Origin of the sequence: Micromonospora haikouensis (assembly GCF_000876225.1) — a bacterium.
Classification (GTDB): domain Bacteria; phylum Actinomycetota; class Actinomycetes; order Mycobacteriales; family Micromonosporaceae; genus Micromonospora; species Micromonospora haikouensis.
Window position 1 is genome coordinate 862,250 of the sequence record NZ_JXSX01000003.1, and the last position, 115,343, is coordinate 977,592.

Genomic DNA, 115,343 nt, shown 5'->3' on the forward strand with positions numbered 1-115,343 from the left:
CCGTGTCGGTGTCGGTGATCGCCGGCAGCGCCTCGGGGGAGCGGACCGTCGCCCCGCGCAGCACCTCCACCTCGACCGCCTCGTCGGGATACCCGACGGACAGCTTCACCAGGAACCGGTCGAGCTGCGCCTCCGGCAGCCGGTACGTGCCGTCCATCTCCACCGGGTTCTGCGTGGCCACCACCAGGAACGGCTGCGGCACCGGGTGCCGGACCCCGTCCACCGTGACCGTGCGCTCCTCCATCACCTCCAGCAGCGCCGACTGGGTCTTCGGCGACGCCCGGTTGATCTCGTCGGCGATGACGATGTTGGCGAACACCGGCCCCGGGTGGAACTCGAAACCCCGGGTGGCCTGGTTGAAGATGGTCACCCCCGACACGTCCGAGGGCAGCAGGTCCGGGGTGAACTGGATGCGCCGCCACCGCCCCTTCACCGTCGCGGCGATCGCCCGCGCGAGGGTGGTCTTGCCGACCCCCGGCACGTCCTCCAGCAGCACGTGCCCCTGCGCGAACAACGCCGTCAACGCCAGCCGGACCACCTGCGGCTTGCCCAGCACCACCGAGTTGACGTTCTCCGCCAGCCGGGCGGCGAGGGCCGCGAAGCCCTGCACCTCCGGCTGGGTGAGCGGTTCGTGCGTGTTCACGGCGGTGCTCCTTGCCTGGTGGCGCGGTCAGCAGGTCGGCAGGACGTTGATGTTGTCGCCGCCTTCGAGGTTGAGCCAGGCCCACGGGATGTAGTTCTTCCCCTCGAACTCGACCCGCACCCACCAGCTGCTCTGCTTCTGGTCGTTGTAGATCCAGGAGTCGACGTTCTCGCCCTGCCGCTTGCAGTACGCCTTCAACCGGGTGCCCGGTCTGGCCCAGCCGACCTGCTTGTCGTTGTCCTGCTGGGGAACAGAGAAGATCTCGTTGCCGTTGCGGCCGGCCACGTCCTTGTCGCAGTACGTCCGCTGGTCGCCGTCGGGACCGTTGTTGCACGTCGCGATCCCGTACAGCGGATCCGTGCTCTGCGCCCGCTTCGCCGTGCCCTCCCCGGCGGCGTTGCTGGCCGTCACCGTCGCCGTGTACGCCGTGCCCGGCGTCAGGCCCGGCACGGTCGCGCTGGCGCAGTTGCGCGCCGTGACCGGCTTCTCGCCCGGGACGCTGACCGTGCAGGTGGCCTGCCCGCCGCCGGCGTCCACCGTGAAGTTCACCGTGACCGCCGTGGCCGTCGCCGACGAACCGGTGACCGTGACCCGGGGCGGCGCCACCGTGCGGGCGTTGGCCGTCGCCGCCGCGCCCGGACCCGCCTCGTTGACCGCCTTCACCGTCACCGTGACGCTCTGCCCGTCGCCCAGGCCGTCCACGGTGGCCCGGGTGTCGGTCACCTCGCTGCTGCGGCCCCCCGCGTCCACCAGGTACTTCGTCACCGGCCGGCCGTTGGCCGCGGCCGGCGACCACTGCACCGCCACGGTGCCCGGCCGGTTCGCCACCGTCGTCGCCCGCAGGTCGACCGGCGCGCCGGGCGCGGCGAACGGCACCACGCTGTTGCTCACCGGGGAGGCCGCCGACCCGGCGCCCCTGTCGTTGACCGACACGACCGTGAACGCGTACTGCGTGCCGTAGTCCAGCTCGCCGGCCGGCACCACCAGCTCCGTCTTCGACGACTCGCCGGCCGGCGCGTTGGCGCCCGCCGAGTTCGCCGTCACCGCGTACTTCGCGATGGTGTTGCCCTGGCCGTTCGCCGCCGGCCACTTCACCAGGACCGTGCCGTCGGGCCGGGCCTCGGCCGTCACGCCCGACGGCGGATCCGGAACCGCCGCGGTCGGCGTCACCGGGTTGCTGGACCGCGCCGGGCCGTCACCCTTGGCGTTGACCGCGTGCACCGAGAACCGGTACGTCTCGCCGTTGGTCAGGCCCGTGACCTCCACCGACCGCTGGTTGGCACCCACCTCGCGGCGCTCGCCGGCACCCTCCACCACGTACCGGATGATCTCCGCACCGTTCGCGGCCGCCGGCCGCCAGCTCACCCGGGCCCGCGCGTTGCCGGCCGACGCGGTGACGCTGCGCGGCGCGCTCGGCTTGCCCACCTTCGGCTTCTTCGGCGGTGGCGGCGGCGGGGGCACCGGCGGCGGGTCGCCGCCGAGCACGTCGTTGGCGTACTTGTTGACCTCGCGCACCTGGTGCTTGTCGTCGACGACCCGGGCGGTCGACGAGTCCGGCGCGTTGATGAACAGCCGGTTCTCCCGCACCTCCAGCTCCAGCGGGCCGGTGGAACCCTTGCCGCCGATCGTGTCGACGAGCTGGCCGGAAGCGTCGAAGGAGTAGACGGTGCCCGTCGACTCGTCGGCGCAGTAGAAGCGGTCCGCCCACGCCACGGCCGGGCTGAGCTTGTCGCCCCGCCCCGGCACGGTGAACTGCCGCTCCTCGCCGCCCGCGCCGATCACGTGCACCTTCCGCTCGCCGGGGACGGTCACCGGCACCTTCGGCCCGCTCGTACGCGCCGGCAGCGACCCCGGACCGGCGATCGTCAGCGGCGTGCGGACCACCTCGCCGCGCTGCACCCGCACCAAAGCGCCGGCCGTTCGGTCGAGCACCGCCACCCCGTCGTCCAGCGTGGACACCACCAGCTCGTGGCTGGGCTCCGCGACGTCGTACGTCTCGATCCTCTTCGGCGAGATGCCGCTTCCCGGCGGCGCGGCGGAGCCCGGCTCGGACGGCAGCTCCGCCGCCGTGACCGCCGAGACGGTGCCCTCGGCCGGCACGGCGACCCACAGCCGGCCCTCGCCGTCGAACGCCCCGCCGGTGATGCCCGGCGGGTAGTGCACCGGCTCGCCCACCGGGGCCAGGGAACGCGGGTCGAGCTGCCGGACGATGCCCTGCACGGCGTCCACCACGAACGCGGCATCCTCGTGCAGCGCCACGTTGACGCCCAGCCCGGGGGTGGTCCGGGTGGTGGCGGTGATCTGGAGGGTGGCCAGGTCCAGCGAGCTGACCTGCCCCGTGTTCAGGTCGCGCAGGACCAGCAGCCGGTCGGTCTGGACGACCTGCACCGGGTGCCGCCGGGAGTCGGGCACCTCCACCCGCGTGTCCACCCGCGCCGTCACGCCGTTGACCCGCGCCAGCTCGCTGCGCGCCGCGCTCCACAGCCAACTGCTGGCGTCGTAGTTGGCCACCGCGTTGTCGGCGGCGCCCAACCCGAGGACGGTGAGCCCCATCGCGGCCAGCAGCGCGGACACCGTGCCGACGGTGACCAGGCCACCGCGCCAGCGCCGCCGGCGGGACGCACCCGGTTCCGTGCTCACGGCGTCGTCGATGATGGCCACAAGCGGCTGCCTCCCCGTGTCGTCGTGGCAGGTGACCGCCGTCCACCGGCGACCCTCCCGTGAGCCGGGTGCCATCATATGGCCACCCTGAGACAGGGGAAACCCGCACCGTCGGCCCGTGCGCACCCAGCGTGCATGCCATGTGGACGGTCGATCAGCGCGGTGTCGCGGTCCGCTCCCGCTGCGTGCACACCTGCCCGGACGTGGCGAACGCGTCGGTCGAGTACACGGCGAGCACCGTGAAGCAGTAGTCCACCCGGGCGTTCAGCCCGTTCACCGTGTAGCTGGTCTGCCCCGGGTCCACCGTGGCCATCACCCCCAGCTTCTGCCCGGCCCGGCCGCCGGCCACCATGAACGGCACCGCGCCGGCCGACGGGTCCGTCCAGGTCAGGGTGATCGTGCTGCTGTCGTCGCGCAGCTTCAGGTCACCCGGCGGCGGTCCGTCCACCGTCGGCCCGGCCGCCGCCGACGGCGGCGTCGCCTGCGTTGGCGGCGGCGCCCCGTCGCGGCCGAGCACCAGCACCGCGACGCCGACCATGACCACGAGCACGACCAGGGCCACCACCACGGCCACGACGACCAGCAGCCGGCCGCGCCCGGCCTGTTCCTCCTGGGGGTACGTCGTCTGCCACGCCTCGCGCGGGGACGGGTAACCGTCGTCGGCTTCCCGGCCGCCCCGCTCGGGCCACGCCGGCCCGCCCTGCCCCGGCTGCCCGTCCCACCCCTGTGCGACCGGACCGTGCTCGACCGGCCCGTGCTCGACCGGTGCGTGCCCGTGGCCGACCGGTCCCGGCTCGACCGCTCCCTGACCGGGCCACGGCGGCTGGTGGGGTCGAGCCGCCGGTCGGCGGTCCGGTGCCGGTGGCGGCACGGGCACGTCCGGCTGCGCTGCCCCGTGGCCCTGGCCGATCGGCCTCGACGGGTGCGTGCTCTCGGCGGGCGGGTGGCCCGCCCAGCCCGGTGCGGTGGACTCAGCTCCGATCGGGGCGGTGGGCTCAGCGTCGTCCCGGGCGGTGGGTTCCGCGCCGACCGGTTCGGCCGGCGACTGCGGCGGCGAGACCCTGCTCCAGGGCGGTGCGGTCATGCCCCACGGCGGCACGGGCGACCCGCTGACCGGAGTGCCGCTGACCGGGCTTGCACTGACCGGGGCGCTGCTGACTGGGCTTGCACTGACCGGGCTCCCACTGACCGGAGCGCCGCTGACGGGTCGACCATCGACCGGTGTTTCGCGCGCAGGCGGGGCGCTGGCGGGCGCGTCGCTCACGGGCCCGCTGACCGGCGAAGCGCCCACGGAAGGGCCCGCCCCGATCGCCGGGGCCGACGAGCTGTCGCCGCCCGGTCCGGTCGCCGCCCGGATGGCCTCCTGCCGGGCGGCCTCCTCCCGCAGCAGGGGGTCGATCTGCCGTACCTGGATGGTCGGCTCGTCCCAACCGCGAGCCGGGGCGGGCGGCGGCGACGGCTGCGGCCCCGGCTCGGCGGGCGCGCGCGGGCCCGGCGGAGCCGGCGCGGTGCGCGGTGGGGCTGGCGCGGTGCGCGGTGTGGGCGGGACAGCCGGGGCCGGAGCCTGCGAAGCGGGTGCCGGGCGACAGCCCTCGGCCGCCGGCTGCGGTGCCCAGGCCGAAGCCGCGTCGGCCGGTGCGGGACCGCCGGCCCGCATCGTCTCCGGTTGCGCTTGTCGCGGTGCGACCGTCCCGCCGTGCGCGGCCGACACCGGCGGAGGCGGCACCGGCCCGCCCTGCCCTCCGGGCCCCGGCCGTGGGGGAGCCGGGATCCGTGGTGCCGGCGGAGCCGCCTGCGGAGCCCATGGCGAGACCGGCTGCGGCTGCGGCGCGTCGGTGCCGGATGAGGGCTTCGCCGCAGCCGTCGGGGGAGCGGCCACCGGCGGCACTGGCGGGACGCCCGGCGCTGTCGCCGGGTGCGGCGGCTCCGACACGTGCCGGGTGGTGGCGGGCGCGGTGGACTCCGGCGACCGGGACGGCGCCGGGATCCGGGGCGGTGGCGGGGGCGGCGGCAGTTGCCGTGGCGGGGCGGACACCGGCAGTGGTGGCGGTGGCTGACGCGGGAACGCCGGCGGCACCGGGGGCCTGGTCGAATCGCGCGGCCCGGGGGTAACGGACGGACCGGGAGGAAGAGGCGGCGCCGTGCCCGCCCCCGCGCCCCCGAGGTAGTGCCGAGCCGCCTGCACCGCCGGGTGGTCCGCACCGAGCGCGGCGGGACCGGCATCGGCCACCCGGGCGTAGTGGCGGCGGGCCTCGTGTCGGTTGCCCAGCTCCTCGGCGACCGAGGCGAGATCGAAGGAGAACGCGAGCATCAGCGGGTCCGCGGGATGCCACCGGCGCTCGCCGGCCGCGAGGGCCTCCTCCAGTACGCGTCGCGCGGCGGCCGGGTCGTCGGCCTCGCGATGCAGGCGGGCCAGCAGGTGGGCGGTGCCCAGGACCTCCGGATGGTCCTCGCCGAAGCTGGCCCTCAGCGGGTCGATCGCGTCGGCCAACAGCCGGCAGGCAGCCACGACGTCGCCGGCGGCGCGCAGCGCGAGCGCCCGGTGCTGGAGTGCGGCCAGGGGAGAGGGCTGTGACACGTCAGCCATGCTGCCCGGAGAGGGCGTCCCGACGCCACCCGCCGGGTCGGCCATGATCGTTCCAAGGCACCCTCAAGGCCGGCCGTCGCCGCCTCTGAGCTGGGCGGACGTCGCGGCCCGAGGGTGATGTGCATGATCCACGTGCGCCGTGTAAAGTAAGCCCCCGTGCGGCCCACCGGGGCGGCCAAAGGGTGGCGAAGTCACCTCTGGTCGACACGGTAGGCTGAGCGAGTAGGTCCGGGTGGCGGAATGGCAGACGCGCTAGCTTGAGGTGCTAGTGCCCGTATAGGGCGTGGGGGTTCAAGTCCCCCCTCGGACACCGGTATGTATCATCTGTGCACCGTATGACGTAGCGGTGGTTGAGTGTGCTTGACAACCGCAGAAGCTCGTACGATGCAGGCGGAATCGCTGCCCCTCGTGGCAGGCCTCCCGGAGCGAGAGCTGCGACAACACACGCCGGCTCGGCTGTCGTCCCCGCTGTGGCTCTGCCCGGTCAGCAGACCAGCGCACGTGGTGCTCCTGGGTCTCCTGCCACAGCGATGAGGCGACCTCCGTTACCGCTTCCAACCCTCGCAACTTCCGGATGAGGCCGTCCGACCCTGGGTTCAGCATGATCGCTGCGGAGGCGGAGCGACGACGGCCTGCTGGTCGGAGCCGCGTACGGAGGACCGTACCTGCCGGTACCTGGTGGTCGCGCTTGGACCAGGAGCCGCCATCGGAGATCCGCGACGTCGAGAAGCTCGCGGCGCTGGAGCGGATGGTGCACCCGGGCCGGAGAAAGTCCGGAACCGGCACCGAGTTACCTGGCGCTTACGCGGGCGTCGCGGCCAGGGCGAGGAACTCGGCGATCAAAGGGTTGGGGTCGGAGGCGCGGGTGACCAGGACGACCCGGGACGGGGCGATGTCCTTGATCGGCACCGTGGTGAGGTCGGGGCGCAGCGTCGGCCGGCGGTCGCTCTCAGCCAGCACAAGAACGGCCCTCCCCTCGGCGACCATGTCTAGCTTGTCCTGGAAGGACTCGTAGTCGAGGGGCGCGTCGATGACCGGTGCCTTGCCGGGGCGGGGTTCGAGTCGGTCGAAGTCGTTCCACGTTGTGACCGCAGACGGACAGCGTGGGAAGGCTTCATTGGCGAGATCATCCACCGTGACGGATTCCTTGCCGGCCAGCCGATGGCCGTGGTGCACGACCAGTACCCGGGGCTCGGCCCACAGGTCACGCAGGCGCAGTCGGTCGGTGGGGAAAGCCAGCGGGGCGCGAGTGACCAGGGCGTCCACCCGACGGTCGGTCAGGGCGCGGCCGTCAAGAAGGCCGATGTGCCGGGTGCGGATCCGGGCCGTCGGGTGTCGGTGACGGAGCCGGCGCACCGCCGACGTGATGACCAGATCACTGACGTAACCGATCATGATTTCGTACGGGGTGGTGGCCTCACGCGCCGCAACGGTGGCAGCCTGAGCGGCTTGCATCAGGGTCTGAGCCTGCGGCAGGAAGGCGTGACCGGCTGCGGTGAGCCGGCTGCCCTGCGGCGTCCGGTCGAACAGGCGCGTACCGAGGTGCTCCTCGAGGCGCTGGATCTGACGGCTCAGCGATGGCTGCGCGACGTGCAGCGCTGCGGCCGCTCGGCCGAAGTTCGCCTGCTCTGCGACAACCAAGAAGTAGCCGACGAGGCGAAGATCAAGATCGGAGCCGGGAACGAGCATTCTCGAAGCATACCCATGTTCGCAGTGCATAACGGGTTACCGGAATGGTATTGGACGGCCGGACCGGCCCCGGACTTCAATTAACGACATGGGGAACTTCGACGGAAAGCGTGCCCTCGTCACCGGCGGAACCAGCGGAATCGGCCTGTCGATCGCGCGCCTGCTGACAGCCGGGGGCGCAAGCGTGATGGTGACCGGACGGTCCGCCAACGCACAGATCGATGGTGTCATCGCTGTCCGCAGCGACGCCACCTCCCGGGCCGACATCGACGCCCTCGCCGAGCAGGTGAAGGACACCTTCGGCACGCTGGACGCGGTGTTCTTGAACGCGGGCGTCCCTGGCGATTCGACACCGTTCGAGGCGACGACCGAAGAAGACTTCGATGCTGTCTTCGCCGCCAACGTCAAGGGGCCGTTCTTCACCCTGCAGCGGCTAGTTGGGCTACTCGCGGAAGACTCCGGCGTGGTGCTAACCACCTCGGTCGCGAACGAGATCGGCATGCCGAACATGAGCGCCTATTCGGCCAGTAAGGCCGCTCTGCGCTCGATGGCCCGCACGCTGGGCCGCGAGCTGCTGCCACGCGGCGTGCGAGTGAACGCGGTGAGCCCGGGAACGATCGACACCGGAATCCTGCACCGGAACCTGCCCACCGAGGTCGCGGACGAGATGGTCGCCGGTTTCGCCGCGCAGAACCCGATGCTGCGCATGGGCCACCCAGACGAGGTCGCCCGCGCAGCCGTCTTCCTCGCCTTCGACGCGACCTACACCATCGGATTCGAGCTCACCGTGGACGGCGGCATCACCTTGCTGTGACCCGCTCCGCCTTCGGGCTCCTCCTGCTGCACAGGACATGTCGGAGCCTGCGGCGGACGGAGTGCGGGCGGAGCAAAGTGAGCGCGCGCAGAGCGTCGACGCGGGAGACCCGACATGCCCCCGCTGCCGGTCCGACAGCGGGGGCACGGGCTGCCCGCCTACCGGGTCACGGCAGGGTCCACTTCTGGTTGGCGGCGGAGAGGCAGGTCCACAGGTGGACGGGCTGGCCGTCGGTGGCGTTGTTGTCCGACACGTCGAGGCACTTGCCGGACTGTGGGTTGCGTAGGGTTCCGTCGGCCTGGGCGGACCAGTTCTGTGCGCCGCTGCCGTTGCAGGTCCAGAGTTGGATCTTCGTGCCGTCGGCGGAAGCCCCTCCGGAGACGTCCAGGCATTTGCCGAGTGCCTTGACGGTGCTGTTCGGGGTGACCGTCCAGGTTTGTGCGGCGGTGCCGTTGCAGGTGTAGATCTGGATCTGGGTGCCGTCGGTGGTGGCCGCGTTGCGTACGTACAGGCACTTGCCGCCGAGCCCGACGACCGGCCCGGTGCCCGGGGTGCCGGGGGTGCCGCCGCTCCGGACCAGGGTGAAGTCGTCCACGTCGAACAGGCCGGTCCCGGAGCCGGTGAAGGTCAGGTACACGGTCTGCGTACCGGCGGGCACCCCGGCCAGGGTGGTGCTGACGTCGGCGTACGTGGTCCAGCCTCCGGTGTTGGGCACCGCCACCTGGCCGAGCAGCGGGCCGGTGGCCGAGCCGGTCCGGATGCCGATGGTGCCGCCCGGACCACCGGAGACCACCCGGGCCCGCAACGAGGTGACCCCGGTCAGGTCGAGACCCGGGTACGCGGCCCAGTCGCCCGGGTCGACGTAGCCGAGGGTCTGTCCGCCGTTGGCCCCGGCCTTGGTGAACGCGCTGACCCCGTTGGCCGAGCTGAACGCCTCGGCCTGCACGGTGGTGTTGCCGCCCGGCGGCGGGGTGCCGCCCAGCTCCTTGATCCGGACGTTGCGGAACGACACGTCGTCGCCCGTACCGTGGTTCTGGAGCCCGACGTGGCCGGCGAGCGAGCGGGCCGGGTCGGTGTTGGTGAAGTCGTTGATCTTCCGCCCGTTGAGGAAGACCTGGAGGCGTTCCCCCTCGACCAGCAGCTCGTAGGTGTTCCACTCTCCCGGCGGGTTCAGGGCGGCGTCCCGGGCGGCCAGGTCGGCGGACTGGAAGGTGTAGACCGCGCCGGTGGTGCGGTCGGCCGCGTCGGTGGCGTCGATCTGGATCTCGTACCCGTTGTCCACCGCCGACCAGGGGTCGGTCGACGGCGGGAAGCCGATGAAGACGCCCGAGTTGTCGTCGCCCGACATCCGCCAGTCCAGCTTCAGGGAGTAGTTGGTGAACTGCTTGGCGCTGTACCAGTACAGGCCCATGCCGCCGACGGAGGTGAGGGTGGCGTCGGAGTTGCTGAAGCTGCCCGGACCGGCCTGAGACCAGCCGGTGGTGGACCCGTTGTAGAGGTTGCTGTAGCCGGTCTCCGGGCGGCAGTCGGCCTTCGCCCGACCCGCCGCGTACCGGATGCCGCCGAGCAGGTGGCTGCGGAACGCCGCCTCCGCGTACGACCCCTGGGTGTGCCCCAACCCGGTGTAGAACGACCGGCCGGAGCTGACGGTCTTGCACCAGGAGATCGGATGGTCACCGCCCATCGAACCGCCCGAGTACGACGACTCGTCCAGGGTGGCGAGGACTCGGGCGCCCGCGCGCGGGTTGGTCTGGTAGTTGTACCACTCGTCGGTGCGGGTCAAGGTCTGTGGCAGCTGACCGGTGGCCGGGTGCGCCCGGTTCTCGATGCGGACGTTCGCCTGCTGGATGGCCGGGTGCGAGGCGAAGTAGCCACCCACCAGGTTGCCGTAGTACGACCAGCCGTACTCGGTGTCGGCGGCGGCGTGGACGCCGACGTACCCGCCGCCGCCGTTGACGTACGACTCGAAGGCGGACTGCTGTGCGGCGTCCAGGACGTCTCCGGTGGTGTTGAGGAAGACCACCGCCTCGTACTGGGCCAGGTTCGCGGTGGTGAACCGGGACGCGTCCTCGGTCGCGGTCACGGTGAAACCGTTCGCCGCACCGAGCTCCCGGATCGCCTGGGTGCCGACGGCGATCGAGTCGTGCCGGAACCCGGCGGTCTTGGAGAACACCAGCACGTCGTACGGGGCGTCGGCCGCACTGGCCGGAGTCGCCGACGTCGTACCGGCGAGAACTGCGGCAACGGCGGTCACCGCGCCGAGGACGGGTCGAAGGAGTCTGCGCATGTCACTCTCCCGAACGGGGTGGAGGGTGGTGCCGGGGCGCCCCGCGGACGCCCCGGCAGGCGGGTTACGGCAGGGTCCACTTCTGGTTGGCCGCGGAGAGACAGGTCCACAGGTGGACGGGCTGGCCGTCGGTGGCGTTGTTGTCCGACACGTCCAGGCACTTGCCGGACTGTGGGTTGCGTAGTGTGCCGTCGGTCTGTGCCGACCAGTTCTGTGCGCCGCTGCCGTTGCAGGTCCAGAGTTGGATCTTCGTGCCGTCGGCGGAAGCCCCTCCGGAGACGTCGAGGCATTTGCCCAGCGCCTTGACCGTGCTGTTCGGGGTGACCGTCCAGGTCTGCGCGGCGGTGCCGTTGCAGGTGTAGATCTGGATCTGGGTGCCGTCGGTGGTGGCCGCGTTGCGTACGTCCAGGCACTTGCCGCCGAGCCCGACGATCGGCCCGGTGCCCGGGGTGGTGCCGCCGGTGACGAACGTGAACGTGTCGAGGTCGAACAGCGCCCCGGTGCCCCCGGCGAAGGTGAGGTAGAGCGTGCCGGTGCTGGCCGGCGCGCCGGAGACGGTGCCGGTGACGGTGGTGAAGGTCTCCCAGCCGCCGGTGACCGGGACGGTCGCCTGGCCCAGCACGGTGCCGGTGGGCGAACCCATCCGCACCTGGAGGGTGCCGCCGACGCCGTTGGAGGAGACCCGGGCGCTGAACGAGGTGACCTTGTCGAGTCGGTACGGCTCGAACGCGATCCAGTCGCCGTTGTCGATGCTGCCGACGGTCCGGCCGCCCTCGGCCGGGGCCTTGTCGTAGAGGGTCACCCCCGACGAGGTCTTCAGGTGCTCGGCCTGGCGCTTGCGCGGCTGGAGGGTGTGCTGCTTGTGGGTGGTCAGCCCACCGGCGTCGGTGTACTCGGCGTCGAAGATCGCGAAGATGTTCGCCGCGTCGTCGTGCTCGCCGTCGACCGGGATGGTGATCGAGCCGGAGCAGCCGTTCTTCGAGGTGATCTGGTGGCCGTGCTGGTCGTGGCCGAGCACGTAGGTCATCCTGACCTTGGCGCAGTCGATGGTGCCGTCCTCGGGGTCGGTGACGGTGATGCTGAAGGGCACCGCGTCGCCGTAGGAGAAGAGCGAGCCGTTCGCCGGGCCGGTGATGGTGACGGTCGGGGCGGTGTTGCCGACGCCGATCTGCACGCTGGCGGTGCCGGTCGCGCCCTGCGGGTCCCGGACGGTCAGGGTGACGTTGTAGGTGCCGTTGGCGGTGAACGTCTTGCTGGGGTTGGCCGCCGTGGAGGTGGTGCCGTCACCGAACGCCCACGAGTAGGTCAGCGCCCCGCCCTCCGGGTCCGACGACCCGGTCGACGAGAAGTTCACCGTCAGCGGGGCCGCCCCGGAGGTCCTGTCGGCGGCGGCGACGGCGGTCGGCGCGCGGTTGCCACCGGCGACGTAGTCGTACCGGTACAGCGCCGAGTTGGCGTCACCGTTGAAGTAGCCGGTGCCGTAGTCGAGGACGTACAGCGCGCCGTCCGGGCCGAACGCGGAGTCCATGACCTGCTTGCCGTTCCAGGGGAACGACGCGTCGATGGCGCCCCGGGAGCCGTCGGCGTTCACGTGGATGGGCTTGATCCAGCCCCGGCCCAGCTCGGCGGCGAAGAACTGGCCGTCGAAGGACTGCGGGAACTTCGTGGTGGACGGGTTCGACGCGCTGTAGCGGTAGACCGGGCCGGCCATCGGCGACTCGGAGCCGCCACCGAACTCCGGCGGGCTGCCGGCGTCACCGGCGTACCGGATCCAGGCCGGTTGCGCCCCGGGCAGGGTGGGCAGGCCGGTGTTGCGGAACGAGTTGTTGGTCGGCCCGCCGGTGCAGTCGTACTTGGCGCCCGCGGTGCCGGCGGCGAAGTCCCACTCCGCGTACGTCTCGGTGGCGGTGTTGGCACCGGTGCAGTACGGCCAGCCGTAGTTGCCCGGCCCGGTCACCCTGTTGAACTCGACCTGCCCACTGGGGCCGCGCGTGCTGGTGGTGCCGGCGTCCGGGCCGTAGTCGCCGACGTAGACGACGCCGGTGGCCTTGTCCACGCTCATCCGGAACGGGTTACGGAACCCCATCGCGTAGATCTCCGGACGGGTCCGCGCGGTGCCCGGGGCGAACATGTTCCCGGCCGGGATGGAGTAGCTCCCGTCCGCGTTCACCTTGATCCGCAGGATCTTGCCGCGCAGGTCGTTGCTGTTGGCCGCGCTGCGCTGCGCGTCGTACGCGGGGTTGCGGTTGGTCCGCTCGTCGATCGGCGCGTATCCGGCGGAGTCGAACGGGTTGCTGTCGTCGCCGGTCGACAGGTACAGGTTCCCGGCCGCGTCGAAGTCGATGTCCCCGCCGACGTGGCAGCAGATGCCCCGGTCGGCTGGCACGTCCAGGACGGTGACCTGGCTGGACGTGTTCAGCGTCCAGTCGGCGTTGAGGGTGAACCGGGACAGCCGGTTCACACCCTGCCAGGCGGAGAAGTCCGTGCCGGTGGCCGGGGCGTCCCCGGCGGGGGTGGACAGCGGCGGGGCGTGGTACAGGTAGACGTGCCGGTTGGTGGTGAAGTTCGGGTCCACCCCGACGCCCTGCAGGCCCTCCTCGTCGTGGGTGTAGACGGGGATCGTGCCGACCACGGTGGTGGTGCCGGCCGCGTCGGTACGACGCAGCGTGCCGTTGCGCGCGGTGTGCAACACCGACCGGTCGGGCAGCACCGCGATGGTCATGGGCTCGCCGACCTCGGCTACCCCCTTGGCCAGGGTGACCTGCTGGAAGTCGGTGGGGGTGATGGTGTGGGCCTGGGCGGGGGCCGGGCTGCCGAGGGCGACCAGCCCGGCGGCGGCCACCAGTAGTAGTGCGGAGCTGACCGACGTTGTTCGCCGGCCGAGCGCGCCGTCGTGGTTGGACACTGTCCGTCCGTCCCTTCCTGACGTTCGAATGCCAGGGCGGGGCGCGCGCCGTCGCGCCGGAAGCCGTAGCGGGGGAGGGGGGTCGATGGATCACCGCGCCGCCGGTTCACCTCGCCGAAACACTTTCGTGATGCCGAAGACATTAAGCTGCTTCGATCCCGCTGTCCATACCTTCTGCCCAACCGCGGCGAACTTTCGCTTGAACCACGAAAAGTCCCCGGGTCTGCCCGGCGGTGCCGGCGCGGTGTACGAGCAGCCCGAAGACCTGTTCGACGCCGTGCCGTCGAGGTGGCTGATCGTCGCGGTGGCGGACTCGCGGGCAGCGGTGATGCGCTGCCGCAGCGGCGCCAGCGCGGCCGGAGGCTGGCCGGTCACGGGGGCCTGACAGCGTTCACTGAACCTGGTACGCGCCCGGCTTTCCCTGCCCTTCCACCAGCCGCCGAACCACCTCGGCGGGCACCGTCGCCCTCCAGGGCTGGGCCTCGCCGACCCGTTGCCTTGCCGACGACTACGGCGTCACCACGATCTTGCCCGCCGCCGTTCCCTTCTCCAGGTACCGGTGAGCCTCGATGATGTCGCCCAACGAGAACACCCGGTCCACCGCCGGCTGCAGCACGCCGGTGCGGACACCGGCGGTCAGGAACGCGGCGACGCGCCGGGCCGTCACCGGATCGACCATGTCCGCGGAACTCATGTAGCGGTAGACGGTTAGCGACGGATTCGCCGGGAACGACGCCGGCCGTGGGTCCAGCCAGCCCACCGTGGCCAGGGTGCCGCCGAGCTTCGCGGCCAGCGACAGTTCCGCCAGGCCCGGGCCCATGACGGCGTCCAGGATGATGTCGGCGCCCACCCCGCCGGTGTGCCGCCGGGTGGCCTCCGCGACGTCCTCCCGGTCGGTGGCGATCACTACGGCGGCTCCGGCGGCCAACAGGCTCTCCACCTTGGCGCTGTGTCGGGTGACCGCGATCGGTACGGCGCCGATCTGGTTGGCGATCTGGATCGCGGCCCGCCCGACGCCGCCCGACGCCGCAGTGATCAGGATCTGGTCCCCGGGCCGCATCCCGGCCCTCTCCACCAGCGCACCGTAGGCGGTGAAGTACGACACCCAGAGCGCCGCCGCACCGACGGGCTCCAGCCCGGCGGGCCGTCGCACCACCCGGTCGGCCGACAGCGTGGTGTACTCGGCGTAGGAGCCCCTGGTCTCGAAGTCGGGTATCGCCCCCAGGATGACCGGGTCGCCGACGGCCAGCCCGGTCACCCCGGACCCGAGCGCGTCGATCACACCGGTCCCCTCGACGCCCAGCCGGGCGTGCGGCAACTGCACGGGCCGCGGGGACTGCCCGCCCCGGACCATCTGGTCGAGCGGGTTGACGGCGAAGGCCTCGATCCGGACGCGTACCTCACCGGCAGCAGGCTCGACGACCGGCTCATCGACGACGCGCAGAACGTCCGGACCGCCTGTCTCGTCGAACACGACTACTCGTGGCATGGTTGGCTCCTGGTGCTCCTGAAGGGCTTCACCGGGAAACGCTACGGAGCCGATAGGAACCTGCTGGTAACTTTTGGCCTTGTGGACAGCGCTCCCGGCCAGGTCTTCCTCGCCGACTGCCCCACCCGCCTGGCCGTCGAGATCATCGCCGAGAAGTGGGCGGTGATCGTGCTGTTCGCGCTCAGCCGGCAACCCCGGCGGCCCGGCGAACTGGCCGACCTCATCGGCGGCATCTCCCACAAGGTCCTCACCCAGACCCTGCGCCGCCTACAGGCGTACGGCCTGGTCGAACGCCACGCCTACGCCGAGGCGCCCCCGCGCGTCGAGTACAGCCTCACCTCACTCGGACAGACCCTGGTCGAGCCGATCAAAGTGCTGACCGACTGGGCCCGGGAGAACGGCGAAGCCATCGTCGACTTTCAGGAACAGAACGAGCGCTGAACCAACCAGCCCCACCGAAGACGTCGAAGATCCCGCCGTTCGACCCGGACACCTGGGGCGGTCCGGTGGACGCGGTGGTGACGGGGTTCTACCGCTGGCGTGCCACGGCCTGAGCGGGGTCGACCAGCGGGGGTCCGGCGGCGCGGACCCCCGCTGGCGCGCTGGGGACCTCAGCCGGTGGGCAGCGTCGCCCAGCCCCGGTTGAAGGTCTTGCTGTCCTCGTCCGGTCGGTAGTTACGTTCGATGTTGCCGGCCGCGTCCACCGAGAACCAGTGGATCTTGGTGCCGGTCGGGACGGTCAGCGTCTCGGCCCCTTCCCGGATGCCCGCCGAGGCGTACAGGGTGGACTCGAACGTCGGCCGGCTGCCGTCGAGGGTGTAGAACACCGCCGCCGGCTCGCTGACGTCGAACCGGACGCTGACCGCGCCCTCGGTGGCGCTCGGCGTGACCGACAGGGTGCTGGTCGGGCGCTTCTTGTCCTTGTCGTAGTCCCGGGCCACCCGCAGCAGCTCGACCAGGCCGTTGCTGAACTCCATGGTCTCCTGGTGCGCCTCCTCCCAGGTGGGCTGGAAGCTGGTGCCGACCTCGAAGTTCCAGGCGTAGATGCCGTACTTGTACCAGAGCATGTCGCCGGAGTTGCCGGCCGCCGAGTACAGCACGTCGGAGATCGGGCCGGTCCGGGCCGGGGTGACCGCCATGTTGCGGTGCCGCTTGATCGCGGTGAGGATGCGCGACGACGCGCCCCAGAAGAACGACTCCTCGGCCAGCGTCGGCCGGGGCGCGGAGATCCGGCCCGGGGTGGCGTACGCGCCCGGCGACCACATGAAGTAGTTGCCGGAGGAGTGCAGGTTCATCGAGAACTTCATGTTCGGCCGCTGGGCCAGCCAGTCGACGTTGCGGTTCTCCGGCTCGGACAGCTCGCTCGGCCCGGCGTAGGTGTCGCTGGTGCAGCTCGCCGACGCCCCCGAGTAGCCGTCGAAGAGGCTGTACTCGGTGTAGTTGCGGTTGTTGTCCACGCCCCACGAGTTACGGGCCAGCGCGTCGGTGGCACCGCCCGGCGCACAGTGGTTGGTCATGTTGCGGCGCTGGGAGGCGTAGTCGTAGAACGAGTAGTGCCCGCCGTCCGGGTTGATCGACGGGACGATCCAGATGTCCAGGGTGCGCAGCAGCTGCTTGGTGTTCTCGTCGGTGGCGTGGTTGCGCAGCAGTCGCTCGGCGGTCTCGATGGTCACCAGCGGCGGCACCCACTCCCGCGCGTGTTCCTGCGCGTACGCGAGCACCCCGGTGCGGGAGCCGTCGCGGTACTTGCCGATCCGGATGGCGTACACCGGGTGCGGGTCGCGGGAGACCCCGGCCGGCGCCTTCAGGTTGTCCGACAGCGGCGTCGGCGCGACCGGCGCGACCACCCCGGCGCCGGCGTCCCCCCGATAGGTGTACGCCGTGACCAGCGCACCCGCCTCGGCCGTCAGCGCTGCGGCGACCTGGGCGGCGGTGCTGGTCACCGCCCCGGCGGCGTCGGTGGCCAGGCTGACCCGGATGGCCTTGCCGGTCACCGTGACCGACAGCGGCTGGTCGGCCGCGCCCGGGGCGGCCAGCTCGACGGTGATGTCGTTGCCGCCCTCGTGCCCCCAGGCGAGCGAGTCCACCGCGACCCGGGTGGCGGTGGTCCCACCGAGCACGACCTGCGCCTTACGCCGGTACCCGTTGGTCTGGTAGGGCAGCTTCACCACCTCGGCGAGCTGCGGGTAGGCGTCGGCCAGCCGCTTGATCCGGTCGTACAGCTCGGTCGGGGTGAGGTAGCTGGTGACGAAGTCCTTCTGGTAGCCGGGTCCCTCCGGGCTGTCGGCCGGGATCGGCAGCCACTCCTTGACCTCGGCGACCGCCACGTCGCCGGAGGGGCTGGTGATCTGGATGCGCTCCGGCCGGGCGGTGACGGCGGCGGCGCCCCGGTGGTAGAGGTAGACCCCGGCGTCGACGAACCGGGAGATGTTCTGGGTGCCACCGGAGCCGATCTCGGTGCCGGGGCCGCTGTCCCGGGCCACGGTCAGCGTGCTGGTGGAGGTCTGCCCCTGGGCCCACTTCGCCTCGACCGAGAGCACCTGGTTGGTGCCGGAGGTGTAGTAGTCGGCCCGGATGATCTTCACGTCGGAGGTGGCGGCGCTGCGCTCCAGGGTCGCCGTGTACGCCCGGTTCTCGGCCTGATGGGCGGCGATCGTGGCGTCCCGCTCGCTGATCCGCTGCGCGGAGTCGTCGGCGTCGTGCAGCACGGCGCCGACCCGGTAGCCCATCCGCTTCAGCCCGGCGACCTCGGTCGGGGTGACCACGGCGTGCACCACGATGCCCGCCTCGGTGGGAGTGACGTGGTGGTCGAGGTCGACGCCGGTGGCGACCAGCGCGTCGAGTTGGGCGGTGCCGTCGACCGTCACCTCCACCACGTCGGCCTGCTCGTCGGCGGAACGTTCGAGCGCGACCGGGGCGTCGGCCTCCCGGTCGGGCGGGGCGGCGGTGCCGGCGGTCGCCGGGCCGGCGAGCAGCAGCAACGCCACGCCGGCAGCCGTGGCGGCGGGTAGCCGCCGCCAGCGGCGGGGGAACGCGGAACGGGACATCTCGGGCCACCTTTCCTGGGGGTGCGAGACCGGCCGACGGCGCGCGGCAGCGCCCGCCGTCGGGCGGGTGTGCGAAACGGGGAGGTCGGACGCCGACAGTCGGGCGACGGTGGGCGACCGAACACGACGTCCACTCCGCCGACGACGGGGGACACGGGGGGTGTCCTCCGGACGCGCGGAGGCGACGGACCGGCGCCGATCCGGTCTGCGTGACGGGCGGGGGGCGTGCCTGGTTACGGTAGGTCGTGGGGGCGTTGCCGATCGGTGCGCCCATCCTGGCCGTGCCCGCTCGGATCTGTCAATGATCTGTCCGGCCGGACACGGACTGTCACAGCGCGGCGGCGCGGGTGTCCTCTCCGGACGGCCGGTCCGGCGGCGACGGTCAGGACGCCGACCGGTAGTGGCCGGCGAGCCGACCGAGCTTCATCGCCAGGTGCAGGCACAACCGTTCGTTGCCGTCCTTGAGGTCGGTGTCGGCGAGCTGCTCGACCCGTTGCAGCCGGTAGTAGAGGGTGGTCCGGTGCAGCCGCAGCTTCTCGGCGGTCGCGTGGGCGTTGCCGGCCAGGTCAAGGTACGCCTCCAGGGTCTCCAGCAGCACCTGGTGGGCGTCGTCGTGCAGTAGCCGCTCCAACCCGGGGTGCACCCCGGCGATGTCGAGGTGCCGGCCGTCGAGCTGGGACAGCACCCGGTAGATGCCCAGGCCGGCCCAGGAGACGACCCGGCCGAGCGCCGGCAGCTGCACCCCGACCCGGGCCGCCTGCACCGCCTCCCGGTAGGACTGCACCGCGTCGGCCAGCCCCGGGCGGGACTGGCCGATCCCGGTCACCGTCCGTTCCACCGAGGACAGCCCCCGGGTCGCCTGGCCCAGCGCCTCGTCGAGATGCTCGGCGGCGGCCTCCAGGGTGGGCTGGCCGGCGATCCGGCCGCCACAGATCAGCAGCACCCCGTGGTCGGGCCAGACCATGTGCAGCGACTCCCGCACGCCGAGCCACCGCCGGGTCGCCACCAGCGCCTGCTCCAGCGCGATCCGGGCCACCTCGTCGGGGTGCCGCCCGGCGGCGGGGACGAGCTGGACCACCACGGCGGTGGTGGGGCCGTCACCGGCGACCGTGCCCTCCTCCAGCAGCGCCCGGACGGCGTGCGCGCGGGCCTGCGGGCTCTCCACCAGCAGCGTCCGGGTGGCCTCCGACTCCCGCTGCGAGGCCAGCTCGCCGAGCAGGTTCTCCCGGTAGAGGGCCAGCGACAGGTCGGTGAAGGCGCTGGTCGCGGTGGCGATGTCGGCGTCGGTCATCGATCCGTCGTCGTCGATGAACCAGACGAACCCGAGCAGCAGGTCGTCGTGCCAGATCGGCACGCAGACCCGGGGGAGCAGGTCGAGGTCGACGTCGGCCGGGGTGCGCACCGGCTCACGGGCGGTGAGCACGCCCATCCGGCGGAACCAGGCGATCACCTCGGGGGTGGTCTGCCGGCGCAGGATCGACATCCGGCGCACCTCGTCCATCGGCCCGTCGTGTTCGCTGTAGACGACCACCCGCTGCCGCCGGTCCTCGATGAGGGCGGGACGCCCCACCCGGGCGGCGACGGCATCGACTATGCGTTGAAGCTCACCGTGCATGGATCTCCCCTGGTTGGCTGCGCGGCAGGGGTGCGACAGCCGGTGCCCTACCATCTGCGGCCGGTGGCCCCGGGCGCAAGGTCCACCGGGGATCTACCGACAAAAGGACGGCCCCCATGGCGACTGTTCCGGCAATTGTCCGAAGCGCCGCCGTGATCGCCGATCGTAGGGTTCCGGTGCGGTGGGCAGCGGGCCACCGGCGCGCAGGAGGGAACGCCCGAGTGACAGCTGGTAGGCCCTGGCGGGGGGTGCTGGTCGCCATCACCACACCGTTCCGCGACGACCTCGGCGTCGACTTCGACCGGCTCCAGGAGCACGTGCGCTGGCTGGCCGAGGCGGGGTGTCACGGGGTGACCCCGTGCGCGTCGGTGGGGGAGTACCGGGCGCTGTCCGACGACGAGCGGGCCGACGTGGTGCGGGCGACGGTGCAGGCCGCGCCGCCCGGCTGCGCGGTGCTGCCCGGCGTCGGCGGGTACGGCAGCCGGCAGTCCCGCCGCTGGGCGGAGCAGGCCGCCGCCGCCGGGGCGCACGGGGTGCTCGCCCCACCCCCGGACGGCTACCCCGCCGGCGACGCCGACGTGGTCGCCCACTACCGGGAGGTGACCGCCGTCGGCCTGCCGGTGGTGGCCCACAACGACCCGTACGACACCCGGGTGGACCTCACCCCGGAGCTGCTCGCCCGGGTCGCGGAGACCGACGGGATCGTCGCGGTCGAGGAGTTCTCCGGTGACGTCCGACGGGTGCACCGGATCAGGGACCTCTGCCCGCACGTGGACGTGCTGGCCGGCGCGGACGACGTGCTGCTGGAACTCGTGTTGTGCGGGGCCCGGGGCTGGGTCGCCGGCCTGTCCAACGCGCTGCCCCGGCAGGCCCTGCGCCTCTACGACCTCTGTGCCGCCGGTGACCTGGCCCGCGCGTTGCCGCTCTACGCCGAGCTGCACCCGGCGTTCGGCTGGGGCTCCCGGCCGGAGGCGGTGCAGGCGATCAAGCTGGCGATGGACTGTGCCGGGCGGTTCGGTGGACGGTGCCGCCCGCCGCGCGGCCCGCTGCCGCCGCCGGTCGCCGACCGGCTGCGCCGGGACCTGGTCCGGGCCCTGTCGGTCACCGTCGACCCGGTTGCCGACGGCCGTCCCCGCTGAGCCGTCCGGGCTGCTCCGGGCGGTGCCGGGGCGGGCCGGGCCGGTCGGTCCGGGCCGGGGCCCGGCCGGTCACGACCGGCTGCCGGTCCTTCAGGTGTCGGAAGCCGCCGGTTCACCTGCCGACATCTGCACGGTGACCGGCCCCGGCCCGGCCTCCTAGATTCGCTGCGCGGCCCGGTGCACGGCTGTCCCGGCAGTCACCCCTCGGGACACCGGTCACCGGCGGCCGCGTCCCTCCCGACGAGAGGTGAACCCGTGCACCGTGCTCCCCGCAACATCCCCCGACTGCGGCGTCGCGTGCTGGCCGCGGTCCTGGCCGGCACGCTCGTGGCGACCGCCTCGACGCAGGCCGCCGCGGCCCCGGCCAACCCGGCCGGCGGCACCGCGCCGTTCCAGGTCCTCGACCCGCAGGCGTGGCAGAACCCCGACACCATGACCTGGGACGACTACCAGGCGGTTCCCGGCAAGAACTGGGCCGATCCGAGCGTGCGGGGCTCGATCCGCAACTTCAAGATCGCCCTGGTCGCGCTCGACTATCCCGACCAGACGTTCGCGGTTTCCCAGCGGGCCCGCTCGACGGTCTTCGGCAACCCCCAGTCGGTCGCGGCCAACATCCCCCGCGCCGACGTGCCGAAGTTCTACCAGGACTTCCTCAACACCCCGAACACCCTGAACAAGGGGCACACCCTGCACGAGTACTGGATGCAGGACTCCAACGGGCGCTACGGCGTGGACCTGGCCGGGTTCGGGCCTTACCAGATGCCGGCGAAGTCCTACCAGTACGGGCTGGACAACAGCTTCAACCCCGGCGCCTGCCCGAGCGGGGACACCTGCAACAAGAACATCCGTACCGACGGGCTGGGCGCCTGGCGGGCCGCGGTCGGTGACGCGGTCGCCGACCAGTACGAGCTGGTCTTCATCCTCAGCGCCGGGCAGGACGAGTCGTCCACCTGGCAGGAGTTCGGGCAGATGATCTTCCAGAACAAGGAGGACGTGCCGGATTCCTGGGGCCCGCCGGACCCGAACCTGCCGAACTGGGCCAAGACCCGCTACGTGGAGTGGACCTCCTGGAAGGCGGCGGCGACGTTGTGGCCCAACGCCGGTTCCGGCTCCTCCACCCAGGGGGAGAGCTCCGGCATGGGGGTGTACGCCCACGAGCTGACCCACCTGCTCGGCATCGGCGACAACTACAACAACCCGTACGGCGAGCCGCTACGCAGGGCGTACACCGGCATCTGGAGCATGATGTCGCGCGGTTCGTTCAACGGACCCGGCGGCCCGCACACCCGCTGGCAGATCCCGCCGACCAACGGCGGTTCGATGGGGTCGCTGCACACGGTGCGGGACAAGCTCAAGATCGGCCTGCTCGGTGAGGAGCACGTGCTGCGGCTGTCCCGGGAGGCGCTGGCCTCCTCGGGCCTGGTTGTCGCCCAGGTGACCGCCCGTGCGGTCGACGCCGGCCCGAAGGGGCTGACCGGGGTGAACATCGCACTGAACAAGGACCTCTCGCCGGCCTGCACGGTCGCCACGAACCCGCTGTGCGACGGCGGGAACTTCAACAACTACACGGTCGAGGTCGTCGACCGGATGGGCGCGGACTCGTTCACCCCGGACCGGGGCGTGCTGCTGAGCAAGACCAAGAACGCCGACAGCGCGCCGTTCCAGTGGGTGGTGGACGCCAACCCGCAGGACATCGACATGATCGATTTCTACCGGCCGGACGGCACCCCGCAGAAGATCACCATGGGTGACTACCGGCAGCTCTCCGACGCGCTGTTCCACGCCGGGGCGGACACCGGCAGCCAGTACGAGTACGTCGACGAGGCCAACCGGCTGCACTTCTACATCATCGACCTCAAGCGGGACGCGGCCGGCTCGCTGTCGTACACGGTGGCGGTGCGGTCGCTGGACGGCACCGGGGGGCCGAGCAGCCACGGCGTGACCCTGGGCAAGGGCGAGGTGACCAGCACCGGCAAGCCCACCAACCGGGGCGTGACCTGCTCGTTCGAGCTGACCAACAGCGGCGTCTACTCCGCCGGTGGGCAGCAGCACCCGGAGAACGCGACCGCGTACCTGAAGTCGGACGTCTACCGGCTCTCGGCGGAGGTGGCCGGCAAGGGCTGGCGGACCTGGCTGCCCAACCCGCTGGCCACCGCCCAGTTCGGCAAGTCCACCACCGTCCGGGTTTCGGTGGGGGCCACCGCCGCCGCGGCGGACACCGGCTTCGTCAAGCTCACCGCGACCTCGGAGAGCGACCCGTCGAAGACGGTGACCAAGCAGTGCCGGGTGGAGAAGTCCTGACCGGAATCGACCGACGCCGTGGGTCCGTGGTGGCGCAGGCCGCCACGGACCCACGGCACGGGTGGGGAGGAGACCACGTGCGGCTGACCACGAGCGCCCGCAGCGGCGTCGGCGCGCTGGCGGTCCTGCTGCTGGCCGGCGCCGCCGGCTGCGGCGGCCCCGACGCCGAACCGGAGGCGGTCACCCCGACCACCGTCCGGGTGCTGGTCCGCGACATCAACATCCGGGCCGAGGGCGTGGACTGCGCCGGCACCGGCCCGTACCTGTACTTCCACCACCGGGCGCCGTTCCGGGTGCTCGACCCCGACGGGGCGGCCCTGGTCACCGGGAAGCTGCCGGCGGGCACGGCGGTGGCCGCCTTCGCCGAGGACCTCGGGGTGGAGCGGGTGCCGACCTACTGCGAGTTCGCGGTGCCGGTGCAGGTGCCGCAGCGGGCCGGGTACCGGCTGGAGGTGGCCGGTCGGCCGGCGCTCGACCTGACCCCGGACACCAGCGAGGGCCCCGCGCTGGTGGCGGTGGTGCCGGCGTGAGGCGGCGGCTGCTCGCGCCGCTGCTGGCGGTGCTGGTGCTGGCCGGCTGCACCGCCCGGCCGGCCGCCGAGCCCGCACCGGCGCTCGCCGGCGGCGCGTCGACGTTGCCCGGCCCGGTCCCCGCCGACCTGGCGTTGCGCCCGGCGCCCGGCACCGCGCCGGCCGCCCCCGCGTTCACCGGTGGGCTGACCGACGGCACCCCGCTCACCGCCGCCCGGCTCTGGGCCGACCGGCCCGTGGTGTTCACCTTCTTCAGCTCCTGGTGCACCACCTGCGTCGACCGGCAGGACGCGCTGAGCGACCTCGCCCGCCGCTACCGGGACCGGGTGGTCTTCGTCGGGGTGGCGGGCGCCGACCAGGCCGACGAGTTGCAGGACTACCTGCGTGCGCACCGGGTGGAGTATCCCGTCGTCGTGGACGAGCAGCAGACGATCTGGCGGTCGTACGCGGTGCGGGAGCCGCCGGCCGTCGTGCTGGTCGCCAAGGGCGGCGCGTTGCTGCGCGGGTGGCCCGGCGGGCTGGACGCGGCGGCGCTGGAGCAGCGGCTCGGGGAACTGGTGCTGGCCGGCTCCGGGTAGCCGCCCCGGGTGATGACGGCCGGCCCCCGCCGGCCCGTGCGGGCGCGGCGTCGAACCGACGGGAGGTCGACGCCGCGCCCTGCGGCGTGCCCGTGTCCTCGGACCCCCGTCACGGCCGGTGTTCGCGCTGGTGGGGGTCGGTGGATCGACGGGGGAGGCCGGTGCGGGCGACCGTCCGGCCGCTCCCCGCCGACCATCGGCAACTTTTGTTCACACGAACAAAAGTTTCTCCGTTCGAGGTCTATCTTTAGCCGCCGGCCACGGTTAGTGTCCGGTTCACGGACGTAACACGGTTGACATCACCCCTTGATCGACCAGCCATCTACCGGGCCATGCGTATTCGGCGGCGCAGGTCCTTCGACCCTCCTAGCAGGACTTCGCACGTCTCCACGGTCCGCAGGGCCGCATTCGAAAGGTGGACAATGTGAACGAGGATCAGCGCCGCATGGCCGCCGACCCCCAGTACCGCGCCCAGGTCACCCGCCGTCGGCTGCTGGCCGCGTCGGCCGGCGCCGCCGCCGTGCTCGGCGCGGCCGGCCTGCCGGTGCTCCAGACCAACGGTCCCGCCCGCGCGGACGGCAAGTGGCGGGTCGACCCGCTCATCCCGGCGCAGAACCGGGGCATCATCCTCTACAGCGTCCGGGACCGGATCTCCGCCGCCCCGGACGACAGCGGCGTGCCCTACGGCTTCGAGCGGGTGCTCGCCAGCCTGGCCGAGATGGGCTACAAGGAGATCGAGTTCGCCGGCTACAACCAGCACACCTCGATCCTGGGCCGGCAGATCACCCCGACGGAGATCCGCAAGATCCTGGACGACAACGGGCTGGTCGCCAACGGCACCCACACGTCGATCCGGGCGGACACGTTCCAGCAGCAGCTGGACATCGCCGAGGAACTCGGCATGAAGAACATCGGCACCGGCAGCGACCCGACCAACAGCGCCTACCAGTCCGACTGGGACGCCGCGGCCGACCTGTGGAACGAGCTCGGCCGGCAGGCCAAGGAGCGCAAGATGCGCCTCTACACCCACAACCACGACGTGGCCTACTCGTTCCTGCTCGACAGCGGCCCGCTGGACGCCAACGGCAAGCCCACCCGCTCCTCCGGCGTGCGCCGGCTGGAGTACTTCTTCGCCAAGACCGACCCGAAGTACGTCTTCTTCGAGTGCGACATCTACTGGGCGTACGTGGCCCGGCACAAGCACACCAAGTACATCAACTCGGCTGGCCAGGAGAAGACCTCGCTGTTCGACCCGATCCTGAACGTGGCCCGGCGGACCAAGCGGTTCCCGCTGTTCCACGCCAAGGACGGCAACCGCAACACCGCGCTGCCCAACGGCTACGAGATGATCCCGCTCGGTGAGGGCGACATCAACTTCCAGCAGTTCTTCCAGACCATCGGCGAGTCCGACTTCCACCACGCCAACTGGGAGATGGACACCGCCCCCGGCGGCGCCGCCAACCCGGGCCAGTCGCTGGACTTCGCCCGGCTCAGCTACGCCAACATGGCCGACCTGACCATCTACAACAAGGACTGATCCGTCCGCCGGCCGTAGCTGGGCACCGCCCGGCCGCACCGCCGCCGGCACCCAGGTGGCGGTCGCGTCCCCCCGACGTGACCGCCACCTCTCCCGGGGCCCGCCCCGACCGTCCGCGCCGCCCGGCGGCCCCGGACGACGACCGGCGCGCCGCCCCCCGTAGCCCGTCACCTCTTCCGACCCGTGACCCCGGGCCGCGCTGCCGCGCGCCCCCGGCACGGGCCCAGGCCGCACGCAGCTCCCGGTCGGCGAACCGCACGGGATCGGGACGGCGTCGTCCCGTCCCCACCGGAGAGCGAAACGCAGCACATACCACCCGGGTGGCCCCGGCGACCCGCCCGGAGCAGGCAGCACATCGTCCCCCCACCGGAGGAACCAGATGGCAAGATCGGTACACCGATGGCTCGCCGCGATCGCAGGGGTCGGGATCGTCGTCCCGCTCGCCGCGGCCGCCCCGGCGTTGGCCCAGCCGGCCCAGGACAAGACCAGCGTCCTGGTGTTCACCAAGACCGACGGTGAGCGTCACCCGTCGATCGACAAGGGCGTCAACGCGATCCGCACCCTGGGCAACGGCAACGGCTTCACCGTCGACGTCACCCAGAACTCGACCGCGTTCTCCGACGACAACCTGGCCAGCTACGGCGCGGTCGTCTTCCTCAACACCACCGGCGACGTGCTCGACAGCAACCAGGAGGCGGCCTTCGAGCGCTACATCCGCAGCGGTGGTGGCTACCTCGGCGTGCACGCCGCGGTCGAGGCGGAACCGTCGTGGACGTTCTACCGCGACATCGTCGGCACCACCGCCGCCGGCACCGCGCCGAGCGGGCCGGCGAGCATCGACGTGGCCGACCGGGCGCACCCGGCGAGCAAGCCGCTCGCCCGGCAGATCAGCCTGAACGACCAGTGGTACAACTTCACCACCAACGTCCGGGGCACCGCGCACGTGCTGGCCACGGTCGACGAGAAGACGTTCACCGGCGGCACCATGGGCTACGACCACCCGATCTCCTGGTGCAAGGACTTCCAGGGCGGCCGGTCGTTCTACACCGGGCTCGGCGACTCCGCCGACACGTACGCCAACGGCGCGTTCCGCAAGCACCTGCTCGGCGCGATCCAGTGGTCGGCCGGCATCGTCGAGGGGGACTGCGGGGCGACGGTCAAGGCCAACTACGAGAAGGTCATCCTCAACGACGAGCCGGGCGAGCCGATGACCCTGTCGGTGCTGCCCGACGGTCGGGTGCTGCACAACACCCGGGCCGGTGAGATCCGGCTGTACGACCCGAAGACCGGCGCCAGCCCGGTGATCACCACCATCCCCGTCTACCAGCACGACGAGGACGGCCTCCAGTCGGTCACCATCGGCCCGGACTTCGCCACCGACAAGTGGGTGTACGCCTACTACGCGCCGAAGCTCGACACGCCCACCACGGACGCGCCGGCGACCAGCACCGACCCGACCGCGTGGGACGTCTACAAGGGCCACAACCAGCTCTCCCGGTTCAAGTTCGTGGAGGAGCCGACCCCGCACCTGGACCTGGCCAGCGAGCAGAAGATCATGAAGGTCGACACCGACCGGGGCATCTGCTGCCACGTCGCCGGTGAGGTCAAGTTCGACGGCAAGGGGCTGCTCTACCTGGTCACCGGTGACGACACCAACGCCGGTGGCTCGGACGGCTTCACCCCGATCAACGAGTCGCCGACCCAGGGGCCGGGCTACGACGCCCAGCGGTCCGCCGGCAACACCAACGACCTGCGGGGCAAGGTGCTGCGGATCAAGGTGAAGGCGGACGGGTCGTACAGCATCCCGGCCGGCAACCTCTTCCCCGAGTCCGAGGACCGGGACAACAAGACCCGCCCGGAGATCTTCCTGATGGGTCTGCGCAACCCGTTCCGTTTCGACGTCGACTCCCGTGGCTTCGTCTACATCGGCGACTACTCGCCGGACTCGCAGGTGCCGAACCCGGCCCGGGGGCCGGAGGGCACCGGCCGGTGGATCGCCACCAACAAGGCCGGCAACTTCGGCTGGCCGTACTGCTACTCGCCGACGCTGCCGTACATCGACTACGACTTCGTCACCAAGCAGTCCAAGGGCGCGTTCAACTGCGCCGCGCCGGTGAACGACTCGCCGCGCAACACCGGCCGGCAGGTCCTCCCGCCGGTGCAGGACCCGCAGCTCAACTACACCTTCCGGGCCACCACCACCTGCGCCGAGGCGTACCTGGCCACCCCGCCCGGCACGTGTGAGTTCAAGTGGCCGGTGCTCGGCACCGGTGGCGTCGGCCCGATGGGCGGCCCGGTCTACAAGTACGACGCCGCGCTGGCCTCCGAGACCAAGTTCCCGGAGTACTACCACGACGCGGTGGTCTTCGGGGAGTTCACCCGGGACAAGATCTTCATGATGCGCACCAACGGCAGCGGCAAGCTGGTCGGGGTGGAGCAGTTCCTGCCGGGCTTCGTCTTCGACAACCCGATGGACATGGAGTTCGGCCCGGACGGCAACCTCTACGTGCTGGAGTACGGCGACGGCTTCTTCCGGGCCAATCCGGACGCCGCGCTGTCGGTGATCCGCTACGCCAAGGGCACCCGGGCGCCGGTGGCCGAGCTGTCGGCCAGCCCGACCTCCGGCCAGGCGCCGCTGACCGTGCAGTTCTCCGCCGAGGGCTCCTACGACGCGGACCCGGGTGAGACCATCACCTACGCCTGGGACTTCGACGGCAACGGCACCACCGACTCGACCCAGCGGGACGCGTCGCACACCTACACCACCAACGGGGTCTTCACCGCCAAGCTGACGGTCACCGACTCCAGCGGCAAGACGGCGGTGCTCACCCGCGAGATCACGGTGGGCAACACCGCGCCCACCGTGAAGGTCACCTCGCCGCTGTCGGGCACCTTCTTCAACTGGGGTGACACCGTGCCGTGGACGGTCACCGTGACCGACCCCGAGGACGGCCCGATCGACTGCAGCCGGGTCACGGTCTCGTTCGTGCTGGGCCACGACACCCACGGCCACGGCATGAGTGACGCCAACGGCTGCTCCGGCTCCTTCGAGACCCCGGCCGACGGCGCCGACCACGCCGGCGGCTACCTGTACGGCGCGATCAGCGCCACCTACACCGACAAGGGCGCCAACGGCCAGCCGGCGCTGTCCTCCCTCGACCAGGTGGTCCTGCAGACCTTCCGGCAGCAGGCCGAGTTCGCCCAGGTGCAGCAGGGCGTCACCCTGGCGAACACCACCGACGCCGGAGGCGGCCAGCACGTGGCCGGCATCGACAACGGCGACCACATCGCGCTCGACCCGATCAACCTGGGCGGGATCGACAAGATCACCTTCCGGTACGCCGGTGGCTCCACGGCCACCGCCGGAACCCCGCGCGGCATCGTCGAGCTGCGGCTCGACTCGCCGACCGGTGAGCTGGTGACCAGCGCGACGCTCAACGCGACCACCGGCACCAGCGCCTGGGCCAGCCAGACCTTCCCGGTCAGCCAGGCGGCCGGCACGCACGCGCTCTACCTGGTCTTCAAGCCCGTCTCCGGCGGACCCACGACCAGCCTGTTCAACCTCAACTGGGTGGAGTTCGGCGGCCCGACCTCCTGACGTCACCGCCCGGACGCCGGGAGGACGGAGTATCCGTCCTCCCGGCGTCGCACCGGCACCGGGGCGGCCACCGGCACCCTGCCGGGCGGCACCGCAGGTGCCCGACCCGGCCGGTGGCGACGGTGGCCGGCCAGGTCTGACTGACCGGCCAGTAGCCGGCCGATCGTCGATGATCTAGCGTCCCGTGCGCCCGGGGGCCACGCCCCGCCCCGGCACGCAGCGAAAACGAGGGGGGACCGTGCCGTTCCGTAACGATGCCGCCGACCGAGGGGGACAGCCCCGCCCCGACCGCCCGGGGCCGAGCGTGACCTGCCCGCCGGGCTGGCGTCCCCTGCGGGTGGCGATGATCGGCCAGAAGGGCGTGCCGGCCACCTACGGGGGGATCGAACGGCACGTCGAGGAGATGGCCAGCCGGCTGGCCGGCCTCGGCCACGAGGTGACCGTCTACTGCCGGGACAGCTACGGCGCGGTCGAGGAGACCCGGCACCGGGGCATCCGGTTACGGCGGGCCCGCACCGTGCCCAGCAAGCACCTCGACGCCATCGTGCACTCGGCCACCTCCACCGTGGCGGCGCTGACCGAGCGCCCCGACATCGTGCATTACCACGGCCTCGGCCCGGTGCTGACCGCGCCGCTGGCCCGGTACGCCTCCCGGGCCCGGGTGGTGCTCACCGTGCACGGGCTGGACAACCAGCGCGACAAGTGGGGCCGGGCGGCGCGGACCGTGCTCGGCACCGCGTACCGGCTCAGCGGGCACCTGCCCGACGCCCGGGTGACCGTCTCGCGGGGCCTGGCCGCGCACTACGCCAGCCGGTTCGGCCGGCCCGCCCGCTACATTCCCAACGGGGTGGTCGCCCCCACCCACCTGCCGCCCCGGGAACTGTCCCGGTTCGGCCTGCGCCCCGGCAACTATCTGCTGCTGGTCGGCCGGCTCGTCCCGGAGAAGGCCGCCGACCTGCTCGTGCGGGCGTTCCGTCAGCTGCCGACCGACCTGCGGCTGGCCATCGTCGGCGGTTCCTCCTTCACCGACGGGTACGTCGCCCAGCTCCGCGCCGCCGCCGGTGACGACCCGCGCATCGTGTTCACCGACTTCGTCTACGGCGACGTGCTGGCCGAGCTGTACTCGCACGCGGCGGCCTTCGTGCAGCCGTCCCGCCTGGAGGGGCTGCCGCTGACCGTGCTGGAGGCCGCCTCGTACGGCCTGCCGGTGGTGGCCAGCGACATCGAACCCCACCGCGAGATGCTCGACCGCGACGGCCCGGGGCAGCGGCTGTTCCGCGACGGCGACGTCGACGACCTGCGCCGCGCGTTGCACACGGTGACCGCCGACCTGCCTGCCGAACGGGCCGGCGCCGCGCTGCTGCGGGACCGGGTGCTCGCCGAGTACAGCTGGGATGCCGCCGCCCGTGAGCTGGAGGAACTCTACTTCTCGCTGGCTCTGCGCGCCCCCCGCCGGGGGGAACCGGACGTTGGGTCGCCCACGGTCGGCGTAACGGCCCATGTCCCCCGACCTCGGCGACCGTTAGATTAGGCCGTCCTTCCGGCCGTCGGCGGCGACCGGCAACAGTTCCCTGGAAACGAGTGGTCGGCGAGCGGTGGACGGACAGCGACACGGCACGGAGGGTGACCTCGCCCTGCCCGAGGGCGGGCGGCGCCGGTGGGCCGCCGGTGATCCGACCGCCCGCCTGCTGACCGTCGGCGCGGCCCTGCTCTGCGCCGTGGCGGCGGTCGCCGTCGGGTTGGCCGCCACCGGTGGTGGCCGGGTCGGCGCGGTGCTGCCCCTGGCGGTCCTCGCCGGGCTGGCCGTCGGCGTGCTCGCGCTGACCCGGTTCGCGGCGTACGTGCTGCTGATGCTGGCGGTCCGCTCCTGCGTCGACCTGTTCAAGCTCAGCGGCCCGACGGCCGGCCGGGCCGACGGCGCGGCGGCGACCCGGGCGATGGACCCGTCGACGATCCTCGCGGTGCTGTTCCTGCTCGCCGCCGGCCTCTGGCTCGCCGCCCAGCTGCGCCAGCGGGGCCGGCTGCGCGGCTCGCCGCTCGGCGTGGCGATGCTGCTGGTCGGGGCCACCTCCCTGGTCAGCGCGGCGGGGGCCGCCCAGCCGGTGCCCAGTGCCCTGGAGGCGCTGCGGATCGGCACCGTGGTGGTGATGTTCGTGGTCCTGGAGCAACTGATGCCGGACCTGCCGGCGGTCCGCCGGGTGCTGCTCGCCGCGTACGCCTCGCTGGCGCTGGCGGTCGGCTACACCGTCGTGCTGTCCCTGCTCGGCCACCCACCGGCCGAGGTCAAGGGGGGCTTCACCCGGATCAGCGGGCCGTTCGGCCAGTCCACCACCTTCGGCCGCTACCTGATGTTCATGGTGATCTTCGGGTTCGGCATCTTCCGCTACCTGAGCCGCCGGCTCCGGCTCGGCCTCGGCGCGTTGCTCGCCGCGTCGCTGCTGTTCCTGCTGCTCACCAACACCCGCAGCGCGATCCTCGGCGCGGGGCTGGGCCTGCTGGTGGTGGCGGTGCTGCACCGCAGCCGGCGGATGCTGGTGGCGCTCTGCCTGGTCGCGGTGGCCGGGGTGGCCCTGCTGCCGAGCGTGGCGCACCGCTTCGGGCAGCTCGCCGACAGCACCGCCGTGGGCGGCGGCCCGACCGGCAACACCCTCGCCTGGCGGGTCGGCTACTGGTCGGAGATCGTGTCGCTGGCCAACCGCAACCCGGTCACCGGGATCGGCCCCAACATGACCAAGTTCGAGGCCGACGAGGCGAAGAAGCCACACAACGACTTCCTGCGCGCGTACGTGGAGACCGGGCTGGCCGGGCTGCTGGCGTACCTGGCGATGCTGGCGCTGTGTCTGCACACCGGGCTGAACGCGCTGCGCCGGGCCCCACCGGGGAGCCTCGGCCGGGGGATCGCGATCGGGTTCCTGGGCTGCGCGGTCGCCTTCGTCGCGGTCAGCGCGGCGTCCAACGTGATCTCGAACGTGGTCACCCTGTGGTACTTCGCGGCGTTCGCCGCGGCAGCCGGCGCGGTCGCCCGGGGGCTACCGGCCGAGCCGACCCGGCTGGCGACGCCCCGACCGGCGGGCACCGGGTGGCACAACCGATGAAGCAACGAGCAGTGGGGAGCGGCAGGGTGGAGATCGTCGACTATCTGCGGGTCGCGCGGCGTCGACTCTGGCTGCTGGTGGGCATTCCGCTGGTGGCCGGGGCGGCGGCCGCGCTGGTCGTCCTGCTCGGCCCGCAGCAGTACGCGGCCACCTCGTACGTCGCCGCGCCCGCCCTGGTCGGCGGCAGCGCGGCCCAGCAGTACACCGGCACCCAGGCGGCCAACCAGTTCGCGGCGGCCTTCGCCGCGGCGGTGACCTCCCCGCAGGTGGTCGACCAGGTGGCGGCCGACACCGGGGTGCCCGCCGACACGCTGCGCGGCGGGCTGGCGGTCAAGCAGGTCGGCGCGAGCAGCCAGCTCACCGTGACCTACACCGCCGCCGACCGGTCCACGGTCGACCCGGTGCTCGCCGCGACCGGCAAGCGGGCCCTGGCCTTCCTCTTCGCCAGCCAGGTCGGCATCGCCACCGACGAGGTGAAGACGGCCACCGACGAGCTGACCACCGCCACCCGGGCGATCAACGACTGGGAGAAGACCAACAAGGTCAGCCAGCCGGACAAGCTCTACCAGTCGACTCTCCAGGAGATCGCCAGCCTGCGTCAGCAGCAGTTGCAGATGCAGGCGGTCGGCAACGCCCGGGGGGCCAACGCCGCCGCCGAGTCGATCAGCGCCGGGCAGAAGCGGCTCGACGGGCTCGGCCCGAAGCTGCCCGACTACCAGGCGCTGATCGCGCAACGGGACAGCGCCACCAGCGCGTTGGCCTCGGCCCGGCAGCGGCTGCAACAGGCCCGCGCCCAGTCCCAGGCCGCCGACCCGGAGAAGGTGACCAGCGTCGGCGAGGTGCAGCCGGTGTCCCGGGTGAAGGCGCTGGTCGGCCTGGTGCTCCCGGTGCTCGGCGCCGGCCTGCTGCTGGCCGTGCTGCTGGTCGCGGTGCTGGAGTGGCTGTCGCGCAGCCGCCGGGCCGGCCAGCCGTCGGCCGTCGGTCGGGCGGCTCCGGCCCCGACCGGTGGGCAGCGCGGCAGCGACGACACGGTGGTGCTGCCGGCCGTCACGGCGACCGTGCCCGAGCAGAACTCCCGGCACCGGTAGGTGGGGGTGCCGGAAGGGTCCGCGCGGGGCGACCAGCACGTCCGGGGAATGGCCCGGGGCGGTGGGCTCAACCTGCTCGGCGCCCTGCTCAGCCAGGCGGCGGTCTTCCTGATCATGCTGCTGCTGGCGCGGGTGCTGGGCATCCGGGAGGTCGGCCGGTACGCCCAGTGCTACGCGGTGCTGTCGCTGGCCGGGCTGCTGTCGCTGTCCGGGTTCCGGGCCGGCCTCACCCGGTTCGTGGCGGTGCACCTGGCCGACGCGGACGCCCCGGCGCTGCGCGGCACCATCCGGTTGGGACTGGCCGTCTCGGCCGGCTCGTCGGTCGTCCTCGCCGGGGCGCTGGCGGCGGGCGCGCCCTGGCTCGCCGACCGGCTGCATGACCCGGGGCTGGTCACCGGCCTGCGGCTGGTCGCGCTCACCCTGCCCGCCTCGACGGTCTGCGAGGCGGCCCTCGCGGCGACCCGGGGCTGGCGTACCCAGCGGCCGTTCACCTTCATCGGCCAGCTCTACGAGCCGGGCGTCCGACTGCTGCTCACCGCGCTCGCCCTGGTCACCGGGGTGGGGCTGACCGGGGCCTTCTGGGCGCTGGTGGTGGCCGGCTGGTCGGCCGCCCTGCTCGCCCTGCTGGCGCTGGGCCGGATGGTGCGCCGGGTGCCGCCGGCCCGCCCGGTGCACCGGCCGGGGGAGCTGTTCCGCTTCTCCACGGTCAGCTGGGTGTCGTCGCTGTCGTCGACCGGGCTGATCTGGGTCGACACCCTGCTGCTCGGCTTCTTCGCCAACCCGGACATCGGCGTCTACAACGTCGCCACCCGGCTCGTCACCGTCGCCATCTTCGTCCTCGCGCCGGTCAACGCCGCGTTCGGGCCGTACCTGGCGCACCTCTACCACCGGGGGGACCTCGACGACGTCCGCCGGGTCTACGCGGTGGCCACCGGCTGGGTGGTCCGGCTGTCGCTGCCGGCGTTCGTGGCGCTGCTGGTCCTCCCCGGCGACCTGCTGCGCGTCTTCGGCGGCGAGGTCGCCACCGGCGCGGCGGTGACCGTGATCCTCGCCCTCGGCCAGCTGGTCAACGCGGCCACCGGCCCGTGTGGCACGGTGCTGAACATGTCCGGCCGGGTGGCCCTCAACATGGCCGACAACCTGGTCGCCCTGCTGCTCAACGTGCTGCTCAACCTGTGGCTCATCCCGGCGTACGGGATCGTCGGCGCGGCGGCGGCGTGGAGCGCCTCGCTGATCGTGGTCAACGTCGCCCGGGTGGTGCAGGTCCGCCACCTGACCGGCGCGCTGCCGTTCACCGTCGGGATGGCCAAGGGGCTGGCCGCCGGGGTCGCCGCGCTGCTCGCCGGGCTGCTGGTGCGCTGGCTGGTGCCGGGCTGGCCGGGGCGGCCGGCCGCCGGGCTGACCGCGATCGTGGCCGTCTACCTGGGGACCGTGCTGGCACTGGGCCTCAGCCGGGAGGACGTGATGGTGCTGCGCACCCTGGCCCGCCGACGCCGTCGCGGCGGCCCGCCCGATGCCGCCGGAGACGGTCCCGCCCCGGCCGTCGACGAGGCCGGCCGGGCGGTGTCGCGGTGAGCGCGGGGCCGCGGCGGGCCACCGTGGACCGACTGCGCCGGATGGTACGCGGCACCCGCGCCTGGGCGCGGGCGGCGCGGCCCGGCCCGGTCGGCGCGCTGCCCGATTTCCTGATCATCGGTGGGCAGCGGTGCGGCACCACCTCGCTGCACCACTACCTCGCCGCGCACCCCGACGTGCGGGCCGCCACCGGCAAGGAACTCCAGTTCTTCAGCCTGCACTACGGTCGAGGGCCGCGCTGGTACCGGGCGCACTTCCCACCGGCCGCCCCCGGCCGACGCAGCTTCGAGGCCAGCCCCTACTACCTGTTCCACCCCGGCGTGCCGGCCCGGGTGGCGGCGACGCTGCCCGAGGCCCGGTTCGTGGCGCTGCTGCGCGACCCGGTCGAGCGGGCCTACTCGCACTACCTGCACACCCGCTCGTACGGGCTGGAGCCGTTGGGCTTCGCCGAGGCGCTCGCCGCCGAGCCGGGGCGGCTGGCCGCAGCGCTGGCCGACGGGCCGGACACCCCGGCGGCCCACCACGCGCTGCGCAACTTCTCCTACGCCGCCCGGGGCCGCTACGCCGAGCAGCTCGACCGCTGGTACGCCCACCTGCCCGCCGAACGGCTGCACGTGATCCGCAGCGAGGACCTGTACGCCGACCCGGCGACCACCTATGCGGGCGTGCTGCGGTTCCTCGGGCTGGACCCGTACACCCCGGCGGAGTTCGCCCGGCACACCCGCCGGGCGGACACCGGCCCGTCCCAGCTCACCGCCGAGTTGCGGGCCGAGCTGTCCGCCGGGTTCGCTCCGCACAACGCCCGCCTCGCCGAGCTGCTCGGCTGGCCCCGCACCTGGTGAACGGCCACCGCGTCAGCGGATCGGGGCGAGGACGTCGGCCGGGTCGCCCTTCGCGCGCAGCAGCACCGGGCTCGGCCCGATCGGCAGCGCGCCGGTGCGGGCGGGCGGGTCGGCACCGACCGGGCCGCCGGTCACGTCCGCGCTGGCCGGCAGCGACACCGTGCCCCCGGTGATCGACCAGACCACCAGGGTGCTCTCCGCACCCCGGCGGAACGCCACTCCGGTCAGCCCCTTGGCGTGCACGGGTTCGACGGTCGCGTCCCGGGCCGCCGCCGCCAGCGCGGCCAGCATCGCGCCCGCCTGCCGCTGGGTGCCGTCCGGGTCGAGCAGGCCGTAGCGGACCTCCGCCCCGGCCCGGTTGTCGGGGTTGTACGCCAACGGCAGCCAGAGCACCTCGTGGATGCCCCCGGCCACGAGCTGACTGACCACCTTGACCATCTCGTCGCCCCGGGCTGCGGCGTCGTCCGCGCCGTCCTTCCAGAACTGGCCGACCTCCCACGCCTGCACCGGCACCCCGGCAGGGGTCTCCGCGCGCAGGTAGTCCAGCAGCGCCGGCACCCCGGAGAAGTGCTCGTAGAAGTGCAGTTGCCGGACGTCGACCACCCGGTCGTCGAGCAGCTTCTCGGTGACCGCCAGGTAGGCCAGGTTGCGGGAGTTCTGCGCGTTGTCCAGCGCCGCGCGCAACGCCGCCGGGTCGGCCACCGCCGGGATCAGCCGCCCCCGGGTGCCGATCCGCCGCTGGAAGTACGCCTGGTAGGCGGCGACGGCCTGGTCCGGCTGCCCGGCCCGCAGCAGCCGGTCGGCCACCCCCATTCCGTACGCGACGCTGCTCATGCCCGAGTCGACCACCTTGGCCTGCGGGTCGGCCGACCGGATCGCCTCGGCGGCGGCGGTGACCAGCCGGCGGTAGTCCTCGGGGCTGCCGGCCCAGTACTGCTGCGCGTTGACCTCGTTCTCGATGGCGTACTCGCGGACCCCGTACGGGGCGTACCGCTGCACCAGGGCGCGGACGAACGCCTGGTAGGCGGCGAGGTCCCGGGGCATCGCCGACTCGGTCTTGTTGGCCTGGCCCCGGGTGAACTTCGCCGTCCCGCCGGTGGCCCAGCAGACCCCGGTGCGGATCTTCAGGTGCAGGGCGATGCCGAGCTGCCGGCTGCGCTCGGCGATCCGGTCCACCGCCGAGAAGTCCGGGCTGCCCTGGGTCTTCTCGATGTCGCACCAGCTCAGCTCGTGGTAGGTCGCCGAGCCGGAGAGCTTCTCCAGGTAGGGCACGAACTGGTCGTGGCGGGACCAGTCCCAGTGCGCGCCGAACGGGTTGCGGGCCGTCGCGCCGGCCGGTGGCGCGCCGGTGGCACCGGCCGACGGGGTGGCCGCCGCCGGGCCGGTCGCCGACGGGGCCGGGCGGGGGGCGGGATCGTCCGAACAGGCCGCCCCGGCGACCAGGGCGGCCAGCAGCACCCCGGCGAGCAGCACCCGCCGCCCGGTCCGGCGGCTCACCGGTAGCCCAGTTCGCGCAGGGTGGCACCGGAGAAGATCCGGACCAGCACCCGCAGGAAGGGGTCCAGTTCCCGGCGGTAGGTGCCGACCCGGGAGCCGTAGATCGGGGCGTCGGTGCCGGCGGCGGCCCGCCGACGGTCCGCCTCGGCGGTGTACTTGCCCGCCACGTCGTGCTGTTTGCCGTCGTAGTCGAGCACGCCCGCCTCCCAGGGTTCGCCGAGGAACTCGAACAGGGCACGCATGGCCTTCTCCGGGTCGGTGACCGCCTCCTCGTAGCGCAGTTCGTGGTAGCGGTCGGCCGGCAGCCGGGCCCCGGAGGCACGGGCGATGCGGATGTAGCGCGGCCACTTCACCACGCACTTCACCGCCGACCAGTAGCCGAACCGCTTGCGGTGCGACACCACCACGTCCCGGCCGTCCCGCACGACATGCACGAACTGCGCGTCGGGGAAGACCTCGGCCAGGAAGTCGATGGACAGCGCGTAGAGCGGCGTCTTGTCGGCCCAGCGGGTCTTTCCCCGGGACCGGGCGTAGTCGGCCTGGATGCCGCCGAAGAAGTCGGCGATGCGGCCCAGCCAGTATTCCCGGGGGAACCCGAAGCGGGCCAGCCGCTCCCAGTCCCGCCCGACGATGCGCTGCATGTCGGCCAGGAACCGGGTCTCCGGGCCGCAGCTGACCCGGGAGTGCGAGTCCAGCACCAGCCGCAGCATCGTGGTGCCGGACCGCTGGCAGCCGACCAGGAAGATCGGCCCCCGGGCCGCCCCCGCCGCCGGGGTGTGCGGTTCAGCCATGGTCCACCACCTCCTGCCGGCCGGCCGCCGCGTCCAGCCGCTCGGCCAGGGTGGTGCAGAGCGCCCGTACCCGGGCGTCGATCTCCAGCCGGGGCCGCGCCGGGGTGCGCGCGCCGACGTGCGCGTGCAGCACCGGGTCGTACGGCAGGTCGAGGAAGGCGCACAGCCGCCGGGTGGACCCCGCCGGGTCGGCGACCAGCAGGTCGTACGAGCAGAGCAGGGTGTCCGGGCGGTCGGCCAGCCCGAGGGAGAAGTACAACGAGTTGCGCACGTACCAGAACAGGGCGGCGGCGGTGTGCGGGGTCATCCGGTCGTAGTCGAAGCCGGCGACCAGGTCCCGCATCGGCGCGTCCAGGCGCTGCCCCTGCCAGCGGTCCCCGATCGTGCCGTCGGCGATCGCCCGCAGCGCCCGCAGGTTGGCGTCGCCGAACTTCGCCACCTCGGAGCGGGCCCGGTCGTCGACGTCCCGGTACGCCCACAGCGCGCGCCCCGGCGCGACCCCGGCCAGGTCGAGCAGCTCGTCCACCCGGTGCGTGTCGCACAGCGGCTTGACCAGCACGTACCGGTGCCGGCTGCGCCGGATGACGGCGGCCAGCACCGGGTCGGGGCGCAACCGGAAGCGGTGGAACACGGCGCGGTCGTTCTCGTTGCGGACCTCCACCGACGGGTCGGCGTCCAGCCCCCGGGTCAGCATGTTGGTGCCGGAGCGTTGCAGGCCCACCAGGTAGACCGGGACGGCCCGGCCGGGCGGCCCGGGATGGGCCCGCCGCCAGCGCCACTTCGCCAGCGCGGTGCGGGCCCGGTCGACCGGGTCGAGCCGGTCCTCCTCGATCAGCCGCCGGACGCCCTCGGTGCGCGCCCAGCGCAGGTGCCGGCGGACCCGTCGGGCGGTGTACGCCAGCGCCGAGGGCTCGTCGGGGTGGGGCACCGGGTCCTCCTCGGGCACGTCAGGCGGGGTGGGGCACACGGTACCGGCAGATCAGCACGGGTGGCCACGTGGCCGTGTGGTCGACCGGCGATGGGCCGTGTGGTCAGCTTGGGGATCATGAGCTGGACTCACGACGTGGCTGGTGCATACGGTGGGGCCCCTGGTCACCGCTGCCGTCCGGGGCGACCACCCCACCCCTGGACCCCGACGAACCGCAGCAGCCACCCCCGGAGCGGGCCGATGCGTGTCCTCCATGTCAACAAGTTCCTCTACCGGCGCGGCGGCGCCGAGGGCTACCTGCTCGACGTCGCCGAGCTGCAACGGGGCGACGGCGACGAGGTGGCCTTCTTCGGCATGACCCACCCGGACAACGACGCCCCCACCCCGTACGCCCGGCACTTCCCGTCCCGGGTGGAGCTGGACCCGGCGCCGCGCGGCGCGGGCCCCCGGGCGGCGGCGGCGGCCCGGATGATCTGGTCGCCGGCCAGCCGGCGGGGCCTGGCCCGGGTGCTCGACGAGTTCCGGCCCGACGTGGTCCACCTGCACAACATCTACCACCAGCTCTCCCCGTCGGTGCTGGCCGCGGTGCGGGCCGCCCGGGTGCCGGCGGTGATGACCCTGCACGACTACAAGCTGGCCTGCCCCAGCTACCAGATGCTCGACCGGGGGGCGGTCTGCGACGCCTGCGTGACCGGCGGTCCGCTGCGCGCGGCCCGTCGCCGCTGCAAGGACGGTTCGTTCGGGGCCAGCTCGCTGCTGGCCGTCGAGTCCTGGCTGCACCGCACCACCCGGGCGTACGGGCCGGTGCAGGCGTTCGTCAGCCCCAGCCGGTTCCTGGCCGACGTGATGCGCCGGGCCGGTGTCTTCCCCGACCGGATGCACGTGGTGTCGCACTTCGTCGACGTCGCCGCGACGGCGGTGAAGGCGGCCCCCGGCGGGCCGGTGGTCTTCGCCGGCCGGCTGGCCCCGGAGAAGGGCGTCGACGTGCTCATCGAGGCGCTCACCCGACTGCCCGACGACGTCGTGCTGGAGGTGGCCGGGGACGGCCCGGCCCGCGACGGGCTGACCGAGCTGGCCCGGCGGCGGGCCCCCGGCCGGGTCCGGTTCCACGGCCGGCTGGACAAGGCCCGGCTGCACGAGCTGGTCCGCTCGGCCACGGTGGTGGCGGTGCCGTCCCGGTGGAACGAGAACCAGCCGATGGCGGTGCTGGAGGCGTACGGCTGCGGGGTGCCGGTGGTCGCCTCCGACCTGGGCGGGCTGCCCGAGCTGGTCACCGCCGGGGTGGACGGCGAGGTGGTGCCCGCCGACGATCCGGTCGCGCTGGCCGCCGGGCTGGCCCGGGTGCTGGCCGACCCGCAGCGCGCGTACCGGATGGGGCGGGCCGGCCGGGCGCGGGTGGAGCGGGACTTCTCCCCGCAGGCGCACCTGACCCGGTTGCGGGAGGTCTACGCGACCGCCGCGCGGACCGTGCGGGAGCCGGCGTGAACCCGCCGGTGCGGGTGCTCTACCTGGCCGGCAGCGGACGCAGCGGCAGCACCCTGGTCACCACCGTGCTGGGCCAGTACGACGGGGTCTTCGCCGCCGGGGAGCTGCGCTACCTGTGGCAGCGCGGCGAGGTGGAGAACCGGCCGTGCGGCTGCGGCCGGCCGCTGCGGGACTGCCCGCTGTGGCGTGCGGTGACCCAAGAACTGCCGGTGGAGCGGGCTGCCACGATCGCCGCCGGACTGCGGGGCCGGCTGCGGATGCGCGGGCTGCCGGCGCTGCTGCGCCGCCACCGGCGGGGGATCCGGCCGGTGCCCGCGCACCCCGACGACGCGGCGCTGGCCGACCTGTACGCGGCCGTGGCCCGGCACACCGGGGCCCGGGTGGTGGTCGACTCGTCGAAACTGCCCCCGTACGGCGCGCTTGTCGGCGCGCTGCCCGGCATCGACCTGCGGGTGCTGCACCTGGTCCGCGACCCCCGGGCCACCGCCTTCTCCTGGCGTCGTCGCCGGGGGCTCGACGGCGACACCGACCCGGAGCTGATGAGCCGGCCGCCGGTGTGGAAGGCGGCCCTGCTCTGGCTGGTGTGGAACACCGTGACCGTCCGGCTGTGGGGTGACCGCGCCCCGGGGGGCTACCTGCGCGTGCGCTACGAGGACCTGACCGCCGACCCGGAGCCGACGCTGCGCCGGATCGCCGCCTTCGCCGGGGTCGACCCCGACGGCGGCCCGTTCACCGGCCCGGCGACGGTCCGGCTGACGCCGACGCACTCGGTGGCCGGCAACCCGTCCCGGCACCGGACCGGCCCGGTGCCGATCACCGCCGACGTGCAGTGGCGGCGCGACCTGTCCCGCTGGTCGTACGCGCTGGTCACCGCGCTGACCGCGGCGGGGCTGCGCCGGTTCGGCTACCCGTGGCGGCGCGGCGGCCCGGGCCCGGCGGGGGCCGAACGGTCGGCGGGGGACGGGCGGCCCGCGCAGGGTGGGCCGGCTGCGGCCGGTGGGCGGCCGGTGGGCGTCGGGCGGTCGGGGCCGGCCCGGCACGAGGAGGGCTGAGCGATGTTGGCGGTGGTGGTGGGCACCGGGCGGTGCGGGTCGACCCTGGTGCAGGAGCTGTTGTCCCGGCACCCCGGGGTCGGGTTCGTCTCCGGCGTCGACGACAAGCTGTCCCGGCTCAACCTGACCGGCCGGCTCAACGGCCCGCTGTACCGGCGGTCGGCACCGCGTCCGGCGGGCATGACGTCGCTGCGGCACAGCCGCCGGTTGCTGGAGAAGGGCCGGCTGCGGGTCGCCCCGTCGGAGGCGTACCACCTGCTGGACCGGCACGTGCTTGCCGGGTTCTCCCGCCCGTGCCGGGACCTGACCGCCGAGGATCTCACCCCGTACCTGCGGCGGCGGCTGCGCGCCTTCTTCGACGCCCGGATCGCCCGGCAGGGCTGCCGGCTGCTGCTGCACCACGTGACCGGTTGGCCGAGGACCGGATTCCTGCGGGCCGGCTACCCGGAGCTGCGGGTGGTCAACGTGGTCCGCGACGGCCGGGCGGTGACCAACTCCTGGCTCCAGATGGGCTGGTGGGACGGCTGGCGCGGGCCGGACAACTGGTTCCTCGGCCCACTGCCGACCGACCTGCGCCGGGAGTGGGAGGAGTACGACAGGTCGTTCCCGGTGCTCGCCGCGCTGGGCTGGAAGATGCTGATGGACTCCTTCGCCGAGGCCCGCGCGGCGCACCCCGAGGCGCAGTGGCTCGACGTGCGCTACGAGGACCTGCTCGCCGACCCGCGCGGCGAGGTGGCCCGGATGCTCGACTTCCTCGACCTGGACTGGTCGCCGGCGTTCGAGAAGGGCTTCGGACGGTACCGGTTCCACGCCGGTCGGCAGGCGGCCTACCACGAGGAGTTGGGCGACGCGCAGCTCGCCGCCGTGGAACGGGTGCTGGACAAGCCGCTGCGGCAGTGGGGCTACCGGGACTGACCGGCGCGGCACACCGCCGTCGGGCGTCGTCGCGTCGGCGTCGGAGCGGCGCGGGCAAAGTTCCTACAGGTGCAGGTGGTGGTGCCGGTCGGTCGGCCCATAGCGTGCCTGGTCTCGGGACATTCAAGGAGACTGCATGGCTGCAATGGGAACACCCCTTCGCGCCGGGGCGGCCGTACTGTCCGCGGTGCTGCTCGCCGCCCTGGGCGCGGCGCCACGCGCGGTGGCGGCGTCGGACGCACCGGCGATCGTGGTCCAGGACGGGGTCACCCAGCCGGTGTTCGGCTACGCCGACGCCATCCGGGAACGCCTGTTCATCGACTCCACCTTCGACAGCGACAACGACGGTCTGCGCGACATCATCGCGTTCGACCTGATGCGACCGGCGGCCACCGCGAACGGGCTCAAGGTGCCGGTCATCATGGACGCCAGCCCCTACTACTCGACGGTCTGCCGGGGCAACGAGTCCGAGTGCAAGGCCGACCTGGACGGCGACGGCCTGCTCGACAGGTGGCCGCTGTTCTACGACAACTACTTCGTGCCGCGCGGCTACGCGGTGATCCTGCTGGACATGGTGGGCACCAACAACTCCACCGGCTGCCCCACCACCAACGCCAACCAGGACAACCTCAGCGCCAAGCAGGCGATCAACTGGCTCAACGGCCGGGCCACCGCGCGCAACGCGGCCGGCCAGGTGGTCACCGCCGACTGGCACAACGGCAAGTCGGGCATGATCGGCAAGTCGTACGACGGCTCGCTGGCCATGGCGACGGCGGTGACCGGCGTCAAGGGCCTGACCACGGTGGTGCCGATCAGCGGTCCCACCGAGTACTACGACTACGTGCGCAGCAACGGGGTGGTCACCCGGGGCAACAGCTACGTGGCGTCGCTGGCCAACACGGTCACCAACCCGGAGCGGCGGGACTACTGCAAGCCGGTGCGCGACGCGATGGCCGCCGCCGACGGCGACGAGCACGGCGACTACACCGCCTTCTGGAACGAGCGCAGCTACGTCAAGAAGGTCCCCAACATGACCGCCAGCGTGCTGCTCTACCACGGTCTCAACGACGACAACGTCCGCCCGGACCACTTCAGCAAGTTCTGGTACGCCCTGGCGGAGAACAACATCCCGCGCAAGCTGTGGCTCTCCCAGGAGGGGCACGTAGACCCGTTCGACTCGCGGCGCGCGGTCTGGGTGTCCACCCTCCACCGGTGGTTCGACTTCTGGCTGCACGGGGTGGCCAACGGGATCATGGACGAGCCCCGGGTCGACCTGGAGCGTGCCGCCGACGTGTGGGAGACCCACGCCGACTGGCCGATCCCCGGCAAGGCCGACACCGAGGTGTTCCTCCAGCCCGGCACCACCGGGGCCGGCGGCCTGAAGCTGGTGCCGACCGCCAAGCCGGCGACCGGCGCGTTCCAGGACAGTCGTACCCAGAGCCAGAACACCATGATCCTCAACCCGGACACGGTGCAGCCGAACCGGCTGGCGTTCCTGTCCGCGCCGCTGACCGCGCCCCTGCACATCTCGGGCACGCCGACGGTGCAGCTGCGGGCCTCGGCCGACCAGACCGACACCAACTTCGGGGCGATCCTGGTCGACTACGGCACCGACGAGCGGGTGGCGCACCGGGCCTCCGGCGAGGGCATCATCACCCTGACCACGGAGGACTGCTGGGGGCTGAACAGCCCGACCGACGACGGCTGCTACAAGCAGACCGCCAAGCGGGTCGCCACGGCCGACTACGAGCTGGTCACCAAGGGCATCATGGACGCCCAGAACCGGCAGTCCATCCGCACCGCCGTGCCGCTGGTGGTGGGGGAGTCGTACAACTTCACCTTCCCGCTGCTGCCGGAGGACTACGTCTTCAAGCCGGGCCACCGGATCGGCGTGATCATCGTGGCCAGCTACCCGCAGTACTCCAGCCAGGCGGACACCACCGCCGCGAACATCACGGTCGCCCTGAAGAGCAGCAAGATCGTTCTTCCGGTGGTCGGCGGCACCACCGCCGCCCACGCGGCCGGTCTCTGACCGGTCCCCGGGTGGCCGCCGGCGCAGTGCTGCGCCGGCGGCCACCCGGCCAGGTCACCCGTGGGGGTCCCCGTCGCGTACGACGTCACCGTCGGCGAGGGAGGGCTGGAGCAAGCACCTATTGACAAACATTATTAACAATTGGACCCTGCTGAGAGAGCGCTCTCCCATCCCGTCTCCAGCGAGGTGTCGCCATGCGTCTCCGAAGAAGGCTGCTTGCCGCCGCGTCCGCACTGCTCGCCGGTCTCGCGGCCGTCGTCGTCGCCACGCCCGCCCACGCGGTCGGACCGGCGTTGCTGCCCGTCACCGTCACCAACACCACCGGCCGCAGCGACGCGGTCTACCTCTATGTCATCGGCGTCCAGCTGTCCACCGGCCGGCTCGGCTACGTCACCTCCGGCGGCGCCTTCGCGCCGTGGACCGGCGGGCAGATCCCGCCGTCGCCCGCGCCGGACGTCTCCATACCGGGCCCCGGCAACGGCGGCAGCACCACCATCCAGTTCCCCCGTGGCTTCTCCGGCCGGGTCTACTTCGCCCTCGGGCAGAAGCTGAAGTTCTTCCTCACCCCGGACGGGCTGGTGCAGCCCGCGCCCTGGGCGGCCGGTGACGCGAACCGCGACATCCTCTTCGACTGGAGCGAGTTCACCTACAACGACTCCGGCCTGTGGCTCAACAGTTCTCAGGTCGACATGTTTGCGATCCCGCACGCGGTCACCGTGACCGGCGCCAACGGCGTCACCAAGCGCACCGGCGACGTGGTGGCCAACGGCCGCAACGCGGTCATCGACGGGATCCGGGCGCAGCCGGGCTGGGCCAACACCGTCCACACCCGCTCCGACGGGACCGTGCTGCGCGTCCTGGCTCCGGGCAAGGCGGCCGGGGCCGGCCTGCTGAGCACCACCTACCTGGACTCCTACGTCGCCTCCGCGTGGAACGCGTACACCACGAAGACCCTGACCGTGGTGCCCTTCGCCGACCAGCCGGCCATCAGGTACTACGGCCGCACGTCGGGCAACACCATGACCTTCACCAACGGCAGCGGCCAGGTGGTCGCCTCCTTCAACCGGCCCTCCTCGGCCAGCGTCTGGGGCTGCGACGGCGACCTGCCCGCGCCGAACGACCAGGTGGTCGGCCCGATCTCGCGTACGCTCTGCGCCGCGCTCAACCGGGGCACGCTCGGCACCATCGACACCCAGCCCACCACCAACGCCGCCGACTTCTACCGCAACAACCCCACCAACCAGTACGCCCGCCTGATCCACGCCAACATGACCGACGGCCGGGCATACGCATTCGCCTTCGACGACGTCGGCGGATTCGAGTCGCTGGTGCACGACGGCGACCCACGTTCGGCCGGACTGATCCTCAGCCCGTTCACCGGTGGCACCGGCAACCCGGCCACCGGGGTGCCCGTGGTCAGCACCTGGAACAACAAGTGCATCGACGTGCCGAGCTCCAACTTCGTCGACCGCGCGCCGTTGCAGATGTGGAACTGCAACAACACCAACGCGCAGAAGTGGCTCTTCAGCGGCACGGCCCTGAAGAGCCAGAACAACAAGTGCATGGACATCGACGCGGGGTCGACAGCGAACGGAGCGGTGGTGCAGCTCTACACCTGCAACGGCACCGGCGCCCAGGAGTTCACCCTGAACGCGGCCGGAGACCTGGTCAACCTTCAGGCCAACAAGTGCGTCGACATCAAGGACGCGAACGGCAGCGACGGCGCGAGGCTCCAGCTCTGGGACTGCGCCGGAACGGCCAACCAGAAGTGGCGCACGGGCTGACCGGCCAATGCGACGGGGGCGGGGGCGCGAGCCGCCCCCGCCCCGCCCGCTGGGTCTCCGGGCCGGTCACCGTCTCAGCCCGGAGCCCGCACGGGTCCGGTCCCCGGTCCAGGCCGCTTCGAGGATCGCGGTCAGGCTGGCGGTGTCGGTCGGGCCCGGATGGTTCTGGATCAGGCGGGTGACGCCACCGGCCATCTCGGCGAAGCGCGGGAGGTCGGCGCGGGCCACGCCGATGTCCGCCAGGGTGGCAGGGATGCCGATGTCGGCGAGGAGCCCGCCGAGCCAGGTGAGGAACGCGTCCGCGGCCTCGGCGTCCGAGGCGTCGGCCACGTCGAGCCCGCACGCCCCGGCGAGGACGGCCAGCCGGTCGACGATGGCATCCCTGGCCGCGTCCAGCGCGTACGGCAGCAGCAGCCCGACGCCCAGGCCGTGCGGCGTGTGCGTGGCCGCGCCGATCGGGTACTGGAGGGCGTGCGGGGCCGCGTTGCCCGCGTGGGAGAAGGCGAGCCCGGCGAGCATGGACCCGTAGGACATGTCCGCGCGCGCGTCCGTGTCGCCGCCGTCCCGGACGGCACGGCGCAGGCTGCGGGCGATCCGTTCGGCGGCCCGGAGCGCGTAGTGGTCGGTGACCGGGTTACGGCCGAGGAACACCTGCTCCACCGGGTCGCGTGGTGCGTGCGCCCGGGGCCGCGCGGTGTAGCTCTCCACCGCGTGGCAGAACGCGTCGATGCCGGAGTGGGCGGTGACGGTCGCGGGGCAGGTGTAGGTGAGTTCGGGGTCGACGATGGCGAAGTCGGGCACGATGTGGACGCTGGAGACCCCCACCTTCAGCGCGCGGTCCGGGTCGGTCAACACCGAGACGGGGGTGAGCTCGGAGCCGGTGCCGGACGTCGTCGGGACCGCGACGAGAGGAAACGTCGGCCCCGGCACCTTCGACTCGCCGTAGAAGTCGCGTGGCGTCCCACCGTGGCGCCGGATGACGCCGACGATCTTGGCGAGGTCGATCACCGTGCCGCCGCCGATGGCGAGGATGACGTCGGCGTCCACCTCGGCGGCGGCCGAGACGGCCAGGTCGACATCGGTGAGTGGCACGTCCGGGGTCGCGTCGGAGAACACCGCGACGGCCTCGACCTTCTCCCGCACGGCGGCCACGATCTCGGCCACGCCCGGCTGCCCCAGGAGAATCCGGTCGGTCACGATCAGGACCCGCGAGCCGCTCTCGGCCACCACTCGTGGGATGTTCTGCGCGACCCCTTCGCCCACGATCAGCTGGCGTGGTCCGCGGACGGTCTCAAGCATGTCGGTGCCTCTCCGGAACGTCGGCGGCGATGTGCTGGGCGGGCGTCCGGGTCACCTGCGGAACCGGGACGGCGTCGGCGGGGTCGGGTCGCCCGGGTGGCCCAGGCGCCCCCGGGTGGAGGCCGGTCACGGCAGGTCGATCGCCGCGTAGGTGAGGTCGAGGTATTCGAGGATGCCCTCGTGCGACCCCTCCTTGCCGATCCCGGACTGCTTCACGCCTCCGAACGGGGCCGACGGGTCCGAGATCAGGCCACGGTTGATGCCGACCATCCCCGTGTCCAGCCCCTCGGCGAATCGGATCGCCCGCTGCAGGTCACGGGTGAAGACGTAGCCGACCAGGCCGTGCTCGGTGTCGTTGGCCTTCGCCAGCACCTCGTCGTCGGACGTGAACGGGATGATCGGCGCCACCGGGCCGAAGATCTCCTCCCTCAGCATCCGCGCGTCCTCGGGCACGTCGACGAGGACCGTGGGCGGGTAGAAGTGGCCCGGCCCGTCCGGGCGCTCGCCGCCCACCAGGACCCGGGCGCCGCGCTCGACCGCGTCGGCGACGAGCTTGTCGATCGTGGTGACCGAGGCGTCGTCGATCAACGCACCGACGTCCACGCCGTCGTCGAGGCCATGGCCCACCGAGAGCGCGCCCATCCGCTCGGCGAAGCGCGCCGTGAACTCCTCGCGCACCGGCTCCTCGACGTAGATCCGGTTGGCCGCGATGCAGGACTCCCCGATGTTGCGCATCTTGGCGACCATGGCACCGTCGAGCGCGACGTCCAGGTCGGCGTCCGCACACACGATCAGGGCCGCGTTGCCGCCCAGCTCCATGGAGGTACGCAGCACGTTGTCCGCAGCCTGCCGGAGCAGCACGCGCCCGACCTCGGTCGACCCGGTGAAGGAGAGCTTGCGGGTCCGACCGTCGGCCAGCAGCGCGGAGACCACCTCGCCGGAGCGCTTGGTGGTCACCACGTTGACGACGCCCGGGGGAACGCCGACCTCCTCCATGATGCGGGCCAGCAACAGCATGGTGAGCGGCGTCTGGGCTGCCGGCTTGGTGATCGTCGTGCAGCCGGCGGCCAGCGCGGGGGCGATCTTGCGGGCGCCCATTGCCAGCGGGAAGTTCCAGGGCGTCACGAAGACGCACGGTCCGACCGGCTTCGGCACGGTGAGGATGCGGTAGCCACCCGCGGGCGCGGTGCTGTAGCGCCCCTCGACGCGCACCGCCTCCTCGGCGAACCAACGGAAGAACTCGGCGCCGTAGGCCACCTCCGCCCGAGCCTCGGCGAGCGGCTTGCCCATCTCGAGCGTGATCAGCCGGGCGACCTCCTCGGATCGCTCGGTCAGTGCCCGGTGCGTCGCGGTCAACAGCTCCGACCGCTTCCGCGGCGGCGTCGCCGCCCACTGCGCCATCGCCGTGCTCGCCGCGTCCAGCGCGGCGAGCCCGTCGGCGACACCGGCGTCCGCCACCTCGGCGATGGTCTGGCCGGTGGCCGGGTCCTCGACGGCGAAGGTGGCTCCGCTTGCGGCGTCGCGCCAGGTGTCGCCGATCCGCAGCCGCCGGTGCTTCGGGGCCAGGACGTTCGTCGGGTCACTCACTGCGTCGCCTCCTGTGATGATCGTGGTGATGTCCGGCGTCCCGGCGATCGCGCCGTGCGCGTACCGGACGGGCCGCCCGCCCCCGTCGGCCGCGCGGCTACCGTCCGGCCGCGGACAGCGACAGCCCGGTCTCCGCGTCGAACAGGTGCGCACGGTCCAGGTCGACCGTGACCTGCAGCCGCTCGCCCGGCGTGCCGGTGACGGTGGGTCGTGCCTTGACCTTGAGGACCTCCGTCCCCACGAGGACGTCGACCACCGTCCGGTCGCCGAGCGGCTCGAGTCCGTAGAGTTCCCCCGACAACGACGCGTCCCCGCGCTGTTCGATGGACAGGTCCTCCGCGCGCAGGCCCAGCAGCAGCGCACGACCGTCCTGCGCCGTGGTCCAGCGGGGCCGTGGCAGCGTCCAGCCTCCCGCACCGATCAGACGATCTCCCTCCGCCCGGCAGGCGAGCAGGCTGATCGGCGGGCTCCCGACGAAACCGGCGACCCACTGGTTGGCCGGCCGTTCGTACACCTCGGTCGGCGTGCCGACCTGTTGCACCTTCCCCTCCTTGAGGACCGCGACCTGGTCGGCCATGGACAGGGCCTCGACCTGGTCGTTGGTCACGTAGACGAAGGTCGCTCCGAGGCTGCGGTGGATGCGGGTGAGCTCGGTGCGCATCTCGACGCGGAGCTTGAGGTCGAGGTTCGTCAGCGGCTCGTCCATGAGGAACGCGCGCGGGCTACGGACCAGCGCCCGGGCCAGGGCGACCCGCTGCATCTCACCGCCCGACAACTGCGCGGGACGACGCTGCAGCAGACGTTCGATGTGCAGCAGGCTCGACATCCGCTCGACGGCAGCGGCGATCTCGGTCGAGGAACAGCGGCGTGCCCGCAGCGGCGAGGCGATGTTCTCGTACGCCGTGCGTCGCGGGTAGAGGGCGTAGTTCTGGAAGACCATGGCCAGGTCGCGTGCGGCCGGGGCGTCACCGGTCGCGTCCCTGCCGTCCAGGTGCACCGACCCGGCGTCGAGCTTGTCGAGGCCGGCGATCGCCCGCAGGGTCGTCGTCTTGCCTGCCCCGGAGGGCCCGAGCACGACGAAGAACGAACCGTCCGGCACGTCCAGCGTCACCCCGTCGAGGGCCTGGACCTTGCCGAAGGACTTGCGCAGCCCGTGCACTGCCACGGTACCCATCAGGCCACCAGCTCTTCCGTGCGCACGTCGTAGACCGCCGGGGTTCCGCCGGTGTGCCGCAGCCCGACCGGTGCGTCAGCGGCGAACCGGACGGTCGGTGGCATCCGAACCCGCACGTCGCGCTGGCCGCCGTGGTCGACCACGTAGATGATCTCGTCGCCCAGCCACTCGGCCGAGACCACGCGGGCCGGGATCGAACGCTCCGCCCCGGGCGCGGTGACCTCCAGCGCCTCCGGCCGGACGCCGGCGACCAGGCGACGGTCGCGCGGCAGGCCCGACGGTGGCGTGAGGGCCAGGCCGCCCTGACCGCGCAGGCTCCCGTCGGCCACCTCCACCTCGATCAGGTTGATCGGCGGGGAGCCGATGAACGCGGCGCAGAAGAGGCTCGCCGGACGGTCGTAGACCTCCAGCGGCGTGCCGACCTGCTCGACGCGGCCCTTGTTGAGGATGGCGATCCGATGACCGAGCGACATCGCCTCGACCTGGTCGTGGGTGACGTAGACCATCGTCGCCCCCAACTCCCCCTGCAGGTGCTTGATCTCCGTACGCATGTCCGCCCTCAGCTCCGCGTCCAGGTTGGTGAGAGGTTCGTCCATGAGGAAGGCGCGTGGTCGTCGCACCAGGGCACGGGCCAGCGCGACGCGCTGCTGCTCCCCGCCGGACAGTTGGCGCGGTCGCCGGTCCAGCAGCGGACCGAGCCGCATCAGCCGGGCGGCCTCGGCGACCCGCGCCTGCACCTCCGGCTTGGGCAGCCCCTCGGCGCGCAGGGGGAAGGCCAGGTTGTCGCGGGTCCTCAGGTGCGGGTAGAGCGCGTAGAACTGGAACACCATGGCGATGTCGCGCTCGGCGGGCGGCAGGTCGTTGACCAGCGTGTCGCCGATGCGGATGTCGCCCGTCGTCTGCCGCTCCAGGCCGGCGATGGCCCGCAGCGTGGTCGTCTTGCCGCAGCCCGAAGGGCCGAGCATCACGAACAGCTCGCCGTCGCCGATGGACAGGTCCACGTGTTCGACCGCGACCGTTCCGTCCGGGTAGCGCTTGTGCAGGGCGGTCACCTCGATGCCGGCCATCAGCGTCGCACCGCCCCGAGCGTCACACCGGCGACGAGGTGCTTGCGCACCAGGTAGGCGAAGACGAGCACCGGCAGGGCGAACACCACGGAGGCGGCGGCCACCAGACCCCAGTCCACAGTGGTGCCGCCGATGAGGCCGGCGATGGCGGGTGGAGCCGTCCGGACCTCGTCGCTGGAGGTGAGGAAGATGGCGAACACGAACTCGTTCCAGGAGAAGATGAGGGCGAAGACCGCCGTCGCGGCGATGCCGGGCACGAGCAGGGGGAGGGTGAACTTCCAGAACGCCTGCAGACGGGTGTAGCCGTCGAGCATGGCGGCGTCCTCGTACTCCGCGGGCACCTCGTCGACGAACCCCTTCATCATCCAGATCGTGAACGGGACGTTGAACGCGGCGTAGATGAGGATCAGGCCGAGCTTGCTGTCGATGAGCCCTACCTGGCGGTACATGAGGAAGATCGGGATCACGACCACCACGGGCGGCATGAAGCGGGTGGACAGGATGAAGAACAGCTGGTCCTTCTTGGCCTTCAGCGTGAACCGTGAGTAGGCCCAGGCCGCCGGGACCCCCAGCACGGTGGCCAGCACCGTGGAGACCCCGGCGACCACCACGGAGTTGAGGAACGAGACGGACAGGGCCGAGCGACCGCCGTCGGGGGCGACGAACACGTCCTTGAAGTGGTCCAGGGTGACGTTGAAGTCGAAGAACTTCGCCGGGATGGCGTAGACGTCCCGGTTGTCCTTGATGGACGTCTCGATCATCCACAGCACCGGGAAGAGCATCACGACGGCCAGCACGGTCAGCAGCACGACCTCCAGCGCGGGGCGGCCCCGGCCGCCGAAGCGGCGCGCGGGGGGCGTGTGATCCCGGGCAGGAACTGCGGACACGGCCTCGTCGACGGAGACGGCCATCAGCCCTCCTTGAGCTTGTTCAGGTAGCGCAGGTAGAGCTGCGTGAGGACGACGACGACGAGGACCATGAGGATTCCGTACGCCGAGGCGGTGCCGGTGTTGAAGCCCAGGAACGCGACCTTGTAGACGTGGAACGACAACGTCTCGGTGGAGACCCCGGGGCCCCCGTTGGTGAGGATGTAGACGAGGTCGAACAGCCGGAACGCCTCGATGGCCCGGAACAACACGGCGATGAGGAGCAGCGGCCACACCAGCGGAAGGGTGATGGTGCGGAACCGGAACCACTCGGACGCCCGGTCGATCGAGGCGGCCTCGTACAGGTACCTGGGCACCGCGGTGAGGCCCGCGAGCGCGATGAGCATGATGAAGGGCGTCCACTGCCAGGTGTCGACCACGATCAGGGAGACCAGTGCCGTCCGCTGCCGGGTGAGCCACTCCACCTGCTCCAGGCCGATCGAGCCGAGCATGCTGTTGACCACGCCGAACTGCGCGTCGAGCATGAATCGCCAGAACAGGCCGACCACGACCGGCGACAGCATCATCGGGACCAGGAACAGGGTGGTCAGCAGCCCCCGCCCGTGCGTACGCCGGGAGATCAGGTAGGCGATGGTGAAGCCGAGCACGGTCTGCAGGGAGACCGCGCCGACCACGTAGATCAACGTCGTCAGGGCCCTCGTGTGGACCTGCGCCGACGTCAGGATGGCCGTGTAGTTGCCGAACCCGACGAAGTTGGCGGGCCCGCCGCGGGTGGCCGAGTAGTCGGTGAACGACAGGTACAACGCCCACAGCAACGGGAACACCGACATCGCGAGCAACAGCAGCAGCGCGGGGGAGATGAAGGCCACGGCGAGCCCGCGGTCGCCCAGCCGGGGGGACCGGCCCCGGGCAGGCGGTGTCGCGGACGCCACCTGCCCGGGGTCGTCGGTCGTCAGAGGGACGGGCTCACTCACAGTCCGCCGCCGCCCTTGCGACCGCTCGAGTCGAGCACGCTCTGCTGCTCCCTGGCGATGTCGTCGAGCGCGTCCTTCGGCTTCTTCGCGCCGTTGAGGGCCGCGTTCACATTGGTGTTCTCGATGTCGACCAGGCGCGCGTACTCGGGCACGTTCCACATGTCCCGCATCCGGGGAACCGAGTCGGCGTACACCTTGTTGAACGGCCCGGCGTTGAGGAACTCGGGCGACTCCAGGGCGTCCGTACGCGCCGGCACGCCACCGGCCGCGGCCCACTTCTTCTGGATGTCGGGCCGCTCGAACCACTTCATGAAGTTCAGCGCCTCCGCCTGGTTCGCCGCGGGGGAGTAGGCCGACACGTGCATCCCCATGCCGCCGAGGGGGACGAGGTTCGTCTTCTGGCTCGGCAGGGTGGCGAAGCCCAGCTTGTCGAGGATCTGCTCCCGCGTGGTGCCGAGCGTCGACTGCTTCGGATCGAGCAGGCCGCCGCTCGCGGCGATCCAGTTGAACGCGATGCATGCCTTGCCCTGGGCGACCGCCGCGTTCACCTCGTCGATGAACCAGTTGCCGGAGCCCTTGGCGGTCAGCGGCTTCATCTTGTTGACCAGGACGTCCATCGCCTCCTGGCCCGCGGCGTCGTTGAGGACGCCGTCGATCTTGCGCGTCTTGGGGTCCCAGAGGTTGCCGCCGTAGATGCCGTTGACCGTGTTGTAGGTGACGGCCGCGGCGTCGGAGCCGTTGGCCTGGTGGAACGCCAGCCCGCTGACGCCCGGGTTGTCCGCCTGGCACCTCCCGGCGACCGAGATCATCTCGTCCCAGGTCTGCGGCGGCTTGTCGCCGATGAGGTCCTTGCGGTAGATCATCGTCCAGGTGTCGCCGAGCAGCGGCAGTCCGTACAGGCTGGCGTTCTCGTCGCGCTTGCCGGTCTCCGCCTGGGGGAACTGGCCGTAGGCCGCCAGGAGGTAGGGGTTGTAGGCCTTGACGTCGATGTTGTTCTTGACGAAGTCGGTGAGGTCGAGGATGTTGCCGTTCGTCACGGCCTCGCCGATGTGTTGCGAGTCCAGGATCGCGATGTCGAAGTCGGTCTTGTGCGCGGCGAACTGGGTGAACATCGCGTCGTGCCAGTTCGCGTTCGGCACGGTGTTGACCTTGATGGTCGCGTTCGGCCGCTCCTTCTTGTACTCCGCGTTCGCGAAGTCTTCCAGGGCGTGAGCGGGGGGCCAGTCGAACCAGATGAAGCTGAGGGTCAGCGGGTCCTTGGTGAGCTCCGGGATGGTCGCCGGTGCCTTGGGGGCGCCCGCCTTCGCGTCGCCGTCGTCCTGGCCGTCGCCGCAGGCCGCCACGGTCGTGGCGACCAGCAGCATGGCCGCCGTCGCCAGCCGCGCCTTTCGCCCGGGAACGGACAATCGTCCTGTCAGCTTCGGATGCCGCATCTTCTGGCCTGCTTTCTGGTGGGGGTGTGGAGCCTCGCTAGGTGCTTCGCCGAGCAGGTGCCGGGTCGTTCAGGCGCGTTGCCGGGCTGTCGCGGGGCCGACCCGCGGGGGTCGGCGTCGCGAGCGCGCCGGGACGCGCCGGGTCCGCGCGCCGTCGAGCGGCCCTTCGACCCGTCCGGGCCGGTGACGACCGGGGAGGGGTGTCGAGCATGCTCGTGGGAGCGTCAGGTGATCGAGTGGAGCGGTGGCAGGTGGTTCCGGCGGTGCAGAATGACGGGCGCTCGTCGGATTTCCTATACGATCGAGCGGGGCGTCAGCATGTCGCAGCGTGGTGACTGGTGTCAACAGGTTCCCGAAGATGCAGGAAAGGACCTCACGTCACGATGGACGACGAAGCGATGGCCGCGCGGGGCCGTAGGGCCGTGACGGGTGGAACGTCGTCGGGCAGATCCGGCGGCCGGCTCGCCGACGAGGTGTACGACACGCTGCTCGGACAGCTGATGTCGCTACGGATCGAGCCTGGCTCCCGCGTCACGATCGACGTCCTGGCGCGGGAGCTGGGGGTCTCGCAGACGCCGATCCGGGACGCTCTTAACCGCATGGAGGCCGAGGGCCTGGTCGTGCGGGTGCCCCACGCCGGCTACCGCATTCCCCCCCAGATCACCCGGAACCGATTCGAAGACATGCTCGAGGTCCGCCTGCTCCTGGAGCCGGCAGCGGCGCGCAGGTCCGCCGAACGCGCCTCCTTGCCGCAGGTGGCCGGGCTGCGCCGGATGCTGGAGGAGATGGCGGAGCTGGAGGGGGGCAGCGGGCCCCTGGCCTACGGCGCCTTCGGGCTGCGCGACGCCGCCTTCCACGATCTCGTCGCGCTGAGCGCGGGGAACCAGGTCATCCGCGAGGCGCTCGCCCGCCTGCACAGTCACGTCCACCTCTTCCGGCTGCACCACGACACCCAGGTCACCCACCTGGCCATGGCCGAGCACGAGGAGGTCGTGGCCGCGATCGCCGCCCGTGACCCCGACGCCGCCGCCTACGCGATGCGGCGGCACATCCTGCGGTCCGGCGAGCGTTTCCGGCGGCTGTTCGACGAGGTCGAGGGTACGGACGCGATGCCGGTAGAGGCTTGACGGGCGGGCGGGGCAGGGGAATGCTAGCCCAATCGGATCGGATTGGATCGCGTCCGCCTCACCGCCACCAGACACGAGGAGAAGCAGGTGCCCAGAGCGCTGCTCCTGACCGGCGACGCCGCCGAGGAACTCGACACCATGTACCCCTACTACCGCGTGCAGGAGGGCGGCTGGGACGTCGACGTCTCGTCACGGACGAGACGTGACGTGCAACTGGTCATCCACGAGTTCGACCCCAACTCCGACGCCTACGTGGAGAAGAACGGCCGGAAGCTGCCGGTCGACGTGCCCTGGGCCGAGGTCGACGTCGAGCGCTACGACGCCCTCATCATCCCCGGTGGGCGCGCCCCCGAATGGATCCGGGTCGACGCCGACGTCAGGCGCATCACCGAGCACTTCTTCGCCCGCAACCTCCCCATCGCCCTGGTGTGCCACGGCGCGCAGGTCCCGGCGGTGTACGGGCTGCTGAAGGGCCGGAAGACGGCGTGCTTCCCCCCGATCACCGGGGACATGGAGAACGCGGGCGCGACGGTCATCGACGCCCCCGACGTCGTGGACGGCAACCTCGTCTCCTGCCGGGGCTGGCCCGACATGCCGCAGTTCGGCAGGGCGATGATGGAGGTCTTCTCGAAGTCCGTCGGCCCCGCGTCGGCATGAGCGCACCCGGCCTGCCCCGGTGACGGCACATCGGACCGTCACCGTCGACGGCTCCCCCGTGCACGTCTTCGAGAGCGGAGCCGGGCCCGCGGTGCTGATGCTGCACGGCTCCGGACCCGGCACGACCGGGTCCGGGGCCTGGGCGGCGACGGCGCAGGCGCTGGGCACGTCCTGGCACGTGCTGGCCCCTGACCAGGCGGGGTTCGGCCGCACCCCCGTCCCGGCGGGCTCCAGGGGCGGGCTCAGGCTGTGGACGGAGCAGGCCGCCGGCCTGATGGACGCCCTCGGTGTCGAGCACTACGCGGTCGTGGGTCACTCCATGGGCGGCGCCGTCGCGCTGGCGTTGGCGGCCGCGCGCCCTGAGCAGGTCAGCCGTGTCGTGGCGGTCTCGACGATGGGCGCCCCCGGGGCGCCGCTGTCCGCCGACCTCGACGCGATCTGGGCCGCCCCCGCCGGCCCGCCCGGGGCCCGGGACATGCTGAGTCGACTCGTCCTCGACCAGGCGCTCGTGACCGATGCGGCCGTCGAGACCCGCGCCGCCGCGATGCGGGCGGGTGCGGCCGCGTTCGCGTCGTTGTTCCCGCCACCCAGGGCGCGGTGGGCCGACGACCTCACCCTCTCGGCGCGGACGCTGGCCGCGATCCGCGCGCCCGTGCTGCTCGTGCACGGCGCCGAGGACCGGGTCACCCCGCTCGCGGCGTCGACCCTGCCCCTGCTCGAACACCTGGCTGATGTCCGGCTGCACGTGCTCGGCCGGTGCGGGCACGTGCCGGCGATCGAGCACCCGCACGAGTTCCGGCAACTGCTGTCGGGCTTCCTCCGCCGGGACAGCCGCCACTGACTGCTGCGCCAGGCCCGCGGCCCGCGCTCAGGCAGCTCAGCGGGAAGCAGGCCCGGTCATCGGGCGGCCGGGCCTGCTCACCGGCCGTCGCCGGAGCAGCAGGAGCAGCCCGGCTGGCATCCGCAGTCGTCCTCCCCGCCCGGGGTGGCGGCGGTGGGCGTACCGGCCGCCGGGGCCGCGCAGCAGGCGTCGCCGCGCCAGGCCTCGCGGCCTTCCTTGACGGCGACGGCGGCGATGACGAGCGCGGCGAGCGGGTCGGCCCAGGACCAGCCGAACATGGCGTTGAGGCCGAGGCCGACGAGCAGGACCGCCGACAGGTAGGTGCAGAGCAGGGTCTGCCTGGAGTCGGCCACCGCGGTGCGGGAGCCGAGTTCCCGGCCGGCGCGTCGCTGGGCGTACGACAGTCCGGGCATGACGGCCAGGGACAGCGCGGCGAGGACGAGGCCGACGGGGGAATGGTCGGCGTCGGCGCCGCCGAGCAGGGCGCGGACGGACTCGACGGTGACGTACGCGGCGAGGGCGAAGAACGAGACCGCGATGACGCGCAGGGCGGTCTTCTCCCGGGCCTCGGGGTCGCGGCCGGCGAACTGCCAGGCCACGGCGGCGGCGGAGGAGACCTCGATGACGGAGTCGAGGCCGAAGCCGATCAGCGCGGTGGACGAGGCGATGGTGCCGGCGCTGATGGCCACGACCGCCTCGACGACGTTGTAGGTGATGGTGGCGGCGACCAGCAGGCGTACCCGCCGGGCGAGGACTGCCCGGCGGGCCGGCGTCGGGCCGGCCGGGGCCTGGACCAGGGGCAGGGCCATCAGCAGCAACCCTTCGTGGCGGCGTCGGGGCAGACGGCGGGGTCGACGGCGAGCACGAGGCCGAGCAGGTCGCCGAGGGCGTGGGCGAGGCGCGGGTCGGCGAGCTCGTAGCGGGTGCGGCGGCCTTCGGGGGTGGCCACGACGAGGCCGCAGCCGCGCAGGCAGGTCAAATGGTTGGACAGGTTCTGCCGGGTGGTGCCGAGCAGGTCGGCGAGCTGCGCCGGGTAGCCGGGGCCGTCGCGCAGCGCCAGCAGCAGGCGGGCCCGGGTGGGGTCGGACAGGGCGTGGCCGAACCGGGCCAGCACCTGCCCGTGGGTCAACGTCTCCACATCCCGGATAGTACATCCGTGGCTGTATCAAGCAAGGCGGTCCGACGCCGCCGGGGCCCTGGCTCCGGGGCGTCAGACGTCGGATTCGACGGCGAAGGTGTTGCCGTCCGGATCCTGGAACCAGGCGATACGTCCACCGCCGGCCCGGGCGGTGATTCCTCTGGCGTCGTGGTCGAGCTGGTCGTACCGGATGAACCCGACGCCGGCCGAGGCGAGCTCGTCGACGATCCGCTCGATGTCGTCGACATACCATGTCGCCAGCGTCGCCGGGCTCTTCCCGGCGGTGACCGACTGGTAGACGTTCAGCGCCGCCACGCCGCCGGAACCATAGACGCGGCTGCCGCCGGCGATGTCGGCGCTGGGGCCCGACCGCAGCGGCCGTAGGCCCAGTCGGCCTTCGTAGAACGCGACCGCCCGTTGTATGTCGGACACGGCGATCGAAGCTCTGAGGTGATGCGTGCTCAGCGGCATGGACCACTGTCGCACACGCAGACGCCGGGGTCAGGGCGAACCAGGCAACGCGCGAACCCCACCCCCGCAGCCGCCGACGACTGTGGAGGTGGGGCGGCGTTCCGCACGGATGCCGGCGCGCAGACCCGGTGTGGACGCGGGCTAGGAGTGCGGCTTGTCGACGTACCCGATCTCCTCCAGCTTGCCGTCGATGAGCCGGTAGGTGGCCGTCCGTTCGATCACCAGCTCGACCATCGAGGCGTCGTCGGGTCGGGTCAGGTAGACCACCTGCGCCTGGCCGGCACTGATGGTGACCTTCTCGACCGGGGTGCGGTCGCCGAGGTCGACCGTGCCGACGTAGGCCGGGGCGCCCTTGACGTTGCGCCAGAGCACGATGCCCCAGAACTTGCCCGTCCCGCCGCCGTCGAGCATGACCGCGCGCACCGCGTCGGCGGCACCGTCGCCGGTCAGGTCGCCGATCGCGCACGGCGGTTGCAGGGCGACCACCACGCCGTCCTCGCCGGCCCAGCGCCCCTCGGTCAGCGGGATCGGGTCAGGGTAGTCGTTGTATCGCACCTTCGTGCTGCCCAGCTCCGATTCGGCCACCTGGTCGCAGGTCAGCGCGGGGACCTTCGCGGGCGGTGCGGCGGTCGGCGAGACGTTGTCGTTCTCGCTGCTGCCGTCGCCGAACGGCTCTTCGGCCACCGGCGAATCCGTTGGCGTCGTGGTGCCGTCGGGGCCCGGCGCGGCGCCGTCGTTGATCTCGATCGTGCAACCGCCCGCCACGAGGACCAGGGCGAGCGCGGCCAGCGGCAGCAGCGTCCTGCGCATGTTGTTCCTTTCGATGAAGTCGGCCGCAGCGTAGTGCGCCCCCGCCACTGCCGGACTTCATCGCGTTCGGCGCGGGCCAGCCCCGGGCGCTGCGCCGGCCGAGCTACCTCAACCGATGCCGTCGACCGCGGCCCGGAGCGCACTGATCGACGGATCCCAGCTGAAGTTCAGCACGGGGATGCCGGAAGCGGCGGCGTTGCTGTCGCCGCCGAGGACCACTGCCCGCGGCTTGCCGGTGCCCTGGGGGACCACCAGGTACCAGCTGCCCTTCACGTTCGCGATGAACACTTCGTCTACCTCCTGGTCGGTGGGGTCGGGGGTGGCGGCGTCCCCGGCGTAGTTCTCGAAGTCCGCCGTGGCGCCGAAGTTCGTCGGGCTTGCGGTGTTCAGCCAGAGGCTGGTGTGCACATGCGGCCCGACGCCGTAGTCACTGCCGTTCGCCGAGGCGCCGGAGTATGCGATCGTCTGTCCGCGCGACACGCGTTGACCGGTCGAGACGGCGATCGACGAGAGGTGCAGGTGCCGGGTGTAGTTGCCGTCGTCGTGGGCCATGCCCACGACACGCCCGGTCGCGGTGGAGGTGTCGGTCTTCACGAAACGGATCGTGCCGTTCGCCGCGGCCATGACGGGCGTGCCGGTGCCGACCGCGTAGTCGGTGCCCGGCTCACCCGAGGGGGGCGTCCGGTTCCGGTGGTCCTGCCAGGAGCTCGAGATGCGGACGTTCCCGCACGGCCGCTGATAGCCGCCGGCAGCCCGGGCGGGGCCGGGCAGCAGGGCAAAGGCGGCCGACACCCCGGACGCCGCCAACGCGGCGCCCGTGATGAACCCCCGCCTCGAGAGTCCCCTCAGATAGGCGACGCCGGCGAGATCCTCCGGCCGCAGCTCGCCGTGGCTGACATCCTGCAGGTCAGGGTGAGGCTCCTCGTTGAGGATCATCAATGCAAACTAGGGCCACTTCCGGTGCGGGGCAAGGGTTTCTCCCCGGTCGGCCCGGAAGTCGCGTGCGCCCGCGGAGTCGCGGGGCGCGTCCGGGAGCGTACGTCGTGGTCGCCGCCGCGCGGCCCGCCCGACGCCCGACACGAACCCGACGTGCGTGGTCGGCACATAGTTGCGTGCTCGGCAACGTTGTGGAAGCCTCACTCAGTGTTGAGGCCGAGACGCAAGCGCTGGTTCGGGGGCGTGTGATGCTGAGAAAACGATCGACTGAACCTCGTGCGGCAGGCGGGGACGCGCCCCTGCCCAAGGAGCTGCAGAAGATCGCCGTGGTGGTCCTGGTCGGCCTTCTGCTGATGCAGCTCGATGGAACCATGGTGGGCATCGCGCTGAACACCCTCTCCGGTGAGCTCTCCGTCTCCGTGTCGACCCTCCAGTGGGTCGTGACCGGATACCTGCTCGCGCTGATGGTGGGTATGCCGATCGCGGGCTGGGCGGCCGACCGGTTCGGCACCCGCAGAATGTGGACCGTCTCGCTCGTCGTCTTCCTCGTCGGCTCGGTGCTCTGCGGCATCGCCGTCAACATCGAGACGCTGATCTTCGCGCGGGTGGTGCAGGGCCTCGGCGGCGGCATGATGGTCCCCGTCGGGCAGGCGATGCTGATGCGGGTCGCCGGCGCCGAGCACCGCGCGCGTCTGGTGGGGCTGATGGCCATCCCGGGCGTGATCGGCCCCACGCTCGGCCCCGTCGTGGGCGGCGTCATCGTCGACGACTTCAGCTGGCGGTGGATGTTCCTCATCAACATCCCGATCGGGCTGATCGCCTTCTTCCTGGCCGGCCGCAACCTGCCCAACTTCAAGGAGGAGGCCAGCGCCGCGCTGGACGTGCTCGGCGTGGTGCTGCTGGTGCCCGGCCTGGTGGCCGTGGTCTTCGGCCTCTCCCGGGCGGCCGCCGGCGGCCTCGGCGACCCCCTGGTCGTCGCCCCGCTCGTCACGGGCGTCGTGCTGATCGCCGGATTCATCCTGCACGCCGCCCGGCCGAACATCGAGGCCCTGGTGTCGATGCGGCTGTTCAAGTACAAGAACTTCGCGGCGGCCAGCGCGTTGACGTTGCTGGCGGCGCTCACGATGGGCGCCGGGATCGTGCAGCCGCTGTTCCTGCAGCAGGTGCACGGCGAGAGCCCGATGGGCGCCGGCCTTCTGCTGGTCGGGTTCGGTGTGGGCTCGGCGCTCACCTCCGTCGTGCTCAGCCGCGTGTTCAACCGGCTCGGCGCGAGGCTGGTGGGGACCGTCGGCCTGGCCCTGACCTTCACCGGAACGGTCGCGTTCACGCAGTTCTACGCCAGCACCGGGCGGGTGTTCATCGTGCTCGCCATGCTCCTGTCCGGGGTGGGGCTCGCGATGGTCACCCTGACCATGTCGACGGCCCTCTACGTCGGGCTGCCGCCGCAGCAGATCGCCCGCGCCACCGGCGCCTCGCGGATCGTCCAGCAGCTCGGCCTCTCGACCGGCACGGCGGTGATCAGCCTGGTGCTGCAGATCCAGCTGACCAAGCAGACCGCCGGGTCCGGCCTGGACAGTCTCGCGAACGCCTACCACCACGCGTTCTGGTGGAGTGCCGGCTTCCTCGCGCTCGCGATCGTGCCGGCGCTGCTGTTGCCCGGGCGGATCCCGGCGACCCCCGGTGCCCAGGACAAGAAGGTTGCCCAGGCGCAACCCGCGTGAGCGGGACCGGGATGGCGTCACCGGTCTTCTCGACATCTCGTTGATCTGGAAAGGAAAACAGGAACATGACTGCGAACTCCATCACGGCCGAGGCCGCCGGGACGCTGACGCTCGGCGGTGACCTGCCCGTGCGCCGGCTCGGCTTCGGCGCGATGCGGCTGGCGTTCGGCGGCTCCGTGCGCGATCCCGAGACTGCCGCCACGGTGCTGCGCAGCGCGGTCGACAGCGGGGTGAACCACATCGACACCGCCGGCTTCTACGGGTTCGGTGACCTCCACTCGCACGAGGTCATCCGGCAGGCGCTCTTCCCGTACCCCGCCGATCTGGTGATCGCCACCAAGGTGGGCCCGGTGATCGAGGGCGGGGTCGTGCCGACCGCGGAGGCCAAGCCCGACCAGCTCCGCCAGCTCGTCGAGGAGGACCTGCGCCGTCTCGGGGTGGACCGCCTCGACCTGGTCTACCTGCGGGTGGGCGGCGCGACGGCGGCACCGGGCGGCGTGTCGATCGGGGACCGCTTCGCGGCCCTCGCGCAGCTTCGCGAGGAGGGCCTCATCCGGCATCTCGGCGTGAGCAACGTCGACGCGGAGCAGCTTGCCGAGGCGCAGGCCATCGCCCCGGTCGCGGCCGTGCAGAACCAGTTCCACGTGCACTTCCGTGGCGACTCCGAGCTCGTCGCCCAGTGCGCGAAGGACGGCATCGCGTACGTGCCGTTCTTCCCGGTCGGCGGCGGTGGCGCGCCCATCGACCACGACCGGCTCAAGGCCGTCGCGGAGCGCCACGGAGCGACGACCCGGCAGGTCGCGCTCGCGTGGCTGCTCGCCGTGTCGCCGGCGATCCTGGCCATCCCCGGCACCAGCGTGCTGGACCACCTCACCGAGAACATCGCGGCGGCCGGCCTTGCCCTCACCGACGAGGACATGGCCGCCCTGTCCGAGTAACGCAACCGCGGGAGTCACGCCTGCCGGAACTCCCGGTCGATCAGGTCCATCAGCTCGTCCGCCGAGGCCGCCCCGATCATGGCGCCCTCGGCGGCGCGCTGTTCGGCCTCGTCCACGGGGTCGGGGCCCAGGGCCAGCAGCCGCAGCCGGTGGTCGATCAGGTCCCGGGTGGCGTCCCCGGGAAGCGCCGCGAGGGCTGCCTCCAACCGGTCCAGGTGTTCGAGGACGGCCTCCGCGGGTGACGGCTGCGGCGGAACCAGGCGCTGCCGCACGTGGTCCGCGAGAGCCCCCACCGTCGGGTAGTCGAAGACGAGCGTGGCGGGCAGCGGCAGGCCGGTCGCCCGGCGCAGCCGGTTACGCAGCTCGAGCGCCGTGAGGGAGTCGAACCCCAGGTCCTGGAACGGACGGTCGGTGGCGATGTCGCCCGGCGACCCGTGCCCCAGGACCGCGGCCAGGTGACCCCGCAGCATCTCGACCGTGACGGCCCGCTGCTCGTCGTCGTCGCGTCCGGCGAGGCGGGCCGCGAGGTCCGGTTCGGCGCTCTCGGCCCGGCGGCGCGGCACCCGGACCAGGTCGCGCAGCACCGGGGGCAGCGCGTCGGCGACGGCCTGGGCGCGCAGTTCACGCAGGTGCAGCCGGGCCACGACGACGGTGGACAGGTCGGCGTCGAGGACACGGTCGAAGCAGGCGAGCGCCTCGTCGGTGGGCAGCGGGACGAGCCCACGGCGAGCCGCGCCGCCGTGCCGGCCCTCGTCGAGTCCACCGGTCAGCGCGCTCTTCTGCTGCCACGGACCCCACGCCAGGGACACGGCCGGAAGGCCGAGGGCGTGCCGGTGCCGGGCGAGCCCGTCGAGGAAGCTGTTGGCTGCGGCGTAGTTGGCCTGGCCCGGCGCGCCCAGGACGCCCGCGGCGGAGGAGAACAGGACGAACGCCGAGAGATCGAGGTCCCGCGTCAGCTCGTGCAGGTTCCAGGCGGCGTCGACCTTCGGGCCCAGCACCGTGTCGAGCCGCTCGGGGGTGAGGGACGGCACCGTGGCGTCGTCGAGGGTCCCGGCGGCGTGGACCACGCCCGTGAGCGGGTGCTCGCCGGGTATCGCCGACAGCACCCGGGCGAGCGCGGCGCGGTCCGTGGTGTCGCAGGCCGCGACGGTGACGCTCGCGCCGAGAGCGGACAGCTCGGTCGCCAGCTCGGGCGCGCCCGGCGCGTCCAGGCCGCCGCGGCTGACCAGCACGAGATGTCCGACCCGGTGCGCGGTGACGAGGTGCCGGGCGACGAGGCCGCCGAGCGTGCCGGTGCCACCGGTGATCAGCACCGTGCCGCCCGGCCGGAAGGCAGCCGCGAGCGCGGGCCGGGCGTCGGCCCCGCCGGGCGCGTCGTCCGTCGCCGACCACCAGGCCAGGCGAGGCACGTACGCCCTGCCGTCGCGGACCGCCGACTGCGGTTCCCCGGTCGCGATCACCGCGGCGACCGCCTGCTCCGTCGCGGTGGCGTCGACGTCGACGAGCTGGAAGCGCCCCGGATTCTCCGCCTGCGCGCTGCGGACGAGGCCCCAGACGGCGGCCGCCGCGAGATCCGTCACCGGCTCCTGCTCGGTGATGCCGGTCGCGCCCCGGGTGACCAGGGCGAGCGACGACCCGGCGAAGGTGTCGTCCGCGAGCCACTCCTGCACGGTGTGCAGGGTCCGGTGCGTGGCGAGGTGCGCCTGCGCCGCCGGGTCGGCTCCCGCGCCGTCCGGGACGGACACGACCACGACCGGGGGCACCGGGGCACCGCCGGCGAGCGCCGCGCGCAGGTCGTCCAGGGTGGCGTGCCGAGGAGCGGAGACCTGGTCGACGGCGGTCGCCCCGACGAAGACCAACGGCTGGGCGGGGGCCGCCGGCGCTGTCGCCTCGACCCACCGCCACCGCAGCGTCGGTTCGCGGTCGCGGGCCGCTGCGCCGAGATCGCCGCGCAGGGGGCGCATGCGCAGCGCGCTGATCCGCCCGGCCGGCCGGCCCTCGGCGTCGGCCAGGTCGAGGCTGACCGCCTGGTCGGCGGAGGACCTGATCCGGACGCGGAGCGCCCTGCCCACGGTCGCCTCCAGCGAGAGCCCGGTCCAGGAGAACGGCAGCAACGCCGCGGTGCCGGCCGCCTCCCGCGCCCGCGCCGGGTCGGCCATCAGCGTGTGCAGGGCCGCGTCGAGCAGCGCGGGATGGACGCCGAAACCCTCGACGTCCACCTCCTCCGGCAGGGTCACCTCGGCGCAGAGCTCGTCGCCGTGCCGCCAGGCCGCCCGCAGGCCCTGGAAGGCCGGGCCGTAGAGCTGGCCCTTGGCGAGGAACCGGTCGTACACGGCGTCGAGGTCGAGGCGCTCGGCGCCCGGCGGCGGCCAGGCCGTCAGCCCCTCGGCGGCCGGCGGCGCGGTGGCGGTCAGCGTGCCGCTGGCGTGCAGGGTCCAGTCCGCGTCGTCGTCCTCGGACTCCGGTCGCGCATGCACCGTGAGCTGCTGTGTCCCGTTCTCCTCGGCGGCGACCACCAGCTGCAGCCGCACCCCGCCCTGCTCGGGCAGCACCAGCGGCGCGAGTAGCGTGAGCTCGTCGACGGCGGCGCCGCCCGCCAGGTGCGCCGCGTACAGCGCCAGTTCGACGAAGGCGGTTCCGGGCACGACCACCACGTCCTCGACGCGGTGGTCCGCGAGCCAGGGATGGGTACGCAGCGAGACCCGGCCGGTGAAGATCCGCTGACCGTCCGCGGCGACCGACAGCCCCGCGGCGATCAGGGGGTGCCCCGTGTCGTCCAGGCCGGCCGACGTGACGTCGCCCGTCGCGGTCTGCGCCTTCAGCCAGTAGTGGCCACGTTGGAACGGGTAGGTCGGCAGGTCGAGCCGAGTGGATCCACGGGGCAGCACCGTCGTCCAGTCCACCGGCGCGCCGTGGACGTGGGCCCTGGCGAGGGCGGCCAGCACCTCCCGGGCGCCGTCCTGGTCGCGGCGCAGCGTCCCGCCGACCTGGCCCGTACGGCCGGCGCGCTCCAGCGACTGCTCGATGCCCACGGCCAGCACGGGATGCGGGCTGGCCTCGACGAACAGGTGGTGACCGGCGTCGAGCAGGGCCTCGGTCGCCGCGGCGAACCGGACCGTGTGCCGCAGGTTCCGGAACCAGTAGCCGGCGTCCAACTCGGTGGTGTCCACCGGCGCTCCGGTGAGCGTCGAGTAGAACGGCACGGTGCCGGCGCGCGGCTGGACCGGCCCGAGAGCGTCCAGCAGCTCGGCGCGGATCGCGTCGACGTGCGGGCTGTGCGAGGCGTAGTCGACGGGGATGAGCCGGGCGCGGACGCCGTCGGCCGCGCAGCGGGCCACGAAGTCGCCCACGGCGGTGACGTCGCCGGCCACCACGCAGTCGTGCGGTCCGTTGACCGCCGCGAGGTGGACGTCGCCGGCCTCCGGAAGCCGCGCGGTGGTCTCCTCCGCCGACAGGGACACCGAGGCCATCGCGCCCAGGCCGGCGATCCGGGTGAGGATCCGGCTGCGCAGCGCCACGACGCGGGCGGCGTCGTCGAGGGACAGCGCACCGGCGACGTACGCGGCGGCGATCTCGCCCTGGGAGTGCCCGACGACCGCGTCCGGCACGACGCCCGCGGCCCGCCAGAGCGCGGCCAGCGACGTCATGACCGCGAACAGGGCGGGCTGCACGACGTCCACGCGGCCCAGGTCGGCCGAGCCGGGTGCGCCCCGAAGCACGTCGAGCAGCGACCAGTCGGTGTGCCGGTCGATCGCCTCGGCGCAGGCCCGCAGGTGCTCGGCGAACACCGGCGACTGCTCCAGCAGGTCGAGCGCCATGCCCGTCCACTGCGAGCCCTGCCCGGGGAACACCAGGACGGTCCGCGCGGGGCCGGTGGGCGTGTCCGCCCGGACGACCGCGGGATGCGACTCACCGGCGGCCACGGCGTCCAGCCCGGCCAGCAGCTCGTCCCGGTCACCGCCGAGGACGACGGCACGGTGGTCGAAGGTCGTGCGCGCCGTCGCCAGGCTCCAGGCCACGTCGGCGTCCCGCGTGGCGTCGTGCTCCCGGACGTACGAGGCGATGCCGGCGGCCTGCTGCCGGAGGGCGGCCGGGGTCCGCGCCGAGACGAGCCACGCGAGGGGGGTGGGGTCGCCGCCGGGGCGGCCGGGCGACAGGGCGGCGGGCGTCGCCGCCACCTCCGGCGCGGGGGCGCGGCGGCCGTCGGCGTCCTCCGGCTGCTCCAGGATGACGTGGGCGTTGGTGCCGCTGATGCCGAACGCGGACACCCCGGCGCGCCGGGGCCGCCCGGTCTGCGGCCACGGGGCGGTCTCGGTCAGCACCGCGACGCCGCTGTCCGCCCACTCGACGTGCGGGGTGGGCGCATCGACGTGCAGCACGGCGGGGAGGAGGCCGTGCTCGATCGCCTGCACCATCTTGATCACGCCCGCCACCCCGGCGGCCTGCTGGGTGTGGCCGATGTTGGACTTGACGGAGCCGATCCACAGGGGACTGTCGTCGGAGCGGGCCCGTCCGTACGTGGCGATGAGCGCCTGCGCCTCGATGGGGTCGCCGAGGGTGGTGCCGGTGCCGTGTGCCTCCACCGCGTCCACGTCGGCGTGGCCGAGTCCGGCGTTCGTCAGGGCCTGGTCGATCACCCGCTGCTGGGCGGGTCCGTTCGGCGCCGTCAGGCCGTTGCTGGTGCCGTCGGAGTTGACCGCGCTGCCCCGGACGACCGCCAGCACCCGGTGGTTGTTGCGCCGCGCGTCCGACAGCCGCTCCACCAGCAGCAGGCCCACGCCCTCGGAGAAGACGGTGCCGTCGGCGGCGGCCGCGAACGGCTTGCAGTGGCCGTCCGGCGCGAGGCCGCGCTGGCGGCTGAAGCCGACGAACACGCTGGGCGAGGGCATCACGGTGGCCCCGCCCGCCAGGGCCAGGTCGCACTCGCCGTTGCGCAGCGCCTGCACGGCCAGGTGCAGGGACACCAGCGACGAGGAGCAGGCGGTGTCGACGGTGACGGCCGGGCCTTCGAGGCCCAGCGCGTAGGCGATGCGGCCGGACGCGACGCTGCTCGACGCGCCGGTCAGCAGGTAGCCCTCGACCGCCTCGGCGGCCCGCGACGCCCCGCCCGGGTATCCGTAGGAGGTCATGCCGACGAAGACGCCCGTGCGGCTGTGCCGCAGCGACTCGGGCCGGATCCCGGCGCGTTCGAGGGTCTCCCACGCGGTTTCCAGGAGCACCCGCTGCTGCGGGTCGGTGCCGAGCGCCTCGCGGGGGCTCATGCCGAAGAACTCCGCGTCGAAGTGCCCGGCCCCGTCGAGGAAGCCGCCGCGGTCGACGTAGGTGGTGCCCGCGTGGTCCGGGTCGGGGTGGAAGAGCCGGTCGAGGTCCCAGCCGCGGTCCTGCGGGAACGTCGACACGTGCTCGCCGCCGGAGACCACGACGTCCCAGAGGTCCCGCGGCGACCGGATGCCGCCGGGGAACCGGCAGGCCATCCCGACGATCACGATCGGATCGCCGGCCTCCCGCGTCGTCACCGCCCGGGCCGTGGCCGTGCGGTCCTGCCCGCTCACCCGCTCGTGCAGGTGGCCGGCGAGCGCCGCCGCATGGGGGTAGTCGAAGATCAGGGTGGCGGGCAGGCGCAGGCCGGTCTCGGCGTTGAGGCGGTTGCGCAGCTCCACCGCCGTGAGCGAGTCGAACCCGATCTCCTGGAACGGACGCCGTGGGTCGATGGTCTGCGGCGCCGGGTGGTTCAGGACGGCGCCGACGTTGTCGCGGACGAGGTCCAGCAGCAGGGCCTGTTGTTCCGCCTCGGTACGACCGGCCAGCTCCCGCTGCAGCGCGCCCTGGCGGGCGGCGCGCCCGCCGACCTGGCGGCGGGTGGGGTGCAGGAAGCCGCGCAGCACGGCGGGGGCCGCCCGGGTGTCGGCGGCCGCCCGTACCGCACCGAGGTTGATGCCGGCGGGGACCAGGTCCGGTCGGCCGCCGTCGAGCCCGACGTCGAACAGGGCGAGGGCCTCGGCGTCGGACATCGTGGTGAGCAGGCTGTGCGCGACGGCGTGCCGCTTGTCGTCGAAGAGTTCGGCGGTGATGCCGCTGGCGCTCTGCCACAGCCCCCAGGCGAGCGAGACGGCGGGCAGACCCCGGGCGTGCCGGTGGGCCGCGAGCGCGTCGAGGTAGGTGTTGCCGGCCGCGTAGTTGGCCTGGCCGGGGTTGCCCAGGGTGCCGGCGAGCGAGGAGAAGAGCACGAACGCGCTGAGGTCGTGTTCGGCGGTGAGCTCGTGCAGCTGCCACGCCGCGTCGGCCTTGGGCCGCAGCACCGGGTCGAGCTGCCAGGGCTCCAGCACGGTGACGGCGGCGTCGTCGGTGACCCCCGCCGAGTGGACGACGGCGGTGAGCGGGTGCTCCGGCGGGATCTCGTCGAGCAGCCGGCGCAGGTCCTCGCGGTCGGCCACGTCGCAGGCGCGGACGACGACGTCGGCGCCCAGCCCGGCCAGCTCGGCCTGCAACCGCGTGGCGCCGTCGGCCTCGATGCCGCGCCGGCTCACCAGCAGCAGGTGCCGCACGCCGTGCGCGGTGACCAGGTGCCGCCCGACCGCCGCCCCGAGGGTGCCGGTGCCGCCGGTGACCAGGACCGTGCCGTCGGCGTCGAGCGGGCGCGCGACGGTGAGCACCAGCTTGCCGGTGTGCCGGGCCTGGCTCATCAGCCGGAACGCCTGGGGGGCCTGCCGGACGTCGAAGGCCGTGACCGGCAGCGGGGTCAGCGCGCCCTGCGCGAACAGCCGGCCCAGGTCGGCCAGCATCCGCTGGACGTGGTCGGGGCCGCTCTCCACCGTCTCGAAGGCCCGGTACGCGACGCCGGGATGCCGGGCCGCCACCTCGGCCGGGTCACGCACGTCGGTCTTGCCCAGCTCCAGGAAGCGCCCGCCGCGGGGCATCAGCCGCAGCGAGGCGTCCACGAACTCGCCGGCGAGCGAGTCGAGGACGACGTCGAAGCCGTCCCCGCCGGTGGCGGCGCGGAACGTCTCCTCGAAGGCGAGGGTCCGCGAGTCGGCGACGTGCCGCGCGTCGAAGCCCATCGCGTGCAGGGTGCCCCACTTCGGGGTGCTGGCGGTGGCGTAGGTCTCGGCGCCCCAGTGGCGGGCCAGCTGGACCGCCGCCATGCCGACGCCGCCGGTGGCGGCGTGGACCAGCAGCCGCTGGCCGGGCCGCAGGTCGGCGAGGTCCCGCAGGGCGTAGTAGGCGGTGAGGAACGCGACCGGCGCCGCGGCGGCCTGCACGAACGTCCAGCCGGCCGGCACGCGGGTCAGCGCCCGGCGGTCGGCGACCGCGACCGGTCCGACGGCCCCGTCGCTGAACAGTCCCATCACCGCGTCGCCGGGGGCCAGGTCCGTCACGCCCGCGCCGGTGTCGAGGACGACACCGGCGGCCTCGCTGCCGATGAGCGCCTCGCCGGGGTACATGCCGAGCGCGATCAGCACGTCGCGGAAGTTCATCCCGGCGGCCCGGACCGCCACCCGCACCTCGCCGTCGGCCAGCGGCTGCCGGTCGGCGGCGCAGGGTTCCAGGACCAGGTTGTCGAGGGTGCCGGGGCCGCTGCTGGACAGCCGCCACGCGGTGGCGTCGGCGGGCGGGACGGCCATGGCCTCGGCGTCGGCGTGGATCAGGCGCGCCGCGTACGCCTCGCCGTCGCGCAACGCGAGCTGCGGCTCGCCGGAGGCCAGCGCCGCCCGCAGCCGGCGCAGCGAGCTCTCCCGGCCGTCCACGTCCACCAGGTGGAACTGGTCGGGCTGCTCCAGTTGGGCCACGCGCAGGAACCCCCACGCCGGTGCGGCGGCCAGGCCGGTGACGTGGTCGCCGGCGCGCGCGGCGACCGCCCGTTCGGTGACGACGACCAGCCGGCTCTGCTCCAGCCGTTCGGCGGCGAGCCACCGCCGCACCAGATCGTGGACCCAGTGCGTGGTCGCGTGGGCCCCCGACGGCGGGTCGGCGTCGGCCGCCGGGGCGGGGGCGAACGCGACCACGGTGCCCGGAACCGGTGCTCCGGCGTCGACCGCCGGCCACCACGACTCGGGGTCGGCGACCACCCGGAGGTCGCCGCCGAGCCACTCGACGGGATGCGGCGGCGCGCCGAGGACCAGCCAGTCGCCGTCCTGCTCGGCCTCGGTGCCCGCGGTCACCGGCTGCCAGGAGAGCCGGTAGAGCGAGCTGCGCCGGGCGGCGCTGGCGGCGGTGCGCCCGGCGGAGAGCGGACGTACGGTCAGCGCCTCCACCGACGCGACCGGAAGCCCCGACTGGTCCATGACGGACACGCTGACGGTGTCGGGTCCCTCCGGGCGCAGCCGGACCCGCACGGCGGTGGCGCCGACGGCGTGCACGGACACGCCGCGCCACGCGAACGGCAACCGGGTCCGGCCGTCGTGTTCGCCGCCGGACAGCGCGGTGGCGTGCAGCGCGGCGTCGAACAGGGCGGGGTGCAGGGCGAACCCCCGGGCGTCGACGTCGTCGGGCAGCTCCACCTCGGCGTACAGGTCGCCGCCGAGTCCCCAGGCGGCCCGGAGCCCGCGGAAGACCGGGCCGTACGCCAGGCCGATGTCGCTCAGCCGCGGGTAGACCTCGGCGGTGTCCAGGCGGGTCGCCCCGGCCGGCGGCCACACCTCGACCGGAGCGGGCGTCGGGGCGACCTGCGGGAGCAGGAGGCCCGTCGCGTGGCAGACCCACGGGGCGTCGTCGGCGTCGTCGTCGTGCTCCGCCCGGGAGTGGATGGTGACCGGGCGCTCCCCGTCGGCTGCTGCCGCGCCGACCAGCACCTGGATCTGCACCGCGTCGCGTTCGGCCACGACCAGCGGCGTCTGCAGGGTCAGCTCGGCGAGCTGGCCGCACCCGACGCGGTAGGCGGCGTGCAGGCCCAGCTCGACCAGGGCGGTCGCGGGGACGATCACCTCGCCGTGCACGGCGTGGTCGGCGAGCCACGGGTGGGTACGCAGGGACAGCCGGCCGGAGAACAGGTGACCGCCCCCGTCGGCCAGCATGGTCTCGGCGGCCAGCAGCGGGTGGCCGGCCGAGCCCAGCCCGGCCGACCGGACGTCGCCGCCGGTCTGCACCCCGTCGGGCCAGTACCGGTGCCCGACGAAGGGGTAGGTGGGCAGGTCGACCGGGGTCACGTCGCGCCGGGGCAGGACGGTCGCCCAGTCCGGGGTCGCGCCGTGGACGTGGGCCTGGGCCAGCGAGTGCAGCAGCCGGTCCGGGCCGCCGTGGTCGCGGCGCAGCGTGCCGTGGGCGGTCGCCGGCGTTCCGCTGTCGTCGATGGTCTCCTGCAGCGGTGTGGTCAGCACCGGGTGCGGGCTGACCTCGATGAACAGGGTGTGGCCGTCGGCCAGCAGGGCCCGGACGGCGGGTTCGAGCGCGACGGGCTGCCGCAGGTTGCGGTACCAGTAGGTCGCGTCGAGCGAGCCCGTGTCGGCCGGCGCGGCGGTGACGGTGGAGTAGAACGCGATGTCGGCCGGTACGGGGGTGATCCCGGCGAGGGCCGCCTCCAGTCGTTCGCGCAGCGGCTCGACGGCCGCGGTGTGCGAGGCGTAGTCGACGGGGATCAGCCGGGCCTGCACCCCGTCGGCCTCGCAGGCCCGGACGAGGTCGTGCAGTTCGTCGGGGGGCCCGGCCACCACGGTCGAGCCGGGCGCGTTGACCGCGGCGATGCTCAGCCCGTCCCGGCCGGGATGCCGGAGCAGGCTCTCGACGTCGGCCGCGGGCAGCGGCAGCGACGCCATGCCGCCCGTGCCGGCCAGGTCGAGCAGCAGTCGGCTGCGCAGCGCGACGATCGTCGCGGCGGCGTCGAGGGGCAGCGCGCCGGCGATGTGGGCCGCCGCGATCTCCCCCTGCGAGTGGCCCACGACCGCGTCCGGGCGTATCCCGGCGGCCTGCCAGACCCGGGCGAGCGACACCATGACGGCGAACAGGGCGGGTTGGACCACGTCGACCCGGTCCAGGGCGGGCGCGCCGGGGACGCCGTGCAGGACGTCCAGCAGGGACCAGTCGGTGTGCGGGGCGAGCGCGTCGGCGCAGGCCCGCAGGTGCTCACGGAAGACGGTGCAGCTCTCGGACAGCTCGACGGCCATCCGGTCCCACTGCGAGCCCTGCCCGGGGAAGACGAACACGGTCCTCGCCGCCGCGCCGTGCCCACTCGCCACGGACGCCGCCGGCCTGCCGTCGGCGATGGCGGCGAGCCCGGCCAGCAGCTCCTCGGCGGTGTCGGCGACGACGGCCGTGCGGTGCTCGTGGTGTTCGCGTTCGAACGCCAGCGCGTGGCCGATGTCGGCGAGCCGGTCGTCGGGCCGGGCGGTCGCGAACTCCCGCAGCCGCGCGGCCTGCCGGCGCAGGGCCTCCTCGCTCCTGGCGGAGAGCAGCCAGGGCAGCGTGCCGCCGGTGAGCAGCGCTCCGGCCGGGGCCGCGCGGTCCGGGGCGGGTTGCGGTGCCGGCCGGGGCGGTGCGGCCTCCAGCACCAGGTGGGCGTTGGTGCCGCCCACCCCGAAGGACGACACGGCCGCCCGGCGCGGACGGCCGGTCTCGGGCCACGGCCGCGCCTCGCCGAGCAGGCTCACCTGCCCGGAGTCCCAGTTCACGTGCGGCGTGGGCGCGTCGATGTGCAGGGTGCGCGGCAGCAGCCCGTGCTGGAGGGCCAGCACCATCTTGATCACTCCGGCCACGCCGCCGGCGCCCTGCGGGTGGCCGATGTTGGACTTGACCGAGCCCAGCCACAGCGGCTGGCCCGTGGGCCGGTCCTGCCCGTACGTGGCCAGGAGCGCCTGTGCCTCGATGGGGTCGCCCAGCGTCGTGCCGGTGCCGTGTGCCTCGACGGCGTCGATGTCGCCGGGGGTGAGCCGGGCGTCGGCCAGCGCGAGTTCGATCACCCGTTGCTGCGACGGGCCGTTCGGCGCGGTGAGCCCGTTGCTGGCGCCGTCGGAGTTGACCGCCGACCCGCGCAGCACGGCCAGGACCCGGTCGCCGTCGCGGTGGGCGTCGGACAGCCGGCGCAGCATCAGCATGCCGACGCCCTCGCCCCAGCCGATGCCGTCGGCCGCCGCCGCGAACGGCTTGCACCGCCCGTCCGGCGCCAGGCCGCGCTGCCGGCTGAACTCGGTGAACCAGGCCGACGTGGCCATGACGGTGACGCCACCGGCCAGCGCCCGGTCGCACTCGCCGTTGCGCAGTGCCCGGACGGCCAGGTGCAGCGCCACCGCCGAGGTGGAACAGGCGGTGTCCACCGTGACGGCGGGGCCTTCGAGCCCGTACGCGTACGCGATCCGCCCGGACATGATGCTGGCCTGCGTGCCGGTCAGGACGTAGCCCTCGACCTGCGCCATGGCGGGCAGCAGGCTCATGTTGTAGGTCTGGCCGATGCTGCCGACGAACACGCCGGTACGCGTGCCGCGCAGCCGCGCCGGGGGGATGCCGGCCCGCTCCAGGGTCTCCCAGGTGACCTCGAGCAGTTGGCGCTGCTGCGGGTCCATCGCCAGGGCCTCGCGCGGGCTGATCCCGAAGAACTCGGCGTCGAAGCGGTCGGCGTCGGCGAGGAACGCCCCCTCGCGGGTGTAGCTCTTGCCCACCGCGTCGGGGTCGGGGTCGTAGATGTCCTCGATGTCCCAGCCGCGGTCCGTGGGCACCCGGGTGACGGCGTCCCGCTCGGCCACGAGCAGCTCCCACAGCTGTTCGGGGGAGCCCACGCCACCGGGGAAGCGGCATCCCATGGACACGACCGCGATCGGTTCGCGCCCACGGTCCTCGACCTCCTGCAGCCGCCGGCGGGCCTGGCGCAGACCGGTCGTGGTCCGCTTCAGGTACTCGCGCAGCTTCGCCTCGTTCGCCATCGGGTCGAGCTCGGCCGACTCAGAACTCATCCACGCCTCGCACGGGACTCGAAATGATTGCATAACGGCGTCGCGCTGGGCGGGCGCCAGCGGCAAGAATGGCACCGGATTCTAACGGTCGGCTTGGTCGCCGCTAAATTGCGGAATCGCCGCCGACGAATTCCGGGCGGCTGGTTGCCGAGGTCCGGGGCGGTCCCGGCGGTTCTGCATCGGCGGGCCATCGGGTGTCCGACCGGCCCGCCGGATCCGTACGGAAACGGATAGGGCTTTTAGGGCGAATTTAAAGAACGGCAGCATAATGTGTGGACGGCGTTCGCCGAGGAGAGGTGAATGTTTTGAGTGGCATTCTCAGTCGATCTGATCCGCGGCCGTCGGTCCTGCCGGACGGGCTTCGCGTCCTGCGGTCCGGATCGGCCACCCAGGGCGTGCTGACCACGAACGAGGAGTTCTCCGCGTGGCTGCGCGAACGTGAGGCGACCGACTCGATGACGGTCGAGCAGGTCCCGCTCGACGACTTGTTGGGCTGGCACTTCAGCGCCGGCCGCGCCGCGCTCGTGCACGACAGCGGCAAGTTCTTCAGCGTCGGCGGGGTGGACGTCTCGCGCACCGGTCGCGGTCCGCGGTCCTGGCAGCAGCCGATCATCCGGCAGAACGAGGTCGGGATCCTGGGCCTGCTGGCCAAGGAGTTCGGCGGCGTCCTGCACTTCCTGATGCAGGCCAAGATCGAGCCGGGCAACCGCCGGCAGGTGCAGCTGTCGCCGACGGTGCAGGCCACGCGCAGCAACTACACCAAGGTGCATGGCGGGGCGTCCACCCCGTACCTGGAGCACTTCCTGCGTCCCGGCCGCGGCCGGGTCCTCGCCGACGTGCTGCAGTCCGAGCAGGGCACGTGGTTCCTGGGCAAACGCAACCGCAACATGGTCGTGGAGACGACCGACGACGTCCCCGTCCGGGACAACTTCCGGTGGCTGACGTTCGGTCAGATCCGGCAGCTGCTCACCGTGCCGAACATGATCAACATGGACTCCCGCACGGTGCTCTCCTGCCTGCCGAGCGACACCTCCGGCTGGCTGTTCGATCCGCTGGCGGGCAACGGCGACTGCGCGGACCCGGAGTTCGCCTTCGATCTCCAGCGGTCGCTGCAGGCCTCGGAGGCGGAGGGCCGGCACACCGACGCCGAGATCATCAGTTGGCTCAACGACGTCCGGATCGACACGACGATCGAGGTCCGGCCGGTCGGCCTGGCCCAGCTCGAGGACTGGGAACTGTCGCGTTCGCGCATCGAGCACCGGCAGGGCAAGCACTTCCGCGTCATCGGGGTCTCGGTCGCCAGCGGCCAGCGTGAGGTCACGCAGTGGGCCCAGCCCCTCATCGCGCCGTGCGACGTCGGGCTGGTGGCCTTCCTGACCCGCCGGATCAACGGTGTGCTGCACATTCTGATGCGCGCGTCGGTGGAGGCGGGGTTCCTCGACGTCGCCGAACTCGGCCCCACCCTGCAATGCAATCCGGCGACCTACGCCGACCTGCCGCCGCAGGAGCGACCGCGCTTCTACGACTACGTCCTCGCGGCGCGCGACAACATTCGATACGATGTGCTGCTTTCCGAAGAGGGCGGCCGTTTCTACCATGCCGAATGTCGTTACCTGGTGCTTGAATGCGATGCGGAGCCGGCGGTGCTGGAGCCGCATCCCGACTTCCGCTGGATGACCGTGCGGCAGTTGATGGCTTTGTTGCGCCACCACAACTACGTCAATGTCCAGGCCCGCACTCTGCTGGCCTGCCTGCACGCCCTCTGGTGAGGGCCGGGCGGCGGCGGACGACGCGGTGCGCGAAGGAGGATGAATGACGACGGCTTCACAGGAGAGCGCCCGGTGGGCCCGGCGGTTCGTGCCGGCGGCCGAGCGCGCCCCCGTGCGGTTGCTGTGCCTCCCGCACGCGGGCGGCTCGGCCAGCTACTTCCACCCGTTGGCCCGCCTGCTCGACACGCGCGTCGACGTGCTCGCGGTGCAGTACCCGGGGCGCCAGGACCGGCGCCTGGAGCCGTGCATCGACGACATCCGGGTCCTGGCCGACGCGGCGTTCGAGGCCCTGCGGCCGGTGCTCGACCGGCCGGTGGCCCTCTTCGGGCACAGCATGGGCGCCACGCTCGGGTTCGAGCTGGCGCGGCGGATCGAGGCCGCCGACGAGGCGAACCCCGTGCGGTTGTTCGCCTCGGGGCGGCGGGCGCCGGCGACGCAGGGCGGTGAGCTGGTGCACCGCTTCGACGACGACCGCCTCCTGGGCGAGCTCGCCAGCCTCAGCGGCACGGACGTCCGGGTGCTCGGCGACGAGGAGATGATGCGGTCCGTGCTGCCCGCGATCCGGGCCGACTACAAGGCCGCGGAGTCCTACCGGCTCACCGAGCAGGTGCGGCTGCGGTGCCCGATCACGGCGCTGGCCGGCGACGCGGACCCGAAGGCGAGCCTGGACGACGTCCGGGCCTGGCAACGGCACACGACGGCCGAGTTCGACCTGCGGGTCTACCCGGGCGGCCACTTCTTCCTGGCCGAACACGGCCAGGCGATCGTGCAACTCATCACCGAGCAACTGACCGTGTGCACGGCATGACAGCGAAGGAGAGCAACGCGTGCCAACCCGCAGAACGTTACTGAAGGGCGCGGCAGCGCTGGCCGCGGCCGGCACGGGCATCGTCGGGATCGGTCAGGGCGCCTCGGCGGCGGTGAACAACCGCTGGAACAGCCTCCGCCGGAACCTGTCCGGCAAGCTGGTGCTGCCCTCGGACAGCAACTACGACGTCGCCAAGCAGCTGCACTTCTCGGCCTTCGACGCCGTGCAGCCCGCGGCGATCGCCTACTGCACGTCCCCGAAGGACGTCCAGGTGTGCCTGGCCTACGCCCAGCACCACGGGCTTCCCGCCGTCCCCCGCAGCGGGGGGCACAGCTTCGGCGGCTACTCGACCACGAACGGCCTGGTCATCGACGTGTCCCGGTTGAACGGGATCCAGGTCGAGCAGAACAAGACGGTGGTCGGCCCGGGGGCGCAGCTCGTCGACCTCGTCGACACCGCGTCCGCGCACGGCGTCGCGCTGGCCGGCGGCATCTGCCCCACCGTGGCGATGGGCGGCTACCTGCAGGGCGGCGGCGTGGGCTGGCAGACCCGGGCGCTCGGCCTGGGCTGCGACTCGTTGCTGTCGGCGCAGGTCGTGCTGGCCGACGGCTGCGTGGTGACCTGCTCCGAGCAGGTCCGGCCGGACCTGTTCTGGGCGCTGCGGGGCGGTGGCGGCGGCAACTTCGGCATCGTGACCAGCTACGAGCGGCGGAACAGCACGATTCCCCGCATGGTCAACTTCACCCTCGCCTGGCTCTGGGACAGCGCGGAGAGCGTGCTGACCGCATGGCAACAGTGGCAGCGCGCGGCGCCGCGGGCACTGAGCTCACGCTGGCTGCTCGGTCTCCTGGACGCGGCACCGGGAGCGGTGCCGTTCCTGCTCGTCGACGGCACGTTCCTCGGCACCCCCGAGGACCTCACCCCGCACCTGAACGCCCTCGCCTCGGCGGTCGGCACCCCGCCCGCCTACAACAGCGTGCAGGATCTCGGCTTCCGCGACGGCATGATGGCGTTCTTCAAGTGCGGGGACAAGACCGTCGACCAGTGTCACCGGGTCGGCACCAACCCGGAGGCCATGCTCGCGCGCAGCGGCTTCATCATCCAGCGCTCCCGGTTCTTCCGGGAGGACATCCCCGGCACGGGCGTGTCGGAGATCCTCGCCGCGTTCGACGCCGACCGCCGAGCCGGGCAGACCCGTATCGCCACCGGCTTCGCCCTCGGCGGCGCGGCCTCCGACATCCCGCGCACCGCGACCGCGTACGTCCACCGGGACGCGCAGTTCTCGGTGGACTGGGCGGTCGCGCTCTCCGAGGCGGCCGACACCGGCGAGGGCCGGGCGGCCGCCTCGGCCTGGGCGGACAACGCGTTCACGGTGACCGACCGGTACTCCACCCACGAGACCTACCAGAACTACGTCGACCCGGCGCTGACCGACTGGCGGGAGGCGTACTACGCCGAGAACTACCCCCGCCTGTCCACGGTGAAGCACACGTACGACCCGCACGGGTTCTTCTCCTTCGCGCAGGCCATCAGCTGACCCGCTAGGCGCGGGCCAGGGCCTGGAGGGAGTCGACGACGGCGGACGGCGGGGGAGTGCCGGCGATCTCTTCGCGGACCTTCCCCGCCGCCGCCCGGCACGCCTCGTCGGTGAGGACCCGGGCGACGGCCGCGCCGATCTCGTCGTTGGTCGCCCTGGTCGGGTCGAGGGTGATGCCGGCGCCGCTCGCGTTGTAGTTCGCGGCGTTGAACGGGTTGTCCGCCGTCTGCGGCATCATCACCTGCGGCACGCCGAAGCAGGCGGCCGTCAGCAGGGAGCTGGTGCCGCCCTGGTTCACGATGGCCGAGCAGCTCGGCATGAACAGGTGCAGGGGGACGTTCTCGGCGACCCGGGCGTTGTCCGGCAACGAGCCGAGCTTCACCCGGTCGGCCGCGCTGATCGCCAGGACGACCTCCACGTCCATGCCGGCGAGCGCGTCGACGACCCGGGGCAGGACGAAGGCCTCGTCGCCGGCGAGGGCGGCGGTGGAGGTGCCCCAGGTGACGCACACCCGGGGGCGGCCGGGCCGGTCGAGCGCCCAGTCCGGGACGGCCGCCGCCCCGTTGTACGGGACGAACCGCACGGGCAGCCGGCCCGTCATCCCGGGAAGCTGAAGGCTGGTGGGCCAGGGGTCGACGGTCCGCTGAGGATGGTCGTTGCGGACCTCCACGCCGTAGTGGTCGTACAACTCGGGCAGCCCGACGGGCCACTGGCCGCGCACGTCCCCCGCGTCGGAGAAGCCCTGCAACGGCTGGCTGATCATCCGCATCACGTCGGGTCCCCAGGTGTGGCGGACCAGCGGAATGCCCAGCCTCGCCGCGACGATCGGCGCGGCGAACACCATCGAGTCGGTCACCACCAGGTCCGGCCGCCATCTCTCGGCGAAACGCAGGAGGTCCGGCGTCATCCTGGCGGCACCCTCGACGAGCGGGGCCATCGCCGCGTTGCGGAGGTCGGCCAGCCCCGCCCGGTCGGCCGGCGGCGGGGCGGAAGCGGCGCCGTCGGCGCTGGCCAGGCCGCTCCTGGTCCACTCGCTGGCCGGAGCCTCGATCACCCGGTGACCGCCCCGGGACGCGATCACGCCATCCATGATCTTGTAATCTCGGCCGACCTCGGCCACGGGCAGCCCGGTGGCCGTCACGGCCTGGGCGAGGTCCGGGAGCACGGCCACCCGCACCTCGTGGCCCGCCGCCCGGAAGGCCCAGGCGAGCGGCACGAGATGGAACAGCGGGGTGGCTGTCGCGGCGACCGGGGTGAACAGGATTCGCAAGGCTTCTCCTCGGGTGTCGCTGGTACGGATACGTGCCGTGGCCCTCAGGCGGCGAGCTTCACGAGCGTGTCGACGACCTCGGCCGGTGCGGGCATCCCGGCGATCTCCTCGGACACCTTCCGGGCCGCCGTGCGGATCGCCTCGTCGGTCAGGACCCGGGTGACAGCCGTGGCGATGGTCTCCTCGTCCGCCTTCGCGTAGTCGAGGACGAGGGCGGCGCCGCTCTCCCGGAAGCTGAGGGAGTTGACCGGGGTCTCGCCGGTCTCCGGCAGGAGCACCTGCGGGACCCCCACGCTGGCCGCGGTCAGCAGCGAACCCGTGCCGCCCTGGTTGACGATCGCCTGGCAGGTTGGCATGAACAGGTTGATGGGCAGGTTCTCGGCGACCCGCACGTTGTCCGGCAGCCGCCCGAGCTTGGCCCGGTCGGCGGGGCCGATGGCGAGCACGATGTCGATGTCGAGCGGCGTGAGCGCCCGGATGACCCGCGGCCAGACGTCCTTGGCACCGCCCAGGATCTCGTTGGTCGTGCCCCAGGTGATGCAGACCCGGGGGCGGTCGGGGCGTTCGGTGACCCAGTCGGGGGCGGCGCCCTCCCCGTTGTAGGCGATGAAGCGCCGCGGCAGGCGGCCGGGGGAGCCGAAGTTCTGGAGGCTGCCCGGCCACGGGTCGACCGTGTGCTTGGGGTGGTCGTTGCGGACCTCCACCCCGTAGCGGTCGAAGAGCTCGACGAGCCCGGTGGGCCAGTCGGCGCGCTCCGTGCCGGTGTGCGGCTGGCCCTGGACCGGGTGACCGTAGAGGATGTCCGGGCCCCAGATGTTGCGGACGACCGGGATGCCCTGCGCCGCGGCGACCAACGGGCCGGCGAAGATGACCGGGTCGGTGATCACCAGGTCCGGCTGCCACCGTTGCGCGAATCGCATCAGGTCGGGGGTCATCCGGGTGGCCAGCTCGACCGGCGGGACGAACCGCTCGTCGCGCAGCCGGACCCGCTCCTCGAAGGTCAGGTCGGCGACCTGCGCGGCGGTGAACTTGTTGCCGCTGCGCAGGGCGACCATGCCGGCCATGAAGTCGTAGTCGTCACCCACCTCGACCGGGGTCAGGCCGGTGTTGGCGATGATGCTCGTGAGCTGCCGCTGGGCGGCGATGCGAACGTCGTGGCCGGCCGCCCGGAAGGCCCAGGCCAGCGGGACCTGGTGGTAGTAGTGGGACCGGACGGTAAGCGGGGTGAAAAGGACGCGCACGGGCATATCCCCCAGACTCGATGACGACGCCCCCAGTTCATCCGGTCGGCCTAAAAAGCCCCTGAAAAGCCCCGTTGACGTGCGCTCTTGCCTGCCTGGCAACAACTTGCCGAGCCCGCACCGGCGTGTCACCCTGTCTGCGTGTCGACAACGATTCGGGCCAACAAGGTGGCCGCCGTCCGTCGGGTGCTCAGCGAGGCGGCCCTCGGCCTCGCGGTCGAGCGTGGCTGGGACAACGTCCGGGTGGAGGACATCGCCGCCCGGGCGGGCATGTCCACCCGCTCGTTCAACAACTACTTCCGCAGCAAGAACGAGGCTCTCTACGCCGCCGACCTCGACCGGTCCGCGGCGATCCGCGAGCAACTGCGCGCCCGGCCGGCGGACGAGCCGCTGACCCAGGCCGTCATCAACGCGATGCTCGCGGCCTTCCTCGCCTGGGACAACCTGGACCGCGACCTGGTGACCAAGGTGCGGCTCGCGGTGGCGACCTCGCCGCTGGGCGGCGAATACCTCAAGGCGCACGCGGCGCGGGAGACGGCACTCGCCGAGGGGATCGCCGAGCGGCTCGGGATGGGGCTGCACGACGACATCTACCCGAGGCTGCTGGCCACGATGGTGGTCAACGCGGTGCGGGTCGCCGTCGAGTTCTGGGTCGACTCGTCGCGGGCCACCTCCCTGTCCGACGCGATCCGCGACACCCTGGAACGGATCGCGCCCGGCCTGCCCGGCCCGCCGACCGGCCGCTGAGGCACGGACCGTGGCCGCCCCCGGGGGGCAGCTCCCGGCCGGGCCCGGCCCGGCGGCACCGGCCCGGCGGCACCGGCCCGGCGGCACCGGCCCGGCGGCACCGGCCCGGCGGCTCGGCGGCACGGGCTCGGCGGCACCGGGGCCGGCGGGACCGCGCCTCAGCCGGCGGCCGCAGCGCGCCGCCGCGCGAGCCGGTAGAGCAGGTCGATGACCAGGTGGACGGGGGCCTTGACCTGGCGGACCCGCAGCAGCGACCGGATCAGCCAGAGCTGGGTCTCCGCGGCGTGCGCCGGAGCGCCGTGCACGTCGTCGTGACGCAGGATCTCGATGTCGCGGACGTGCCGGGCGAGCAGGTCGACGTCGGCACCCGGGATGATCTCGTCGCGGTCGCACGCGACGTAGCGGACCGGGATGGTCAGGGCCCGCAACTGGTCGGGGGACAGCGCCCACGAGGGCAGCTCGCCCAGCGCGCTGCCCGCCTCCTTGCCCATCAGGTGGGCCAGGGTGTCCACCGTGATCCGGGGCAGGTTCGCCTGCCACCGCCGATCGGTGAACAGGGTGTCGATCGGGGCGCCCGCCGTCAGCACCGCCCTGATCCTGCTGTCCTCCAGGGCGCAGCGCAGGGCCAGGTGACCGCTGAAGCTGAGCGCGAGGGCGTACGAGTCCGTGACGTCGGCCCGATCGCTGACGTGGTCGAGCAGGTGCGACAGCATCCGCCAGCTGTCCTGGTCGTAGGGGAGGGTGTTCTCGCCGACCCCCGGCATCTCGGTGACGATGCCGGCCATGCCGAGGCGTCGGATGGCGCGCAGGGTGGACGCCCACTGCTCCTTCACGGTCACGATGCCGCCGCTGACGATCAGCACCGGCCGCCGGACGCCGTCGGACATCCCGGTGGCCCAGGCCACGACCCGTCCGGTCGGCAGGTCGACCTCCAGCCGTTCGATGTCCCGGTCGCCGCGTCGCCACTGGTCGAACGTGCGCACCGTGTCGTCGAGCGCCCGCTGGCGGGCCGGCCCGTCGACGAACGGGAAGCGGGCCATGGTGTAGTGGCGGCACGCGTCCAGCAGCCGTCCGTCGCGCTCCAGCGCCCGCGCGGACCGCGTCCACTCGGCCGCCCAGGACCCGTCCCCCTCGGCGTCGGTGCGGATCCGCGCCAGCACGTCCTCGTGATCGGTGACCCGCTGCCCACGGGTGTGCGCCAGCACGAACTGCTTGAGTTCCCCGACGTCGTTGGTGCCGTCGTCCCCGGCCGGCGGGTCCTCGAACTGCTCCAGCGCCTGCTTGAGGTCCGTGAGCAGATCCGCGGCCTCCGCGCCGTCGATCACCCGGTGGTCGAACGTCAGGTTCAGCCGCATCACCGGTGCGACGGACACCGCGCCGTCGCGCACCACGGGCCGGTCGGCGATCCGGCCCAGGCCCAGCGTGACGGTCGTCCCGCCGGTGGAGTGGAAACCGTCGACGTCCCGGTGGGACAGGGAGGTCACCGCGAAGGTGCCGACCGTCGTCGCCCGGGTCCGCAGGGGACGGGTCCGGCTGCGGTACGCGGCGCTGCCCAGCGCCCAGGGCAGTCGGCGGAGCAGGCGGGCGCCGGCGAACTCGGGCAGTTTCTCCGCGTCGCCCCGGGTGTAGTAGTCGACCTGCCGTTGGATCTCCGCCAGGCCGGCGCTCTGCACGTGGGGGATGTTGGCCGAGAGGACCACCCGTCGGCCGTTCACCGTGTGGTCCATGGTGAACTTGCCGTGTGCCGAGGGGAAACGGACCACCTTCGGGCGGATCCGGCCCCGGATCGCGGCGTTGGCCTCCGGGTGGGCCGCCATGGCGCGGCCCGCCGCGTACAGGACGTAGCTGAGCCAGGAGAAGTGCCGCCCCTGCGCCCGCGCCGCGGCGCGGTGGTCCCGGATCCGGGTCATGTCGACCTCGGTGTCGAGGTGCACCGGCGCGAAGGACCTGATCTCCCGCAGGAAGTACAGGGTGGGACGCCGCTCCCTGGCGACGCGTTCGATCGTCACTCGGCCACCACCGCCCGGTAGATCTCGTCGAGGTTGGTCGCCTGCAACACCGCGGGCAGCGCGATCTGCCGGCCCGTCTCCCGTTCCAGGATGGTCAGCAGGGACAACAGGTGTATCGAGTCCCACCCGGGGACCGAGTCGAGCGGCAGGTCGACCTGCTCGTGCCGAACCGGCAGGCCGAGCTCGGCGCTGACGATGGCCAGGAAGTCGTCGATGGTGGTCATCGGTTCTCCTCGTATGCAGCGGTGAGCCGCACGTGCGCGGGCGGCGGCTCGATCTCGGCGAGGTCGTGACGGAAGACGAGGACGTCGCCCTCGTCGGCGACCAGGGTGAAACCGTTGTCCGGGTAGAAGCCGCGCGCGCCGGCGTTCTTGGCGGTGGGGCGGAAGTGGGCCTCGACCGCCCGCGCGCCGGTGGCCCGGGCGTGGGACAACACCGAGCGCAGGCAGGCCGTCTCGATGCCCCGGGCGAACACCCGGCAGCTGAGCAGGAAGTTGTCGATGTGCACCAGCTCGCCGTCGACCCGCGTCAGGACCAGGCCCACCATGCCGTTGTCACCGAAGCGGTCGCCGGAGTGGATGCCGAGCACCCGGCTGCCGTGCCGCCCGGCGGCGGCCCGTACCTCCGCGGGCTGCATCCGGTGGCCGGTCAGGTTGAACTGGTGGGTCCGCAGCGTGATCTGCGAGGCCCGGGCCACCTCCCGCTCGGTCACCGGGGCCAGCGACACCCGGGTCTGCAACTGCTGGAGGTAGTCGGCGACGGAGTCGAACGTGGCGAGGAAGCTCTGCCGGTCCAGTTCCTCCCGGTACCGCGTGGGGCGGGCCCGGTCGTCCGTGCTCACCTCGCGGGTGTCGAACCAGCCGTCGCAGAGCAGGTCGCCGACGTGCCAGGCGGGTTCCTCGCCGAGCCGGACGACCGCGACGCCCGGCAACGCGTGGCGTACCAGACCGCACTCGTACGCGCTGTCGTCGGCGAACACGAACGAGTCCACGCCGAGGTTCAGCGCCCCGGCCAGCGCCGTGAGGTTCTCGGGTTTGGGACGCCAGTTCGCCGTGACCCGGACGAAGTCGTCCGGGGCCAGCACCATGCCCTCGTGCCCGCGCAGCACCGCGTCGACGGGCGCCGGGTCGTTCTTGCTCGTCACGGCCAGCAGCACCCCCTGCGAGCCGAGCTGCTTGACCACCCGCTGGAAGGCGGCGAACACCTCGCCGCGCGGCGTCCCGCCCAGCTCGATCCCGTCCGGGCCGTCGTCGCCGAGCACCCCGCCCCACAGCGTCCCGTCCAGGTCGCAGACGAGGACCTTCTTCGTCTTCCCGGTCAGGTGCCGACCGAGGTGGCCGATCTCGCGCGCATAGCGGGCCAGCAGGGCGGGCGACAGCCCGGTCCCGGCGTAGCTGCCGAGCCGTACGTCCTCCGCGGGAATCCCCTCGGCCAGCAGCGGGTCGAGATCGAGCGGGACGACCGACGGGAACTCGTCGCCGAACGCCAGCAGCCGCGCGTTGGCCTCGCGCCAGGCGGCGCCCAGCCGGGCGCGCGACCGGTAGTCCACCAGTTGCGCGGTGAACCGCCTGGGCAGCGGAAGCGTGTTCAGCACCAGGATGCCCGCGCCCCGCCGGTCGAAGGTGGCCGCGAGCCCGCGCAGCATCGCGACCTTGGCGTCCAGGGCCTGCTCGACGTCCGCGGCGGTCCACGGCAGCGGCAGCTCGTCGAACACCACCTCCGGGTCGAGCACGCACAGGACGAGACCGGGGCCGGCGGCGTACAGCGCGCTGCCCGGGTCGCCGAGCTCGAAGACGTAGCTGTCGAAGTCGGACAGGTGCGGTCGCAGCAGCACGCCGTGCCGGGCGAACTCCGCGGTGAGCGGGGGGATCAGCGTGCCCAGCGTCCGGTGCCCGGTGACGGCCACCGTGAGCGTGGGGGTGGACGGGTGCCGGCGCAGGACCTCGTCGGCGTCGGCCCGGGCCAGCACGTGCCCCGCCCGGGACAGCTCGTCGGCCGGTAGGCCGGCGAGCAACCCCTGCACCAGGGGATACTCGGCCTCCAGCCGGCCGGCGCCGTGCAGCTCGCGCAGCGTACGCGCGGGCGCGGCGGTGTCCGGGGGGAAGGTGCCGGCCGTCGTCACGGTCCCACCTTCTCCAGGGCGAACCCCGCCTTGATCCACTTGCTGGACTCGATGGCGACGCCGACCGCGCGGTCGCCGGTGACCATGCCGGGCAGCAGCCGTTCGAGCTGGAAGAACGGCAGCGCGTTCCCGGTGTTGCCGGTCTCGCCGACGCAGCTGACCTCCTGCGCCTGCGGCACGTCGAGCCGGGCCTGGATCTCGGCGGTCATCCGGCCCGACAGCTGCGGCGGCAGCACGTAGTCGAGCCCGTCGCGGTCCCAGCCGAGCACGTCCAGGACCTCGTCCAGGGTCTCCACGGCCATGGGCGGCACCGCCTCCTGGACCGCCCGGTAGTCCTCGACGGCCGCCGGGCGCAGCACGTGCCGCTCGGCGGCGCCGAACCAGTTCAGCGTCTGCCCCGGCGGCCGGTTGTGCCCGACACAGTGCACCTGCGTCCAGCGCAGGGCGACCGGTTCCGGCGGCGGCGTCGTGCCGAGGACCGCCGCGCCGGCCCCGTCACCGAACAGCACGCCGTTGACCTGCTCCTCCGGCGGCAGCGCGCTGACGTCGGCGGTGAGGTCGAAGTGCTTGGCGCAGGAGTCGGCCCCGAGCACCAGCGCGGTCCGGGCCGCCCCCGAGCGGAGCATGTGCCGGGCGACGTCGAGGGCCTGCACCGCCCCGGTGCACCCCGACTGCAGCTGGTACGTCGGCACGCCGTCGACACCGAGCTGGTCGGCCACGACGTTGACCGTGGCGGGCATCAGCATGTCGGGGGAGGAGGTGCCCATGACCACCAGGTCGACGTCGGCCGCGGTCATCCCCGCGGCGGCGAGCGCCCGCTCGGCGGCCGTGGTCGCGAGGTCGGCGAGGGAGAACCGTGCCTCACCGGTGTCCAGGTCCACCGAGTAGTGGCGCACCGGCGTGCCGATGAACGCCTCCACCCACTGTTCCCAGATCGAGGTCATCCTGAACCGTCTGGCCAGGGTGGGGATGTCCACGGGCGGGCCGGGCAACATCGACCCGGCGGAGTACACGTACACGTCCATGCTCGTCCTCTTCGTCGCCTGCACGGCCATGGTTTTCCGCGGCCCTTAATCGGTGCTAAGAGCCCTGGGCGGGGGCGCCGGCGACGGCCGTGAGCGCGGCGTGCAGGCCGGCGGTGTCTCCCCCGGCCGGCGCGGCCCAGGCGACCCGGCCGTCGGGCCGCAGCAGCACCGCGGCGGCGTCGACGTGGGGCAGCGGCGCGGACCGCAGCAGCGTCACCCGCTTGGCCGAGCCGCTCACCGCCCGGCCGAGGCTGTCGTCGCCGGTCAGGTCGAGCAGGACCGCGTGACCGGCCGACCACGCCTCGGCGAGGCCGGGAACGGACCGCGCGGCCGCCGCGATCCCCGGCAGCCGCCGCCCGGCCAACGGGTGAGCGTCGCCGCCGGCCGGCTCGACCGGGTAGCGCGTGTCGGTGCCGCCGACCATCATGCCCAGGTACTCGTTGACGGCCGGGAAGCGCACCAGCTCGGCGACGATGTCCCGCAGCTCCGTCAGGGGGTGCAGCAGCGCCACCTGGGCGCGCGTCGTCCGGCAGGCGCGCGCCCCGGCCGGGTGCCGTTCGGTGTGGTACGTGTCGAGCAGTCCCTCCGGCGCCCGACCGCCGAGGTCCGCAGCGAGCTTCCAGCCGAGGTTCACCGCGTCGTCGAGCCCCGTGCTGAGCGCCTGCCCGCCGAGGGGGAAGTGGGTGTGCGCGGCGTCCCCGGCGACGAAGATCCGTCCCGCCCGGTACCTCTCGGCCAGCCGGGTCACGTGGAACCAGCGCGCCGACCAGGCCAGGGTGCCGCCGGTGAAGGCGACGCCGGCGATCCGGCGGACGCTGTCCTGGATCTCCGCCAGATCCGGCGCGCCGTCGCGGCGGGGCGGCTCGACCCCGAACTCGCCCGTCAGGAGGCGGACCCGCCCCGGGCCCATGGGGGTGACCGCCACCAGCCCCGCCGGATACTCCCGCGCGCCCACCAGCTCGCCGAGCGGGCTGTCGGGGCCGACGGCCAGATCGGCGACCGTGCCGTGGAAGGGCTGCTCGTCGCCGGGGAACCCGATGCCGGCGGCCTGCCGCACCCGGCTGTCCACGCCGTCGCAGCCGACCAGGTACCGGCTCCGCACGGTCTGCTCGCCCGACGGGGTCTCGATCCTGGTCCGCACCGACTCCTCGTCCTGCGTCACCTCGACGACCCGCTGCCCCAACCGCAGGTCCACCCCGAGCGACCGGGCCCGCTCGGCGAGATGGTGCACCAGCCGGGAGTGCGGGATCGCGAAGTTGAACGGATACCGGTCGGCGAGCTGGGTCGGGTCCAGCCAGATGTGCGCGAAGTGCGCCATCGGGAACTCGAACCCCTCGGCGCGGCAGGCGTCCATCAGCCCGCGCATCTCCAGCAGCTCGACCACCCCGGCGTTGAGCGCCACGCCGGGCGCCTGCGCGCCCGGCTCCGAGCCGCTCTCCAGCACCACGACGGGAGTGCCGGCCAGCCGCAGCTCGCACGCGAGCATGAGGCCGACCGGCCCGGCGCCGACGATGACGACATCGTGAAACATGAGGATCCTCCGGATCTGGTTCAGCCGGCCGGGCACACGGCCGCGGCCAGGCTGGCGGGTGTCGGGTGGTCGAAGATCTGCCGGGGGGAGACGTCCAGGCCCACGGCGCGCAGTTGGGCGCTCAACTCCAGGGCGGCGAGCGACGACAGCCCCAGGGCGAGCAGGTCGGCGTCCGGTTCGAGGTCGTCGGCCGACTCCCTGCCCAGCACGTCGGCCGCCCGCGCCCGCACCAACTCCAGGACGATCGCGGCGCGCTCCGCCGGCCCGCTGGCGGCGAGCCGGTCGAGCAGGGTCGTGTCCACGGCCGGCGCGGTCGCCTCCGGCGCCTGCCGGAAGCCGGGCAGGTCCCGGAAGAGCCGGTCGGACCGGGGCCACGAGCCGGCGTGCGGATCGAGGTCGACCACGGTCACGTCCCCGACGCCGGGCTGGGCCACGTACCCGAGCGCCTCCACCGCCACGGCCGCGACCAGCGGCCGAAGGCCGCGCGGCGCGCCGGCCCCACCGTCGTCGCCCGGTGGGGCGTCGGCGAGCGGCCCGAAGGCCACCGACAGCGCGCGGGCCCCCCGTTCCCGCCGCCGCCCGGCGAGCGCGGCGAGGTAGGCGTGCGCGGCGGCGAGACCGGCGGAGCCCGGCGCGTACACCGCGCCCGCTCCGGCGGCGCACACCACGAACGCCGACAGCTCCAGCCGCGAGGTGACGTCGTCGAGGACCGCCGCGCCACGCGCCACGGCGGCGAACCGCTCGGCCGGCGGGCGGCCGGCCGCGTGATCGTCCCCGGCGTCGCAGGCGACGTGCACGACGGCGGTGGGCGGCCGTTCGGCGACGAGCCGTTCGAGCGCGGCCCGGTCCGCCGGGTCGCAGTCGCTGACGGCGACGTCGACGCCGTACTCGGCCAGTTCCTTGCGCAACACCGTGACGTCGGCCGAGGCGTCCGCCGGCCCGGTCAGCACGAGCTGCTCGGCCCCGTGCTCGGCGAGCCAACGGGCGACGTGGCCGCCCAGCGTCGTGGTGCCGCCGGTGACCAGGACCGTGCCCTCCGGCCGCCAGACCTCCCGGTCGGTGCCGGGCGGGGCGAGCCGCACCAGCCGCGGGGTGAGGACCCCGTCCCCGCGTACGGCCAGGCGGGTGTCGGCGGGCCGGCCGCGCAGGAGCGCGGCGAGCGCCCGCCGCGCCGGCGCGCCGAGCGCCCCGGGCAGGTCGACCAGCCTGATCTCGCGGCGCGACTGGCCGGCGACGAGCGCCTGCCCGAGCCCCCACACCGCGGCCTGGCCCGCGACGACCGGGGAGTCCGACCGGCCGGTCTCGACGGCGCCGCACGTCAGCACCCACAACGGCACGTCGAGCCCGGCCTGGTCCAGCGCGTCCGGCAGGGCGCCGGTCAACCCCAGGCCGGCCGGCACGCCCGCGTCGGCGGCGTCGCGGGGCAGGCCGAGCAGGGACACGACGCCGTCGCCCACCCCGGCCCGCCGGCCGCGCAGCAGCATGGCCAGCTCACCGGCGTCCTGCGTGGACGCCGGCACGAGCAGCGGCTTCGTGGTCGTGCCGAGGGCGTCGAGGGCCGCGGTGACCGTGGCGTCACCCGCCAGGTCCGCGGGCACCAGGGCGAGGAGCGCCCGCGGCCCCGGTTCGGCGACCGCGCCGGGCGCGGGCTGCCAGGACGTCCGGTGGTGCCAACCGGTCCAGCGCCGCCGCAGCCCGAGCGTCGGCAGGAGGGCGGCCAGCGAGGACCGCTGCTCCCGCGAGAGCCGCAGCGCCCGGCCGAGCGACTCGACGTCCTGGCCGTCCACGGCGGCCCAGAAGAGCGATTCGAGAGACGTACGGCTCCGGTCCTCGCCGCCGGCCGCTTTTCCTTCCGGCTTCGGGTCGAGCCAGTAGTGGCGCCGCCGGAACGGGTAGTTCGGCAGCCCGATGCGCTCGGCGCCGGAGCCGGCGAAGTGCGCCCCCCACTCCACGCGGTGCCCCGCCGCGTGCACCCGGGCCAGTGCCAGCAGCGCGGTCTGCGGCTCCGGGCGGCGGGCGCTCAGCAGCGGAGCGAACGTGGGCGGCCGCCCGCCGGCGTCGTGGTCGCGCAGGCACTCGCGCGCCAGCGGGGTGAGCACCGCGTCCGGGCCCACCTCCAGGTACGTGGTGACGCCGCGCGCCCGCGCGGCACGGACCCCGTCGGCGAACCGGACCGTCCCCCGGGCGTGCTCGCGCCAGTAGCCGGGCGACCGCAGCTCGGCAGGATCGGCGAGCCGGCCGGTCACGTTGGAGACCAGGGGGATCGCCGGCTCGGCGAAGGTCAGCCGCGCCGCGGCGCGCGCGAAGTCGGCCAGGACGTCGTCCATGTGCGGGCTGTGGAACGCGTGGCTGACGGTGAGTCGGCGTACCCGGCGTCCCTCGGCCTTCCACCGCGCCGCGACCTCGCCGACGGCGTCCTGGTCGCCGGAGACCACCGTGGCCCGGGGGCCGTTCACGGCGGCGATCGAGACCTGGTGCTCGCGCCCGGACAGGGAGGCGAGCACCTCCTCCTCCCCGGCGTCGAGCGAGACCATCGCCCCGTCCGCGCGGGCCCGCTGCATCGCGTGTGCCCGGACGGCGACCAGCTCGGCGGCGCCCGGCAGGTCGAGCATCCCGGCCACGTGCGCCGCGACGAGCTCGCCGATCGAATGGCCGACCAGCACGTCGGGGCGCAGGCCCCAGTGGTCGAGCAGCCGGAACAGCGCCGTCTCCACGGCGAAGATCGCCGGTTGCGCGTACCCCGTCTCGTGCAGCAACCGGCTCTCCGGGTCGTCCTCGGCCGCCCACAGCAGCGGACGCAGCGGGCGGTCGAGGTGCCGGTCCAGCTCCGCGCACACCTCCTCCAGGGCGTCGGCGAAGACCGGATGGGCCTCGGCGAGCGCGCGGCCCATCCCGGGCCGCTGGCTGCCCTGGCCGGTGAAGAGGTACGCCAGCCCGCCCGGCTCCGGCGCGGCCCGGTCCAGGACCACGTTGCCGGGCAGCAGGCCACCGCGCGCCACCGCGTCCAGCCCCCGCACCAGCTCGGCCCGGTCCGTGCCGACGACCACGGCGCGCTGGGCCAGCGTGGTGCGCGTCGTGGCGAGGGAGTACGCCACGTCCAGGGGCCGCGGCGGCGGGTCGGCGGCCAGCCGGTCGGCCAGGCTGCGGGCCACGTCGCGCAGCGCCGCCTCGTCGTGCGCCGAGATCAGCAGCGGCAGCGGGCGGGCCGGCGCGGGCCCGGCGGAGGGCGCCACCGGATCGGCGGCCGGCGTCGTCGGCGCCTCCTCCAGGATGACGTGCGCGTTGGTGCCGCTGACCCCGAACGAGGAGACGCCGGCCCGGCGCGGCGTGCCGTCCGGCCACGGCCTCGACTCGGTGAGCAGCTCCACCCGGCCGGCGGTCCAGTCGACGTGCCGGCTCGGTTCGCCCGCGTGCAGCGTGCGCGGCAGCACCCCGTGCCGGATCGCCTGCACCATCTTGATCACCCCGGCGACCCCGGCGGCCCCCTGCGTGTGCCCGATGTTCGACTTGACCGAGCCCAGCCACAGCGGCCGGTCCGCGGGACGGCCCTGGCCGTAGGTGGCGAGCAGCGCCTGCGCCTCGATCGGGTCACCCAGGACGGTGCCGGTGCCGTGTCCCTCCACCACGTCCACCTCCGCCGCCGTGAGGCGCGCGTCGGCCAGCGCCTGGCGGACCACCCGCTGCTGGGCGGGGCCGTTCGGGGCGGTCAGCCCGTTGCTGGCGCCGTCGGAGTTCACGGCCGATCCACGCAGCACCGCCAGCACCGGGTGCCCCCTGCGCCGCGCGTCCGAGAGCCGTTCGAGCAGCACCAGCCCGACCCCCTCGCCCCAGCCGGTGCCGTCCGCGTCGGCGGAGAAGGACCTGCACCGCCCGTCCGGGGAGAGGCCGCGCTGCCGGCTGAAGTCGACGAAGACCCCGGGGGTGGCCATCACGGTCACCCCACCGGCCAGCGCCAGCTCGCAGTCGCCGGCCCGCAGCGCCCGGGCCGCCAGGTGCAGTGCCACCAGCGACGACGAGCAGGCGGTGTCGATGGTCACGGCCGGACCCTCAAGACCCAGGGTGTACGCGATCCGGCCGGTCGCGACGCTGCCGGCGCTGCCGGTGCCCAGGTAACCCTCGAACCCGTCCGGCGTGTGCTCCATCAGCCGGGCGGCATAGTCGTCGTACAGCACACCGGCGAACACACCGGTGCGGCTGCCGCGCAGCGAGGCGGGGTCGATGCCGGCGTTCTCGAAGGCCTCCCAGCTCGTCTCCAGCAGCAGGCGCTGCTGGGGATCGATGGCCAGCGCCTCGCGCGGGCTGATGCCGAAGAACTCGGGATCGAACTCGGCCGCGTCGTAGAGGAACGCGCCCTCCCGGGTGTAGCAGGTCCCGGGCGTCTCCGGGTCCGGGTCGTAGAGGGCGTCGAGATCCCAGCCCCGGTCGCCGGGGAAGGCCGAGACCGCGTCCACCCCGTCGGAGACCAGCCGCCACAACTGCTCGGGCGAGCGCACGTTTCCCGGGTAGCGGCAGCTCATCGCCACGATGGCGATCGGTTCCCGGTGCGCCGCCTCGACGCGGGCCAGCCGCCGACGGGTCTCCTGCAGCTCGGTCGTCGTCCACTTGAGATAGTCGACGAGCTTCTGCTCCTTGTCCATGGCACTCTCTCCTCCGGGACTGCTGCCGCTGGTCGGATCGGGCGGCCTGGGTGCCTGCCCGGGGCGTGGCCGGGTCATCGCTCGTCGAGCCCGGAGACACCGAGCTCCTCGTCGAGGACCTCGAACAGCTCGTCGTCGGTGACCGCCGCGAGGTCGTCGTCGACGGCGGTCCGCGCGGTCTCCCCCGACTCGGCGATCCGGGCCAGCAGCGCCTGCAGCCGGGCGCTGAGCCGTTCCCGGGCCGCGCCGTCCCACGACTCCGCGGCGACGGCCGCCTCCAGCCGTTCGAGCTCCGCGTGGACCGGCGCCTGCGCCCCGGCTTCGCCCCGGCCGAACTGCTCGCCGAGGAAGCCGGCGATCGCGGCGGCGCTGGGATGGTCGAACACCAGCGTCGTCGGAAGCGGGAGCCCCGTCGTCCTCGACAGGTGGTTGCGCAGGGCGACGGCGGTGAGCGAGTCGAAGCCGAGCTCCTTGAGGGTCTGCCCGGGAGCGATGTCGGCGGGGGAGGTGTGCCCGAGGGTGCCGGCGATGTGGGTGCGGACCAGGTCGAGCAGCACCTGCTCGCGCTTCTCCGGGCTCAGCCCGCGCAGGCGCTCGGCCAGCGGCGCCGACGGGGACCGGGTGTTGCGGACCTGGGCCGGGACGAGCCTCTCGAATAGCGGCGGAAGCGTGCCCTCCCGGGCGTGCCGGTGCAACGCGGTCCGGTCGATGTGCGTCAGCACCAGATGCGGGCGGTCGGGGGTGCGCAGCGCGGCGTCGAACAGGGCCAGCGCGTCGTCCGTGGCGAGGGGGAGCAGCCCGGTGGCCTTGAGCCGGTCCACCTCCGTCTCCGTGAGTTTGTTGGTCATTTTGCTGGTGTGGGCCCAGAGGCCCCAGGCGAGGCTGGTGGCGGGTTGGCCTTGGGTGTGGCGGTGGTGGGCGAGGGCGTCGAGGTAGGTGTTGGCGGCGGCGTAGTTGGCTTGTCCGGGTGTGCCGAGGGTGCCGGCGGCGCTGGAGAAGAGGATGAAGTGGGTGAGGGGGTGGTCGGTGGTGAGGTGGTGGAGGTGCCAGGCGGTGTCGATTTTGGGTTGGAGGACGGTGTGGAGTTGGTGGGGGGTGAGGTTGGTGGTGGTGGCGTCGTCTAGTACGCCGGCGGTGTGGATGATGGCGGTGAGGGGGTGGTTGGGGGGGATGTTGTTGATGGTGGTGGTGAGTTGGTGGGGGTTGGTGGTGTCGCAGGTGGTGATGGTGGGGTGGGCGCCGAGGTTGGTGAGGTGTTGGTGGAGTTGTTGGGCGTGGGGGGTGTGGGGTCCGGTGCGGGTGAGGAGGAGGAGGTGTTTGATGCCGTGGTGGGTGATGAGGTGTTGGGCGATGTGGGTGGCGAGGGTGCCGGTGCCGCCGGTGATGAGGATGGTGCCGTTGGGGTCGAGGGTGGGGTGAGGTTTGCCGGTGGTGGTGGCAGTGGTTGTGGTGGTGGTGGTGGGGGTGAGTTGGGGGGTGTGGAGGTGGTTGTTGCGGATGGCGAGTTGGGGGTGGCCGGTGGTGAGGGCGGTGGTGATGGTGTGGTTGGTGGTGGGGTGGTGGTCGTGGTCGATGAGGGTGATGCGGCCGGGGTTTTCGGTTTGGGTGGTGCGGATGAGTCCCCAGGTGGTGGTGGTGGGGAGGTTGATGGGTTGGTGGGGGGTGGTGGGGATGGCGTGTTGGGTGAGGATGACGAGGTGGGTGTGGGTGAGGTGGGGGTTGGTGAGCCATTGTTGGAGTTGGTGCAGGGTGCGTTCCGCCACCGCATGAGCCGCCTCCGGCCCGGCGTCCGGGTCCTGGCCCTGGCCGACCCGCAGCAGCAGCACCGCCGGCACGTCCGTGGGCTCCTCGGCGGCCAGCACCTCCTCCAGGTCGCCGAAGACGGTGGCCGCGCCGGAGACGTCGTCCGGCATCGGGATCCGCACCCAGTCCACGGCGAGCGGTGAGGCGAGCGCCTCGTCCGCCGCGACCGTCACGTCCGCCGCGGTGAGCGGCCGGCTCGCGACCGAGCCGATCGTGAGCAGGGGCGCGCCGGTGGCGTCCACCATGCCGACCGCGACGGTCCCGTCGGCGCGCGTGCGGGCCCGGACCGTGGCGCTCGTGGCCCCGGTCGCGTGCAACCGCACGTCCGTGAACCGGCTCGGCACCAGGGTCTCCGCGGAAAGGCCGCTCAGCATCCCGTCCAGGGCCGCGGCCAGCAGCGCGGGATGGAATCCGAAACCGTCGGCGTCGACGTCTTCGGGCAGCGCGACCTCGGCGTACTCGCCGTGGAAGGCGCGGATGCTCCGGTAGGCGCCGTCGTGGTCGTATCCGGCCGAGGCCAGCCGCTCGGTCAGCAGATCGAGTTGGTCCGCAGTCGCCGGAGCCGGGCCGGGGCCAGGGACGTCGACCGGGCCCGGCGTGACGCCGAGGACGCCTGCCGCGTGGCGCGTCCACGCGCCCGCCTGCCGCGTGTGCACCAGCACCGTCCGCCTGCCGTCCGCGTCGCCACCGGTGACCTGGACGCGCAGGTCGGTTCCGCCGCGTGCCGGGACGACGATCGGCTTGTCGACGACCAGCTCGTCGAGGTGCTGCAGCCCCAGCCCGTCCATGGTGGACAGCACGAGGTCCAGGATCCCGACGGCCGGAAGGACCGGCGTGCCCTCCAGCAGATAACCGCCCAGCCACGAGTCGGCGTCGGCCCGGATCCGGCCGGTCGCCAGCACACCCCCGCTCTCGGGCAGGTCCGCCACGGCGGCCAGGAGCGGGTGCCCGGCGTCGTCCAGACCCGCGGCGGCCACGTCGTCCACGCCGTCGGCACCGCTGTCCAACCAGTAGTGGTGGTGTTGGAAGGGGTAGGTGGGGAGGTGGGGGGTGGTGTGTGGGGTGGGGGTGGGTTGGTGGGGGGTGAGTCCGGTGGTGTGGGCGTGGGCGAGGGCGTGTGCGAGTTGGGTGGGGGCGGGTTGGTTGCGGTGGAGGGTGGCGATGGTGGTGGCTTTGGTGGTGGTGGTGTCGATGGTGTGTTGGATGGGTGTGGTGAGGACGGGGTGGGGGCTGGTTTCGATGTAGTGGGTGTGTCCGGTGTTTAGGAGGTGGGTGATGGTGGTGTGGAGTTGGACGGGTTGGCGGAGGTTGTCGTACCAGTAGTGGTTGTTGAGGGTGGGTGTGGTGTGGGGGTGGGTGGTGGAGTGGAAGGGGATGGTGGGGGTGGTGGGGGTGATGTCGGCGAGTGTGGTGAGGAGGTGGTTGCGGAGTTGTTCGGTGTGGGGGTGGTGGGAGGCGTAGGTGACGGGGAGTTTGCGGGCGTTGATGTTGTGTTGTTGGTAGTGGTTGATGATGGTGTCGATGGTGGTGGGTGTGGCGCTGATGATGGTGTGGTGGGGGCTGTTGTGGGCGGCGATGTGGAGGTCGGGGTGGTGGGGGTGGTCGGTGGTGACGGTGTCGGGGGGTAGGGGGATGGCGGCCATGGCGCCGGTGCCGGTGAGGGTGTGGAGGGCTTTGCTGCGGATGGCGATGATTTTTGCGGCTTGGTGGAGGGTGAGGGCGCCGGCGATGTGGGCGGCGGCGATTTCGCCTTGGGAGTGGCCGATGACGGCGTCGGGGTGGATGCCGTGGTGTTGCCAGGTGCGGGCGAGGGCGGTCATGAGGGCGAAGAGGGTGGGTTGGACGACGTCGACACGGTCGAGTGGTGGGGCGTCGGGTGTCTGGTGGAGGACGTCGAGGAGGGACCAGCCGGTGTGGGGTTGGAGTGCGGTGTCGCAGGCGTGGAGGTGGTGGGCGAAGGTGGGGTTGGTGGTGTAGAGGTCGAGGCCCATGTGGGGGTATTGGCTGCCTTGGCCGGGGAAGACGAAGACGGTTTTGCCGGTGAGGGGGGTGCCTTGGATGAGTCGGTGGTGAGGGGTGCCGGTGGTGAGGGCGGTGAGGGCCTCGGTGAGTTCCTCCTGGGTGGTGCCGATGATGGCGGCGCGGTGGTGGTGCAGGGTGCGGGTGGCGAGTGTGGCTGCGACGTCCGGCGGGGTGAGTTCGGGGTGGGTGGTGAGGTGGTGGAGGAGTTGTTGGGCGTGGGTGCGTAGGGCGGTGGGGGTCTTCGCGGAGAGCATCCACGTGACGGGGGTGTCCTGGTCCGCTGGCTGAGCGTCGGTGGGTGTGGTGGCTGGTGGTGCTTGTTCGAGGATGATGTGGGCGTTGGTGCCGCTGATGCCGAAGGAGGAGACGGCGGCGCGGCGGGGCCGCCCCTGTTCGGGCCAGGGTTGGGTGTCGGTGAGGAGTGCTACGGCCCCGGTGGTCCAGTCGACGTGGGGTGTGGGGGCGTCGACGTGGAGGGTCTTCGGCAGGATGCCGTGCCGGATGGCTTGGATCATTTTGATGATGCCGGCGGCTCCGGCGGCGGCTTGGGTGTGGCCGATGTTGGATTTGATGCTGCCGAGCCAGAGGGGTTGGTGGCGGTTCTGGCCGTAGGTGGCGAGCAGTGCTTGGGCCTCGATGGGATCGCCGAGTTTCGTGCCGGTGCCGTGGGCTTCGACGGCGTCGATGTCGGTGGGGGTGAGGCCGGCGGTGGTGAGGGCTTGTCGGATGACGCGTTGTTGGGCGGGGCCGTTGGGTGCGGAGAGTTGGCTGGTGGTGCCGTCCTGGTTGACGGCGCTGGCGCGGACGACGGCGAGGATGCGGTGGCCGTGGCGTTGGGCGTCGGAGAGCCGCTCGACCAGCAGCAGGCCGACACCCTCCGACCAGGACGTCCCGTCGGCGGCGGCGGCGAACGACTTCACCCGGGCGTCCGGCGCGAGACCACGCTGACGGCTGAAGCCGGTGAACGCCACGGGGGTGGCCATCACCGACACGCCGCCGGCCAGGGCCAGGTCGCACTCGCCGTTGCGCAGGGCCTGGACGGCCAGGTGCAACGCCACCAGCGACGACGAGCACGCCGTGTCGATGGTGACGGCGGGGCCCTCCAGGCCGTAGGTGTAGGAGACCCGGCCCGACGCCACGCTGCCCGCGCTCCCGGTCACCACCTGGCCTTCGAGGCCCTCCGGCATCCGCCGCAGCCGGGTCGCGTAGTCGTCGTACATGACGCCGGTGAAGACGCCGGTGCGGCTGCCGCGCAGCGACTCCGGGTCGATCCCGGCGTTCTCGAACGTCTCCCAACTGGTCTCCAGCAGCAGCCGCTGCTGCGGATCCATCGCCAGCGCCTCACGCGGGCTGATCCCGAAGAACGCCGCGTCGAACTCCGCCGCGTCCGTTAGGAAACCACCCTCACGCACATACGACTTCCCCGGCGCGTCCGGATCCGGATCGAACAACCGCTCCACGTCCCACCCACGGTCCTCCGGGAACGGCCCGATGCCGTCGCGGCCCGAGGCGACCAGGTCCCACAGGTCCTCCGGCGACCGGACGCCGCCCGGGTAGCGGCAGCCCATCCCGACGATCACGATCGGTTCGACCGGGGTGTCGGTCTGCCGTTGAAGCTGCCGTCGCAGGCGCTTGTTTTCCAGCAGTGAGGTGCGCAGCGCCTCGACGACCTTCTCGGCAGGCATGTTCATCGTCGGCTCCGTCGGTGTGGTGCGGTCATGTGTCGGTGTCTCCGAGGGCGATGCGGACCAGATCATCGACATCGGCGTCGATGAGATCGGTTTCCGCGTCCTCGTCCTGCGCGTGGCCGGGATCGGCGGTGCCGTCGGCCAGCCGCAGCACGGCGTCCAGCAGGCCGGCAGCGCGTAGGCGCTCCAGCGGGATGGCCGCGATGGCCTCGCGGATCGCCGCCTCCGGGGTGTCGGCGGTGTCGGCGGGAATGAGCAGCTCCCGCAGGCGCGCCGCGAGCTTGCGGGGGGTCGGGTAGTCGAACAACGTGGTGGCCGGCAGGCGCCATCCGGCCACCTCGCTCAGCCGGTTACGCAGTTCGAGCGCCGTCAGGGAGTCGAAGCCGAGCTCCAGGAAACCGCGGTCGAGGTCGATGGTGGCGGTCTCGCGGTGGCCCAGCGCGACCGCCATCTCCTGGTGGAGGAACTCGAGCAGGATCTCCAGTTGCGCGGCCTCGGTGCGGCCCGCGAGGCGTTCACCCAGCACCGGGCGCCCGGCGTCGTCCGGCCGGCGGGCCGTCCCGCCGACCAGGCCACCCAGGATCACGGGCAGCCGGTTCTCGTCCGCCTGCGCGCGCAGCGTCGGCAGGTCGAAGCGGGCGACCGTCATCGTGGCGTGGTCGGCGCGCAGGGCGGAGTCGAACAACGCCAGACCCTGGCCGGTGTCGAGCGGCAGCATCCCGCCCCGGCCGATGCGGGCCCGGTCGGCGGTCCCCAGCCGCCCGCCCATCGTGCCGGCCGCCGCCCAGATCCCCCAGGCCAGCGACACCGCCGGGAGTCCGAGAGCGCGCCGGTGCTCGGCCAACGCGTCGAGGAACGCGTTGGCCGCCGCGTAGTTGCCCTGGCCGGCCCCGCCGAGCACCCCGGACACCGACGAGAACAGCACGAACCGGGTGCGGCCGAGCCCGGCGGTGAGCTCGTGCAGGTGCCACGCCGCGTCGGCCTTGGGGCGCAGGACCGTGTCGACCCGGTGCGGGGTGAGGGCGGGGAGCGTGGCGTCGTCCAGCACCCCGGCGGTGTGGATGACGGCGGTGAGCGGGTGTGCCGCAGGGATCGAGGCGAGCACGCCGGCCAGGGACTCACGGTCGGCGACGTCGCAGGCGACCACGGTGGCCCGGGTGCCCAGCCGGTCCAGTTCGCCGACCAGCTCGTCCGCTCCGGCCGCGGCGGCGCCGCTGCGGCTGACCAGCAGCAGGTGCCGGACGCCGTGCCGGCGGGCCAGGTGCCGGGCCACGAGCGCGCCGAGCGCACCGGTGCCGCCGGTGACGAGCACCGTCCCGTCCGGGTCGAGCGGCGGGTCGGCGTCCCCGCCCGGTGCGGTGCTGTCGGCGGCGACGAGCCGAGCGGCGTACGCGGTGCCGTCGCGCAGCGCGAGCCAGGGTTCACCGGCGTCCAGCGCGGCGCGCAGCACGGCGGTCGACGCTTCGGTGCCGTCCGTGTCGAGCAGCACGATCCGGCCGGGATTCTCCGTCTGCGCGGCGCGGACCAGCCCGCCCACCGCGGCCCCGGCGAGGTCCGTGACGGTGTCACGGTCCACGGCGGCGACGGCCGACCGGGTCAGCACGCCCAGGCGGGTCCGGGCGAACCGGTCGTCGCCGAGGACCCGTTGCAGCACGTCGAGGGCGCGACGGGTGGCCAAGTGCGCGTCGGCGGCCGCGTCCCCGGTGGTGGTGGTCCCGCCCGGCGCGCAGTCCAGCAGCACCAGCTCCGGCACGGGCTCGTCGTGCCCCAGATCCTGCACCGGCGCAATCGGGGCACCCGTGCCGGCCCGGTCGGCGGGCAACGCGGTCTCGGCCCACGTGACGCGGAACTGCGCCCCGTGCGGCGCGCGACCGGCCTGCTGGAGCTGGCCCGCGGCCAGCTGACGGACCGACAGCGAGTCGATGGCGGCGACCGGGTTGCCGGCCTCGTCGCTCAGCCGCAGCGCGAAGCCCGAACCGGCCGGGGCGAGCCGGACCCGCAGCGAGTCCGGTGCGGCGGCCCGCACGCTGACGCCCGACCAGGCGAAGGGCACCGGGACGCCGGCTTCCGGGTCCAGGTCACGGTAGGCGATGGCGATGGTGTGCAACGCCGCGTCGAGCAGAGCCGGGTGGATGCGGAAGCCGGGAACCGGTGCCCCGTGCAGGCGCACCTCGGCCGACACCTCGTCGCCGTGCCGCCAGGCGTTGCGCAGGCCGCGGAACGCCGGCCCGTAGCCGAACCCCAGGTCGGCGAGCCGCTCGTAGAGCTCCGCGACGTCCACGGGCGTCGCCCCGGCGGGCGGCCACGCGCCGCCGGCGACGCCGGGTGGCTCGGCGGCCGACGCGGGCGCCACGATCCCCTGGCCGTGACCGACCCACGGGTCGCCGGCGGCGCGCGAGCGGATCGTCACGGTGCGCCGGCCGGCCTCGTCGGCGGGCCCGGTCACCAGTTGCACGTGTACCGCCCCGGCGTCCGGCAGCACCAGCGGGGTGGAGACGGTGAGCTCCTCGACCAGGTCGCAGCCGGACTGCTCGCCCACGTACAGGATCAGTTCGAGCAGCGCGCTGGCCGGCACGACACCGCTGCCGTGGACGGCGTGGTCGGCGAGCCACGGCTGGCTCTCCACGGAGATCCGGCCGGTGAACAGGGAGCCCCCGTCCGGCAGTTCCGTCCCGGCGCCGAGGAACGGGTGCGAGGCCCTGTCCATGCCCAGGCCGACGGGATCGCCCGAGCCGACGGGCCGGCTGAGCCAGAACCGCTCCCGCTGGAACGGGTAGGTCGGCAGTTCCGCGATCCGGCGCGCGCCCGGCAGCAGGGCGGCCAGGTCCACCGGGGCGCCCCGTAGGCGCACCTGGGCCAGGGCGGTGACCACCGACTCCGGCTCCGGCCGGTCCTTGCGCAGCAGGGCGCTGACGAGCGGGCCGGGGAACCTGTCGGCCAGGCAGTCCGGGGTGAGCGACGCCAGCGCGTCCGAGCCCAGCTCCAGGAAGACGCGTGCCCCGGCCTGGTACAGGGTCTCCACACCCTGCGCGAACAGCACCGGCCGCAGCACCTGGTCGACCCAGTAGCCGGGTGCGGCCAGGGCCTGCGGGTCGGCGAAGTCCCCGGTCACCGTGGACACGATCGGGACGACCGGCGCCGAGAAGGTCAACGTCTCGGCGACCGCCCGGAACGCGTCGACCATCGGCGCCATCAGCGGCGAGTGGAAGGCGTGGCTCACCAGCAGCCGCTTGACCCGGCGGCCCCGGGCCGACCACTGCTGCACCACGGACATGACCGCGACCTCGTCACCCGAGACCACCGTGCCGGCGGGACCGTTCACGGCCGCGATGCCGACCGACTCCTCGAGGCCGGCCAGCGACGCGCGTACCTCGTCGGGGTCCGCGCCGATGGCCACCATCGCGCCGTTGCCGGACACCTCGTGCATCAGCCGGCCGCGCGTGGCGACCAGCAGGCAGGCGTCCGCCAGGGACAGGACCCCGGCGACGTGCGCGGCGGCGAACTCGCCGACCGAGTGTCCCAGCAGGAAGTCCGGAACCACCCCGTGGCTGCGGAGCAACCGGTACAGGGCGACCTCGACGGCGAACAGCGCGGGCTGGGTGTACCGGGTCTCGTGCAGCAGGTCCGCCTCGCGGGAACCGGCGGGCGCGAACATCAGCTCCCGCAGCGACCGGCCGAGCAGCGCGTCGAACCGGTCGCACACCTCGTCCAACGCCCGGCGGAACTCGGGATGGGCCGCGTACAGCCCGCTGCCCATCCCCGGCCGCTGCGAGCCCTGGCCGGAGAACATGACGGCGATCGGGCCGGTCTCCCGGGAGCTCTCGCGCACCACGGCGGCCGCGGTCCGCTCGGCGGCGAGCGCGTCGAGCCCGGCCAGCAGGTCCGCGCGGGTACGCCCGACCACGGCGGCCCCGTGCTCCAGGACCGGACGGGTCGCGAGGGAGCGGGCGACGTCGGCCGGGTCGAGCGCCGGGTCGGCCCGGACGAAGGCGCGGAGCCTGTCGGCCTGCGCGGCGAGGGCGGCCTCGGACCTGGCCGACAGCAGCCAGGGTACGACCACCGGGTCCCCGGCCCGGTCGGCGGGCAGGGGCGCCTCGACGTGGGGGTCCGGCGCTTCGCGGGCGTCCTCGGCGGCTTCGAGGATGACGTGGGCGTTGGTTCCGCTGATCCCGAACGCCGAGACCGCCGCCCGCCGCGGCCCGTCGTGCTCCGGCCACGCCCGCGCCTCCCGCAGCACCGCGACGTCGCCGGCGCCCCAGTCCACGTGGGGGGAGAGCGTGTCGGCGTGCAGGGTCCGGGGCAGCTGGCCGTGGCGCAGCGCCTGCACCGTCTTGATGATCCCGGCGACCCCGGCGGCGGCCTGGGCGTGCCCGATGTTCGACTTGACGGACCCCACCCACAGCGGACGCCCGGCCGGACGGTCCTGCCCGTACGTGGCGATCAGCGCCTGCGCCTCGATGGGATCGCCGAGCGGCGTGCCGGTGCCGTGCGCCTCGACCGCGTCCACCTCGGCCGGCCGCAGCCCGGCGTCGGCGAGGGCCTGCCGGATCACCCGTTGCTGGGACGGGCCGTTCGGCGCGGTGAGCCCGTTGCTCGCGCCGTCGGAGTTGACGGCGGACCCGCGGACCACCGCCAGCACCGTGTGACCGTTGCGGCGCGCGTCCGACAGCCGCTCGACCAGCAGCTGTCCCACCCCCTCCGCCCAGGCCACCCCGTCGGCGCCCTCGGCGAACGCCTTGCACCGGCCGTCCGGGGCGAGCCCGCGCTGCCGGCTGAACTCGACGAACGCGGCGGGCGTGGCCATCACGGTGACCCCGCCGGCGAGCGCCAGGTCGCATTCGCCGGCCCGCAGCGCCTGCACCGCGAGGTGCAGGGTGACCAGCGACGACGAGCACGCCGTGTCCACCGTGAGCGCGGGACCCTCCAGCCCGAACGAGTAGGCGACCCGCCCGGAGGCGATGCTGCCGGCGCTGCCGGTGCCGAGATACCCCTCGTACTCGTCGGCGGAGCCGCTCGCGAGCCGGGCGCCGTAGTCGCTGTACATGACGCCGGTGAAGACGCCGGTACGGCTGCCGCGTAGCGTCGCCGGATCGATCCCGGCGTGCTCGAACGCCTCCCAGCTCGTCTCCAGCAGGAGCCGCTGCTGGGGGTCGGCGGCCACGGCGTCGCGCGGGCTCATGCCGAAGAACTGCGCGTCGAACCGGTCCGCGTCGTAGAGGAAGCCGCCCTGCCGGGTGTAGGACTTCCCGGGCCGGTCCGGATCCGGGTCGTACAGGTCGTCGACGTTCCAGTCCCGGTTGCCGGGGAACGGGCCGATGGCGTCCCGCCCGTCGCTGACCAGCCGCCACAGGTCCTGCGGCGAGCCGACGCCGCCGGGGAACCGACAGGCCATCCCGACGATGGCGATCGGTTCGTCGGAGGCCGGCCGGAGGGTCTGGACCCGGGCGGGTTCCGCCTGGCCCCCGTCGAACAGCAGGCCCTCCAGGTACGCGGCCAGCGCGGCCGGGTTCGGGTAGTCGAACACCAGCGTGGCCGGCAACCGGTGCCCGGTCTCGGCGGAGAGCCGGTTGCGCAGGTCGATCGCGGTCAGCGAGGTGAAGCCCAGCTCGTTGAACTCCCGGTCGGCGGCGATGTCGGCGTCGTCGTCGTGGCCGAGGACCGTGGCGACGTGGCGGGACACCGCGTCCAGCAGCAGCCGGCCGCGTTGCTGCCGGCCGGACGCCTGCAGCCGCTGGACGAGCGACGCCCGCTGCGGCGCGCGGCGCGCCGACGCGCCCGCCAGCCCGGACAGCACCGGCGGCAGGTCCGCGCGGTCGGCGGTGCGCAGCGCGGCGCGGTCGAAGCGGAGGGCGAGCAGCACCGGATGCTCCGCCGAGAGCGCGGCGTCGAACAGCCCGAGGTTCTCCTCGGTGGTCAGCGGCGTCAGCGCGGCCTGCCGGACCCGCTGGTCGTCGGCCGTCATGCCGCCGGCGTCCGGCCACGGCCCCCACACCAGGCTGGTGGCGGCAAGCCCGCGCGCGGACCGGTGGTGGGCGAGGGCGTCGAGGCCGGTGTTGGCGGCGGCGTAGTTGGCCTGACCGGGTGTGCCGAGGGTCCCGGCGACCGACGAGAACAGGACGAAGGCGGCGAGGTCCATGGCCGCGGTCAGCTCGTGCAGGTGCCACGCCGCGTCGACCTTGGGCCGCAGCACGGCGTCGAGCCGGTCCGCGGTCAGGTTGGTGAACGTCCGGTCCGCGAGCACCCCGGCGGTGTGCACCACCGCGGTGAGCGGGTGGTCCGGGTCGACGGTGGCCAGCGCGACGCCGAGGGCGGCCCGGTCGGCGGCGTCGCAGGCCACGATGGTGACGTCCGCTCCCTGCGCGGCCAGTTCGGCCCGCAGCCGCTGCGCCCCGGGCGCGTCGCCGCCGCGGCGGCTCAGCAACAGCAGGTGCCGGACGCCGTGCCGGGCGACCAGGTGCCGGGCGACGAGCGCGCCGAGGGCGCCGGTGCCCCCGGTGACCAGGACCGTCCCGTCGGCGTCCAGCGGGGTGCCGGCGGGCTCGCGCAGCGGCGCCTCCGTCACCCGCGGCAGCAGGCACCGACCCGCCCGCACCGCCACCTGCGGCTCGTCGAGGGCGAGCGCGGCGGTGACGGCGTCGGCGGACGCCCCGGTCGCGTCGAGGTCCAGCAGCACGAACCGGCCGGCGTGTTCGGCCTGGGCGCTGCGGACCAGGCCCCAGACGGCGGCGCCCGCCAGGTCCGGGGCGGGATCCTCCGCCCCGGTGGACACCGCGCCCTCGGTGACGACCACCAGCCGGGAGCCGGCCGTACGGTCCTCGGCCAGCCACCGCTGCGCGGCGGCCATGACCTCGGCCAGGGCCGCGCGCACCTGGTCCGGGCCGGGCCCGGCGTGCGGCGGCACGGGGAGCAGGACCACGGCGGGCAGCGGGTCCGGCGTGCCCAGCAGGGCGGGCAGGTCGTCGTGGACGTCCGCCGCGCCGGCCAGCGCCGCGCGGAGCCGGTCGGAGCCGCCGAGCAGGCCGACGCGGGCCGGCCGCGGGTGCCGGCCCGCCGGCGCGCCGGTCCAGCCCAGCACGTACGCCGGGGACCGCTGCGCCGCGATCGCGCCGAGCGGCACCCGCCGTACCAGAAGCTCCTCGACCGCCATGACGGGGACGCCGCCGGTGTCGGTGACCGCCAGCGCCAGCGTGTCCGGCCCGGTCACGGTCAGCCTGCTGCGGATCGCCGCCGCGTGCCACGAGTACGCGTCGATGCCGCGCCAGGCGAACGGGAGCAGGATCTCCGTGCCGGAGCTGAGCGACGGGTGGTTGGCCGCGAGGGCGTGCATCGCCGCGTCGACCAGCGCCGGATGCAGGCCATCCGCGGTGCCGCCGTCGGGGGCGACCGCCTCGGTGTAGACGGTCGAGCCGTCCCGCCAGGCGCCGCGCAGCCCCTGGAACGCGGGGCCGTACTCGATGCCCGTGCCGGCGAGCGCCTCGTAGAGCCCGTCCAGGTCGATCGGCTCGGCGTCGGGCGGCGGCCAGGCGGCCGGGAAACCGGTGAACGCCCCGGTCTCCCGGTCGCTCAGGGTGCCCGAGACGTGCCGCGTCCACGGGCGTTCGCCGGCCGGGTCGTCGGGCGCGGCGGCGCGCGAGCTGACGGTGAGCGACCGCACGCCGCGCGGATCCGGCCCGGACACCGTCACCTGCAGGTCCACCGGTCCCTGCGGGGGCAGCACCAGCGGGGACTCCATCGTCAGCTCGTCGACGCGGGCACCCCCGACGGTCCGCGTCACGTGCACGGCGATGTCCAGGAACACCGAGCCGGGTACGAGCGCCGCGCCGTTCACGGTGTGCTCGGCGAGCCACGGGTGCGTGCTCCGGGAGACCCGGCCGCTCAGCAGCCACCCGCCGTTGTCCGCCAGCGAGGTCGTCGCCTTGAGCAGTTCGTGGTCGCCCACGCCGAGGCCCAGCGCCGCCGCACTGGCGGGCGGGGCGGCCGGCAGCCAGAACCGGCGGCCCTGGAAGGCGTAGTTGGGCAGCGGAACGGTCCGCGCGGCCAGCGGCGCGAAGAACTCCCGCCAGCCGACGGGGGTCCCGTGCGTCCACGCCTGCGCGACGGCGGAGACCAGCGTCGACGCCTGCGGATGGTCCCGGCGCTGCGTGGCGATCCGACGGCCGACCCCCTCGTCGGCCGGCAGCGCCGTGAGGGCTCCGTCCGGGCCCACCTCCAGGCAGATGGTGACGCCGAGCGCCCGCACGGCGCGCATGCCGTCGTGGAACCGGACGGGCAGCCGGAGCTGGTCGGTCCAGTACCGGGGGTCGCCGAGCTGCGCCGCCTCCGCCGGACGCCCGGTGCTGGCGGAGACGATCGGCAGGGCCGGCGGCCGGTAGTCCAGGCGGGCGGCCACGTCGTGGAACTCGCCGAGGATCGCGTCCATGTGCGGCGAGTGGAACGCGTGGCTGACCCGCAGCCGCGTCGTCCGGCGGCCGCGCCGCGCCCAGAGCTCCGCGACCTCCGCCACCGCCGCCTCGTCGCCGGAGACCACCGTGGCGTCGGCGGCGTTGACGGCGGCGATCGACACGACGCCGTCCCGGTCGGCGAGCGACTCGGCCACCTCGGCCGCACCGGCCCGGATGGCCACCATCGCGCCGCGCGCCGGGACGCTCTGCATCAGCCGCGCCCGCTCCGCGACGAGCAGGCACGCGTCGTCCAGGCCGAACACGCCGGCGACGTGCGCGGCGGCGAGCTCACCGATGGAGTGCCCGAGCAGGACGTCGGGCCGCATCCCCCAGGATTCGAGGAGCCGGAACAGCGCCACCTCCAGGGCGAAGATCGCCGGCTGGGCGAACCGGGTCTCGTCGAGCAGGGCCGCTTCCGGGGTGTCCGCCGCCGCGAACATCACCGCCCGCAACGGCGCGTCCAGGCGGGCGTCCATGCGCTCGCAGACCCGGTCCAGCTCCGCCGCGAACACCGCGTGGCGCTCGTACAGCTCCCGGCCCATCCCGGGGTGCTGGCTGCCCTGACCGGAGAACAGGAACGCGGTGCCGCCGGCCCCGGCCGCCTCGGCGGTGGTGCTCCCGTCGGCCACGTCGCGCAGCGCGGACAGCAGCTCCGCGCGGTCCGTGCCGACCACGGCGGCGCGGTACCGCTGCGCGGCCCGGGCGGCGAGCGACCCGCCGACGTCGACCGGGTGCAGCTCGGGGTGCCCGGTGAGCTGCTCGGCCAGCCGCCCGGCCTGGGCGGCCACCGCCGCCGCGGTCCTGCCGGACAACAGCCACGGCACCGGGAGGCCGCCGGGTTCCGGGCGGGGCCCGGAAACCACCGGCTCGGCGGCGACGGTGGGATCCCACTCCAGGACGACGTGCGCGTTCGTGCCGCTGATGCCGAACGCCGACACGGCGCAGCGACGGGGACCACCGGTCTCCGGCCAGGGACGGTCGGCGGTGAGCAGCCGGACCGCGCCGGCCGACCAGTCCACGTGCGGGGTCGGCTCCTCGACGTGCAGGGTGCGCGGCAACAGCCCGTGCCGCATCGCCTGCACCATCTTGATCACCCCGGCGGCCCCGGCGGCGGCCTGCGCGTGCCCGATGTTGGACTTGACGGACCCGATCCACAACGGCTCGCCGGCGCGACGGTCCCGCCCGTACGTGGCGAGCAGGGCCTGGGCCTCGATGGGGTCGCCGAGCGGGGTGCCGGTGCCGTGCGCCTCCACCGCGTCCACGTCGTCCGGGGTCAGCCCGGCGGTGGACAGCGCCTGCCGGATGACCCGCTGTTGGGACGGGCCGTTGGGGGCGGTCAGCCCGTTGCTGGTGCCGTCGGAGTTGACCGCGGTGCCGCGCACCACGGCGAGCACCGGATGCTGGTTGCGCCGCGCGTCCGAGAGCCGTTCCACCAGCAGCAGGCCGGTGCCCTCGCCCCAGGCGGTCCCGTCGGCGTCGGCGCCGAACGGCTTGCACCGGCCGTCCGGGGCGAGCCCGCGTTGCCGGCTGAACTCCACGAAGAGCGTCGGCGCCGCCATGACCGCGACACCGCCGGCCACCGCCAGCTCGCACTCGCCGTTGCGCAGCGCCTGCACGGCCAGGTGCAGCGCCACCAGCGACGACGAGCACGCGGTGTCCACGGTCATCGTCGGGCCTTCGAACCCGAAGGTGTACGCGATCCGGCCCGACGCGACGCTCGTGGTGGAACCGGTGATCAGGTAGCCCTCCGGCCCGGTGTCCCCGGCCCGGGTGTTCAGGCCGTACTCCTGCGCGGCCGCGCCGATGAAGACCCCGGTGGAGCTTCCGCGCAGCGACGTCGGATCGATGGCGGCGTTCTCCAGCACCTCCCACACGGTCTCCAGCAGCAGCCGTTGCTGCGGATCGGTGGCCAGCGCCTCCCGCGGGCTGATCCCGAACAGGTCGGCGTCGAACTCGTCGGCGTCGTGCAGGAAGCCACCCCGCCTGACGTACGTCTTCCCGTGCCGGTCGGGGTCGGGGTGGTACAGCTCGTCGAGGTCCCAGCCCCGGTTGACCGGGAAGTCACCGACCGCGTCGACCCCGTCGGCGACGAGCCGCCACAGGTCGCCGGGGGTGCGCGCGCCGCCGGGGAACCGGCAGGCCATCCCGACGATCACGATCGGGTCGTCGGCCTGGTCCCGGGTGGTGGCCGGTGCCGCGGGCAGCGCCGCCGCCGGGGCGGCCGGGTGGGTGTCGAGCAGCTCCGCGCTCAGCCGGTCGGCGAGGGATTCGATGGTGGGATGGTCGAACACGAGCGTCGCCGGCAGCCGCAGCCCGGTCGCCGCGTTCATCCGGTTGCGCAGTTCCACCGCGGTCAGCGAGTCGAACCCGAGGTCCTTGAAGCTGCGCGCCGCGTCGAGGGCGTCCGGCTGCCCGTGGCCGAGCACCGCCGCGACGTGGGCGCCGATCAGCCCGGTCAGCAGCTCCCGACGCCCGGCCGGGTCGAGCGGCAGCAGCCGCTCGGCGAAACCGTCGGAGGCGGCGGGACGCTCGGCGGGAGAGACCGCCCGACGGACCGTGGGGCGGGCGAGCGTACGCAGGATCGGTGCGATCGTGTCGTCGGCGGCGTCGACCGTCGCCGGCCGGATCTTCGCGAGCAGCAGCGGCGTCGCGTCCGCGACCGCGAGCGCGGCGTCGAACATGGCCATGCCCTGCTCGGTGGTGATGGCCGCCGCGTGGCGGGTCAGCCGGGCCTTGCCGGCGCCGTCCAGCCCGGCGGTCATCGTGCTGGTCTCCGCCCACAGGCCCCACGCCAGCGAGTCGGCGGGCAGCCCGCGCGACCGGCGGTGGGCGGCGAGCGCGTCCACGAACGTGTTCGCCGCCGCGTAGGTCGACTGGCCCGGATTGCCGATGATGCCGGCGGCGGAGGAGAACAGGACGAACGACCGCAGCGGCAGGTGCTCGGTCAGCGTGTGCAGGTGCCAGGCGGCGTCGGCCTTGGGCCGCAGGACCGCGTCGGCCTGCTCGGCGGTGAGCGCGCCGAGCACGCCGTCCTCCAGCACGCCGGCGGTGTGCACCAGCGCCGTCAGCGGATGCTCGGCCGGGACGGCGGCCAGCAGGCCGGCGAGCGCCTCGCGGTCGGCGGTGTCGCACGCGGCCACGGTCACGTCGGCGCCCGCCGCGACCAGCTCGTCGCGCAACGCTCCGGCCCCGTCGGCGGCGATGCCGCGGCGGCTGGTGAGCAGCAGACGCCGCACCCCGTGCGCCGTCACCAGGTGGCGGGCCAGGTGCGCGCCGATCGTCCCGGTGCCGCCGGTGATCAGCACGGTGCCCGCCGGGTCGAAGGAGAAGCCGGCCGCGCCGTCGTCGGGCTGGATGGCGGCGAGCCGGGGGACCAGGCAGACACCCTCACGCAGGACGAACTGGTAGCTGTCCGTCGCGAGCGCGGCCCGCAGGGACTCCGGCGTCGCGGTGTCGTCGAGGTCGGCCAGCACGAACCGGTCGGGCTCCTCCCACCAGGCGGCGCGCAGCAGGCCCCAGACGGTCGAGCCGGGCAGATCGCGCACGGCGTCGCCGGGCCGCGCCGCGATCGCGCCGCGGGTGAGGACGACCAGCCGGGAGCCGGCGAGCCGGGGGTCGGCGAGCCAGCCCTGGACCGTGCCCAGGACCCGCCGCGTCACCTCGTGGGCCCGCGCCGCCGGGTCGGTGCCGGCGTCGTCGGGGCCGCTGTGGCAGGTCAGTAGTACGACCTCCGGTGCGGCGGCCCCGGCGTCCAACTCCCGGGCGAGGTCGGCCAGCTCCGGATGCCGGGGGAGCCCGGCGAAGGCCGGATCCGCCCCGGCGTCGAGGTCCCCGAGGACCGCCCAGCGGGACAGATCGCCGGCCGGCACGGGCGGCGTCTCGGCGCGGACCCAGTCGGTGCGGAAGATCGAGTTGTGCAGCGGGCTGGGCGCGGCCAGCTGGCCGGGGTCAAGTTCCCGCAGTCGCAGCCGCGCGACGGTGAGCACGGGCCGCCCGGTGCCGTCGGCCATGTCGAGCGCGACCGTGATGTCGTCGACCCGGGTGGTGCGGACCCGCAGCCGGGTGGCCCCGGTCGCGTGCAGCGTGACGTCCGACCAGGAGAACGGCAGCCGCACCGGGGTCTGCGCCGGGTCGAGGTTCACGCCCACCGCCGTCGTGTGCAGCGCGGCGTCGAGCAGGGCCGGGTGGACCGTGAACCCGTCCGGGTCGGCCTGCTCCGGCAGCTCCACCTCCGCGTAGAAGGCGTCGCCGGCTTGCCAGGCGCCCCGCAGCCCCCGGAACGTCGGGCCGTACAGGTACCCGAGGTCCGCGAGGTCGCCGTAGAACTGGTCCAGCCGCACCGGTTGCGCCCCGGGCGGCGGCCACGCCCCGTCGAGCACTGCGGGCGTCCCGTGCGCGTCCCCGCTGATCGTGCCCACGGCGTGCCGGGTCCACGGGTGGTCGGGATCGCCGGCCGGGCGCGAGTGGACGGTGACGGTGTGCCGGCCGTCCGGCTCGGGCGCGGTGGCGACGTGCAGCCGCAGGGCGCCGCTGTCCGGCAGGACGAGCGGGTGCTCCAGCGTGAGCTCCTCCACGTGCGTGCTGCCGAGGCGTTCGGCGGCGTGCAGCGACAGGTCGAGGAACGCGGTGCCGGGCAGCAGGACGGTGTCGCGTACGGCGTGGTCGGCCAGCCACGGGTGCAGGGCGGTGGACACCTGCCCGACGAAGATCTCCCCCCGATCGTCCGGCTGGTCGAGCCGGCCGCCGACGAACGGGTGCACGCTGGGGCCGTCGCCGAACGCGGCCGTGGCGACCCTCGGCTTCACCCAGTAGTGGTGGTGTTGGAAGGGGTAGGTGGGGAGGTGGGGGGTGGTGTGTGGGGTGGGGGTGGGTTGGTGGGGGGTGAGTCCGGTGGTGTGGGCGTGGGCGAGGGCGTGTGCGAGTTGGGTGGGGGCGGGTTGGTTGCGGTGGAGGGTTGCGATGGTGGTGGCTTTGGTGGTGGTGGTGTCGATGGTGTGTTGGATGGGTGTGGTGAGGACGGGGTGGGGGCTGGTTTCGATGTAGTGGGTGTGTCCGGTGTTTAGGAGGTGGGTGATGGTGGTGTGGAGTTGGACGGGTTGGCGGAGGTTGTCGTACCAGTAGTGGTTGTTGAGGGTGGGTGTGGTGTGGGGGTGGGTGGTGGAGTGGAAGGGGATGGTGGGGGTGGTGGGGGTGATGTCGGCGAGTGTGGTGAGGAGGTGGTCTTTGAGGGTTTCGGTGTGGGGGTGGTGGGAGGCGTAGGTGACGGGGAGTTTGCGGGCGTTGATGTTGTGTTGTTGGTAGTGGTTGATGATGGTGTCGATGGTGGTGGGTGTGGCGCTGATGATGGTGTGGTGGGGGCTGTTGTGGGCGGCGATGTGGAGGTCGGGGTGGTGCGGGTGGTCGGTGGTGACGGTGTCGGGGGGTAGGGGGATGGCGGCCATGGCGCCGGTGCCGGTGAGGGTGTGGAGGGCTTTGCTGCGGATGGCGATGATTTTTGCGGCTTGGTGGAGGGTGAGGGCGCCGGCGATGTGGGCGGCGGCGATTTCGCCTTGGGAGTGGCCGATGACGGCGTCGGGGTGGATGCCGTGGTGTTGCCAGGTGCGGGCGAGGGCGGTCATGAGGGCGAAGAGGGTGGGTTGGACGACGTCGACGCGGTCGAGTGGTGGGGCGTCGGGTGTCTGGTGGAGGACGTCGAGGAGGGACCAGCCGGTGTGGGGTTGGAGTGCGGTGTCGCAGGCGTGGAGGTGGTGGGCGAAGGTGGGGTTGGTGGTGTAGAGGTCGAGGCCCATGTGGGGGTATTGGCTGCCTTGGCCGGGGAAGACGAAGACGGTTTTGCCGGTGAGGGGGGTGCCTTGGATGAGTCGGTGGTGAGGGGTGCCGGTGGTGAGGGCGGTGAGGGCGTCGGTGAGTTCTTCGCGGGTGGTGCCGACGATGGCGGCGCGGTGAGACAGAAGCGTCCGGGTGGCCAACGCTGCCGCGGTGTCGGCGGCGGTCAACTCGGGGTGGGTGGTGAGGTGGTGCAGCAAACGTTGGGCGTGGGTGTGTAGGGCGGTGGGGGTCTTCGCGGAGAGCATCCACGTGACGGGGGTGTCCTGGTCCGCTGGCTGAGCGTCGGTGGGTGTGGTGGCTGGTGGTGCTTGTTCGAGGATGATGTGGGCGTTGGTGCCGCTGATGCCGAAGGAGGAGACGGCGGCGCGGCGGGGCCGCCCTTGGTCGGGCCATTGCTGGGGTTCGGTGAGGAGTGCTACGGCCCCGGTGGTCCAGTCGACGTGGGGTGTGGGGGCGTCGACGTGGAGGGTCTTCGGCAGGACCCCGTGCCGGATGGCCTGGATCATCTTGATGATGCCCGCGACGCCGGCCGCGCCGGCCGCATGACCCATGTTCGACTTGATGCTGCCGAGCCAGAGGGGTTGTTCGCGGTTCTGGCCGTAGGTGGCGAGCAGTGCTTGGGCCTCGATGGGATCGCCGAGTTTCGTGCCGGTGCCGTGGGCTTCGACCGCGTCGACGTCGGTGGGGGTGAGGCCGGCGGTGGTGAGGGCCTGTCGGATGACGCGTTGTTGGGCGGGGCCGTTGGGTGCGGAGAGTTGGCTGGTGGTGCCGTCCTGGTTGACGGCGCTGGCGCGGACGACGGCGAGGATGCGGTGGCCGTGGCGTTGGGCGTCGGAGAGCCGCTCGACCAGCAGCAGGCCGACACCCTCCGACCAGGACGTCCCGTCGGCGCCCGCCGCGAACGACTTCGCCCGCCCGTCGGGGGCCAGCCCGCGCTGGCGGCTGAACTCCACGAACGACGCCGGGGTCGCCAGCACCGACACGCCGCCGGCCAGGGCGAGGTCGCATTCGCCGCTGCGGAGGGCCTGGACGGCCAGGTGCAACGCCACCAGCGACGACGAGCACGCCGTGTCCAGCGAGATCGCGGGACCCTCGAAACCGTACGTGTAGGACAACCGCCCGGACAGGATGCTCGCCGAGTTGCCGACGATCAGGTAACCCTCGAGGCTCTCGTTTCCGGCGACGAGCGTCCCGTAGTCGCGGTCGTGGGTGCCGGTGAAGACGCCGGTGCGGCTGCCGCGCAGCGACTCCGGATCGATCCCCGCGTTCTCGAACGTCTCCCAACTCGTCTCCAGCAGCAGCCGCTGCTGCGGATCCATCGCCAGCGCCTCACGCGGGCTGATCCCGAAGAAGTCCGCGTCGAACAGCGGGGCGTCGTGCAGGAACCCGCCGGTCCGGACGTACGACGTGCCGGGGTGCTCGGG

General features: G+C 73.2%; 62 protein-coding genes, 1 tRNA gene and 2 pseudogenes (2 of these 65 running past the window's edge). 29 read left to right on the forward strand and 36 right to left on the reverse strand.

The annotated features are described in order from the left end of the window. From TK50_RS25400 to TK50_RS35135, 4 genes and pseudogenes are all read right to left on the reverse strand, one after another. Positions 1 to 643: the 5' portion of an AAA family ATPase gene (locus TK50_RS25400; protein ID WP_043967742.1), read on the reverse strand. The gene continues 371 nt to the left of window position 1, outside the view; only the first 643 of its 1,014 coding nucleotides appear in the window; the start codon lies at positions 641 to 643; its stop codon lies beyond the left edge, outside the window. A 27-nt stretch (positions 644 to 670) separates the two neighbouring features. Then, positions 671 to 3,304, reverse strand: coding sequence for a fibronectin type III domain-containing protein (locus TK50_RS25405; RefSeq protein WP_043967744.1), 2,634 nt, complete (start codon positions 3,302 to 3,304; stop codon positions 671 to 673). 154 nt (positions 3,305 to 3,458) lie between these two features. Then, a complete protein-coding gene (locus TK50_RS35130) occupies positions 3,459 to 4,388 on the reverse strand; it encodes a fibronectin type III domain-containing protein (RefSeq protein WP_052503908.1) in 930 nt (309 codons plus the stop codon). A 1,320-nt stretch (positions 4,389 to 5,708) separates the two neighbouring features. After that, positions 5,709 to 5,936 (reverse strand): annotated as a pseudogene (locus tag TK50_RS35135) (hypothetical protein); the annotation flags it as partial. Between the two features lie 181 nt (positions 5,937 to 6,117). On the opposite strand from TK50_RS35135, the gene TK50_RS25420 reads away from it, so the two are divergent. Further along, positions 6,118 to 6,201, forward strand: a tRNA-Leu gene (locus TK50_RS25420). Positions 6,202 to 6,692: 491 nt separating this feature from the next. Here TK50_RS25420 and TK50_RS25425 read toward each other — a convergent pair. Next, positions 6,693 to 7,580, reverse strand: coding sequence for a LysR family transcriptional regulator (locus TK50_RS25425; RefSeq protein ID WP_043967749.1), 888 nt, complete (start codon positions 7,578 to 7,580; stop codon positions 6,693 to 6,695). Positions 7,581 to 7,668: 88 nt separating this feature from the next. Here TK50_RS25425 and TK50_RS25430 point away from each other — a divergent pair, with 88 nt between their 5' ends. Beyond that, entirely contained in the window at positions 7,669 to 8,394 is a 726-nt protein-coding gene (locus tag TK50_RS25430; RefSeq protein WP_043967751.1) for an SDR family oxidoreductase, read from the forward strand. A gap of 166 nt (positions 8,395 to 8,560) precedes the next feature. Here TK50_RS25430 and TK50_RS25435 read toward each other — a convergent pair whose 3' ends face one another. Both TK50_RS25435 and TK50_RS25440 read right to left on the reverse strand, forming a co-directional pair. Further along, entirely contained in the window at positions 8,561 to 10,681 is a 2,121-nt protein-coding gene (locus tag TK50_RS25435; protein ID WP_043967754.1) for a ThuA domain-containing protein, read from the reverse strand. A 64-nt stretch (positions 10,682 to 10,745) separates the two neighbouring features. Next, on the reverse strand, positions 10,746 to 13,586 hold the full coding sequence (locus tag TK50_RS25440; RefSeq protein ID WP_043967756.1) for a PQQ-dependent sugar dehydrogenase: 2,841 nt from the start codon (positions 13,584 to 13,586) through the stop codon (positions 10,746 to 10,748). A gap of 85 nt (positions 13,587 to 13,671) precedes the next feature. Between TK50_RS25440 and TK50_RS33850 the strand changes: the two genes are divergently transcribed. Then, positions 13,672 to 13,971 (forward strand): hypothetical protein, encoded by a 300-nt coding sequence (locus tag TK50_RS33850; protein ID WP_144420386.1) that lies wholly within the window; start codon positions 13,672 to 13,674, stop codon positions 13,969 to 13,971. Positions 13,972 to 14,094: 123 nt separating this feature from the next. Here the strand turns inward: TK50_RS33850 and TK50_RS25445 are convergent, their stop codons facing one another. Continuing rightward, positions 14,095 to 15,075 (reverse strand): zinc-dependent alcohol dehydrogenase family protein, encoded by a 981-nt coding sequence (locus tag TK50_RS25445; RefSeq protein WP_043967758.1) that lies wholly within the window; start codon positions 15,073 to 15,075, stop codon positions 14,095 to 14,097. An 81-nt stretch (positions 15,076 to 15,156) separates the two neighbouring features. Here TK50_RS25445 and TK50_RS25450 point away from each other — a divergent pair, with 81 nt between their 5' ends. Next, the gene (locus TK50_RS25450) at positions 15,157 to 15,516 is read left to right on the forward strand and encodes a winged helix-turn-helix transcriptional regulator (protein WP_043967759.1); all 360 of its coding nucleotides are present in this window, start codon (positions 15,157 to 15,159) and stop codon (positions 15,514 to 15,516) included. A gap of 170 nt (positions 15,517 to 15,686) precedes the next feature. Here the strand turns inward: TK50_RS25450 and TK50_RS25455 are convergent, their stop codons facing one another. Both TK50_RS25455 and TK50_RS25460 read right to left on the reverse strand, forming a co-directional pair. Continuing rightward, positions 15,687 to 18,122 (reverse strand): M14 family metallopeptidase, encoded by a 2,436-nt coding sequence (locus tag TK50_RS25455; protein ID WP_082106580.1) that lies wholly within the window; start codon positions 18,120 to 18,122, stop codon positions 15,687 to 15,689. Positions 18,123 to 18,504: 382 nt separating this feature from the next. Beyond that, positions 18,505 to 19,737: a PucR family transcriptional regulator gene (locus TK50_RS25460; RefSeq protein ID WP_141722336.1), complete on the reverse strand. Its 1,233-nt coding sequence runs from the start codon at positions 19,735 to 19,737 to the stop codon at positions 18,505 to 18,507. A gap of 221 nt (positions 19,738 to 19,958) precedes the next feature. On the opposite strand from TK50_RS25460, the gene TK50_RS25465 reads away from it, so the two are divergent. The 11 genes from TK50_RS25465 (at position 19,959) to TK50_RS25520 (ending at position 36,020) form a co-directional block, all read left to right on the forward strand. Beyond that, on the forward strand, positions 19,959 to 20,876 hold the full coding sequence (locus TK50_RS25465; protein WP_043967762.1) for a dihydrodipicolinate synthase family protein: 918 nt from the start codon (positions 19,959 to 19,961) through the stop codon (positions 20,874 to 20,876). A 255-nt stretch (positions 20,877 to 21,131) separates the two neighbouring features. Further along, positions 21,132 to 23,177, forward strand: coding sequence for a M6 family metalloprotease domain-containing protein (locus TK50_RS25475; RefSeq protein ID WP_043967766.1), 2,046 nt, complete (start codon positions 21,132 to 21,134; stop codon positions 23,175 to 23,177). A 77-nt stretch (positions 23,178 to 23,254) separates the two neighbouring features. Beyond that, positions 23,255 to 23,707, forward strand: a complete 453-nt coding sequence (locus TK50_RS25480) for a hypothetical protein (RefSeq protein WP_043967768.1) — start codon at positions 23,255 to 23,257, stop codon at positions 23,705 to 23,707. Then, positions 23,704 to 24,285, forward strand: a complete 582-nt coding sequence (locus TK50_RS32355; protein ID WP_052503910.1) for a TlpA family protein disulfide reductase — start codon at positions 23,704 to 23,706, stop codon at positions 24,283 to 24,285. Before TK50_RS25480 ends, TK50_RS32355 begins: the two co-directional genes overlap by 4 nt. Before the next feature lie 424 nt (positions 24,286 to 24,709). Then, positions 24,710 to 25,822 (forward strand): sugar phosphate isomerase/epimerase family protein, encoded by a 1,113-nt coding sequence (locus TK50_RS25490; protein WP_241774115.1) that lies wholly within the window; start codon positions 24,710 to 24,712, stop codon positions 25,820 to 25,822. 379 nt (positions 25,823 to 26,201) lie between these two features. Then, complete coding sequence (locus TK50_RS25495) at positions 26,202 to 29,420, forward strand: ThuA domain-containing protein (protein WP_052503911.1); 3,219 nt, start codon at positions 26,202 to 26,204, stop codon at positions 29,418 to 29,420. A gap of 304 nt (positions 29,421 to 29,724) precedes the next feature. Continuing rightward, positions 29,725 to 30,951, forward strand: coding sequence for a glycosyltransferase family 4 protein (locus TK50_RS25500; protein ID WP_144420388.1), 1,227 nt, complete (start codon positions 29,725 to 29,727; stop codon positions 30,949 to 30,951). 64 nt (positions 30,952 to 31,015) lie between these two features. Continuing rightward, positions 31,016 to 32,515 carry an O-antigen ligase family protein gene (locus TK50_RS25505; RefSeq protein ID WP_043967772.1) on the forward strand — a complete coding sequence of 500 codons (1,500 nt, stop codon included), beginning with the start codon at positions 31,016 to 31,018 and terminating at the stop codon, positions 32,513 to 32,515. Between the two features lie 26 nt (positions 32,516 to 32,541). Beyond that, the gene (locus TK50_RS25510; protein ID WP_043967774.1) at positions 32,542 to 33,603 is read left to right on the forward strand and encodes a Wzz/FepE/Etk N-terminal domain-containing protein; all 1,062 of its coding nucleotides are present in this window, start codon (positions 32,542 to 32,544) and stop codon (positions 33,601 to 33,603) included. Positions 33,604 to 33,609: 6 nt separating this feature from the next. Further along, a complete protein-coding gene (locus tag TK50_RS25515) occupies positions 33,610 to 35,178 on the forward strand; it encodes an oligosaccharide flippase family protein (RefSeq protein ID WP_144420389.1) in 1,569 nt (522 codons plus the stop codon). Beyond that, the gene (locus TK50_RS25520; RefSeq protein ID WP_052503913.1) at positions 35,175 to 36,020 is read left to right on the forward strand and encodes a sulfotransferase family protein; all 846 of its coding nucleotides are present in this window, start codon (positions 35,175 to 35,177) and stop codon (positions 36,018 to 36,020) included. Before TK50_RS25515 ends, TK50_RS25520 begins: the two co-directional genes overlap by 4 nt. A 12-nt stretch (positions 36,021 to 36,032) precedes the next feature. Here TK50_RS25520 and TK50_RS25525 read toward each other — a convergent pair whose 3' ends face one another. The 3 genes from TK50_RS25525 to TK50_RS34225 are packed head-to-tail and all read right to left on the reverse strand — an operon-like array spanning position 36,033 to position 39,254. Next, entirely contained in the window at positions 36,033 to 37,517 is a 1,485-nt protein-coding gene (locus tag TK50_RS25525; RefSeq protein WP_043967780.1) for a hypothetical protein, read from the reverse strand. Further along, positions 37,514 to 38,308 carry a sulfotransferase family protein gene (locus tag TK50_RS25530; protein WP_043967782.1) on the reverse strand — a complete coding sequence of 265 codons (795 nt, stop codon included), beginning with the start codon at positions 38,306 to 38,308 and terminating at the stop codon, positions 37,514 to 37,516. Before TK50_RS25530 ends, TK50_RS25525 begins: the two co-directional genes overlap by 4 nt. Further along, complete coding sequence (locus TK50_RS34225; RefSeq protein WP_043967784.1) at positions 38,301 to 39,254, reverse strand: sulfotransferase family protein; 954 nt, start codon at positions 39,252 to 39,254, stop codon at positions 38,301 to 38,303. The genes TK50_RS25530 and TK50_RS34225 overlap by 8 nt, the downstream gene beginning before the upstream one ends. A gap of 222 nt (positions 39,255 to 39,476) precedes the next feature. Here TK50_RS34225 and TK50_RS34230 point away from each other — a divergent pair, with 222 nt between their 5' ends. The 5 genes from TK50_RS34230 (at position 39,477) to TK50_RS25560 (ending at position 46,504) form a co-directional block, all read left to right on the forward strand. Then, on the forward strand, positions 39,477 to 40,721 hold the full coding sequence (locus tag TK50_RS34230) for a glycosyltransferase (RefSeq protein ID WP_043967785.1): 1,245 nt from the start codon (positions 39,477 to 39,479) through the stop codon (positions 40,719 to 40,721). Further along, a complete protein-coding gene (locus tag TK50_RS25545) occupies positions 40,718 to 41,773 on the forward strand; it encodes a sulfotransferase family protein (RefSeq protein ID WP_052503914.1) in 1,056 nt (351 codons plus the stop codon). The genes TK50_RS34230 and TK50_RS25545 overlap by 4 nt, the downstream gene beginning before the upstream one ends. A 3-nt stretch (positions 41,774 to 41,776) precedes the next feature. After that, positions 41,777 to 42,688, forward strand: coding sequence for a sulfotransferase family protein (locus TK50_RS25550; RefSeq protein ID WP_043967787.1), 912 nt, complete (start codon positions 41,777 to 41,779; stop codon positions 42,686 to 42,688). A 145-nt stretch (positions 42,689 to 42,833) separates the two neighbouring features. Further along, positions 42,834 to 44,720, forward strand: a complete 1,887-nt coding sequence (locus TK50_RS25555) for a CocE/NonD family hydrolase (protein ID WP_043967789.1) — start codon at positions 42,834 to 42,836, stop codon at positions 44,718 to 44,720. A gap of 194 nt (positions 44,721 to 44,914) precedes the next feature. After that, entirely contained in the window at positions 44,915 to 46,504 is a 1,590-nt protein-coding gene (locus tag TK50_RS25560) for a beta-1,3-glucanase family protein (RefSeq protein WP_043967791.1), read from the forward strand. A 66-nt stretch (positions 46,505 to 46,570) separates the two neighbouring features. Here TK50_RS25560 and TK50_RS25565 read toward each other — a convergent pair whose 3' ends face one another. From TK50_RS25565 to TK50_RS25595, 7 genes are all read right to left on the reverse strand, one after another. Further along, positions 46,571 to 47,803, reverse strand: a complete 1,233-nt coding sequence (locus TK50_RS25565) for an iron-containing alcohol dehydrogenase (RefSeq protein WP_043967793.1) — start codon at positions 47,801 to 47,803, stop codon at positions 46,571 to 46,573. A gap of 126 nt (positions 47,804 to 47,929) precedes the next feature. Continuing rightward, positions 47,930 to 49,390 (reverse strand): NAD-dependent succinate-semialdehyde dehydrogenase, encoded by a 1,461-nt coding sequence (locus tag TK50_RS25570; RefSeq protein ID WP_043967795.1) that lies wholly within the window; start codon positions 49,388 to 49,390, stop codon positions 47,930 to 47,932. Positions 49,391 to 49,487: 97 nt separating this feature from the next. Continuing rightward, positions 49,488 to 50,564 (reverse strand): ABC transporter ATP-binding protein, encoded by a 1,077-nt coding sequence (locus TK50_RS25575; RefSeq protein ID WP_043967796.1) that lies wholly within the window; start codon positions 50,562 to 50,564, stop codon positions 49,488 to 49,490. Next, the gene (locus TK50_RS25580) at positions 50,564 to 51,631 is read right to left on the reverse strand and encodes an ABC transporter ATP-binding protein (RefSeq protein ID WP_043967797.1); all 1,068 of its coding nucleotides are present in this window, start codon (positions 51,629 to 51,631) and stop codon (positions 50,564 to 50,566) included. Before TK50_RS25580 ends, TK50_RS25575 begins: the two co-directional genes overlap by 1 nt. After that, positions 51,631 to 52,542, reverse strand: a complete 912-nt coding sequence (locus TK50_RS25585; RefSeq protein ID WP_043967798.1) for a carbohydrate ABC transporter permease — start codon at positions 52,540 to 52,542, stop codon at positions 51,631 to 51,633. Before TK50_RS25585 ends, TK50_RS25580 begins: the two co-directional genes overlap by 1 nt. Continuing rightward, positions 52,542 to 53,450 (reverse strand): carbohydrate ABC transporter permease, encoded by a 909-nt coding sequence (locus TK50_RS25590; RefSeq protein WP_043967800.1) that lies wholly within the window; start codon positions 53,448 to 53,450, stop codon positions 52,542 to 52,544. Before TK50_RS25590 ends, TK50_RS25585 begins: the two co-directional genes overlap by 1 nt. 38 nt (positions 53,451 to 53,488) lie before the next feature. Next, the gene (locus TK50_RS25595) at positions 53,489 to 54,925 is read right to left on the reverse strand and encodes a sugar ABC transporter substrate-binding protein (RefSeq protein WP_043967802.1); all 1,437 of its coding nucleotides are present in this window, start codon (positions 54,923 to 54,925) and stop codon (positions 53,489 to 53,491) included. A gap of 383 nt (positions 54,926 to 55,308) precedes the next feature. Here TK50_RS25595 and TK50_RS25600 point away from each other — a divergent pair, with 383 nt between their 5' ends. The 3 genes from TK50_RS25600 to TK50_RS25610 all read left to right on the forward strand — a co-directional run bounded on the left by TK50_RS25600 (position 55,309) and on the right by TK50_RS25610 (position 57,550). Then, positions 55,309 to 56,052 (forward strand): GntR family transcriptional regulator, encoded by a 744-nt coding sequence (locus TK50_RS25600; RefSeq protein ID WP_043967803.1) that lies wholly within the window; start codon positions 55,309 to 55,311, stop codon positions 56,050 to 56,052. Positions 56,053 to 56,139: 87 nt separating this feature from the next. Continuing rightward, positions 56,140 to 56,709, forward strand: coding sequence for a DJ-1/PfpI family protein (locus TK50_RS25605; RefSeq protein ID WP_043967805.1), 570 nt, complete (start codon positions 56,140 to 56,142; stop codon positions 56,707 to 56,709). A gap of 19 nt (positions 56,710 to 56,728) precedes the next feature. Next, complete coding sequence (locus tag TK50_RS25610) at positions 56,729 to 57,550, forward strand: alpha/beta fold hydrolase (RefSeq protein WP_043967807.1); 822 nt, start codon at positions 56,729 to 56,731, stop codon at positions 57,548 to 57,550. Positions 57,551 to 57,627: 77 nt separating this feature from the next. Here TK50_RS25610 and TK50_RS25615 read toward each other — a convergent pair whose 3' ends face one another. From TK50_RS25615 to TK50_RS25635, 5 genes are all read right to left on the reverse strand, one after another. Continuing rightward, on the reverse strand, positions 57,628 to 58,359 hold the full coding sequence (locus tag TK50_RS25615) for a cation efflux transmembrane domain-containing protein (RefSeq protein ID WP_043967809.1): 732 nt from the start codon (positions 58,357 to 58,359) through the stop codon (positions 57,628 to 57,630). Then, positions 58,359 to 58,688 (reverse strand): ArsR/SmtB family transcription factor, encoded by a 330-nt coding sequence (locus tag TK50_RS25620; protein ID WP_043967811.1) that lies wholly within the window; start codon positions 58,686 to 58,688, stop codon positions 58,359 to 58,361. Before TK50_RS25620 ends, TK50_RS25615 begins: the two co-directional genes overlap by 1 nt. Before the next feature lie 72 nt (positions 58,689 to 58,760). Further along, a complete protein-coding gene (locus TK50_RS25625; RefSeq protein ID WP_043967813.1) occupies positions 58,761 to 59,159 on the reverse strand; it encodes a VOC family protein in 399 nt (132 codons plus the stop codon). Positions 59,160 to 59,300: 141 nt separating this feature from the next. Beyond that, entirely contained in the window at positions 59,301 to 59,969 is a 669-nt protein-coding gene (locus tag TK50_RS25630) for a hypothetical protein (protein WP_052503916.1), read from the reverse strand. Between the two features lie 108 nt (positions 59,970 to 60,077). Next, on the reverse strand, positions 60,078 to 60,905 hold the full coding sequence (locus tag TK50_RS25635; RefSeq protein ID WP_043967816.1) for a M23 family metallopeptidase: 828 nt from the start codon (positions 60,903 to 60,905) through the stop codon (positions 60,078 to 60,080). Between the two features lie 176 nt (positions 60,906 to 61,081). On the opposite strand from TK50_RS25635, the gene TK50_RS25640 reads away from it, so the two are divergent. Then, positions 61,082 to 62,626: an MDR family MFS transporter gene (locus TK50_RS25640; RefSeq protein ID WP_158499193.1), complete on the forward strand. Its 1,545-nt coding sequence runs from the start codon at positions 61,082 to 61,084 to the stop codon at positions 62,624 to 62,626. A 65-nt stretch (positions 62,627 to 62,691) separates the two neighbouring features. Next, positions 62,692 to 63,564 (forward strand): oxidoreductase, encoded by an 873-nt coding sequence (locus TK50_RS25645; RefSeq protein ID WP_043967818.1) that lies wholly within the window; start codon positions 62,692 to 62,694, stop codon positions 63,562 to 63,564. A 14-nt stretch (positions 63,565 to 63,578) separates the two neighbouring features. Here TK50_RS25645 and TK50_RS25650 read toward each other — a convergent pair. Beyond that, positions 63,579 to 75,398: pseudogene (locus TK50_RS25650) on the reverse strand (SDR family NAD(P)-dependent oxidoreductase); the annotation flags it as partial. A 338-nt stretch (positions 75,399 to 75,736) separates the two neighbouring features. On the opposite strand from TK50_RS25650, the gene TK50_RS25655 reads away from it, so the two are divergent. From TK50_RS25655 to TK50_RS25665, 3 genes are read left to right on the forward strand one after another with little or no spacing between them, the layout of a single operon-like run. Continuing rightward, complete coding sequence (locus TK50_RS25655; RefSeq protein WP_229406757.1) at positions 75,737 to 77,209, forward strand: NDP-hexose 2,3-dehydratase family protein; 1,473 nt, start codon at positions 75,737 to 75,739, stop codon at positions 77,207 to 77,209. Between the two features lie 43 nt (positions 77,210 to 77,252). Then, positions 77,253 to 78,017: a thioesterase II family protein gene (locus TK50_RS25660; RefSeq protein ID WP_043967823.1), complete on the forward strand. Its 765-nt coding sequence runs from the start codon at positions 77,253 to 77,255 to the stop codon at positions 78,015 to 78,017. A 19-nt stretch (positions 78,018 to 78,036) separates the two neighbouring features. Beyond that, the gene (locus TK50_RS25665; protein ID WP_052503918.1) at positions 78,037 to 79,554 is read left to right on the forward strand and encodes an FAD-binding oxidoreductase; all 1,518 of its coding nucleotides are present in this window, start codon (positions 78,037 to 78,039) and stop codon (positions 79,552 to 79,554) included. 4 nt (positions 79,555 to 79,558) lie between these two features. Here TK50_RS25665 and TK50_RS25670 read toward each other — a convergent pair whose 3' ends face one another. Both TK50_RS25670 and TK50_RS25675 read right to left on the reverse strand, forming a co-directional pair. Then, entirely contained in the window at positions 79,559 to 80,824 is a 1,266-nt protein-coding gene (locus TK50_RS25670) for a nucleotide disphospho-sugar-binding domain-containing protein (RefSeq protein ID WP_052503919.1), read from the reverse strand. Between the two features lie 44 nt (positions 80,825 to 80,868). Continuing rightward, on the reverse strand, positions 80,869 to 82,065 hold the full coding sequence (locus TK50_RS25675) for a nucleotide disphospho-sugar-binding domain-containing protein (RefSeq protein WP_158499194.1): 1,197 nt from the start codon (positions 82,063 to 82,065) through the stop codon (positions 80,869 to 80,871). A 141-nt stretch (positions 82,066 to 82,206) separates the two neighbouring features. On the opposite strand from TK50_RS25675, the gene TK50_RS25680 reads away from it, so the two are divergent. Then, positions 82,207 to 82,812 (forward strand): TetR/AcrR family transcriptional regulator, encoded by a 606-nt coding sequence (locus TK50_RS25680; RefSeq protein ID WP_043967828.1) that lies wholly within the window; start codon positions 82,207 to 82,209, stop codon positions 82,810 to 82,812. A gap of 158 nt (positions 82,813 to 82,970) precedes the next feature. On the opposite strand, the gene TK50_RS33160 is transcribed toward TK50_RS25680, so the two are convergent. The 8 genes from TK50_RS33160 to TK50_RS34545 all read right to left on the reverse strand — a co-directional run. After that, positions 82,971 to 84,821 (reverse strand): 2-oxo acid dehydrogenase subunit E2, encoded by a 1,851-nt coding sequence (locus TK50_RS33160; RefSeq protein ID WP_082106593.1) that lies wholly within the window; start codon positions 84,819 to 84,821, stop codon positions 82,971 to 82,973. Beyond that, complete coding sequence (locus tag TK50_RS25690; protein WP_043967830.1) at positions 84,818 to 85,045, reverse strand: acyl carrier protein; 228 nt, start codon at positions 85,043 to 85,045, stop codon at positions 84,818 to 84,820. The genes TK50_RS33160 and TK50_RS25690 overlap by 4 nt, the downstream gene beginning before the upstream one ends. After that, positions 85,042 to 86,943 (reverse strand): HAD-IIIC family phosphatase, encoded by a 1,902-nt coding sequence (locus TK50_RS25695; protein ID WP_082106594.1) that lies wholly within the window; start codon positions 86,941 to 86,943, stop codon positions 85,042 to 85,044. The genes TK50_RS25690 and TK50_RS25695 overlap by 4 nt, the downstream gene beginning before the upstream one ends. Then, positions 86,940 to 87,968 (reverse strand): 3-oxoacyl-ACP synthase III family protein, encoded by a 1,029-nt coding sequence (locus TK50_RS25700; protein WP_043967832.1) that lies wholly within the window; start codon positions 87,966 to 87,968, stop codon positions 86,940 to 86,942. The genes TK50_RS25695 and TK50_RS25700 overlap by 4 nt, the downstream gene beginning before the upstream one ends. A gap of 55 nt (positions 87,969 to 88,023) precedes the next feature. Continuing rightward, positions 88,024 to 89,499 (reverse strand): FAD-dependent oxidoreductase, encoded by a 1,476-nt coding sequence (locus tag TK50_RS25705; protein ID WP_043969373.1) that lies wholly within the window; start codon positions 89,497 to 89,499, stop codon positions 88,024 to 88,026. A 20-nt stretch (positions 89,500 to 89,519) separates the two neighbouring features. Continuing rightward, positions 89,520 to 94,136 (reverse strand): type I polyketide synthase, encoded by a 4,617-nt coding sequence (locus TK50_RS25710; RefSeq protein WP_052503922.1) that lies wholly within the window; start codon positions 94,134 to 94,136, stop codon positions 89,520 to 89,522. 74 nt (positions 94,137 to 94,210) lie between these two features. Further along, a complete protein-coding gene (locus TK50_RS35490; protein ID WP_052503923.1) occupies positions 94,211 to 99,646 on the reverse strand; it encodes a type I polyketide synthase in 5,436 nt (1,811 codons plus the stop codon). A 31-nt stretch (positions 99,647 to 99,677) separates the two neighbouring features. Next, positions 99,678 to 115,343 carry the 3' portion of an SDR family NAD(P)-dependent oxidoreductase gene (locus tag TK50_RS34545; protein ID WP_479682687.1) on the reverse strand. It continues 5,346 nt past the right edge of the window, so only the last 15,666 of its 21,012 coding nucleotides appear in the window; its start codon lies beyond the right edge, outside the window — the gene reads right to left on this strand; it ends in the stop codon at positions 99,678 to 99,680.

Excerpts from the sequence above, each read along its gene's own strand:
- TK50_RS35130 (WP_052503908.1), bottom strand. The coding sequence starts at position 4,388 with ATGACCGCACCGCCCTGGAGCAGGGTCTCGCCGCCGCAGTCGCCGGCC.
- TK50_RS25425 (WP_043967749.1), bottom strand. The coding sequence starts at position 7,580 with ATGCTCGTTCCCGGCTCCGATCTTGATCTTCGCCTCGTCGGCTACTTC.
- TK50_RS25430 (WP_043967751.1), top strand. The coding sequence starts at position 7,669 with ATGGGGAACTTCGACGGAAAGCGTGCCCTCGTCACCGGCGGAACCAGC.
- TK50_RS25435 (WP_043967754.1), bottom strand. The coding sequence starts at position 10,681 with ATGCGCAGACTCCTTCGACCCGTCCTCGGCGCGGTGACCGCCGTTGCC.
- TK50_RS33850 (WP_144420386.1), top strand. The coding sequence starts at position 13,672 with ATGGATCACCGCGCCGCCGGTTCACCTCGCCGAAACACTTTCGTGATG.
- TK50_RS25445 (WP_043967758.1), bottom strand. The coding sequence starts at position 15,075 with ATGCCACGAGTAGTCGTGTTCGACGAGACAGGCGGTCCGGACGTTCTG.
- TK50_RS25455 (WP_082106580.1), bottom strand. The coding sequence starts at position 18,122 with ATGTCCCGTTCCGCGTTCCCCCGCCGCTGGCGGCGGCTACCCGCCGCC.
- TK50_RS25460 (WP_141722336.1), bottom strand. The coding sequence starts at position 19,737 with ATGCACGGTGAGCTTCAACGCATAGTCGATGCCGTCGCCGCCCGGGTG.
- TK50_RS25495 (WP_052503911.1), top strand. The coding sequence starts at position 26,202 with ATGGCAAGATCGGTACACCGATGGCTCGCCGCGATCGCAGGGGTCGGG.
- TK50_RS25530 (WP_043967782.1), bottom strand. The coding sequence starts at position 38,308 with ATGGCTGAACCGCACACCCCGGCGGCGGGGGCGGCCCGGGGGCCGATC.
- TK50_RS34230 (WP_043967785.1), top strand. The coding sequence starts at position 39,477 with ATGCGTGTCCTCCATGTCAACAAGTTCCTCTACCGGCGCGGCGGCGCC.
- TK50_RS25550 (WP_043967787.1), top strand. The coding sequence starts at position 41,777 with ATGTTGGCGGTGGTGGTGGGCACCGGGCGGTGCGGGTCGACCCTGGTG.
- TK50_RS25555 (WP_043967789.1), top strand. The coding sequence starts at position 42,834 with ATGGGAACACCCCTTCGCGCCGGGGCGGCCGTACTGTCCGCGGTGCTG.
- TK50_RS25560 (WP_043967791.1), top strand. The coding sequence starts at position 44,915 with ATGCGTCTCCGAAGAAGGCTGCTTGCCGCCGCGTCCGCACTGCTCGCC.
- TK50_RS25565 (WP_043967793.1), bottom strand. The coding sequence starts at position 47,803 with ATGCTTGAGACCGTCCGCGGACCACGCCAGCTGATCGTGGGCGAAGGG.
- TK50_RS25575 (WP_043967796.1), bottom strand. The coding sequence starts at position 50,564 with ATGGGTACCGTGGCAGTGCACGGGCTGCGCAAGTCCTTCGGCAAGGTC.
- TK50_RS25580 (WP_043967797.1), bottom strand. The coding sequence starts at position 51,631 with ATGGCCGGCATCGAGGTGACCGCCCTGCACAAGCGCTACCCGGACGGA.
- TK50_RS25585 (WP_043967798.1), bottom strand. The coding sequence starts at position 52,542 with ATGGCCGTCTCCGTCGACGAGGCCGTGTCCGCAGTTCCTGCCCGGGAT.
- TK50_RS25595 (WP_043967802.1), bottom strand. The coding sequence starts at position 54,925 with ATGCGGCATCCGAAGCTGACAGGACGATTGTCCGTTCCCGGGCGAAAG.
- TK50_RS25600 (WP_043967803.1), top strand. The coding sequence starts at position 55,309 with ATGGACGACGAAGCGATGGCCGCGCGGGGCCGTAGGGCCGTGACGGGT.
- TK50_RS25615 (WP_043967809.1), bottom strand. The coding sequence starts at position 58,359 with ATGGCCCTGCCCCTGGTCCAGGCCCCGGCCGGCCCGACGCCGGCCCGC.
- TK50_RS25625 (WP_043967813.1), bottom strand. The coding sequence starts at position 59,159 with ATGCCGCTGAGCACGCATCACCTCAGAGCTTCGATCGCCGTGTCCGAC.
- TK50_RS25630 (WP_052503916.1), bottom strand. The coding sequence starts at position 59,969 with ATGCGCAGGACGCTGCTGCCGCTGGCCGCGCTCGCCCTGGTCCTCGTG.
- TK50_RS25635 (WP_043967816.1), bottom strand. The coding sequence starts at position 60,905 with ATGATCCTCAACGAGGAGCCTCACCCTGACCTGCAGGATGTCAGCCAC.
- TK50_RS25645 (WP_043967818.1), top strand. The coding sequence starts at position 62,692 with ATGACTGCGAACTCCATCACGGCCGAGGCCGCCGGGACGCTGACGCTC.
- TK50_RS25660 (WP_043967823.1), top strand. The coding sequence starts at position 77,253 with ATGACGACGGCTTCACAGGAGAGCGCCCGGTGGGCCCGGCGGTTCGTG.
- TK50_RS25690 (WP_043967830.1), bottom strand. The coding sequence starts at position 85,045 with ATGACCACCATCGACGACTTCCTGGCCATCGTCAGCGCCGAGCTCGGC.
- TK50_RS25700 (WP_043967832.1), bottom strand. The coding sequence starts at position 87,968 with ATGGACGTGTACGTGTACTCCGCCGGGTCGATGTTGCCCGGCCCGCCC.
- TK50_RS25705 (WP_043969373.1), bottom strand. The coding sequence starts at position 89,499 with ATGTTTCACGATGTCGTCATCGTCGGCGCCGGGCCGGTCGGCCTCATG.
- TK50_RS25710 (WP_052503922.1), bottom strand. The coding sequence starts at position 94,136 with ATGGACAAGGAGCAGAAGCTCGTCGACTATCTCAAGTGGACGACGACC.
- TK50_RS35490 (WP_052503923.1), bottom strand. The coding sequence starts at position 99,646 with ATGCCTGCCGAGAAGGTCGTCGAGGCGCTGCGCACCTCACTGCTGGAA.